At 62.7% G+C, this 113,517-nt stretch carries 103 protein-coding genes and 5 pseudogenes (2 of these 108 cut by a window edge); 68 read left to right on the forward strand and 40 right to left on the reverse strand.

The annotated features are described in order from the left end of the window. Positions 1–754 carry the 3' portion of a hypothetical protein gene (locus QX094_RS18445; RefSeq protein ID WP_315706512.1) on the forward strand. Its footprint begins 341 nt before the window's first position, so 754 of the gene's 1,095 nt are visible here — the last part of the coding sequence; the start codon falls outside the window, past its left edge; it ends in the stop codon at positions 752–754. A gap of 27 nt (positions 755–781) precedes the next feature. On the opposite strand, the gene QX094_RS18450 is transcribed toward QX094_RS18445, so the two are convergent. Genes QX094_RS18450 through QX094_RS18460 form a run of 3 tightly spaced genes read right to left on the reverse strand, consistent with a single transcriptional unit; the run spans position 782 to position 2,926 of the window. Beyond that, positions 782–1,723, reverse strand: a complete 942-nt coding sequence (locus tag QX094_RS18450) for an SMP-30/gluconolactonase/LRE family protein (RefSeq protein WP_315706511.1) — start codon at positions 1,721–1,723, stop codon at positions 782–784. Beyond that, the gene (locus tag QX094_RS18455; protein WP_315706510.1) at positions 1,698–2,270 is read right to left on the reverse strand and encodes a hypothetical protein; all 573 of its coding nucleotides are present in this window, start codon (positions 2,268–2,270) and stop codon (positions 1,698–1,700) included. Before QX094_RS18455 ends, QX094_RS18450 begins: the two co-directional genes overlap by 26 nt. After that, positions 2,267–2,926: a GntR family transcriptional regulator gene (locus QX094_RS18460; protein WP_315706509.1), complete on the reverse strand. Its 660-nt coding sequence runs from the start codon at positions 2,924–2,926 to the stop codon at positions 2,267–2,269. The genes QX094_RS18455 and QX094_RS18460 overlap by 4 nt, the downstream gene beginning before the upstream one ends. 217 nt (positions 2,927–3,143) lie before the next feature. Here QX094_RS18460 and QX094_RS18465 point away from each other — a divergent pair, with 217 nt between their 5' ends. From QX094_RS18465 to QX094_RS18495, 7 genes are all read left to right on the forward strand, one after another. After that, entirely contained in the window at positions 3,144–4,163 is a 1,020-nt protein-coding gene (locus QX094_RS18465; protein WP_315706508.1) for a TRAP transporter substrate-binding protein, read from the forward strand. A gap of 74 nt (positions 4,164–4,237) precedes the next feature. Continuing rightward, positions 4,238–4,747 carry a TRAP transporter small permease gene (locus QX094_RS18470; RefSeq protein ID WP_315706507.1) on the forward strand — a complete coding sequence of 170 codons (510 nt, stop codon included), beginning with the start codon at positions 4,238–4,240 and terminating at the stop codon, positions 4,745–4,747. Between the two features lie 55 nt (positions 4,748–4,802). Continuing rightward, complete coding sequence (locus QX094_RS18475; protein WP_315807394.1) at positions 4,803–6,083, forward strand: TRAP transporter large permease subunit; 1,281 nt, start codon at positions 4,803–4,805, stop codon at positions 6,081–6,083. Between the two features lie 28 nt (positions 6,084–6,111). Further along, entirely contained in the window at positions 6,112–6,606 is a 495-nt protein-coding gene (locus QX094_RS18480; protein WP_315706506.1) for a type II 3-dehydroquinate dehydratase, read from the forward strand. Between the two features lie 13 nt (positions 6,607–6,619). Continuing rightward, the gene (locus QX094_RS18485; protein WP_315706505.1) at positions 6,620–7,276 is read left to right on the forward strand and encodes a hypothetical protein; all 657 of its coding nucleotides are present in this window, start codon (positions 6,620–6,622) and stop codon (positions 7,274–7,276) included. Continuing rightward, the gene (locus QX094_RS18490; RefSeq protein ID WP_315706504.1) at positions 7,276–8,091 is read left to right on the forward strand and encodes a sugar phosphate isomerase/epimerase family protein; all 816 of its coding nucleotides are present in this window, start codon (positions 7,276–7,278) and stop codon (positions 8,089–8,091) included. Before QX094_RS18485 ends, QX094_RS18490 begins: the two co-directional genes overlap by 1 nt. 15 nt (positions 8,092–8,106) lie before the next feature. Then, positions 8,107–9,828, forward strand: coding sequence for an FAD-dependent oxidoreductase (locus QX094_RS18495; protein ID WP_315706503.1), 1,722 nt, complete (start codon positions 8,107–8,109; stop codon positions 9,826–9,828). Here QX094_RS18495 and QX094_RS34580 read toward each other — a convergent pair. Further along, a pseudogene (locus tag QX094_RS34580) lies at positions 9,829–9,957 on the reverse strand (hypothetical protein); the annotation flags it as partial. Positions 9,958–10,016: 59 nt separating this feature from the next. Between QX094_RS34580 and QX094_RS18500 the strand changes: the two are divergent. Continuing rightward, entirely contained in the window at positions 10,017–11,843 is a 1,827-nt protein-coding gene (locus QX094_RS18500; RefSeq protein ID WP_315706502.1) for a tannase/feruloyl esterase family alpha/beta hydrolase, read from the forward strand. Between the two features lie 279 nt (positions 11,844–12,122). Here QX094_RS18500 and QX094_RS18505 read toward each other — a convergent pair whose 3' ends face one another. After that, a complete protein-coding gene (locus tag QX094_RS18505; RefSeq protein ID WP_315714177.1) occupies positions 12,123–13,250 on the reverse strand; it encodes a LysR family transcriptional regulator in 1,128 nt (375 codons plus the stop codon). A gap of 75 nt (positions 13,251–13,325) precedes the next feature. Between QX094_RS18505 and QX094_RS18510 the strand changes: the two genes are divergently transcribed. From QX094_RS18510 to QX094_RS18535, 6 genes are all read left to right on the forward strand, one after another. Further along, positions 13,326–14,408 (forward strand): 2,3-butanediol dehydrogenase, encoded by a 1,083-nt coding sequence (locus tag QX094_RS18510; RefSeq protein ID WP_315706500.1) that lies wholly within the window; start codon positions 13,326–13,328, stop codon positions 14,406–14,408. An 84-nt stretch (positions 14,409–14,492) separates the two neighbouring features. Further along, positions 14,493–15,629, forward strand: coding sequence for an ABC transporter substrate-binding protein (locus QX094_RS18515; RefSeq protein WP_315706499.1), 1,137 nt, complete (start codon positions 14,493–14,495; stop codon positions 15,627–15,629). 57 nt (positions 15,630–15,686) lie between these two features. Further along, on the forward strand, positions 15,687–17,177 hold the full coding sequence (locus QX094_RS18520) for a sugar ABC transporter ATP-binding protein (protein ID WP_315706498.1): 1,491 nt from the start codon (positions 15,687–15,689) through the stop codon (positions 17,175–17,177). Then, the gene (locus tag QX094_RS18525) at positions 17,174–18,139 is read left to right on the forward strand and encodes an ABC transporter permease (RefSeq protein WP_315706497.1); all 966 of its coding nucleotides are present in this window, start codon (positions 17,174–17,176) and stop codon (positions 18,137–18,139) included. Before QX094_RS18520 ends, QX094_RS18525 begins: the two co-directional genes overlap by 4 nt. A gap of 5 nt (positions 18,140–18,144) precedes the next feature. Continuing rightward, complete coding sequence (locus QX094_RS18530; RefSeq protein ID WP_315706496.1) at positions 18,145–19,116, forward strand: ABC transporter permease; 972 nt, start codon at positions 18,145–18,147, stop codon at positions 19,114–19,116. A gap of 409 nt (positions 19,117–19,525) precedes the next feature. Next, positions 19,526–19,993: a transposase gene (locus QX094_RS18535; protein WP_315706495.1), complete on the forward strand. Its 468-nt coding sequence runs from the start codon at positions 19,526–19,528 to the stop codon at positions 19,991–19,993. On the opposite strand, the pseudogene QX094_RS18540 reads toward QX094_RS18535, so the two are convergent. The 3 genes and pseudogenes from QX094_RS18540 to QX094_RS18550 all read right to left on the reverse strand — a co-directional run. Then, positions 19,969–20,124, reverse strand: a pseudogene (locus QX094_RS18540) (IS256 family transposase); the annotation flags it as partial. The gene QX094_RS18535 and the pseudogene QX094_RS18540 sit on opposite strands and share 25 nt — an antisense overlap. 675 nt (positions 20,125–20,799) lie before the next feature. Next, the gene (locus QX094_RS18545; RefSeq protein WP_315750108.1) at positions 20,800–21,162 is read right to left on the reverse strand and encodes a hypothetical protein; all 363 of its coding nucleotides are present in this window, start codon (positions 21,160–21,162) and stop codon (positions 20,800–20,802) included. A 245-nt stretch (positions 21,163–21,407) separates the two neighbouring features. Then, complete coding sequence (locus tag QX094_RS18550) at positions 21,408–22,607, reverse strand: IS256 family transposase (protein WP_315714240.1); 1,200 nt, start codon at positions 22,605–22,607, stop codon at positions 21,408–21,410. Between the two features lie 201 nt (positions 22,608–22,808). Between QX094_RS18550 and QX094_RS18555 the strand changes: the two genes are divergently transcribed. After that, entirely contained in the window at positions 22,809–23,018 is a 210-nt protein-coding gene (locus QX094_RS18555) for a helix-turn-helix transcriptional regulator (protein ID WP_315750443.1), read from the forward strand. 611 nt (positions 23,019–23,629) lie between these two features. Here the strand turns inward: QX094_RS18555 and QX094_RS18560 are convergent. Together QX094_RS18560 and QX094_RS18565 are read right to left on the reverse strand one after the other, a co-directional pair. After that, positions 23,630–24,184, reverse strand: coding sequence for a hypothetical protein (locus QX094_RS18560; RefSeq protein ID WP_315827669.1), 555 nt, complete (start codon positions 24,182–24,184; stop codon positions 23,630–23,632). A 169-nt stretch (positions 24,185–24,353) separates the two neighbouring features. Continuing rightward, the gene (locus QX094_RS18565; protein WP_315827670.1) at positions 24,354–25,574 is read right to left on the reverse strand and encodes a glycosyltransferase; all 1,221 of its coding nucleotides are present in this window, start codon (positions 25,572–25,574) and stop codon (positions 24,354–24,356) included. 101 nt (positions 25,575–25,675) lie between these two features. Here QX094_RS18565 and QX094_RS18570 point away from each other — a divergent pair, with 101 nt between their 5' ends. The 3 genes from QX094_RS18570 (at position 25,676) to QX094_RS18580 (ending at position 28,623) form a co-directional block, all read left to right on the forward strand. Next, complete coding sequence (locus tag QX094_RS18570) at positions 25,676–26,551, forward strand: DUF6502 family protein (RefSeq protein WP_315714183.1); 876 nt, start codon at positions 25,676–25,678, stop codon at positions 26,549–26,551. Further along, positions 26,548–27,747 (forward strand): hypothetical protein, encoded by a 1,200-nt coding sequence (locus QX094_RS18575; RefSeq protein WP_315714184.1) that lies wholly within the window; start codon positions 26,548–26,550, stop codon positions 27,745–27,747. The genes QX094_RS18570 and QX094_RS18575 overlap by 4 nt, the downstream gene beginning before the upstream one ends. Positions 27,748–28,494: 747 nt before the next feature. Further along, positions 28,495–28,623 carry a hypothetical protein gene (locus QX094_RS18580; protein ID WP_316174920.1) on the forward strand — a complete coding sequence of 43 codons (129 nt, stop codon included), beginning with the start codon at positions 28,495–28,497 and terminating at the stop codon, positions 28,621–28,623. Positions 28,624–28,666: 43 nt separating this feature from the next. Here QX094_RS18580 and QX094_RS18585 read toward each other — a convergent pair whose 3' ends face one another. Genes QX094_RS18585 through QX094_RS18605 form a run of 5 tightly spaced genes read right to left on the reverse strand, consistent with a single transcriptional unit; the run spans position 28,667 to position 33,627 of the window. Then, positions 28,667–29,518: an ABC transporter permease gene (locus QX094_RS18585; RefSeq protein WP_316169295.1), complete on the reverse strand. Its 852-nt coding sequence runs from the start codon at positions 29,516–29,518 to the stop codon at positions 28,667–28,669. A gap of 15 nt (positions 29,519–29,533) precedes the next feature. Beyond that, entirely contained in the window at positions 29,534–30,382 is an 849-nt protein-coding gene (locus QX094_RS18590; protein WP_316174919.1) for an ABC transporter ATP-binding protein, read from the reverse strand. After that, a complete protein-coding gene (locus QX094_RS18595; protein WP_316174918.1) occupies positions 30,379–31,425 on the reverse strand; it encodes an ABC transporter substrate-binding protein in 1,047 nt (348 codons plus the stop codon). Before QX094_RS18595 ends, QX094_RS18590 begins: the two co-directional genes overlap by 4 nt. Before the next feature lie 49 nt (positions 31,426–31,474). Next, positions 31,475–32,692: a CaiB/BaiF CoA-transferase family protein gene (locus QX094_RS18600; protein ID WP_316174916.1), complete on the reverse strand. Its 1,218-nt coding sequence runs from the start codon at positions 32,690–32,692 to the stop codon at positions 31,475–31,477. Beyond that, positions 32,692–33,627 carry a hydroxymethylglutaryl-CoA lyase gene (locus QX094_RS18605; protein ID WP_316174915.1) on the reverse strand — a complete coding sequence of 312 codons (936 nt, stop codon included), beginning with the start codon at positions 33,625–33,627 and terminating at the stop codon, positions 32,692–32,694. The genes QX094_RS18600 and QX094_RS18605 overlap by 1 nt, the downstream gene beginning before the upstream one ends. Before the next feature lie 101 nt (positions 33,628–33,728). Here QX094_RS18605 and QX094_RS18610 point away from each other — a divergent pair, with 101 nt between their 5' ends. After that, complete coding sequence (locus tag QX094_RS18610) at positions 33,729–34,637, forward strand: GntR family transcriptional regulator (protein WP_315714191.1); 909 nt, start codon at positions 33,729–33,731, stop codon at positions 34,635–34,637. Between the two features lie 391 nt (positions 34,638–35,028). Here QX094_RS18610 and QX094_RS18615 read toward each other — a convergent pair. Further along, a pseudogene (locus QX094_RS18615) lies at positions 35,029–35,747 on the reverse strand (AAA family ATPase); the annotation flags it as partial. Between the two features lie 186 nt (positions 35,748–35,933). Here QX094_RS18615 and QX094_RS18620 point away from each other — a divergent pair. The 5 genes from QX094_RS18620 (at position 35,934) to QX094_RS18640 (ending at position 42,905) form a co-directional block, all read left to right on the forward strand. Continuing rightward, a complete protein-coding gene (locus QX094_RS18620) occupies positions 35,934–36,593 on the forward strand; it encodes a TetR/AcrR family transcriptional regulator (protein ID WP_316174913.1) in 660 nt (219 codons plus the stop codon). 175 nt (positions 36,594–36,768) lie between these two features. Then, positions 36,769–38,376, forward strand: coding sequence for a DUF2306 domain-containing protein (locus tag QX094_RS18625; protein ID WP_316174912.1), 1,608 nt, complete (start codon positions 36,769–36,771; stop codon positions 38,374–38,376). A gap of 151 nt (positions 38,377–38,527) precedes the next feature. After that, positions 38,528–38,986, forward strand: a complete 459-nt coding sequence (locus tag QX094_RS18630; protein WP_315714194.1) for a 4-oxalocrotonate tautomerase family protein — start codon at positions 38,528–38,530, stop codon at positions 38,984–38,986. A gap of 976 nt (positions 38,987–39,962) precedes the next feature. Then, positions 39,963–41,165 (forward strand): ABC transporter substrate-binding protein, encoded by a 1,203-nt coding sequence (locus QX094_RS18635; protein ID WP_316174910.1) that lies wholly within the window; start codon positions 39,963–39,965, stop codon positions 41,163–41,165. A 63-nt stretch (positions 41,166–41,228) separates the two neighbouring features. Beyond that, complete coding sequence (locus QX094_RS18640; protein WP_315714196.1) at positions 41,229–42,905, forward strand: long-chain-fatty-acid--CoA ligase; 1,677 nt, start codon at positions 41,229–41,231, stop codon at positions 42,903–42,905. A 53-nt stretch (positions 42,906–42,958) separates the two neighbouring features. On the opposite strand, the gene QX094_RS18645 is transcribed toward QX094_RS18640, so the two are convergent. Beyond that, positions 42,959–43,477, reverse strand: a complete 519-nt coding sequence (locus QX094_RS18645; RefSeq protein WP_315714197.1) for a helix-turn-helix domain-containing protein — start codon at positions 43,475–43,477, stop codon at positions 42,959–42,961. A gap of 245 nt (positions 43,478–43,722) precedes the next feature. Here QX094_RS18645 and QX094_RS18650 point away from each other — a divergent pair, with 245 nt between their 5' ends. Both QX094_RS18650 and QX094_RS18655 read left to right on the forward strand, forming a co-directional pair. Continuing rightward, positions 43,723–44,349: a 2-hydroxychromene-2-carboxylate isomerase gene (locus QX094_RS18650; protein WP_315714388.1), complete on the forward strand. Its 627-nt coding sequence runs from the start codon at positions 43,723–43,725 to the stop codon at positions 44,347–44,349. A gap of 84 nt (positions 44,350–44,433) precedes the next feature. After that, on the forward strand, positions 44,434–45,633 hold the full coding sequence (locus QX094_RS18655; protein WP_315714389.1) for a CoA transferase: 1,200 nt from the start codon (positions 44,434–44,436) through the stop codon (positions 45,631–45,633). Here QX094_RS18655 and QX094_RS18660 read toward each other — a convergent pair. Continuing rightward, a complete protein-coding gene (locus QX094_RS18660; protein ID WP_315714390.1) occupies positions 45,630–46,307 on the reverse strand; it encodes a glutathione S-transferase family protein in 678 nt (225 codons plus the stop codon). The genes QX094_RS18655 and QX094_RS18660 overlap by 4 nt on opposite strands. A 10-nt stretch (positions 46,308–46,317) precedes the next feature. Further along, positions 46,318–47,061, reverse strand: coding sequence for an SDR family NAD(P)-dependent oxidoreductase (locus QX094_RS18665; RefSeq protein WP_315714198.1), 744 nt, complete (start codon positions 47,059–47,061; stop codon positions 46,318–46,320). Positions 47,062–47,301: 240 nt separating this feature from the next. Between QX094_RS18665 and QX094_RS18670 the strand changes: the two genes are divergently transcribed. The 11 genes and pseudogenes from QX094_RS18670 to QX094_RS18720 all read left to right on the forward strand — a co-directional run bounded on the left by QX094_RS18670 (position 47,302) and on the right by QX094_RS18720 (position 57,658). Further along, positions 47,302–48,039, forward strand: coding sequence for an SDR family oxidoreductase (locus QX094_RS18670; RefSeq protein WP_315714199.1), 738 nt, complete (start codon positions 47,302–47,304; stop codon positions 48,037–48,039). 12 nt (positions 48,040–48,051) lie between these two features. Beyond that, entirely contained in the window at positions 48,052–49,233 is a 1,182-nt protein-coding gene (locus QX094_RS18675) for an acyl-CoA dehydrogenase family protein (protein ID WP_315714200.1), read from the forward strand. A gap of 24 nt (positions 49,234–49,257) precedes the next feature. Then, positions 49,258–50,397, forward strand: coding sequence for an acyl-CoA dehydrogenase family protein (locus QX094_RS18680; RefSeq protein WP_315714201.1), 1,140 nt, complete (start codon positions 49,258–49,260; stop codon positions 50,395–50,397). A gap of 14 nt (positions 50,398–50,411) precedes the next feature. After that, a complete protein-coding gene (locus tag QX094_RS18685) occupies positions 50,412–51,596 on the forward strand; it encodes an acetyl-CoA C-acyltransferase (protein WP_315714202.1) in 1,185 nt (394 codons plus the stop codon). Between the two features lie 19 nt (positions 51,597–51,615). Continuing rightward, the gene (locus QX094_RS18690) at positions 51,616–52,620 is read left to right on the forward strand and encodes a nitronate monooxygenase family protein (RefSeq protein ID WP_315714203.1); all 1,005 of its coding nucleotides are present in this window, start codon (positions 51,616–51,618) and stop codon (positions 52,618–52,620) included. A 65-nt stretch (positions 52,621–52,685) separates the two neighbouring features. Further along, a complete protein-coding gene (locus QX094_RS18695) occupies positions 52,686–53,516 on the forward strand; it encodes an enoyl-CoA hydratase-related protein (protein ID WP_315714204.1) in 831 nt (276 codons plus the stop codon). Further along, complete coding sequence (locus tag QX094_RS18700; RefSeq protein ID WP_315714205.1) at positions 53,513–54,223, forward strand: SDR family NAD(P)-dependent oxidoreductase; 711 nt, start codon at positions 53,513–53,515, stop codon at positions 54,221–54,223. The genes QX094_RS18695 and QX094_RS18700 overlap by 4 nt, the downstream gene beginning before the upstream one ends. 106 nt (positions 54,224–54,329) lie before the next feature. Continuing rightward, positions 54,330–54,836, forward strand: a pseudogene (locus QX094_RS34585) (fumarylacetoacetate hydrolase family protein); the annotation flags it as partial. Between the two features lie 99 nt (positions 54,837–54,935). After that, positions 54,936–55,733 (forward strand): enoyl-CoA hydratase/isomerase family protein, encoded by a 798-nt coding sequence (locus QX094_RS18710; protein WP_315714207.1) that lies wholly within the window; start codon positions 54,936–54,938, stop codon positions 55,731–55,733. A 1-nt stretch (position 55,734) separates the two neighbouring features. Then, positions 55,735–57,000, forward strand: coding sequence for a CoA transferase (locus tag QX094_RS18715; protein ID WP_315750119.1), 1,266 nt, complete (start codon positions 55,735–55,737; stop codon positions 56,998–57,000). A gap of 154 nt (positions 57,001–57,154) precedes the next feature. Continuing rightward, complete coding sequence (locus QX094_RS18720) at positions 57,155–57,658, forward strand: helix-turn-helix domain-containing protein (RefSeq protein ID WP_315714209.1); 504 nt, start codon at positions 57,155–57,157, stop codon at positions 57,656–57,658. A gap of 81 nt (positions 57,659–57,739) precedes the next feature. Here QX094_RS18720 and fabF read toward each other — a convergent pair whose 3' ends face one another. Genes fabF through QX094_RS18740 form a run of 4 tightly spaced genes read right to left on the reverse strand, consistent with a single transcriptional unit; the run spans position 57,740 to position 62,727 of the window. Continuing rightward, positions 57,740–59,002: a beta-ketoacyl-ACP synthase II gene (gene fabF / locus QX094_RS18725; protein WP_315750120.1), complete on the reverse strand. Its 1,263-nt coding sequence runs from the start codon at positions 59,000–59,002 to the stop codon at positions 57,740–57,742. A gap of 13 nt (positions 59,003–59,015) precedes the next feature. After that, positions 59,016–59,870: a xanthine dehydrogenase family protein subunit M gene (locus QX094_RS18730; protein ID WP_315750121.1), complete on the reverse strand. Its 855-nt coding sequence runs from the start codon at positions 59,868–59,870 to the stop codon at positions 59,016–59,018. Next, positions 59,867–62,239: a xanthine dehydrogenase family protein molybdopterin-binding subunit gene (locus QX094_RS18735; protein WP_315750122.1), complete on the reverse strand. Its 2,373-nt coding sequence runs from the start codon at positions 62,237–62,239 to the stop codon at positions 59,867–59,869. Before QX094_RS18735 ends, QX094_RS18730 begins: the two co-directional genes overlap by 4 nt. Continuing rightward, entirely contained in the window at positions 62,236–62,727 is a 492-nt protein-coding gene (locus QX094_RS18740) for a (2Fe-2S)-binding protein (RefSeq protein ID WP_315714213.1), read from the reverse strand. Before QX094_RS18740 ends, QX094_RS18735 begins: the two co-directional genes overlap by 4 nt. Before the next feature lie 158 nt (positions 62,728–62,885). Here QX094_RS18740 and QX094_RS18745 point away from each other — a divergent pair, with 158 nt between their 5' ends. Continuing rightward, on the forward strand, positions 62,886–63,383 hold the full coding sequence (locus QX094_RS18745) for a helix-turn-helix domain-containing protein (protein WP_316172576.1): 498 nt from the start codon (positions 62,886–62,888) through the stop codon (positions 63,381–63,383). Between the two features lie 103 nt (positions 63,384–63,486). On the opposite strand, the gene QX094_RS18750 is transcribed toward QX094_RS18745, so the two are convergent. Next, positions 63,487–64,683, reverse strand: coding sequence for an acetyl-CoA C-acyltransferase (locus QX094_RS18750; protein WP_315750124.1), 1,197 nt, complete (start codon positions 64,681–64,683; stop codon positions 63,487–63,489). Positions 64,684–64,902: 219 nt separating this feature from the next. On the opposite strand from QX094_RS18750, the gene QX094_RS18755 reads away from it, so the two are divergent. After that, positions 64,903–65,562, forward strand: coding sequence for a TetR/AcrR family transcriptional regulator (locus QX094_RS18755; RefSeq protein WP_315750125.1), 660 nt, complete (start codon positions 64,903–64,905; stop codon positions 65,560–65,562). A gap of 9 nt (positions 65,563–65,571) precedes the next feature. On the opposite strand, the gene QX094_RS18760 is transcribed toward QX094_RS18755, so the two are convergent. From QX094_RS18760 to QX094_RS18770, 3 genes and pseudogenes are all read right to left on the reverse strand, one after another. Next, positions 65,572–65,859, reverse strand: coding sequence for a hypothetical protein (locus tag QX094_RS18760; protein ID WP_315750126.1), 288 nt, complete (start codon positions 65,857–65,859; stop codon positions 65,572–65,574). Then, positions 65,810–66,661, reverse strand: a complete 852-nt coding sequence (locus tag QX094_RS18765) for an alkene reductase (RefSeq protein ID WP_315750127.1) — start codon at positions 66,659–66,661, stop codon at positions 65,810–65,812. The genes QX094_RS18760 and QX094_RS18765 overlap by 50 nt, the downstream gene beginning before the upstream one ends. A gap of 113 nt (positions 66,662–66,774) precedes the next feature. Then, a pseudogene (locus QX094_RS18770) lies at positions 66,775–67,600 on the reverse strand (oxidoreductase). A gap of 78 nt (positions 67,601–67,678) precedes the next feature. Between QX094_RS18770 and QX094_RS18775 the strand changes: the two are divergent. Next, entirely contained in the window at positions 67,679–68,269 is a 591-nt protein-coding gene (locus QX094_RS18775) for a TetR/AcrR family transcriptional regulator (protein WP_315714219.1), read from the forward strand. Between the two features lie 66 nt (positions 68,270–68,335). Beyond that, complete coding sequence (locus QX094_RS18780; protein WP_315750128.1) at positions 68,336–69,370, forward strand: NAD(P)H-binding protein; 1,035 nt, start codon at positions 68,336–68,338, stop codon at positions 69,368–69,370. A gap of 37 nt (positions 69,371–69,407) precedes the next feature. Here QX094_RS18780 and QX094_RS18785 read toward each other — a convergent pair whose 3' ends face one another. Together QX094_RS18785 and grxD are read right to left on the reverse strand one after the other, a co-directional pair. After that, entirely contained in the window at positions 69,408–70,733 is a 1,326-nt protein-coding gene (locus tag QX094_RS18785) for a 4Fe-4S binding protein (protein WP_315714221.1), read from the reverse strand. A gap of 230 nt (positions 70,734–70,963) precedes the next feature. Further along, positions 70,964–71,290: a Grx4 family monothiol glutaredoxin gene (grxD, locus tag QX094_RS18790; protein ID WP_315714222.1), complete on the reverse strand. Its 327-nt coding sequence runs from the start codon at positions 71,288–71,290 to the stop codon at positions 70,964–70,966. 498 nt (positions 71,291–71,788) lie between these two features. On the opposite strand from grxD, the gene QX094_RS18795 reads away from it, so the two are divergent. From QX094_RS18795 to QX094_RS18815, 5 genes are all read left to right on the forward strand, one after another. After that, positions 71,789–72,361 (forward strand): 2-hydroxychromene-2-carboxylate isomerase, encoded by a 573-nt coding sequence (locus QX094_RS18795; RefSeq protein ID WP_315714223.1) that lies wholly within the window; start codon positions 71,789–71,791, stop codon positions 72,359–72,361. Further along, a complete protein-coding gene (locus QX094_RS18800; RefSeq protein ID WP_315714224.1) occupies positions 72,358–73,071 on the forward strand; it encodes an SDR family NAD(P)-dependent oxidoreductase in 714 nt (237 codons plus the stop codon). Before QX094_RS18795 ends, QX094_RS18800 begins: the two co-directional genes overlap by 4 nt. 145 nt (positions 73,072–73,216) lie before the next feature. After that, on the forward strand, positions 73,217–74,386 hold the full coding sequence (locus QX094_RS18805; RefSeq protein WP_315714225.1) for an iron-containing alcohol dehydrogenase: 1,170 nt from the start codon (positions 73,217–73,219) through the stop codon (positions 74,384–74,386). Positions 74,387–74,532: 146 nt separating this feature from the next. Then, positions 74,533–76,353: an AMP-binding protein gene (locus QX094_RS18810; RefSeq protein ID WP_315714226.1), complete on the forward strand. Its 1,821-nt coding sequence runs from the start codon at positions 74,533–74,535 to the stop codon at positions 76,351–76,353. Positions 76,354–76,588: 235 nt separating this feature from the next. Beyond that, positions 76,589–77,077, forward strand: a complete 489-nt coding sequence (locus tag QX094_RS18815; RefSeq protein WP_315714227.1) for a MaoC family dehydratase — start codon at positions 76,589–76,591, stop codon at positions 77,075–77,077. A gap of 156 nt (positions 77,078–77,233) precedes the next feature. On the opposite strand, the gene QX094_RS18820 is transcribed toward QX094_RS18815, so the two are convergent. Together QX094_RS18820 and QX094_RS18825 are read right to left on the reverse strand one after the other, a co-directional pair. Further along, positions 77,234–78,169 carry an alpha/beta hydrolase gene (locus QX094_RS18820; protein WP_315827695.1) on the reverse strand — a complete coding sequence of 312 codons (936 nt, stop codon included), beginning with the start codon at positions 78,167–78,169 and terminating at the stop codon, positions 77,234–77,236. A gap of 123 nt (positions 78,170–78,292) precedes the next feature. Beyond that, a complete protein-coding gene (locus QX094_RS18825; RefSeq protein ID WP_315714229.1) occupies positions 78,293–79,075 on the reverse strand; it encodes an SDR family oxidoreductase in 783 nt (260 codons plus the stop codon). Between QX094_RS18825 and QX094_RS18830 the strand changes: the two genes are divergently transcribed. Both QX094_RS18830 and QX094_RS18835 read left to right on the forward strand, forming a co-directional pair. Next, a complete protein-coding gene (locus QX094_RS18830) occupies positions 79,059–79,250 on the forward strand; it encodes a hypothetical protein (RefSeq protein ID WP_315827696.1) in 192 nt (63 codons plus the stop codon). The genes QX094_RS18825 and QX094_RS18830 overlap by 17 nt on opposite strands. Then, positions 79,234–79,743 (forward strand): helix-turn-helix domain-containing protein, encoded by a 510-nt coding sequence (locus QX094_RS18835; protein WP_315714230.1) that lies wholly within the window; start codon positions 79,234–79,236, stop codon positions 79,741–79,743. The genes QX094_RS18830 and QX094_RS18835 overlap by 17 nt, the downstream gene beginning before the upstream one ends. Before the next feature lie 680 nt (positions 79,744–80,423). On the opposite strand, the gene QX094_RS18840 is transcribed toward QX094_RS18835, so the two are convergent. Next, positions 80,424–81,122, reverse strand: a complete 699-nt coding sequence (locus QX094_RS18840) for a helix-turn-helix domain-containing protein (RefSeq protein WP_315827697.1) — start codon at positions 81,120–81,122, stop codon at positions 80,424–80,426. Between the two features lie 197 nt (positions 81,123–81,319). Between QX094_RS18840 and QX094_RS18845 the strand changes: the two genes are divergently transcribed. The 11 genes from QX094_RS18845 (at position 81,320) to QX094_RS18895 (ending at position 95,075) form a co-directional block, all read left to right on the forward strand. Next, entirely contained in the window at positions 81,320–84,064 is a 2,745-nt protein-coding gene (locus QX094_RS18845; RefSeq protein ID WP_316174909.1) for an MFS transporter, read from the forward strand. An 11-nt stretch (positions 84,065–84,075) separates the two neighbouring features. Next, positions 84,076–87,828, forward strand: a complete 3,753-nt coding sequence (locus tag QX094_RS18850) for a nitrate reductase subunit alpha (protein ID WP_316174907.1) — start codon at positions 84,076–84,078, stop codon at positions 87,826–87,828. After that, entirely contained in the window at positions 87,825–89,345 is a 1,521-nt protein-coding gene (gene narH / locus QX094_RS18855; RefSeq protein WP_315750140.1) for a nitrate reductase subunit beta, read from the forward strand. Before QX094_RS18850 ends, narH begins: the two co-directional genes overlap by 4 nt. Continuing rightward, a complete protein-coding gene (narJ, locus tag QX094_RS18860; protein WP_315714235.1) occupies positions 89,345–90,055 on the forward strand; it encodes a nitrate reductase molybdenum cofactor assembly chaperone in 711 nt (236 codons plus the stop codon). Before narH ends, narJ begins: the two co-directional genes overlap by 1 nt. A gap of 10 nt (positions 90,056–90,065) precedes the next feature. Beyond that, positions 90,066–90,788 (forward strand): respiratory nitrate reductase subunit gamma, encoded by a 723-nt coding sequence (gene narI, locus QX094_RS18865; RefSeq protein ID WP_315750141.1) that lies wholly within the window; start codon positions 90,066–90,068, stop codon positions 90,786–90,788. 3 nt (positions 90,789–90,791) lie between these two features. Next, the gene (locus QX094_RS18870; RefSeq protein ID WP_315750142.1) at positions 90,792–91,616 is read left to right on the forward strand and encodes a peptidylprolyl isomerase; all 825 of its coding nucleotides are present in this window, start codon (positions 90,792–90,794) and stop codon (positions 91,614–91,616) included. A 10-nt stretch (positions 91,617–91,626) separates the two neighbouring features. Then, on the forward strand, positions 91,627–91,920 hold the full coding sequence (locus QX094_RS18875) for a hypothetical protein (RefSeq protein WP_315750143.1): 294 nt from the start codon (positions 91,627–91,629) through the stop codon (positions 91,918–91,920). Positions 91,921–91,965: 45 nt separating this feature from the next. Next, entirely contained in the window at positions 91,966–92,571 is a 606-nt protein-coding gene (locus QX094_RS18880; RefSeq protein WP_315750144.1) for a DUF2478 domain-containing protein, read from the forward strand. 335 nt (positions 92,572–92,906) lie between these two features. Beyond that, on the forward strand, positions 92,907–94,244 hold the full coding sequence (locus tag QX094_RS18885; RefSeq protein WP_316174905.1) for a hypothetical protein: 1,338 nt from the start codon (positions 92,907–92,909) through the stop codon (positions 94,242–94,244). 10 nt (positions 94,245–94,254) lie between these two features. Further along, the gene (locus QX094_RS18890; RefSeq protein WP_316172562.1) at positions 94,255–94,764 is read left to right on the forward strand and encodes a DUF2249 domain-containing protein; all 510 of its coding nucleotides are present in this window, start codon (positions 94,255–94,257) and stop codon (positions 94,762–94,764) included. After that, positions 94,761–95,075: a metal-sulfur cluster assembly factor gene (locus tag QX094_RS18895; protein ID WP_315750147.1), complete on the forward strand. Its 315-nt coding sequence runs from the start codon at positions 94,761–94,763 to the stop codon at positions 95,073–95,075. Before QX094_RS18890 ends, QX094_RS18895 begins: the two co-directional genes overlap by 4 nt. 138 nt (positions 95,076–95,213) lie before the next feature. Here the strand turns inward: QX094_RS18895 and QX094_RS18900 are convergent, their stop codons facing one another. Together QX094_RS18900 and QX094_RS18905 are read right to left on the reverse strand one after the other, a co-directional pair. Next, positions 95,214–95,846 carry a UbiX family flavin prenyltransferase gene (locus QX094_RS18900; protein WP_315750148.1) on the reverse strand — a complete coding sequence of 211 codons (633 nt, stop codon included), beginning with the start codon at positions 95,844–95,846 and terminating at the stop codon, positions 95,214–95,216. Beyond that, positions 95,843–97,369, reverse strand: coding sequence for a UbiD family decarboxylase (locus QX094_RS18905; RefSeq protein ID WP_316188083.1), 1,527 nt, complete (start codon positions 97,367–97,369; stop codon positions 95,843–95,845). The genes QX094_RS18900 and QX094_RS18905 overlap by 4 nt, the downstream gene beginning before the upstream one ends. A gap of 143 nt (positions 97,370–97,512) precedes the next feature. Between QX094_RS18905 and QX094_RS18910 the strand changes: the two genes are divergently transcribed. The 3 genes from QX094_RS18910 to QX094_RS18920 are packed head-to-tail and all read left to right on the forward strand — an operon-like array spanning position 97,513 to position 99,926. Continuing rightward, positions 97,513–98,031, forward strand: coding sequence for an SCP2 domain-containing protein (locus tag QX094_RS18910; protein WP_316159482.1), 519 nt, complete (start codon positions 97,513–97,515; stop codon positions 98,029–98,031). Beyond that, positions 98,022–98,999, forward strand: a complete 978-nt coding sequence (locus tag QX094_RS18915; RefSeq protein WP_315714249.1) for a peptidase U32 family protein — start codon at positions 98,022–98,024, stop codon at positions 98,997–98,999. Before QX094_RS18910 ends, QX094_RS18915 begins: the two co-directional genes overlap by 10 nt. A 36-nt stretch (positions 99,000–99,035) precedes the next feature. Continuing rightward, positions 99,036–99,926, forward strand: a complete 891-nt coding sequence (locus QX094_RS18920) for a U32 family peptidase (protein WP_316188084.1) — start codon at positions 99,036–99,038, stop codon at positions 99,924–99,926. 243 nt (positions 99,927–100,169) lie between these two features. Here the strand turns inward: QX094_RS18920 and QX094_RS18925 are convergent, their stop codons facing one another. Continuing rightward, positions 100,170–101,105, reverse strand: a complete 936-nt coding sequence (locus QX094_RS18925) for a LysR family transcriptional regulator (protein ID WP_316188085.1) — start codon at positions 101,103–101,105, stop codon at positions 100,170–100,172. Between the two features lie 108 nt (positions 101,106–101,213). Between QX094_RS18925 and QX094_RS18930 the strand changes: the two genes are divergently transcribed. Continuing rightward, entirely contained in the window at positions 101,214–101,627 is a 414-nt protein-coding gene (locus QX094_RS18930; protein WP_316166557.1) for a hypothetical protein, read from the forward strand. 176 nt (positions 101,628–101,803) lie between these two features. Here the strand turns inward: QX094_RS18930 and QX094_RS18935 are convergent, their stop codons facing one another. After that, positions 101,804–103,099 carry an MFS transporter gene (locus tag QX094_RS18935; protein ID WP_316188086.1) on the reverse strand — a complete coding sequence of 432 codons (1,296 nt, stop codon included), beginning with the start codon at positions 103,097–103,099 and terminating at the stop codon, positions 101,804–101,806. A 450-nt stretch (positions 103,100–103,549) separates the two neighbouring features. Here QX094_RS18935 and QX094_RS18940 point away from each other — a divergent pair, with 450 nt between their 5' ends. After that, positions 103,550–104,575, forward strand: a complete 1,026-nt coding sequence (locus QX094_RS18940) for a histone deacetylase family protein (protein ID WP_316188087.1) — start codon at positions 103,550–103,552, stop codon at positions 104,573–104,575. A 224-nt stretch (positions 104,576–104,799) separates the two neighbouring features. Beyond that, on the forward strand, positions 104,800–106,233 hold the full coding sequence (locus QX094_RS18945; protein ID WP_315714256.1) for a lysophospholipase: 1,434 nt from the start codon (positions 104,800–104,802) through the stop codon (positions 106,231–106,233). Positions 106,234–106,246: 13 nt separating this feature from the next. Here the strand turns inward: QX094_RS18945 and ppsA are convergent, their stop codons facing one another. Beyond that, positions 106,247–108,700 (reverse strand): phosphoenolpyruvate synthase, encoded by a 2,454-nt coding sequence (gene ppsA, locus QX094_RS18950; protein WP_315714257.1) that lies wholly within the window; start codon positions 108,698–108,700, stop codon positions 106,247–106,249. A 174-nt stretch (positions 108,701–108,874) separates the two neighbouring features. On the opposite strand from ppsA, the gene QX094_RS18955 reads away from it, so the two are divergent. Continuing rightward, a complete protein-coding gene (locus tag QX094_RS18955) occupies positions 108,875–110,002 on the forward strand; it encodes an SbmA/BacA-like family transporter (RefSeq protein WP_315714258.1) in 1,128 nt (375 codons plus the stop codon). On the opposite strand, the gene QX094_RS18960 is transcribed toward QX094_RS18955, so the two are convergent. Genes QX094_RS18960 through QX094_RS18970 form a run of 3 tightly spaced genes read right to left on the reverse strand, consistent with a single transcriptional unit; the run spans position 109,962 to position 113,242 of the window. Continuing rightward, on the reverse strand, positions 109,962–110,900 hold the full coding sequence (locus QX094_RS18960) for a 1-phosphofructokinase family hexose kinase (protein ID WP_315714259.1): 939 nt from the start codon (positions 110,898–110,900) through the stop codon (positions 109,962–109,964). The two genes, QX094_RS18955 and QX094_RS18960, sit on opposite strands and share 41 nt — an antisense overlap. 6 nt (positions 110,901–110,906) lie before the next feature. Continuing rightward, a complete protein-coding gene (gene glk / locus QX094_RS18965) occupies positions 110,907–111,887 on the reverse strand; it encodes a glucokinase (RefSeq protein ID WP_315714260.1) in 981 nt (326 codons plus the stop codon). A 2-nt stretch (positions 111,888–111,889) separates the two neighbouring features. After that, entirely contained in the window at positions 111,890–113,242 is a 1,353-nt protein-coding gene (locus QX094_RS18970; protein WP_315714391.1) for a GH1 family beta-glucosidase, read from the reverse strand. Between the two features lie 212 nt (positions 113,243–113,454). Here QX094_RS18970 and QX094_RS18975 point away from each other — a divergent pair, with 212 nt between their 5' ends. Further along, positions 113,455–113,517: the beginning of an ABC transporter permease gene (locus QX094_RS18975; protein WP_315714261.1), read on the forward strand. Its footprint extends 888 nt past the window's final position; only the first 63 of its 951 coding nucleotides appear in the window; it begins with the start codon at positions 113,455–113,457; its stop codon lies off the right edge, out of view.

A 113,517-nucleotide genomic window follows, 5' to 3' on the forward strand; every position in this document is an offset into this window, starting at 1 on the left:
TGCAACACCGGCCAATTGCGCGGGTGCAATCTTTTTCACCGGTCAGAGCCGTTCGACATTTGGCTGGAATGAAATCTTCGATACCAAGGCGTTCACGGTCGGCCCGCTCCGCAACATCTCCTTCGAGGTCGGTTTGGACCTGAGCACGTCGAACTACTATCGCGCCGCCGCTGCGCAGGCCGTATCGGCCGGCCTGCAGTTCCAGTTCGATCTTCCCTACAAGGGTTACGTCAACGTCGCGCCGCTCGCGACATGGATCTACATGGCACACATGGGATTCCTGCAGTGCGGTGGTGGCTTTGCCCCTCCGGGGCCCGGCGTGAGCTGTCTGCCCGACGGCAACCGGCGGTATCAGCCGACCTGGGCGATTGAAACGAACTACTACATGGACCTCGGCTTCTTACCCGAGAGCATGCGCTATTTATCCATCAGCGGCCGCGCCCAGTTGCTCGGCGCGCTCGGCCCCGAGAACAGCCCACTTCCCTATAATCCGCTGCCCGTCGCGGCGCCGGCCAACTCCATGACCAAAGTCTCACTCAACTCCGAGCCGATCCGCCTTACCTTCGATGCCTCCAAAGCGATGTGGGGCCCGAAATTCTCGCACTATCTCGATGTCTGGGTGGCCTATCGCTACTGGCAGAACAAATACGGTCTCGATCACAATGTCAGCAAGCTCTGCACGAGATCGCCAGGGGTGAGCAACAACACCTGCACCGAATCGAGTCTGTCCAGCGGCATCAGCGTGAAGTTCTAGTGCGTCGACAAAACGGGGGAGAGCGGTTTACCTGCCGCGCCTGATGCGACCGTCGTCAGCTTTTTGGCGTCGCACAGCACCGCCCGATGGGAAACGATGTTCGGAGAGGCCTTGTGCGAGGCCGCGGACAGCAAGCAGATGTCCCGCCATGGGTTCGGCACTCAACTGCTTCGGATCCAGGAATTTTCTGGCCGTCGTGATGAACAGCGTTTTGAGGTCGCTGCCTCCAAAGCACACGCAGGTCGGGTTCGTCACCGGCAATGGGACGATGGTGTCGATCTGCCCGTTCGGGCGGTAGCGTACGACGCGGCCGCCCGAGAAGAAGGCTGTCCATAACCCGCCTGCGGCATCGACGCAGGCGCCGTCCGGTCTTTCCTTCGACGTGCTATAATCTGCAAACAGGCGCCGGTTGCTGATGATACCGTCGTCGAGATCGAAGTCGAACGACCAGGTGCAGTATCGCCGCGTATCGGTGAAATAGAGCGTGCGGTTGTCCGGCGCGAACGCGATCCCATTGGTCACGATGACGTCGCCGAAGATGCGCGTCACCTGGCCGTCTCCGGTCACGCGATAGAGCGAGCCGTTCGGGCGATGCAGCTGGTTGTCCATGGTGCCGATCCACAAGCGGCCGCGCGCATCAACCCGGCCGTCGTTGAGGCGGTTGTCGAGGCCGTTTTCGACCTCGACAAACTGCTCCGGATGATCGGCCGCGCGACGGTACAGAGTCAGATCCCGTGCGAGCAGATGCGAGCCGTCCGCCGTCAGCGCCTGGCTGCCAAGGAATTGACACTCATGGGAAACAGCGTGGTGCGCGCCAGTTTCCGGATCGAACGACTGATGCAGCCTGCCGTCGATATCGATCCACCACAGCTTGCGGGTCCGGTCGCACCATAATGGCGTCTCGCCGAGGAGATCGGCGTTGGCCACCGCAATCTCGACCCGATCAGCGGAGATCGAATGAATGGTCATGTCGGAATCCCGTTCCAGCCGCGCGCGCTATCGATCTCAGCTTTTCCAGCGGGCGCATCGCCTGGACGAAGCGGCAGTTCCTTGCGCAGCAGGTCCGCGGCGTCGGCGGAAGGAACGACAACTCCACGCCGACAGCAAGCCCCGGCGTCGCGACGGATCGGACATGCCCGAGCGCGAGCGTCATGGCCTCGACCGAGGTTGACGATCCGAACACGGCCGGCGGCATCCAGTATCCGGCGTCCGTCCTATTGGGGATGCTGTCCCGCTCGTTCCGGTTGGCGGTGTAGACCGTCTTGTCCGGCTCGCCCTTCACATAGATGAGGATCGGCAGGTGCCGGCTGATGCCGATCGCGTCCATGAAGTCGAACTGGAAATGGTAGTAGCCGCCGAGAAGGTACTGATGTTGTGCTTCGACGTGCAGATCAGGACGTCGATGCCGGCCGCGTCGAGCAGGCCGTCGAGCCGGGCGGTCGAGAAGGGAATGTTGGCGCGCATGAATCGTTCTCTGCGTCGACCACCCGGGGGGCGGCAAGGTGAGGGCGATCAATTGCCGGTCCAGGAGGACAGGGCATGCGCGACACAGTTGTTGATGTGCTCGCTCAGGACGGTCCTTGCGCCCTCGATGTCGCGCCTCAGGGCGCATTCCAGCAGCGCCTTGTGCTGGTTGATCGTCTCGCTGCCGCGATAGCGCAGTGCGTAACGGAAATATTTGTCGAACACGATGGAATGCGTATGCATCAGCTCGCGCGACCCGCAACGCGAGATCAGCGCCTGGTGGAATTCGCCGTCGTAGCGCTTTCGCAACTCGGGATCGTCGCCCTCCTTCAGGATGGTGCGCTCGGTCGCGGCCAGCTTGTGATGCGCTGACACCACGCGTCCTTCCCACTCGACGTCTCCGGCGCGGAACGACTCGGCCATGGCGTGATGCTCCAGCAGGATGCGCAGCTCGGCGAGCTCGCGCAGGTTCTGGAGCGAGACCGGTGCCACCTCGAAGCCACGCTGCCCTTCGGCGACCACGAAGCCTTCGGACGCCAGGCGATTGAGGATCTCGCGCAGGGTCGAGATGCTGACGCCGTAATCCTCCTTCATCGCCTCGAGCCTGAGGCGTCCCGACGGCGTGAGCACGCCGAAAATGATGTCGGAGCGGATGCGCCGATAGCCGCTGTCGCCCGCCGACAGCGGCCGTTCCTCAAGATCCGTCATGCCTTCTGATCCCGCTCGCCCGGAGCGCCGCCCTGTGGGAGCGGGCCACTCGCCGGCATTATAGCAGAGTCGCGGCATCTGATGTCCATTGAAATCTCATATGAAATTATGATTGTCGTTTGACATCGATATTGATGTGTGTTTTCTCGATAAACAGAGGGTACGGAAAATAAGCGCTCAACCCGCCGCGTGCCCCGAAGAAACCAGGGAGGACACGATGAGCTTGTTCGCACGGGCGCTGTCTGCCGCCGCGATCTCGGTGGCGCTGACGGTCGGCGCATCTGCCGCCGATGACATTCAGGAGCGGACGATCCGGTGGGGGCACCTGAACAACACCGATCACCCCGTCAGCTTCGGCGTGCAGAAGTTCGGAGAGATCCTGCTGGCCAAGAGCGGGGGTAAGATGAGGGTCCGCGAGTTCGCGGCCTCGCAGCTCGGCAACGAATTGCAGCAGCAATCCGCGCTGCGCGGCGGCACTCAGGAGATGCTGTCGGCCTCGACCACGTCGCTTGCGACCGTCGTGCCCGAGTTCGGCCTGATCGATTTCCCGTTCCTGTTCAACACGACCGAGCAGGCCGATGCGCTCGCGACCGGCAAATTCGGCAAGGCCATGCTTGAGGGCCTGCCGTCGAAGAACCTGATCGGCCTCGGTTATTGGGGCCTTGGCTTCCGCAACGTCACCAACAGCACCCGGCCGATCACCAAGGTCGAGGACTTCGCCGGCCTGAAGCTGCGCGTCATTCCGAACCCGGTCTATCTGGAGAGTTTCAGCGCTTTCAAGGCCAATCCCGTCCCGATGGCGTTCGGCGAATTGTATTCGGCGCTGGAGACTCGCACCGTCGACGGGCAGGAGAATCCCTACACCGTCATCCTCTCCAACAAGTTCTACGAGGTGCAGAAGTACGTCTCGGCCACCAACCACACCTTCACCCTCAACATCATCCTGGTGAGCAAGACGTTCTGGGACAAGTTGTCGCCGACCGAGCAGCGCCTGATGCGCGAGGCCTATGAGGAAAGCCGCAACTATCAGAAGGAGCAGACGCGCCTCCAGACCGAAAAGGCGCTGGCGGAATTGCAGGCCAAGGGCATGCAGTACAATGCGATCGCTCCCGAGGAGACCGAGCGCATGCGCAAGGCGGTTCAACCGGTCGTGGACAAGGTCTCGGCCAATCTTCGGCCCGAGACGGTGAAGCTGTTCAACGAGGAAGTCGAGCGCATCCGCAAGGACGTAAAGTAATCGCCTCTCCATCACGATAGGCGGCGGAGCCGGCCCATGCCGGCTCACGTCCCACATCTGCTCGGACCTGACGCATGGCGCAGTTTCTCGACCTCTATTGCTCGTTTCTGAAAGCCGTCATTGCCGCGTGTCTCGCGGCCATGGTGGTGCTGGTCTTCGGCAACGTAGTGCTGCGCTATGGCTTCAACTCCGGCATCACGGTGTCCGAGGAGCTGTCGCGCTGGCTGCTGGTGTGGCTGACCTTCCTCGGAGCCATCGTCGCGCTGCGCGAGCACGCCCATCTCGGCGTCGACAGCCTGGTGCGGAAGCTGCCGGCCTCCGGCAAGCGCATCTGCTTCCTCATCAACTACGGCCTGATGCTGTTCGCCGATTGGCTGCTGCTCTCCGGCAGCTGGCGTCAGACCCTCATCAACATCGACGACCGCGCGCCGGCGACCGGTCTGTCGATGGCCATCTTCTACGCCGTCGGCGTGATCTTCGGTGTGTCGGCCGCAATTATCCTTCTCTACGACCTGTACCGGGTGATCAGCGGGCAGGCGAGCGAGGAGGACATGGTGGCGGTCAGGGAATCGGAGGAGCAGTGATGGCCTCGATCGTCTTCGCGCCCTCTCACTCTCTCCGCGTCACCCGGATCATGCCATGACGATCGTCGTCTTCACCGTCTCTCTGCTGGGCGCCATGGCGCTGGGCATGCCGATCGCCTTTGCGCTCCTCATCTGCGGCGTCGCCCTGATGAGCACCATTGACATGTTCGATCCCCAGATCGTCGCCCAGAACGTCATCAACGGCGCCGACAGTTTTCCGCTGATGGCCATCCCGTTCTTCATGCTCGCGGGCGAGATCATGAACAAGGGCGGACTGGCCAAGCGCATCGTCAATGTCGCACTCGTGGCGGTGGGGCATTTCCGGGGCGGCCTGGGCTACGTCACGATCCTGGCCGCCTGCATCCTGTCGTCATTGTCGGGGTCGGCGGCGGCCGACGCCGCCGCGCTGGCGGCGCTGCTGGTGCCGATGATGGTGGCGGCGGGACACAAGAAGACCTATGCGGCGGGTCTCGTGGCGGCCGGCGGCGTGATTGGCCCGGTGATTCCGCCCAGCATCGGATTCGTGATCTTCGGCGTGGCCGCCAACGTCTCGATCTCGAAGCTGTTCCTTGCCGGCATCGTGCCCGGCCTTTTCCTGGGATTGGGCCTTTGCGCCGCCTGGTACTGGGTGGTGCGCAAGGAAAACCTGTCGCCGCCGCCGCGCGCCTCGCTTCGCGAGGTGTGGCATGCGATCACCGACGGCTTCTGGGCACTCATGCTCCCCGCCATCATCATCGTCGGCCTGCGCTTCGGGATCTTCACGCCAACCGAGGCCGGCGTCGTCGTCGCCGTCTATTCGATGTTCGTCGCGACGTGCATCTATCGCGAGCTGAAATGGTCCGAGATCTACGCGGTCCTGGTCTCGTCGGCCGTGACCACGAGCGTCGTCATGTTCCTGGTCGCTGCGGCCTTGGTGTCGTCCTGGCTGATCACGGTGTCTGAGATCTCCAACCAGGTCGTCGATCTCCTGAAGCCGTTCATGAGCAACAACACCATCCTGATGCTCGCGATCATGGTGGTCGTCGTGATCGTGGGCACGGCGCTCGACATGACGCCCACCATCCTGATCCTGACGCCGATCCTGATGCCAATCATCAAGGCGGCAAATATCGACCCCGTCTATTTCGGCGTGCTGTTCATCATCAACAACTCCATCGGCCTGATCACGCCGCCGGTCGGCATCGTGCTTAACGTCGTCTGCGGCGTGTCCAAGATCAGCATGGAAGACATCATCAAGGGGGTCTGGCCCTTCATGATCGCGCAGCTGATCGTCCTGTTCGCGATGGTCCTGTTTCCCGGCCTGGTGACGGTGCCGGCGCGATGGTTCGGCGGCTGATCGGGCTGCGTTGGCAAAGGAGTCGAACATGGCCGCACGGATCGTGATCTTGAATGGACCCAATCTCAATTTTCTCGGCATTCGGGAGCCCGACATCTACGGCTCGACGACGCTGAAGCAGATCGAGGACAGCTGCCACGCGCTCGCGGACCAACTCGGCGTATCCGTCTCGTTCCACCAGTCGAACATGGAAGGCGAGCTCGTTGGTCTGATCCAATCCGCTCACGGCCAGGCGGATGCGATCATCATCAATCCGGCAGGCTATTCTTTCACATCGGTCGCGCTGATCGATGCGCTGAACATCTTCGATGGGGTGAAGATCGAGCTGCACATCTCCAACATCCATGCGCGGGACGAGCTGCACCGCCATTCGATCACCTCGCGGGCCTGCACAGCGGTGATTTGCGGACTTGGCGCTTACGGCTATCTCGCTGCGATCCTGGCGGTCGTCCAGCGGCTCGGGCAATTGCCTGAAACGATTCCGCCGGCCCTGCACGGGCTTGCGCTAACCGGCAAGATGTAATCAGGAGACAAGCATGCGCGGAACAGGGTTTCTCGCCATCTGGAGCGACGTCGAGGCGCATGATCTGACCGACTACCGGCATTGGCTGACGCGCGAGCACACCACCGAGCGCGTGACGACGCGGGGCTTCCTGGCGTCGCGTGTGTTTCGTGCCGTGCGCAGCGACGTCAACCGCTTCTTCATCCTGTACGAGCTCGAAACGCCCGAGGTCCTCGACGGCAAGGACTATCTGGCGCGGCTCAACGCGCCCACCCCGTGGTCGCAGCGCATCATGCCGAAGCTCGGCAATTTCATGCGTGGCGGCGGTGTGATCGTCGCGCGCGCCGGGCGGGGCGAGGGCGCCACGATCGTGGCGCTGCGGATCGACAAATTGCCCGCCGACCCGCAACGGCTGGCCACCGCGCTCGTTGGCTGCGACGGGATCGCTGCCGTGCAGATCGGGGCGACCGACGCGCCGCGGACATCCGTACCGACCGCTGAAAAGGGCATGCGGAAGCACGAGGGCTTCTTCTCGGGGCTTCTGTTGATCGAGGCGCTCGATGACGCTTCGTTGCAGAGGGCCTTGCGGCAGGCGCGGACACTTGCATCCGATGTCATGGAGGGAGCCAGCGAGCCTGACTTCTATCAGGGCATGTTTGCGCTCGACGCACGCATCGCGGATGCTTGCTGATGGCGACCTTTTCGCTCGCTGCGCTGACCGTGCTCGACTTGGCGCCGCCCGAGATGATCGATCTGGCGGCCCGCTGCGGCTACGACAAGGTCGGCCTCAGGCTGCTGCCGGCCGTGCCCGGTGGACTGGCTTATCGCCTGATGGATGACGCCGCGCTCCTGCGTACGACGCTCCAGCAGTTGCAGTCGACGGGTGTAACCGTTGCCGATCTCGAGGTCGTCGCCTTCAGACCTGAGACGAGCGTCGCGTCGTTCATGCCGTTCTTCGAGACAGGCGCACGCCTCGGCGCCAGGCACATCCTTGTCGCCGGCTATGACCCCGACCTGGCGCGGTTCTCCGATCGTTATCGGCAGTTTTGCGAGGCGGCTGCTGCGTTCGGTCTGACCGCCGATCTGGAATTCATGCCCTGGACCAGCGTTCCTGATCTGACAACCGCGATGCGGATCGTTGACGATGTCGACCATCCCGCGGCCGGCATTCTGGTGGATGCGCTGCATTTCGATCGATCGCGAAGCAAGCTCGCGGATCTCCGCTCCATCCCGGCCGATCGGCTGCACTATTGGCAGCTCTGCGACGGTCCGGCCGAGCGCCCCGCGACGACTGAGCAAATGATCCATGCCGCGCGCGAGGAGCGCATGTTCCCGGGCGAGGGCGGCATCGATCTCGTCGGTCTCACGCGGGCGATGCCGGACTGCCTGACCATCAGCATCGAGGTGCCGACCGTTGTGCTGGCGAAGACCGTCGATGCTGAAACGCGGGCGCGGCGCGCCCTTGCAGCGGGCAGGGCCGTGGTCGAAAAGGCGCAGGCGCTGTGACGGAAGAGGCTGGTGATGGCGCACAACGATCGCCCGTGGGACGTTGAGACCGATCTGCTGGTCGTCGGTACCGGCGCTGCCGGCATGACGGCCGCGCTGGTGGGCGCGCTCGAAGGGCTCGACGTCGTCCTGTGCGAGAAGTCGGACATGGTGGGCGGCACCACCGCAACCTCCGCCGGCACGGTGTGGATCCCGGGCAACCGGCAGGGCCGCCTTGCGGGGACGCCTGATACGGTCGAGGCCGCGCGCACCTATCTCGCTGCAATGCTCGGCGAGCACGCCGCCGACCGCCGCGTCGACATGTTCCTTCGGGCAGGGTGGGTCGTGCTTGATGATCTCGAGCAGAAGACGAGCGTTCGATTTGCGGCGCCTCCGATCCACCCCGACTACAAGCAGCTTCCGGGCGCTGCGATCGGCGGACGCGCGCTCACGGCCATGCCGTTCGAGGGCCGAAAGCTCGGACCGGATTTTGCCCGTGTCAGGCCGCCGCGTCGGGAGTTCATGGTGCTCGGCGGCATGATGGTGAGCAAGGCGGACATCCCGGCGCTGCTGGCGCCATTCCGCAGCTGGAGCAGTCTTAGGCATGTCCTGGGTCTGCTCGCCCGGCATGCGATGGACCGGATCAGCCACACGCGCGGAACGCGCCTGGTCATGGGAAACGCGCTCGTCGCGAGGCTCCTCGACAGCCTCCGCCGCGTCGCCGTCGACCTGCGCTTCGAGACCGAACTTCGCGATCTCGTTTGCGAGGGGGATCACATCATGGGTGCGGTTCTTTCGTCTCCTGGCGGAGAGCTCAGGATAAGGGCCCGCAAGGGCGTCGTGCTGGCGAGCGGAGGCATCGGCTGGAGCCGTGAGCTAAGAGAGCGTCTATTCCCCGAGCCGGCGCGTCGACTTTCGCTCGCGCCCACCTCGAACACCGGCGATGGCATCCTGGCGGCGGAGCGCGTCAGTGCAGCGATCGCCCGAGACCTCGACAGTCCGGCGTTGTGGATGCCGAGTTCGGTGATGACGCAGGCCGACGGTCATGTGTCGATCTTCCCGCACATCATGCTCGATCGCGCCAAGCCTGGATTGCTGGCCGTGAACAGGTCAGGCCGCCGTTTCGTGAACGAGGCCGATTCCTATCATGACTTCGTCGCCGCGATGCTGCGATCGAACGCGCCGTCTTCAAGTCCGGCCTTCCTGATCTGCGATGCGACGTTCATCAAGGATTTCGGCATTGGGCTCGTTCGTCCGGGGACGCGAAACCTGAAGGCGTTCGTGCAAGCCAGCTATCTGGTCGAGGCGGAGACGATCGAGCAGCTGGCGCGAAGGATCGGCGTCGACGCCGGGCAGCTTGCGGCAACGGTCGAGCAGTATAATCGCTACGCGGACAGCGGGATCGACGAAGACTTCGGCCGAGGGTCCAGCGCGTTGAACCGGTTCAATGGCGATCCGGAGACCAAGCCGAACCCATGTCTGCGGCGGATCGGTCAGGGGCGCTATTATGCCGTCGCCGTGTGGCCGTCGGATCTCGCCAGCAGTTGCGGTCTACTTACGGATGAGCGCGCCAGAGTGTTGTCACGCAACGGAACGGTCTTGCCCGGACTGTATGCCGTCGGGACCGATGCATCCTCCATTTTCCGCGGCATGTACCCCGGACCTGGAACGATGATCGGCCCCGCCATGGTCTTTGCATGGTGCGCCGCGCTCGATTGCGCAGGAACGCTCGCTGACCGAATGAGGCTGTCTGAGTGACCAACGGGAGGTTCGCAGGCGATTCTGATTCGCGACAATTTTGCCTTCGGGTTCAGGCGCCGGGTTGGCGCCCCCGGAGTCGCGGCTCGGCTGCGCCGCACAGACCCATGAGCCGCTGACGGTACCGATTGTAGACTAAGGCGGCCCCGGGCTGCCAACAGAGAACGATAAGCAAGAGGAGAGAACTGATGCCGATCGCGCGAGGAATTTTTTGGGCAATGCTGCTGGTGGCTGCGACTTGCCAGGTGACATCGGCGTTCGCCGAGCCGATGGCTTGTGACGACGGCATCAAAGCCGCCTTCCATCCCGACGAGATCACGACCGTGATCGCGGTCCGCCGGGTCAACAAGGGTGAGGAGCTTTTGGCGCCCGATGCGCCGAAGCCGATCACGGCGGCAGCCGATCTTTGCCTCGTGAAGCTGTTGGTCGGTCCCGGCGTCACAGCGGAGAAGGACAAAAACGCGCGCTCCTATTCAGAAGGTATCGGCATCGAGGTCTGGCTGCCGACGCAGGCCAACTGGAACGAGCGCATCCGTAACTATGGCGGTGGCGGCTGGGTCGGCGGCGGCCATCGCTTCGCCGACAAGATCGGGAGCAAGGTGCCGGCAATTGTCAACGCCAATATCGGCTATGCTTCGGGCACAACGGATGCCGGCCAGCCGTGGTATCAGGACGGTTCGTTCGCCTTCCTCTCTGACGGCAAGGTTAACGTCGAGGGCCTCCGCGACTTCTCGGTACGGGCGATGGTCGAGCAGGCGATCAAGACCAAAGCGCTGGTCAATCTCTACTATGGCAAGGCGCCGAAATTCGTCTACTACGATGGACACTCGCAGGGCGGCCGCCAGGGCCTGAAGATCCTGCAGGAATATCCAGAGCTCTATGACGGCTACATGATCGCGCAGCCTGCGCCGAACATCGCGCGGTTCGGCACCACCAGCCTCTATCCGCAGATCGTGATGAAGACCGAGCTCGGCTTCTCTGCCATCAACAAGCCGGAGGCTGCCGCGTTCGCCGCCAAGGTCGACGCTGCCAACAAGCGCGCCGTTGCAACCTGTGACAAGGCCGGGCTCGGCTTCCTGCTTGATCCCTTCGCCTGCGACTACAATCCCGCCCGCGACGCGGTGCTGCTCTGTACGGGCGAAACGAGCGACGGCGTCACCGGAAGCAACGCCGACAAGGCAGCTTGCATGAGCTCGAAGGAAGCGGGTGCGCTCAACAAAATCTGGTACGGCGCGACCCGCGATGGCAGCGTCGATCCGGCTCAGACGGCGGAAGCCCGCAGCGGCAAGGCGCTCGGCGTGAAGCAGATGTGGTGGACCTTTACCAAGGGCACGTCGATCTCAACGCAGATCACGAGCCCGTCGACTGACAATTTTGCGCTCGGCATGGAGGACGTCAGCTACGCCGCTGATGCCAGCGCGACCTCAGCCATTCCGATCACCAACACCTCGACCGCAAGGCGCAACCGCTGGCTCGAGCTCGATTATGCCGCCTTCGCTGCTGGCGTCGACAAGAATGTCGAACTGCAGCCCACGCTGTTCAGCAATCTGATCACCGACAAGGCCGATCTCTCGAAGCTGCGCGATCTCGGCCGCAAGGTGATCATATGGAGCGGCCTTGCGGATGATGCGATCCCGCCGGCCGGCAACGTCAATTATCACGAGCGCGTGCTTGCTGCGATGGGCGGCGACGCCGAGGTCTCAAAATTCATGCGGATGTATCTGGTCCCGGGGGCTGCGCATTCCTCGCAGGGCCGCTCGTACACCGTGACCGGCAAGAACGACGCCGTGCCGCTGCCGAAACTGCCGGGCAATGCCAACCAGACGCCGACCCGCGACAAGGACCAGTTCTTCTCCGCATTGACGGATTGGGTCGAGAAGGGAGTGCCGCCGGGCGAGATCACGTTGACCTCGCGCGATGGCAGCGTGAGCTATCCGGTCTGCGTCTATCCGCAGCGGACGACGTGGGATGGCCGCGGCCCTGCGACGCAGCCTTCGAGCTTCAGCTGCCGCTAGTCACTACAATCAAGAAATTCTCGACAGAGGGGAGACAGACGAGAGGCGATGGCGGTCTCAGTTGTCGTTGGAAGAGCCTGACTCTTTCACCGTTGCATGTCGCAGCTCCGTCGTCAAAATAGGAATGAAGAACCATTGGTTTGGGATTGGCAGCGGACTTCGCTACCAATCCTACTATCTCATGCGCCAAACTACGATTTTTCGTGATTCGTACTCCCGCTGCTGGCAGTCCTCGTCCGCGAACGGCACGCAATTTCCGCCGAAGGACGTTGAAACAGGTCAGTCGCTCTCAGTCGGACGTCCGCGCAGTGAAGTCTCTGCGCTGTCCCAGGGCGGTTCCGGCCGCCAAGCCTCTATCAACGCATCGATGAATGTACGCACCTTCGGCGACAAGTGCCTGCTCGAAGGATAGACGGCGCGAATGGGTGCACCATCGGCGTCGACCTCTTTGAGGATCGGCACCAGCCGACCTGCACGCAGATCGTCGCTGACCAGGAATGTGGCAAGCCGAGCGATGCCGAAACCCGCAATCGTCGCGTCGCGCAAGGCTTCAGCGTTGGTCGCGACGAAACGCCCATTGATGGCGATCACGCGAGCTTGTCCGTTCTCGTTGAATCGCCAGTCGACGGAGCGCCCGCCGTGCACGAAGGCGAGGCAGCTATGCTGCGCCAACGCGTCGATGTTTCTCGGCGTTCCTCGCTCGGCAAGATAGGCCGGCGACGCACAGGTCACCAGGCGATGGCGCGCCAGAAACCTATTCATCAGCCGAGAATCTTCGCTGCTGCCGATCCTGATCGCGAGATCCACGCCCTCGTCGATGAGATCGACATAGCGATCGCCGAAGGAGGCGCTGACGGATATCTCCGGCCATTTGCGAATGAACTCATTGAGGACCGGAAGCACGTGCAGCCGGCCGAAGGATACGGGCAGATCCAGCCGCAACCGCCCCCGCGGCGCCTGCGAGTGACTGAGCATCGCCATCTCCGCTTCGTCGAGATCGGCGAGCAGCCTCACGCACCGCTCGTGGAAGGCGGCTCCCTCTCCGGTCAGTGAGACGCTTCGCGTGGTGCGCTGGAGCAGCCTGACCCCGAGCCGGTCCTCGAGCCGAACGATGCTCTTGCCGACTGCCGATCGCGAAAGGCCGATGCGTTCGGCCGCTGCCGTGAAGCTCTTGGCTTCGGCGACATGGACGAACACGCTGATGTCCTTCATCCGGTCGATAGCCATTGCGCCTCCTGAAACAGCCCCGAGCTGCAGCCGCGGCCATTCAAATCCGCCACGAACGGTCCGATCATTGGGGCAATACGTTCCCCAGTGAAGGGAAATCACCGGATATTGTGGCTCCAAGGCGCCTATTCTAACCTTTTTGAAACTGGCTGCACCAGCATGGGAAGTAAAATTCCCCATTCAATCAGATCAATGCAAACCGGTAACATGGTAGTGCGAGGCCAATAACCTGCCGCGCAGAAGGGGAAGCGCACCGTGAAGGCTGTTCGCTATTACGGACGGAAGGACATCCGTGTCGAAACCGTCGATGAGCCCAAGGAGATGGGCGCCAGCCAGCTCCTGGTGAAGCCGCTGTGGACCGGCATCTGCGGCACGGACCTCCACGAATACATTGCAGGGCCGATCGTCACGCCCGCGTCGCCGCACGTGTTCACTGCAGCAACCTTGCCGCAGATCCTGGGACATGAGTTCTCGGCCGAGGTACTGGACGTCGGGCGCGACGTCACTCATGTGCGGCGCGGCGACCGTATTTCGGTGCAGCCGCTGATGATGCCGATGAACGACTATTACAGCCGGCGGGGTCTCAACCATCTCAGCGAAAAGATGGCTTGCATCGGCCTCAGCTGGGCCTGGGGCGGCATGTCCGATCTCGCCGTCATCAACGACTACAATGCGGCGAAAGTGCCCGACTCCATCACCGACGAGGAAGCCGCCATGATCGAGCCGGCGGCGGTCGCGCTCTATGCGGTCGACCGCGGCGGTGTCCAGGCTGGCAGCACCGTGCTGATCGCAGGTGCAGGCCCGATCGGCGCGCTGACCATTCTGTGCGCCCACGCAGCCGGCGCCGCCAGGATCTACGTGTCGGAGCCCAACGCATCGCGGCGTCGAACGATCGAGAGCTGGGGTATTTGCGCCGGCGTCTACGATCCCAAGACGACGGACGTGGTCGCGCGCGTCAAGGAGCAGACCGAAGAGAATGTCGGCGTCGACGTCGCCATCGAATGCGTCGGTAACGAAAGCGCATTGAACACCTGCGTCGAAGCCGTGCGGCGGCGCGGTGTCGTGGTGCAGGCCGGCCTGCACGTCGGCAAAGCCTCGACCGATCCGATGTTGTGGGCCCTGAAGGACATCACCATCGAGGCAACCTGGTGTTACCCGATCACGATGTGGCCGCGCATCATCGGACTGGTCGAGTCTGGCAAGCTGCCAATCTCGAAGATCATCGATGGCCGTATCCGCGCCGAGGACGTGGTCTCGAAAGGCTTCGACGTCCTCACTGCGCCAAGCAACGACAAGCTGAAGATACTCGTGTCGACGCAGCTGGCGGCACCGTCGTGAGGCGGCGTAGGCAAGACCAGGGTTGATTGTCCAGAGCGACGCTCAAGTCGCCACGATCAGTGAAACCAAAGGGGAGGAACACCAATGAGAGTGACTATCGCGAGCTGCCTGTCACTGGCCTGCCTGGCCATGGTGACACCAATTGCCGTCCAGGCGGAATATTCCGGCGCGCCGCGCACGTTCCTGTTCAATCCAGCGCTCGACGTCTGCATTCGCGACACCGCGAAGTTCAAGAAGGCGCCGCCCTACACCATCGGCTTCTCCAATGCCGGCCTCGGCGACAGCTGGCGCGTGGTTGGCCTGCACTCGCTTCAGAAAGCTGCGCACGACCATGCCGACGTCGTGAAGAAGCTGCTGATCACCGATGCGGGCCATGACGATGCCAAGCAGGTCGCCGACATCCAGGATCTGGTCTCCCGCGGCGTCGATCTCCTGATCGTCAGCGCCAACACGTCGCAGGCGCTCGATCCCGCCGTCACCCAGGCGACCGAACGCGGCATCCCCGTCGTGATGGTGGACCGCCGGGTGGATTCTGACAATTTCGTCACCTTCGTCACAGCGTCCGACGCGATGATGGGGCGCCTGTTCGCGCAATGGATCGTCGAGAAGCTGAACGGCAAGGGCAACGTGATCATCCTCGGAGGCCAGGCCGGCTCCAGCCCGAACGAGAACCGTGTCAAACCAGCGATGCAGGTGTTCTCGGCCTATCCCGGTATCAAGATCCTGGAGACCGTCTACTCCGACTGGAGCCCGGTGAAGGGCAAGCAGGTGATGCAGGCCATGATCGCCAAGTACGGCCATAGCATCAATGCCGTGTTCTCGCCGCACGGATTGCAGGTGCCCGGTGCGATCGAGGCCTTTCTCGATGCCGGCTGGAAGGGAAGCGAAATTCCGCCGATCACCTCGGCCGACATGAACGGACCGATGAAGATGGCTATCAAGAACAAGTTCCCGCTGCTCGACATCGACTATCCGCCCGCGATGATGGGCACGGCGCTCGACGTCGCGCTCAAGGTGCTGTCCGGCGCCGCGGTGCCCTGCGTCTATACCATCAACAGCAATATCGTTCTGACCCACGGTGACGAGACGCCTTCCATTCCGAAGCCTGACATGTATGCGGAGCAGCACATCGTGCCCGACGGTCCCGACGACATGCTCGTGTCCGGCGGCATGGGCCCGACCTACAATCCGAGCACGTTCAAGATCGACTATCCGCACTGAACCCGGAACAATGGCGTACCGGCGAGGCCGGCACGCCAAAGGGGCAAGACGGACCGAATGCTCACACTCAAGGCCATTTCCAAGAGTTTTCCCGGCGTGCGCGCCCTCCACGGCGTAAACTTAGACGTCAAACCTGGCGAAATCCACGGCTTGCTCGGCGAGAACGGCGCCGGCAAATCCACCCTGATCAAGATCATCGCCGGCGCGGTTGCGCCCGACGAAGGCGAGATCACCCTCGCCGGTCAACGCGTGAGATGGTCGTCACCGCGCGAGGCGAAGCTCGCCGGAGTCCACGTCGTCTATCAGGAGTTCGCGCTGTTTTCGCAGTTGTCCGTCGCCGAGAACATCTTCCTCGGCAACGAGCGGCGCAACGCGCTCGGCCTGGTCGATCACGGACGGACACGGAAAGAGGCCGCTGAGCTGATGCGCAAGCTTGGCATCACCCTTGACCCTCGCGAGACGGTGGCCTCTCTCTCGGTCGCCGACCAGCAGATGGTCGAGATCGCGCGCGCGATGACGCACAATGTCCGCCTGTTGATCCTCGACGAGCCCACCGCCGTCATTGCCGGGCGCGAGGTCGAACTGTTGTTCGAGCGCCTGCGCCGGCTGCGCGAGGCCGGTGTGTCCATTCTCTTCATTTCGCATCGGCTCGACGAAGTCTTCGCGCTGTGCGATCGTGCCACGATCCTGAAGGACGGCCGTCTGGTCGGCACGACGGATACCGTCGCCGTCACGCGCGAACGGCTGATCTCGATGATGGTGGGGCGCGATCTCGGCGAGCTGTTTCCCCCGCGCTCGACCGCGTCGCGACCGGATCAACCCGTGCTACGCACCGACGGCATCTGCGTCGGCGACCGGGTCCGTGACGTCTCGATAGAACTGCATGCAGGCGAGGTCGTCGCGCTGGCGGGCATGGTCGGCGCCGGACGCACCGATCTGGCGCTCGGTCTGTTCGGCGCAGCTCCTATCTCGAAGGGCACTCTCCACATCGCCGGCGAGCGCTTTACGGCAATGACGCCCGCCAAGGCGATCGGGCTCGGCATGGGCCTCGTCACCGAGGATCGCAAGTCGCAGGGGCTTGCGATGCTGCTCGACATTGCTGCGAACATCACTGGGCCAGCACTCGGCGAGGTCACCCGCTACGGAGTGATTGATCGCGAGGGCGAACTGGCGATCGCCGCCCACGAAATCGAACGATACCGCATCGCCTGCCGCGGACCGGCAACGCCGGTCGCAACCATGTCGGGCGGAAATCAGCAGAAGGTGATCATCGCGCGCTGGGCACGCCTGTGCAGGTCGATACTGATCCTCGATGAACCGACACGCGGCGTCGACGTCGGCGCCAAGGCCGATATTTACCGGATCATGCGCGAACTTGCCGATTCAGGCCTCGCAATCCTGATGATCAGCTCGGAAATGACCGAGGTCATCGGCATGGCCGATCGCGTGATTGTCATGCGCGAGGGACGGATCGCCGGCGAGCTGCCGGGATGCGACGCCACGGAGGAAAGCATCATGTACCTGGCCACGAGCGAGCGCGCCGCATGACCGCGATCGCCGCCCGTCTCGCGATGCCTTGGTGGCTGCGCAGCAATGCGGGGCTTGCCGGCGTGCTCGTCCTGATCTGCGCGGTATATCTTGTTGGCGCAACGGTCTCCGACCGATTCCTGACGCTGGGCAACCTGCTCAATGTCTATGAGCAGACCACCGACCTTGCGCTGGTCAGTATCGGGCAAACCCTGACCATTCTCAGCGGCGGCATCGACCTCTCGGTCGGCTCGCTGATCAGCCTCACCTCCTGCCTGACATCAGGCCTGATCAACGGCAATCCGGATCGGGTCGTTCCGGTCGTGCTCGGCGTGCTCGCGCTCGGGACATTCGTCGGCGTGCTCAACGCCGGCCTGGTCGTCACCTTGCGCGTTCATCCGCTGATCGTGACGCTCGGCATGGGCGCGGTCCTGCAAGGCGTGACCTTGCTCTACGCACTGGGACCGGTCGGTCGGGTGCCGCGCAGCTTCACCGTGCTCGCCTATGGACGCATCTCGGGCATCCCCATCGGAGCGACGCTTGCAGTCGTCCTTGGCATCCTGGTCGCGCTGCTGCTGCGATATTTGCCGCTCGGCCGCCAGATCTACGCCCTTGGCGATGATGCGAATTCCGCGCGTCTCGTGGGATTGCGGCGGACGCGCATCCTGATGCTGGTCTACGGCATCTCGGGCTTCTGCTGCGGGGCGACCGGGCTTTATCTCGCCGCGAGGTTCGGCGTTGGACAGCCCTACACCGGCGTCAACTACACCTTGGCTTCGATCACTCCGGTCGTGCTCGGCGGTACCTTGCTGAGCGGTGGCAAAGGCGGCGTGATCGGCACGCTGTTCGGCGCCTTTCTGATCACGCTCCTGAACAACCTGCTCAACTTCATGGACGTGTCGAAGCACTATCAATTGGTCGCGCAGGCGGTCATCATCATCCTTGCCGTCTCCATCTATGTCGAACGCCGCAGGATCGGGTGAGCAGGATGTCAGGCTCCGTAGAAATCGCCGGCTCCGTCACCCCGTCCTGGTCGGTCCGCAGCGTCATGGAAAGCTATGGCACAGCCCTCGCTCTGCCGCTGCTGCTCGCGCTTGGTGGCGTGATCTCACCGGCCTTCGTCAGTCCCGGTAATTTGTCCAACCTGCTGCTACAAGTCGCGCCGCTCGCGATCGCAGCCATGGGGCAAAGCCTGGTGATGATCGTTCGCGGCCTCGATCTCTCTGTCGCCTCGATGATGGCGACCGCCGCCGTGATCGCGACCGGTTTCTCGGGCCTCGACCAGAATGTCCCCGCCATCGTCGCGACGGCCTTGGTGGTCGCTGTCAGCGTTGGCCTGCTCAACGGCTTTCTCGTCACCAAGCGTCAGGTGTCCCCGTTCCTGGCAACGCTCGCCACGATGATCCTGCTCCAGGGATTCAGGTTCGCCTACACGCAGGGCGCGCCGTCCGGCAACGTGCCGCCGGTACTGCGGCTGCTCGGCTCCGGAAAATTTCACGGCGTGCCCTATAACGTACTCGTTCTGCTGTTCGTAGCGGTCTTGCTGGCTGGGGTCCTGCACCGTTCCGCTTTCGGAAGGAGGATTTTCATTGTCGGCGGCAATCCAGTGACGGGGCGCCTGTTTGGCATCCGCTCCGACGCGGTCATGATCGGCTGCTACCTGATCTCGAGCTGCCTTGCGGCGCTCGCCGGGCTGATCCTGAGCGGTTATGTCGGGCTCGTCGACAACTGGGTCGGGCAGGGGTACGAGCTCGACTCGATCGTAGCCTGTGTCGTCGGACGGGTGTCGCTGCGGGGCGGCCGCGGCTCGATCCTTGGCGCCCTCACGGGAGCCGCCATCATCGTCATCCTCGCCAACGAAGTGGTGCTGCTCGGCGTGCCGGTCCAGGTCCAATTGATCATCAAGGGCGTCGTCATTGTCCTCGCTGCTGCAATCTACACTCGTAGAGATGCACCATAGCGTTTTCTAAGGATGCGATGAGAGGAAACCCACCATGAGCGAGCATTGAGAGGAAACTGTTCCGGGTAGAAAACCGGGTACTCTCAAAAAAGTCCAATTGATTGTGCCGCTGCACCGAAGTTTGTTGCACGAGCGGACAGACCGGAGCGTTGCACGTGTTGTAGCCCCTGCGGAAGAGGTCTCCACAAGCGCATTGTTATTCGGCGATTGCTGAGGACATTCCGTGTTCATTACGATTGCCGTCAGCGACAATATTGGCTGGTTCATGGAGAACTTGCCGAGCGTTGGATGTCAGCCACCAGCGGCCATGACCCACCCCACCCGCACGTGCACATGATCGTACCGGGCGGCGGCATCTCGCCCGACGGCCAGCGCTGGGTGTCCTGGCGGCCAGGATTCTTCCCTGCCAGTGCGGGCGCTTTCACGCCTGTTCCGTCGGCTGTTCCTGGAGCGCCTGGCCACCCTCCACCAGGCCGGGCGCCTGATCTTCGGCAACGACGCCCACCTCGCCGGAGAACAATCATTAGCAACGTTGCTGGCAGCGTCGGGCAAGATGGAATGGGTCGTTTATGCCAAGCGTCCGTTCGGTGGCCCCGAGGCAGCGCTGGCCTATCTGTCGCGCTATTCCCACCGCGTCGCTATCGCCAACAGCCGCCTGCTCGCCTGCGGCCAGCAAGGCGTCACCTTCAGATGGAAGGATTACCGCGTCGAAGGGCCGCGACCGTCAAAAGCGGATGACGCTCGCGACGGACGAGTTCATTCGCCGCTTCCTCATCCACGTGCTCGCCTCCGCCGCATCCGCCACTACGGCCTGCTGGCGCGAGGCGCCTGCACCGACAACGTCGCACGCGCGCGCGAGCTGCTCTTCTCGCCATAGGCGGCTCCAGTCAGCCCGGCGACCTCCATCTCCATCAACCGCTGGGCGGCAAAGCCGATCATCTCGCGCAGAAGATCCGCGTCCGGGGCCTCCTCGACGAGCGCGCGAAGGTTCATCATCTCGTCGGTCATCGGTGGTTCCTCGAATCGAGTTGGTGTCAGCAACCCGACCCTACCGGGCAATCACCGGTGACCACCGCAAAGCCGTCCGCCCGCTACGGCGCTATGGGAGAGCGCGCGGGCGGACGGCTTTGCTCTACCAAGTTACACCACGCCCGGGAACACCGCCCTTAAAAGTATCGCAAAGCGGCAACCCGGACAAGCGCAACGACGGCTCTGGGTCGCGGGCGGAAGTCTCATGCAGAGTAAATCTCGTCTGCACAACCTCGGGCAACTGATACGCGTGGCCCTGACGGGCTTCACCTGAACCGCCTCCGTACCGCGATAGGAAATCTGTGCGTCTTCTCCGTCGTGACCGAAGCGCGACCCTTCTGGCGCCCTAGCGTCCACCCGAAGTCGCCTCCGGATCCTCACCAAGGGCCTACCTCGCCACCCTCGGTCTCGCCGCTTGGCGCGGCAAAGATCGATGTTTGATAATGCGATAGGCCCCGGACGGCTAAGGCCTTGAGCCGGTTCACGGCCTATCGGGTGCTGCGGCGCTTGGTCCTGCGGCCGAGGTCCATGCCGTCAATTGGCCAGGAGACTAAGGCCGCTATCCTACTCGACTTGCCGGCCGACCATTTGGCGGCCACTGATCGCTCACGAACGGCGGTTTTTGGGCGGGTCTTCGAGATCCGACCTTCCGAATTAGGCTGCTCTCCTGTAACAAAATAGGGCTTCTGCGATAGTGGGCTTCACGATGTAGCGGACCCCCGCTACCACCATTCCCCACACTCCCTTTACTCTGCTTGGGTATGCCTCCCCGCCAATCAGCGAGTTGAGACGGCCAGCAATTTCAACACAGACCCCGCCCGGGCGCGTGTCATCTCTCGACACCGTCACCGTCTCCACAAGATCTCGAATTGCTTCGGCAGCCTCCGTATCGCCTGCGCTCACACCTTTGCCGAGCGCATTTTCGAGCCGCGCCAATTGCTCTTCGTATCGCCTAAGAATGACGGGGTGGAGCGCAATCGGCTGCGAAGCGGAGGGCTGGCTTTGCAATTCAGCCATGATCCGCTTCCGATTGGCATCCAGAGCCGTGGACCGCGGGCCGAGAATCGAAGGATCGCCATGCCCCTTGGCGATGGCGTCAGCTGGATGCCGCAGCGAAGAAAAAGAAGCTCAATTATCCAGTATGATTGCGGGAACAGGTTTGCCGGCCGCTTCACAGACTGCCTCGATAAGCAGGCGAGATCGTGTCCCCAAGCGTGGTGTAGCTGGCGGCCCACCGCGTTCGCCGGCTGGAGCCGGGCCTGTCAGCTGGCGATAGCCGTGAGGCTGACGTTCGGATCATCGCTCAATGGCGCGATGGTTTCCAGCGTCATGTAGCGGGCGCGTTGGACCGCCCATTCATCGTTCTGTTCGAGCAGGACAGCTCCGATGAGGCGGACGATAGCGTCCTCATTGGGGAAGATGCCGACCACCTCGGTGCGCCGTTTGATCTCGCCGTTGAGGCGTTCGATCGGATTGGTGGAGTGCAACTTGGTCCGATGCTGCGGCGGGAACGTCATGTAGGCAAGCACGTCGGTCTCGGCCTCGTCGAGGAAGCCGGCAAGCTTGGGCAGCTTGGGACGGAGCTGATCGGCGACCTTGCGCCATTGGGTGCGAGCGGCCTCGGCATCGTCCTGGGCAAAGGCCGTGGCGATGAAGGCGGAGACCACGCGCCGTCCGCTCTTGCCGGCATGAGCCAGCACGTTCCGCATGAAGTGGACGCGGCAGCGTTGCCAGCTGGCGTTGAGCACCTTGGTCACGGTGGCCTTGATGCCCTCGTGGGCGTCGGACACCACCAGCTTGACGCCGCGCAAGCCGCGGCGGGCCAGCTTGCGCAGGAAGGCGGTCCAGAACGTCTCGGCCTCGGACGGCCCGATGTCCATGCCGAGAACCTCGCGCCGGCCGTCGCTGTTGACGCCGACTGCAACGATCACCGCGACGGAGACGATGCGCCCCTGCTGGCGCACCTTCACATAGGTGGCGTCGATCCAAAGATAGGGCCAGTCACCCTCGATTGGACGGCCGAGGAAGGCCTTCACTTTGTCGTCGATCTCGCCGCACAACCGACTGACCTGGCTCTTGGAGATGCCGGTCATGCCCATCGCCTGCACCAGATCGTCGACCGAACGGGTCGAGACGCCCTGAACGTAAGCCTCCTGAACCACGGCGGTGAGCGCCTTCTCGGCCATGCGCCGCGGCTCCAGGAAGCCGGGGAAATAGGAGCCCTTGCGCAGCTTTGGGATGCGCAGCTCCACCGCACCGGCGCGGGTCTCCCAGATCCGGTCGCGGTAGCCATTGCGCTGGGCCAGACGTTCGGGGCTCTTCTCGCCATAGGCAGCCCCGGTCTGGCTCTCGACCTCCAGCTCCATCAGGCGCTGGGCCGCAAAGCCGATCATCTCGCGCAGCAGATCGGCGTCTGGGGTCTTCTCTACCAGCGTGCGCAGGTTCATCATGTCTTCGGTCATCGGTGGTTCCTCGGTTGCGTTGGCGTGTCGCAACCCGATCCTACCGGAGAACTGCCGGTGACCACCGCAAAGCCGCCCGCCCGCTACGGCGCTATTTGGGAGCGCGCGTCCGGGCGGCTTTGCTCCACCGAGCTACACCACCTCCGGGGACACGACCAGCAGGCGAACCGCTTTGGCATGCCAATAGATTTTCGCTCACGAATGAACGATTTGCGGGATACTGTTGCTCGGAATTTGCGTCGCCTCCGAACGGGGAAGGGCTGGACGCAGGAGGAGCTTGCGTTCCGAGCAAAAGTCGATCGGAGCTATGTCAGTCAGCTGGAGACAGGCGTATACAGCGCATCTGTGACGATGCTCGGTAAGCTGTCCAAGGCGCTCGGCGTAGAGCCCAGCGAATTTCTAAAACCTTGACCAGAGCCTCTGGTGCTCGTTTCGCTGGGGTGCTCTGGCAGAATTGGCGACAATCGCTCGGGCTGTCCCCTATAGTGAAGACCAGCCACGTCGGCCGATCGGCCAGCGCCAGTAGCCCTCTATACTTGGGAGTCGCGCGACCGGGCCCAGCTTGGTGCGGTATTGGTGCGTGAGGATTTGAAGTAAGTACTGATCCCGCTAACGCGTTGATCGTCCGTGAGACCTTATCACCCTAGGGCTGCGACCGGGCCGTTATGGGCGGCAAGCTATCGATCGGCTTCGTTGATTTTGCTGCGTTCTCGTTCGATTTCGATTGAGTTCGTTGCGGCTTGTTCGGATCGTTCTGGTGCGAGACTGGTGCGGCCCGTTGGGGGCAACATCCTCTCTAGGCTGAAACAGAGGGCGATTCTAGGAAACCTTAAGATCACTTGGCAATCAGGGGGCCACCTCGTGTTGTCCGGAAGCCATCATTGGTACACAATGCATTTTCCGAGAGCTGGGAAGCGGGTATCGACAAATTCACGATACACGACTTGAGGCGCAGCTTACGCACCGTCATGCCGCGCGCGTCTACGTCCCATCAATAAGAAGCCCGCCGGCAATCTGGGCCGTCAGCGCGAGAGCAGGGGGGGTCCGGCAGAGGGCAGCGGACGAGGCACTGACGACTGCACAGTCGATGACTGCGCCCGGGGTTGCGAGAGTCTATGCTGCGGGATCGGGGCCGCCTGCTGCTGGGACAGCGACGAAGGCGGGGTTGTTGACATTCTCTGTCTGATGTCGTCTGCGACAGCTTGCAGCGTCGCAATGTTCTGGGCCATCAGCTCTTGCTTGGCGGTGAGTTGCTCTACGCTGCGCCGCACGACATCGAGATTGAACGCCAGGGGCTCAAGCTGCTGCATCGGGTCCGGGGCAGTTGAAGCAATGGCTGGCGACTTCGTCGTCGAGACGGATAACAACCAGCCCAGCGATGGAACCCGGGCCACTACCTTGTCCCTTGCTGCGTCACCGTAGGACTGCCAGGCAAGGGTGGCGCCGATACCGATGAGAACTGCAATAACAAACCGGGCAAGGGTATGGAGTGTTCGCCTGCCAGTCGACGGCCGGTCGCTCGCGATATTGTCGTCGTTGAGGCCGGAGGGGCGAGGAGAACGGCCAGGCGGTTTCATGGGCCGTCCAATCCGCGGATCGAATCGGGCGTTTGGATCGCGCGCAGGCCCGTCCCACGCATTCTCTACGAGAGGTATGCTTTGCGAGTACATAAGTAGCTCCTTCCTGACTATTCACGGATCGTGATCGCGAGCTGAGCCGGCGCGACGAGTTTCAGCACAATCAGTCTCAGCAATGTCGATTTTCCGGACCCGTTCCGATTGTTCCGGGACGTGAAGCCAGGGTCGACCGGCTTGATGCCTTAGTCGTCACGGCATGGCGATAGACAGTTTCGATTCCTTTCCCGAAGGCGTCGACGGAATATTGCGTCGTTGCGCGAAGCCGGGCGGCATGGCCCATGCGCCAGCGCCGCTCCGGATCGCGGAGCAATGTTTCGATCGCTTCCGCCAACCGAACATGATTGCCGGGTGGAACGGTAATGGCCTCGATGCCGTGGCGCGCCACGCGTGGAACGGCCGTGTCAAGCCATGTATTGATGATCGGCCGTCCCGCCGCCATCGCTTCCAGTTGAGCGATGCCAAATGTTTCCGCATTGGTCAGGGACGGCAGGACAAAGACGTCCGCTGTACACATGAGACTGGCGAGTTTGGCCTTCGGAGCGGAGCCGAGCAGGCGGACGCGATCCGCGACGCCGAGGCTATGAATCATTCGTTCAAGCCGTGCCCGTTCTGGACCCTCGCCGATGATCCAGACCTCAAAGCGGTGGCCGACCGCCGCTCGCACCAGCACATCGAAGCCCTTGTAGGGGACGAGTTGCCCGCAAGCCAGCACGAGCCGTCCACGATCGCGTTCGGCAGCGTCATTGTCGCGCGGCTCTGGCCAATCGTACTTCGAGGCATCGACGCCGAACGGAACGACGTGACATTTCTCAGCGAATTCCTGCAGCAGCGGGCTGCTGTACAGCAGAATGGCATTGGACACGATGATTGCGTCCGCCTGCCGCAGCGTCCGGCGCAACAGCGGTTTCATAAACCACCTCAGTCCGGCATGCGAAGCGATGTCCGCATGGTAGTGCACGACCAAAGGTCGATCGCGGCCCAACCCCAGGGCGAGCATGAGATCGGCGAGCGAAAACGGTGCATGAAGCGCGAGCAGATCGTGATCGGCGACCTGGCGCCACAACCGCAGCGGATAAGTCGGCGCGGCCGGAAGCGAACCTACATCGCCGAACGAGCGCACGCGCTCGATCGTAACGCCGTTCACGACGATGCGCCGTTGCCCGTTCGACTTGGAGCAGACCAGCACGCAGGCGGTGAACGCGTTTTTCAGTCCTGCGCATATGTCGCGGATCACCGACGGGGCTCCGCCGAACAGGTCGGGATAGCAGTCATTGAAGATGTGAAGCACCGAGAGGCGCCGAGAGGGAGCGAGCATAGCCGAACTCTCCATGACTGAGCGCCTCCTGTATATGTGGGAAAATTTCACACGTCAATTGATCTCGACGGAAAAGTGGGATTGTATCCCACGGGACTCGCCGCTACAATTTCGCCATGAACGCCAAATCCCGGAGATCGAAGTCGGCTTCACATCAGCCGATTGCGGCGGCGAGCCTGCGCGCGCCCTTGGCGCGCCTGCTGCGCCCGCTGGTGCGGCTATGCATCCGCGGTGGAATGACATTTCCTGAGCTGGCTCAGCTGTTGCGAGAACTCTTCGTCAATGTTGCCGAGCACGACTTTGCCCTGGAGGGAAAGGAGCAGACCGACAGCCGCGTGAGTCTGCTCACCGGAATTCACCGCAAGGAGGTTGCGCGGCTGCGCGGCGCCGGTGCGCCGGTCAATGAAACGCCTGCCACTCTGTCGCTGACCAGCGCGATCATGGCACGCTGGCTCGCCGCTCCGGAGTTCACGGACGCGAACGGCGATCCGCTGCCCTTGCCGCGCATGGCCAGTGGCGATGCGCCCTCGTTCGAGCAGCTCGTCAGTTCGATCACGAAGGATGTCCGCCCGCGCGCAGTGCTGGATGAATGGCTGGACCGCGAGCTCGTGACCATCAACGGCGATGAAGAGATCGTGTTGGTGGATACCGGCTTCGTTCCGCGCGGCGACGACGAGCGCAAATGGCACTATCTCGGCCGTAACCTGCATGATCATATCGCGGCAGCCGCCGAAAACGTATCCGGGCCAGCACCCCGTTTCCTCGAACGCGCGGTGCACTATGACGGCCTTTCAGCCAAGCTCGCAAAACGTCTCGAAGGGCGTTCGCGCGAACTGGCCATGGACGCCCTGAAGATCGCCAACCGGGAAGCAAACCGCGCGCTCGCCAGGGACAAGGGCGGCGACCACCGCTGGAATTTCGGCATCTACATTTACAGCGAAGGTCCGGACGACGCGGCGAATGGTGATGCTGACGAAGGCGGCTCGTCATGACCAGGCAGCCCGTCATCTCGCGCCGCTCGTTGCTTATGGGACTCTGGCTTGCCGGATCGTCCTCCGCCTGGGCGCAGGTGCGCCGCGGCAGCGATCAGGGTATCGGCGGCACCGGTATCACACGTGGCCACGATCAGGGCATCGGCGGCACCGGCATTGTTGGCGTCATTCAGCGTTTCGGCAGCATTTTCGTCAACGGCCAACGCATCAGCTATGCGCCGAACGTCCCGGTGCGGATCGATGGCGAACCGGTATCGGCGAAGGCGCTCAAGATCGGACATCTGGCTCGTGTGCTGGCGCTGCCGCAGGCGAACGGTTCGCTGATCACCCGCGGCGTCAACGTGGTCAGCGAGGTGATGGGGCCGATCGAAAGCGTCAGGGACGGCGAGATGACCGTGCTGGGCCAGCGGATCATAGCGGCCGGCCACGAAAGCTGGCGCCATCCGGGCGTCAATGTCGCGGTCTTCGGGGTGCGCCGCATCGACGGCGTGATCGTCTCAAGCCTGGTCGAGCAACGCCTTAACGCGACAACGCGGGTTTCCGGACCACTCGAACGCGATCGCGGCGGCCTGCGAATAGGCGGGTTGCGACTCAACGGCGCCGATGCCGCACTCGTCGGACAACGTGTTCAGGCTGAGGGCCGCGTTACGCAAGGCGTGATGCAGATCTCGCGCATAAGGGCTGACGACCTCTCTGATTTCTTCGGCGCGAACCGTCTGTCGATCGAAGGCTATGTCCGCCGCGTCGGCAGCTATCTGCAATTCGGCTCGGGCTATGTCGCGCATGACAATAGTCGCTTCGCATCCTCAGGCAATGCCCGCGTGGTCGTGAACGCCACCTTTGACAGTTCCCGTGGCTTGCGGGTTGAATCCATCCAGTCCGTCAACAAATTTCCGGGTGACTCGATCCAAGGTACGAGATCCGAGCAAACTCCGGGCGCGACGCCCGGCGGCTCGGACGTCCCGGGCGGCGCTACTGTGCCAGGCGGCGGTCCTCCCGGGCTGGGCGGTGGCGGTCCTCCAGGCCTTGGCGGCGGCGGTCCTCCCGGCCTTGGCGGCGGCGGTCCTCCCGGCCTTGGCGGCGGCGGTCCTCCCGGCCTTGGCGGTGGCGGTCCTCCAGGCCTTGGCGGCGGCGGTCCTCCCGGCCTGGGCGGCGGCAGTCCTCCCGGCCTGGGCGGCGGCCGCGGCCGGCGATGAGCAACGAAGATATGGCAGAGCGGGCGAGAGGCGCGCGCTCGCAGCGTCGTCCAGCTTCGCTATGCGATTCATCGCGAGCAACTTGCGCTGCGAACAGCTAGCCCGAGTTCGCGGATTCGCGCTCGAAAATCGGGATTTTGCGATTTTTTTGGCGAGCTAAGTAATTGATCTGCAAAGGGTGGGGTGTTCGATTTCGGGCGAGAATGGTTGTAGTGAAGACCTCCCCGATTCCCAAGGGCGTGGCGATGCGGGTGGATCCGCCGCGCGATGTTTCTGCGACGCACGGAGCGACGAGCCCGCGGCTGAGCAGAATATGAACAACCCGACGGCGCTCGCCGCTCTGGCGAGCGCCGTCTCGCAGACGGTGCGACGACAGAAGATTGGCTGAGTTTCCGCTGATCGGCGGAGAGACGTTTGGTGGATCGAAGCGGATGCGGAGAGCACGCTATCTTGCCGGCGATGACAACTCGATTGAGACGTCGAGCGCGCTATTGTGTCTGTGTTGCCCCGCGATCCTGACGAGGACATGTGCGCCCGCTTGGCAGGCGGGGCTGAGCACGGACTCTCGGATGGACCACCAGATGTCATCACCGCGAGATCACGACGGAAGCCGGACCAATGCTATGTTGTCGACCGCTCGTGTGCAGCCGTGTAGTATCGAACAGAGGAGACGATCACGTCGAAGATGAAGGCGGAGAGACGCCCGATGTAAGCGTCCGGCCGCTGCACATGGCCTCAGATCTTGACATGATCGGCCGGCTCGATCGCCGCCGGGTGCACGGTGACGATGTCGGAAGCGGCCGCGATCTGTGCAAGCTCGGCCTCTACGCGCTTACGTTCTGCCGCGAGCTCATTGACCTTCGGGTTGTGCGCTGAGCGGGATCAGCAGTCCGAGACGAGCTATGGACAGTCGTCTTGGTCAGGCCGCGCGCTCGAACTGCGGCTGCCAGCGGAGCAAGTAGGATTGCAGCGACTGGACGGCGAGCGCCAGCAGGATGCCGACGAACATCATGATGAAGATCGCCACCATCATCTCGCTCGCATTGGCGCGGGCCTCGGCCTCGATGATCAGCTTGCCGAGCCCGCGCTCGGCGCCGATGAACTCGCCGACGATGACGCCGACGAGCGCGAAGGAGACCGCCGGGAGAAGCGAGGCGAACACCCAGGCCAGCGCGGACGGGACGACGACGGTGCGCAGCACGGTCAGCTCGCTCGCGCCCATCAGCCGGGCCGCGGCGATCTGGTCGCGGTCGACCGCGCGGGTGCCCTCGAAGGTGTTGAAGAAGACGACGAAGAACACGACGAGCCATGCGGTCGCGATCTTGGAGAGATCGCCGAGACCGAAGATCAGGATGACGAGCGGCACCAGCGCGATGCGCGGGATCGAGTTGAGCGCGATGATGTAGGGGCCGAACACGCGGGCGAGAAAGTCCGACCGCCCGAGCACCACGCCGGCGGCGATGCCGGTCAGCGCGCCGAACAGAAAACCCCACCAGGTGTTCTTGAGCGTGACGAGGGTCGCGGTCCACAGATTGTTGTCGGTAGCTCCGATGCAGGCGACGACTCCGGCGGGATCGCTGAAGCAGCCGAGGCGCAGAAAACTCTGCCAGATCAGCGAGGGCTTTGCGACGAAGTAGGGATCGAGGATCTTCGGCACATAGGCTTTGGGCAGCAGCGCTTTGCTCCACTCGAAGCCCCATTGCCAGACCACGAGCACAATGACCAGGATGGCGATCTGCCAGAACAGGATGGCGGCGCGACGGGTCGACATGATCGGTCAGCCTTCTCAGTCAGCCTTGGTGCGGCGGAATTCCTCGCCGAGGGAATGCCAGATATGGGAATAGAGCCGGCCGAACTCGGCGGTCTCACGCAGGCTCACGGGATCGCGCGGCCTGGGGAATGACACTTCGAAATCGTCCTTCAGGCGCCCGGGCCGGGCCGACAGCAGGATGATGCGGCTGGCGAGCGTCAGCGCCTCGCCGAGATCGTGGGTCACGAACAGCACGGTCTGCCGCTCGCGCTCCCAGATCTCGAGCAGGGTCTTGTGCATCTCCAGCTTGGTGTGGGTATCGAGCGCGCCGAACGGCTCGTCCATCAGCAGGATCTCCGGCGCGAGGATCAGCGTGCGCATCAGCGCCACGCGCTGCCGCATGCCGCCGGACAGCATGCGCGGAAAGCTGCGGCCGAAGCCGGTCAGCCCGGCCTTGCCGATGGCCTCGGTGACGCGCTGCGCGCGCTCCGGCTTCGGCACGCCGGCGATCTCCAGGCCGTAGCCGATGTTCTGCTCGACCGTCCGCCACGGAAACAGCGTGTCGCGCTGGAACACGTAGCCGACCCTGGGATTCACCTTGCCGGTCTCGACCGTGTCGCCGTCGATCAGGATGCGCCCGCCCGAGCGCGGCAGCAGCCCGGCGACCATGTTGAGGATCGTGCTCTTGCCGCAACCGGACGGACCCAGGAGGGCAACGAATTCGCCCTCCCGCACATCGAAGGTAACGTTGTCGACGGCGACAAATTCGCGGCCGCCGGTGCTGTAGGTCTTCATCAAAGCCTGCACCGCGATCCGGGTGCGTCCCGCGGCAGGGCTCTCCGCGCCGCGCACCGAGGCGAGGCCTGCGCCAGAGGGCGGCATCATTTGGTCTTCGCCTTCGCCGCCGCGAGGAAGCTGGGATCGACGATGTCCTCGTACTTGATCTCGGGAATGTCCGTCCCCTTGCGGTACCAGGGCTTGGCGCCGCGCGCATAGGACGCGGGGTCGATGCTGCCGTCATAGGCCCAGGTGGCGGTGTCGAAGCCGAGCTCGGCGCTGACCGCTTCGGGATCGATGCCGGAGAAGTACTTCGGCGTCACCAGCGCCTGGACCTCGGTGAGCGGCGTGGCCTTGACCCAGGCCATGGCGCGGGTGATCGCATTGACGAAGGCCTGCACCAGCGCCTTGTCCTGCTCGATCGTGTCCTTCAAGGCGTAGATGACGAGCACCGGGACCGTGCCGCCGAAATCCTTCTCGAACAGTCCGGGCTTGGAGGTGTCGTAGATCACCTTGCCGAAGCCCTTCTTCTCGACCTCGATGATCCAGCTCGGCGGCGCCATGATGGCGTCGAACTGCTTGGTCTGCAGCGATGGGAACATCGTGTTCGGTCCGCCGCCTGCGACCCAGTTCACCCTATCGCCCAGGCCGCGCGACTCGAACACATAGGTGCCGTAGACCCAGGTGCCCGATCCGATCGCCGTGGCGGCGACGATCGGCTTCGCACCGTCGGCGCGCCTGGAGGCGGCGAGCGCCTCGACCGAGGTGATGCCGCTGTCGTAGAGATCCCGGCGCACCACGATGTTGGCGTAGGAGCACACCATCTCGGTCGCCAGCAGGATCTTGCACGGCTTGCCGCGTGCCGTGAGCTGCAGTGGGTGGCTGGCGTCGCCATGCGCGAACAGCACCTGGTCGGCGGCGAGCGTCTGGCGGCCGAAGGTGCCGGAATTGCCGGTGAGGAGCTTGGGATCGAGGCCCTCGTCCTTGAAGTAGCCCTTCAGCTCCGCGATCATTGAGATGGCGTAGACCGGCGACACCGGTCCGAACGCGATCGACGCAGGCCGCGTCTCGGCCAGCAGCCGTCCTGGCAGCAGCGAAGCGCCCGCGAAGGCCGCGCCGGACGCAAGCGCGCGGCGCCGTGTGATCGTCATGGAATCCTCCCGCAGTTCTTATGTTCTCGACGATGTGCGACGTGACCGCTCACCCCGGCGGCTTCACAGGCGAAATCGTTCTGTCCGCTTCCAGCACGGCAATCTCGTCGGACGACAGCCCGATCTCGGCCAGGACATCGCGCGTGTGCTCGCCGACATCAGGCGGATCGTAGCGGTTCGGCAGCCGCTGGCCGTCGAGCGACACCGGCAGCACCGGCGTCTTGGCACGACGACCGTCCGGCATGCGGATCTCGGTGAGGCCGCCGGATGCGTTGAGATGCGGATCGTCGAACAGGTCGCCGGGCTTGTTCACCGGCGCGTAGGGCAGCTCGAGCCGCTCCAGCACCGCGGCGAGATCGTCCTTGTTCCATGTCCTGAAGATCGCGGCAATCTCCGGGATCAGCCAGCCGCGATGATCGACCCGGCCCTGTGCGGTGGCGAAGCGCGGATCGTCCAGCCATTCCGTGCGCTCGAAGGCGCGACAGAACGCCACCCATTGCTCCTCGCCGACGATGGTCACGAACAGCTTCGAGCCGTCCTTTGTGTCGAACAGGTCGTAGACCGGCCACGGGCTGTCCTTGATCGAATAGGGGATCGAGGGCTGGCCGGTGACGACCTCGTACATCATGGCCTGCGCCATCAGGAACACGTTGTTCTCATACAGCGCGCTCTGCACGTAGCGGCCACGCCCGGTGCGCTGACGCTCGGCCAGCGCGGCCTGGATCGCGATCACCCCGAACATGCCGCCCATGATGTCGTTGACCGATGCACCGGCGCGCATCGGACGATCCGGCAGGCCGGTCATGTAGGCAAGGCCCCCCATCATCTGCACGACCTCGTCGAGCGCGAGGCGGTTCTCGTAAGGCCCGGGCAGATAGCCTTTCAGCGAGCAGTAGATCAGCTGCGGGGCAAACGCCGCCACGGACTCGTAGTCGAGTCCGATTCGCTTCATCAGCCCGGGGCGGAAATTCTCGATCAGCACGTCGCTGCGCGCGATCAGCCTGCGCGCAACATTCTGGCCCTGCGCCGTCGACGTATCGAGCGCGATGCTGCGCTTGTTGCGGCAGTAGGTGGCGAAGAAGCCGGCCGCCGGTCCCTTGAAGGAGCGGGTGCGATCGCCCTTGATCGGCTCGACCTTGATCACGTCGGCGCCGAGATCGGCGAGGATGAGTCCGCAGCTCGGACCCATCACCATCTGGCTGAACTCGACGACGCGCACGCCCTCGAGCGGCCGAAGCGGAGCGTCGTGCTCTCGGGCCGCGCCCATCACGCTGCCCTCCGCAGCACCTTGGGGATGCCGGCCTCGTGCAGATGGCCGGTGAGGTGCTTCGGCGCGATGTGACGGGCCAGGATCTCGCGCGTGAGCATCAGCCGGTCCAGATCGATCCCGGTCGATAGACCCATGCGTTCGAGCATGAACACGAGATCCTCGGTGACGATGTTGCCGCGGGCGCCCGGCGCGAACGGACATCCGCCGAGCCCGGAGACCGCGGCATCGAAGCGGCGGATGCCGGCCTCGAGGCCGGCGACCGCGTTCGCGAGGCCGGCGCCGAGCGTGTCGTGCAGGTGCAGGCGCAGCGTGACGTCCGGCCCGATCTCGCGCCGGACGGCCGCAACGACCTGCTTGACGAGCATGGGCGTCGCGTAGCCGACGGTATCGGCGAGCCCGATCTCGTCGGCCCCCGCCTCGGCGAAACGGCGCGCCAGATCGCAGACCGCCGCCTCGCTTACATCGCCTTCGAGCGAGCAGCCGAACGAGGTGGAGATCGCGCCCATCAATTGCGGCCGCTCGGCGGCCGGCCGGGCATCGATCGCGGCGCGCACGGCATGGAAGGCTTCGACCTGCTCGGCCACGGTGCGGCGGACATTGGCGCGGTTATGGGTCTCGCTGGCCGAGATCACGAAATAGATGGTGTCCACGCCTGCGGCGATGGCGCGCTCCGCGCCCTTGAAATTGGGGACCAACGCGCCGATCCTCGTCGCCTGATGAGACAGCGCATGGGCCATCACCGCATCGACATCAGCGAATTGGGGCACGACCTTCGGCGGCACGAAGGAGCCGGCATCGATCTCGCGCACCCCTGCGGCCGCGATGGCGTCGATCAGCGCGCACTTCGCTTCGGTCGGCACGAACATGTCGAGGTTCTGCAGACCGTCGCGCGGCGCGACCTCGCAGATATGGACGTCCGGCTCACGGATCATTGGCGTTGCTTCCCCGTCGCTCGCTTCTCGATTGTACATTTTTCATATAAAGAACAATCCGGCAGACGATCTGTCAAGCTGAAAGAGGTTTCCTCGGCATCATGACCGATTGGGACACATCGCCCTCCGCTGCACGGACGGGCACGACCGACCGCGCCGAGCAGCTCGCCGGCCTGATCCTGGCGTTCGCACGCCGCGAAGGCATGAAGGCCGGGGACCGCCTGATCGAGCAAAGGCTGGCCGATGCGCTCGACGTGTCGCGTGCGCCGATTCGGCTCGGGCTGAAGGCCCTGGAGGCGGCGGGGCTGGCGCGGGGCGAGCCCCATCGCGGCTTCGTGCTGACCCAAAACCCGACGAGCGGTGCGGCACGCCCGACGCTCGCCGCGGTGAGCCGCGCCGAGCAGGCCTATGCGGACATCGCGGCCGACGTTCTCGACCGGCGCATCGAGGCCGACGTCACCGAGGCCGAGCTGATGCGCCGCTACGAGCTGAGCCGCACCGAGCTGCAGCGCCTGCTCGATCGCATCGCGGCCGAGGGCTGGATCGCCCGCCTGCCCGGCTACGGCTGGCGCTTCGCCGAGACGCTGTCGAGCCCAGAAGCCCAGGACCAGGCTGCGGCCTTCCGGGCCGTGATCGAGCCGGCAGCGATTCTGCAGCCCGGCTTCGGGCTTCAGCAGGACGTCATCGCGAAGCTTCGCCAGCATCAGCAGCGCGTACTCGGTGGCGAGCTCGACAAGATGACGATCGGCGAGGTCTATCAGTCGGGCTGCGAGTTTCACGAGGAGATCGCGCGCGGCGCCCGCAATCCGTTCTTCGTCGAGTCGCTGCGACGCGTGAACTCGATCCGCCGCCTGTTCGCCTATCGCAGCTTCGCCGATCGAGATGGCATGCGCCGGCACGTCGAGGAGCATTTGCGCCTGCTTAATCTGCTCGAAGCAGGACGTAATCAAGATGCCGCCGAGCTGATGCGCAGTCACCTTCAGCGTCCGCTATCATCGCGCTTGCCTTGAGCTTTTTGGTTCCGCGGCATGTAGTCGGAGCGGAACAGCAAGTAGCAACTTCTGAGCCGTGCGATTGCGATCCCTGGAATGAGTAACAGCCGGCCCGAGCCGGCGCGTGCGCTTGTATCCGTTATACGGGCGACGTCGACTGAATCGGACTCGTGCGTTCAGCTTGCCTACAAAGACGTGCCGTCTCTTCCAAAGGCATTTCAACTGAGGCACCTGCCTTGGGTGGGAGCGGGTACCAAGCTTCCAAGCGCAGGTCGAGTATTCGTCTCAACCAGACCCGAAGCAAGCTGCCAGGATCGGATCGCGTCTGCTCCGAAGCAGTCACAAGCAAATCGTATTTTGCTCGAAAGTCGCTGGTGGGGCCATCTGCCGTGAGAACATCCGCGAACGGTCGTATACGCACAGCGAGTTTCGTCGCACGAGCGCCAATGGCGTTCAAACGGCGGTAAATCGGACGGGTGTCCTTGGCCCGATCCCGCGAGAGGTACGGACAAGCCGATCCTCATTGGCAAAGTCGTCGCGGCCATAATGCAGGTCCATGCTATGGCGGTGCCGCGACAGGGCTGCATGGCTGCTGTGGGCATCCATCCCCGGCGTCGCCAAAAGTTTCCCGCGCCGCGCTCGACCGTCATGGACACCTCGTCGCCCAGATCGCCGGCGGCCCGCAGCCGCCCGCGCGCAGTATCGTTGAGTGCGCGGACCTCGTCGTGATCAGATCGCCGCGCGCCTGCTCGCGGGTTTGGGCTTCATGCACAAAGCCGTTGGAGCGATAGGCCTCAAGCGCAACAGCGGTTTTGCCATTGGCGAGATGGCGTGTGGCGTTGCGCTGCCAATCTTCTCGCTGGCGGCGTACCTCGCCGATTTCCGCGCCGCCGTGTCGTTCGTAAATCGAGCGGAACGCCGCGGCCGCCTCAATGGATTGCAGCTGCTGGGGATCGCCAACCAGCACGACTTTCGCGCCAGTCTCTGCCGCATGGATAGGACGCGCTCCAACTGGCGCGTGCCGACCATACCAGCCTCATCGATCACCAGCGCATCGCGGGTCGTGAGCAGGTCGCGGCCCTGTTGCCAGCCATGCGGTGCGCTGCTTTGGATGGCCGACAAGCGCCCAAGCGGTCAGGGCGAGCGAGCTATGGGCCGCAAAGGGGAAGCAAGCGTTCGAGGCGGACCCGACGACATACGAGGGGACAGATTGAAGTGTGCCAGAAGTTCGTTGTGATGCACGCCGAATAACACTTTTGAGGTTTTTCTTTTGAGCTTCTGTAGCGCGCAACGATAGTGGTAATACTATCAATTATGGCTACCGGCACGGCGTTTCCTGATCTCCGCACCAAGTTGATTCATACCACGATCAAGCTGCTGGCCGAGCAAGGTCCGGCGGCCGTTCAAGCTCGGTCCGTGGCCAACGAGGCTGGCGTCTCTACGATGGCTGTTTACAGCCATTTCGGAGGCATGCCGGAGCTATTGCGCGCAGTTGCCGATCAAGGGTTCCGATATCTGGCCTCTGCCTTTGAGGGGACGCCGAAGACCGATGATCCCGTTACCGACGTCTTCCGTTTGGCGTTGTGTTACCGCGACGTGGCCCGGCAGAACCCGCACCTCTACGATCTCATGTTCGGGCTATCAACTCGAGGAGCCTATCGGGCGATCGAGTATGATCCTACTCCGCCGTCTCGCTCGGAATCCCCTGCATTTCAAGAAGCCTTTGGCCATGTGGTTCGAGCCGCAACTCGTCTTATCAAGGCTGGCCGGATCCGCGACGATGATCCGAATGTCATCGCGGTACAGCTGTGGGGCTTCGTGCACGGGTTCATTACCCTCGAATTGGCTGGCCTCTTGGCTCGCTTTGATGACAGCGTCGAACAGATCCTTTTCCCGATGGCAATAAATATGTTGGTTGGCCTCGGCGACACGCCGGAACGCGCCGTCACCTCCATGATGCCATGCCTCAGGTGAGGGCATCCGCTCTCTGTTGATCCTTACGCCCGTTCCCTGAAACGAATAGGGACATTCAGCACTCCTTGCGTCGGCACTATAACGATGTTATTATCGGTTAATAACATCGTTATGACTGCTCAAGCAGTGAGACGCCAGCATCTGAACTGGCGCTCGTAACAGAGGGAGGATTTGTATGGCTGTATCAGTTCTGCCTGATTCGCCTCAGGGCCGGTCGACGCCGCTTGTTCGGCTACCAGCAATTCCGTTGCGCGTCTGGCTGCTCCGCGCCATCGCGCTGGCGCTCCTCCTGGCTGCGTCCCTTGATGGGTTCGCGGCGATTATGGCGGGGATCGCGTATTACAAGGGAGCCGGGAATCCTGAGATTGCTGCAAAGCGCATCGCGCTGCTGAACGCCGCCGAAGCCGGACAAGCCGTGGATACTCCCTCAAAAGTCGAGGAGTACGCTGGCAGCACGGTCGCGCTGGTGGGATCGGTCAGTTCGTCCACTTATGCTTATGGCAAGGAGAGCATCGCCGAGCATCTCCTTGTCTACAATGTCATGAGCAAGGAAAAGGCCGCAATGCTCATGGTCCATTCCTTGCTGGGCGGCGTGTGCATGCTTTTCGGCGGCCTGCAATTCTGGCCCGCTTTTCGCCGCCGCTTTCCCAAGTGGCACCGCATATCCGGTGGCATCTATATCGTCGTACTGCAGGGCACGATGATCACCGCCATGATCCATCTTGTGCGCACGTCGGTTGCCGACACGCTGGATCATCTGTTTTTCCACGTGGGACTGTGGGGCCTGGCCCTGGGCATATCGTTCAGCCTCTGGATGGCCGTACATGCGTTGTGGCGCAAGCAGATTGCCAACCACCAAGCCTGGATGTGCATAAGCTACGGGCTCTTGCTGAGCACACCCATCCAGCGTTACGGCTGGCTGCTTTTTGGAGCGCTGGATCCGGACATCCGCTTTACCGAAGCAAATTATGCCGTCACAGGGGTGCTGATCCCCCTTTCTTTGACGGTCGGCTACCTTCTGTTTACGATCAACCGCTGGGTGCAGCCGGTTCGCCGGGCCGAGTCCGCAAGCATGACTGCGGCTTCCGAAAAGCGCGCGCGTCTTGCACGCAACCTCGCGCTCGTGAGTTTCCCCGCCCTCGTCGCCGCCGCCGCCATTGTTGTTCAATACTACATGGTGACCCCCGCGCTGGAGCAGGCTTTCAGCGCCCGAGAATTGGTCCCGGCGGGTGTCATCCACCTTCATGACACCGTGATTGCAAGCGATGTCGTAAGCCGCGCCACGTTTGCTCTGGCGACGTTAGTTGGTTTGTTGAGCGGAGCGCATCTGCTGTGGATCGCCTTCGTCCGACGGCAACCGAAAGGTGTTCTGGTTGCGTCGTCCTGGGCGTTGGCGTTCTCCGGCGCCGTCGCGGGAATTGTGTTGATGTACTGGGGCCTGCGGATGGGTATGCCGAGCTTCGCTACCCTTGCAGGCGGTTCGATGCACATGATTGGAGGAGCCGCCACTCTGTTGTTCGCGGTTCTGCTTGCCTTCGCCTTGCGCCGCGGAGAGGTGGCCTGGGTCAAGGAATGGGGCGTATTCGTCCTCGCCTGCATCGCGGCTACGCCCACCTTCTACTTTCTAATGCCCGTTATGGGCGCGTCCGGATTTGACGCACAGTGGGTGAGGGAGGGCCACATCTTCCGCCTGGCCCTCGCTGGCCAATGGTTGGTGGCGATAATGGGCGCCTTCATCTACGCGGCCTATGGACAAGCAACCCAAAGCAGACTGGCTCGCTGAAACCGGAGCCGCGGTGGCCATCAAGGGCGGGGACGAGTCCTCCTCGCCCACGCGCCGCGACGTGCAGAGCCCGACCCCACCAGTCCAACTGGTGCGATAACCAGAGGTTTCTCCTGATGGGAGAGGCCACCTACAAAAAGGAGTGATGTCAATGCCAACCTATTATTGCTCCAGCATCGAGGGACGCCTTTCGGGCAGGCAGAAGAGTGCGATTGCGGCTGAGATCACGCGGATCCATGCGGAGGTGACGGGAGCGCCGACCTACTTCGCGCAAGTCATTTTCGACGACGTGAAAGCTGAGAACTACTTCATGGGCGGCGCGCCACTGACGCATGACCAGGTGTTTGTCTACGGTCACATCCGAGGCGGGCGCGCCGCGATCGACAAGACACGAATGATCAAATTGATGGCAGAGGCCGTCGCGGTTGCCGCCTCTGCCGCGGATCACCGCAGCGTATGGGTATATGTCGGCGAGCTTCCAGCGCGGCAGATGATCGAATTTGGTCACGTACTGCCAGAGGCCGGCGATGAACCGGCGTGGACGGCCAATCTGCCGGCAGCGGATCGCGATTTCATGCAATCCGTGGGACCGCAGACAAAGGGCAAATGACAGAAGGGCGGCAACGCCCGCGCCGCGGTTAGCTCGTCGGCAAATAGCGCTCGGACTGCCTGCAAGAGGCTGGCGATTCGATACGCGAAAATGTCAATCAGGGAAGGTCTTCAATGCGTGGCTATACCCGATTCGACATCGACGGCGCTGGGTGGAACCGCTTGGTGGCAACGCGATCCAGGTGATCAATCCCGCCGGCGAGCAGCCGGCAGGACTAATCACTCTAGGAGCGGCTGCGGACGTAGATCGCGCTGTGAAGGCCGCGCGAACGCATTTGCCAGCGTCTCCCGCGGCAGCCGCCAGGAACGGATCGATATCCTTTCCAGAATTTTGAACGTGTACGCGAGGTGTCATGCTGATCTCGGCGCCGCTCGGCAGCAGGTCCCAGCAACAGACCCGGCGGTCGTTGCGCGCACGGTCGGAGATGAACGCGCGGCGCCGGCTCGTCCAGTCCGTAGTAGTTGAGCCGAGCCCTCGCATGGTCGTTGAGGGGAACTCATATCGTGGGCGAGCCTTTCGGCGGCGACTTTGGTCGTCCGAAGGAGCCAACCGAAGTCGGTATGGACGATCAAAATCGAGAGATGTGGCTTGGCTGCGGCGCGTAAGAGCGTGAACGTCTGCTCGCCACCGGTCGGACCCGAAGTAGTTCTATAAAAGAATTGAAATCAGCTTTCGAAGGCGAGCCTCCAGGAGGTACGGTGGGTCAGGGGGCAGCGCACGCATAATCGCGGGCTGCAACAAGTAAATAGTTCAAAGATGACTTCATTTTTCGCTTTTTCGGCCGAAGCGAGCGTGCGCCTAGGTGGTCGTGAGCTTGAGCGGATGGGTCCCGCTCTGGCGATCGAGGGGAAGACTCGAGCGGCTTGACTAGTTCCAAAAAAGAACGTTAGATCGGCGAGGAACGACGGTCGATCAAGGCCGCGCTTTGTTGGATCGTGCCACTCGGGCATGCAATCCTCATTTTTGGGAGGAAGTGATGCTGGGGCTCTTCAGGTCTGCTTTCGCGGTGCTGCTTCTGGCGTTCGGGTCATCGGCTTCTGCTGCCGATATGCCGGGGATCACGCCAACGGAGATCAGGATCGGGGGCATCTTTCCCTTTAGCGGTCCTGCTTCGTCGATCGGTCTCGTTGGTCGAGGGCTTCTCGCGTATGTCCAGTCGATTAACGACCGCGGCGGAGTAAACGGCCGAAAGGTCAACTACATTGCGTATGACGATGCCTATAGCCCACCAAAGGCGGTTGAGCATGCGCGAAGGCTCGTCGAAAGCGATGAAGTGGCCTTCATGTTCAGCCAGCTCGGCACGCCCGGCAACTCGGCCACTGCAAAGTATCTGAGGTCGAGGGGCGTGCCGGCGATCGGCATCGTCTCGGGATCGAACAAGTTCACGAATGTGGCGGAGTTTCCGCTGACGACGACCAGTCTGGTCAGCTTCGACACCGAAGGGAAAATCTACGCCAGGTTCCTGACCAAGACGCTGCCGAACGCGAAGTACGCGATCCTGTATCAGAACGATGATCTCGGAAAAGACTACCTCAACGCTTTCAAGGGGGTCCTTAAAGACGAGTTCGACAAGAAGGTCGTCGCAATTGCCTACGAGGTCAGCGAGCCGACGGTGGATTCGCAGGTGGTGAGTCTCAAGAGTTCGGGCGCCGAGGCATTGTTGGTGGCTGGTACCCCGAAGTTCGCGGCGCAGGCAATCCGCAAAGCTGCCGAAATCGGCTGGAAACCGATGATCGTACTGAACTACCCATCAAGCTCGGTTGGCGCCACGCTGAAGCCCGCAGGTCTCGATAATTCAATAGGCGTCATCGTTGGAACGGTGGCGATGGACCCGACCGACTCGCAGTGGGATAACAACGACGGAATGAAGAACTTTCGAGCATTTGTCGCACGGTACTTGCCCGGAATCGATATCGCCGACACGAACTATCTGTTCGGGTATACGCAAGGCATGCTGCTCGAACGCCTGCTCAAGCAGTGTGGGAACGATCTGTCGCGCGAAAATATCATCGGGCAGGCCAAGAACCTCAAGAACGTCGCGCTTCCCACGCTGCTGCCCGGGATCACGGTCAATACAAGCGACAAGATCAACATGAATTTCACGCAAATGAGGCTACAGCGCTGGACCGGGACGCGGTGGGATCAATTCAGCGAGGTTCTCGATGCCAGCTCGGAGTGATGAGGTTGGTGGTGTCTCGCTAACGCCGGTGGCGTCAATCGCTGCAGCTGAAATGAGGTTATCGTGAAAGGATTGATGCAGAACCAGCCTTTGCTACTGTCCTCGCTCTTGAAGCATGCGGAGCGCGTCCATTCGCGGACGGAGATCGTTTCGCGCACCGTGGAGGGCTCGATTCATCGCTATACGTATGGGGATGCGGCGCGTCGCACCAGAAAGCTTGCCGATGCTTTGACCCGCCATGGGATCTTGCAGGGCGATCGTGTCGCAACTCTTGCCTGGAACACGTTCAGGCATTTCGAGATCGAGCATGGCGTCACGGGAATCGGTGCAGTATGGCATGCGATCAACCCGAGGCTTATCCCGGATCAGATCAGCTACATTGCTAATCACGCCGAAGACAAAATCCTGTTCTTCGACAGCTCGTTTCTTCCCCTCGTGGAGAAGCTGGCGGCCGGGCTTTCCTGCGTGAAGATGTTTGTCCTGATGGCGGATCGAGCCGGCATGCCAAGGACGACGCTGCCGAATTTGCTGTGCTACGAGGAATTCGTGGACTTGGGAAAGGAGGAGTTTGAATGGCCGGTATTCGACGAACTTTCGGCCTCCTCCCTGTTCTACACGTCGGGGACCACAGGCAATCCCAAGGGCGTTCTCTACTCGCATCGATCGGATATCCTGCATTGCCTCTGCATCTGCGGTGCGTACGCAATGGGCATTGCGCCGCGCGACACGCTTCTGCCGATGACCCCGATGTTTCACGCGAACGGGGCCTGGGGCCTGACCCATGCAGCTCCCATGGTCGGTGCCAAGCTGGTCCTGCCAGGACCCAAAATGGACGGCGCCGCCATTGCGGAGTTGATCGACAGGGAAGGCGTGACCATGACCGCCGGGGTCCCGACACTCTATTCAAACCTACTCCAGTACTTAGAGTCCAGGGGTACCGGTGCTGGGACGCTCGAGCGCATCATAGTTGCCGGTTCGGCGCCCGCGCCCAGCCTGATCGAGGGTCTTGAGCGCCTGGGCGTCTCGGTCAACCATCTGTGGGGCATGACTGAGACGAGTCCTTGCGGTACGTCTTCGCAGCCGTCGCGACGCACGGCGAGCCTTTCCCCGCAGGATCGGCTTCGACGCAAGACCAGCCAGGGGCAGCCGATCTACGGCGTCGACATCAAGATCGCTGACGAGCGGGGCAGTGAGATGCCACGCGACGGAAAATCCAGCGGCCGATTGATGGTGCGTGGACCGTGGATCATCAGCGGTTACTACGGGGAGGACAAGCCGCTGCTGGAGGACGGCTGGTTCAATACCGGGGATCTCGCTGTGATGGATGATGATAATTACATCCAGCTGACCGATCGCGCCAAAGACGTTGTGAAGTCAGGCGGTGAATGGATTTCGTCCATCGACCTGGAAAACCTGGCGAAGGGATGCCCGGGAGTCACGGAGGCGGCCGTGATCGGCGTTCCTCATCCGAAATGGGAGGAGCGACCGCTGCTTATCGTCGTGCCGACATCCGGAGCGACCGTAACGGCGCAATCGATCAGGGCCTATCTGGACAACAAAATCGCCAAATGGTGGATGCCTGACGATATCGTCTTCGTTGACGCGCTCAGCTATGGCGCGACGGGCAAGATCCAGAAGATGGAGCTGCGCCAACGCTTCTCAGGGCATTATTCCGCGCCAGCGCGAGGGGACAGTGCAAGAGTGCCACAGGGCACTTCAGCGCAGAGCAACGCATCGTGATGCGAACCTCATCGAGCCGTCGCCAGTCCCCGCCGAAAGGCAAACGCCCGGGATCACGCTGCTTGTCTGCGGGTCCTTGCCTTGCTCGGCTTCTGTTCGGGAGAGGCCTTCTCGAGCTTCCCGCGCGCGCCGGGGCCCGGATGGGTATGAACTTCCTTCGCCGACAGCGGTTCGCCGCATTCCGAGCACACCATTACGGGATCGAAGACCTTGCCGCATTTCTTATGCTCATGCAGCAGAGGTCGCCCGCGTTCGTCGACCATGTGCGTGTCGCCCCAATGGACGAGCGCCATCATGATCGGATAGAGATCGAGGCCCTTTTGCGTCAGGATGTACTCATGGCGCTTGGGTGAATCCTGATAAGGAATTCGCCGCAACACGCCGTTCCGCACCAGCTTCTTCAGCCGCTCGGCAAGCAGATGGCGCGTGATCCCGAGCGCAGACTGGAAGCCTTCAAATCGTCGGGTGCGCAGAAAGCATTCGCGTAAAATCAGAAGGGTCCAACGGTCGCCAATTACACCTATGGTTCGCGCCAGTGAACATGGCTCTTCCTCGAGGGCATCCCACTTCATTCGTACTTCTCCACTCTTCCAGCGACGGGTCGCTCGAATCGCCAACGCAACCGTCTTTTCAAGAACCATTCTAGATAGGGACTACGTTCCAAACAACCTCTAACCGATCTGGGCCAAAATAGCAGAAGCTGCCAGTTTATTGACAGTTCGTTTTTAGAACTGTATGAGAGTTGGCGATACGGTTCGTGCGGACCAAACATGACCACTTCAACAATGCCTATGCGGGAGAGGCCGGCGTGACAGCTCTGAAGGTTGAATTCCAGTTCGATTTCGGCAGTCCCAACGCCTATCTGGCGGAACGCGCAATACCTGGCGTCGAGCGACGGACAGGCGTGAAGTTTGATTATGTGCCGATACTTCTCGGCGGCATCTACAAGGCGACCGGCAACATGTCCCCGGCGGAGTCGCTGCACGGCATCAAGAACAAGCCCGAATACATGGCGCTCGAGACGCAGCGCTTCATCCGTCGCCACAACATCACGACATTTCGGCAAAACCCGTTTTTCCCGGTGAATACGCTGATGCTGATGCGCGGTGCGGTCGCCGCTCAGTTCGAGGGTATGTTCGAGCCGTATTTCCGGGCCGCTTACCATCACATGTGGGAGGATCCGAAGAAGATGGACGACGTCGAGGTGTTCCGCGCGGCTTTCAAATCCTCAGGGCTCGACATCGACAGGCTGATGGCACGAGCTCAGCAGGACGACGTCAAGAAGAGGCTCATCGACCTGACCACGGATGCGGTCAACCGCGGAGCATTCGGTTCGCCGACGTTCTTCGTCGGCAAGGAGATGTTCTTCGGCAAGGACCAGCTCCGGGACGTCGAGGAATCGATCGTCGAGCAGATGCGACAGCCTGCCGCCAGCATTGCGTGACTCGAAACGCAGCACGAGATAATGCGCCTGGCCGAAGGAGTTGGCGTAATGGCCGGAAGAACCAGCCAGGAGAGGGGAAACGTCATGCCAGGGCCGCTTAGCGGAGTTCGTGTGCTCGATCTGACCGGTGTGGTATCAGGTCCGTTCGCGACGATGTTTTTGGCCGACCAGGGCGCCGACGTGATCAAGATCGAGCCCATTGGTGGCGACATCACCCGCCGCAGCCGCGCCACCATCGACAAGCGCGGTGAGTTCTCGGCGTTGTTCATCTCATCAAACCGTGGCAAGCGTTCGCTTGCGCTCGACGTCAAGAGCGAAGCCGGTCGCGAGGTGCTTGCCAAACTTGTCGCGCAATCCGACGTGCTGGTGCAGAATTTTCGGCCCGGCACGATGGAACGCCTCGGGCTCGGGGCCGCCGAGTTGCGCGGCCGCTATCCGCGGCTGATTTACGTTTCCATCAGCGGCGTCGGCGAAACCGGCCCTTATGTCAAGAAGCGCGTCTACGATCCGATCATTCAGGGTCTCTCGGGGTTCGCCGACATCCAGTCGCAGCCCGTGACCAACCGGCCACAGATGATCAGAACCATCGTTTGCGACAAGACCACGGCCGTCATGACGGCACAAGCGGTTGCAGCAGCGCTCTATGCGCGAGAGAAGACCGGACGAGGGGATCACATCCAGGTCGCGATGCTGGATGCAATGATCTCCTACCTCTGGCCAGAAGGTATGATGCAATACACTGTGGTGGGCGCCGAGGCTGCTGCGGCCGATCCCAATGATCGCCCCGACCTCGTGTTCAAGACCAGCGACGGCTACATCACTTGCGGTACTATCTCGGATTCGGAATGGCAGGGGTTTTGTCGGGCGACAGGTGATCCGGAGCTTGGCACCGACCCACGTTTTGCGACGCCGGCGGCGCGTTCCGTCAATGCGACTGCTCGCATCAACAAGATGGCTGAATACATCGCGCAGCACAACACCGCCGAATGGCTGGAACGGCTCGATGCAGCGGACGTCCCCTGCGCGCCGATCCTGCGCCGTGGGGAGATCATTCACAACGAGCAGGTGATTGCGCGCGATCTCATTGCCGAGTTGGACCAGCCCAGTGTTGGTCGCATTCGACAGCCCAAGCCGGCCGCTCGCTTCGAAGTCAATCCGGCTGCGATCGGTGGCCCTGCCCCCCGAATCGGCGAGCATTCGCGCGAGATCCTGGGTGCGCTCGGCTATGACAATGCCGCAATCGAGAAGATGGCGACCGAAAAATCGGTCCGGATCTCGGGTTAAGCCGGCGGAGCTTTTGGCAGCACCGGCGTAATTGGAACGAGCGGAATGTTAGCTTCCTGGCCGAGCCGATAGGCAGGCCGGGCGTGGATGCGCTCCAGATAGGGCAGGGCGTTATCGCAGACGCCCACCTCATAGGTGATCGCCCATTCGAGACACGTGGTCAGCAGGATATCGGCGCTGGTGAACTGATCGCCCATCAGGTATCGGCGTCCATCGGCAAGCGCGACCTCCACATGGCGCAATTGCTCGCGGAAATACTCGCCTGCCCTGGCGACGACTTCGGGAGCAATGCCGTAGATGGTGCCAAGCCCATCTGCCCGATGGCGCCGCATTACATAGAGGCTAGTGGAATCAAGCTCTGCAACGATGAAGAAGCACCATTCCAGCCAGGCAGCATAGTCGCGCTGCTTTTCTGGGATCAGCGCCCGGTCCCGCGTGGAGTAAGTGCGTGACAGGTACGCGACGATAGCGGCACTCTCGCCGATGCAGAAATCGCCGTCCTGTAGCAGCGGGACCTTCTGCCGCGGATTGAGCGCGGTATATTCCGCCGTCTTGGTTTCCCCAGTACGCGGCCCGATCGGCTTGCTCGTGTAGGCGAGATCGAGCTCGTACATCGCCCAGTGCGCCCGTACGGTCCGGCTGGTGCCTGCTCCCCACAGCGTCAGATTCGGCATGGTGTCCATCTCACCATTTCTCCGCGGAAGGACGGAGGTCGAGTTCATGTGTCCAGCCATCTCTCGTCTGCCCGTGCGCGAACCAATAGGCTTCCGCGATCGATGATGTTTTCGTCAGGCTATCCGGTGGAATCTCGCTCGCCTCCATGCCTTTAGCCGCCTTCATGCGGGCATGGATCGCCGGGCTGTCGACGCCGGCATCGATAATGAGGTGCACCACGTGGATATTTTTTGGGCCCAATTCCCGGGCCATTGACTGCGCGACAGCGCGTAGACCGAATTTCGCGCTGGCGAAGGCCGCATAGCCCGTTCCGCCGCGGAGGCTGGCGGTCGCGCCGGTGAACAGGATGCTGCCCCGACCGCGCGATACCATGTAGCGTGCGGCCTCGCGGCCGACCAGAAATCCGGCGTAACAGGCGAGTTCCCACGCTTTAGAGAACAGCTTCTCGGTTGTCTCCAGTAAAGGCTTGTTGACGTTCGATCCGGCGTTGAAAAGGCAGACCTCGATTGGCCCGATCTCCTTCTCGATGCGCGCGAATATTTCCTGAACCCCGGATTCCTGGCGAGCATCGACACTAAAGGCGTGAATCCTGTGACCCGCCGCTCTCAGCTCCGCCACAAGCGCCTGCGATTTTGCTGCCTCCCGCCTGCAGATACAAACGGTATATCCGCCCTTCGCAAAGCGGCGGGCGACGGCCGCCCCGATCGCGTCGCCAGCGCCGACAAGTATCGCCACTCCGCGGGCTCTCGCCATCTCGATTCCTCCCGATCAGTTCTTATTTGAAACGGTTTAAATAGACTGTGTCGACGATGCTGTAAACGACGTATGCGAGTGATAGAACCAGTTTCGATGCACAGGCCAGATAAATCAATCTGAAAATGTCGATTGACGAGTTCTAAAAAAGAACGTTCAATCGTCGTTAGATGCGGTGAGTGAGCGGGCTGCCGGCGCTAAGCCAAAGACGCCAGATCTAGCCTGATCGGAGGAAAAGCCATGCAAAAGCGGAGCGCGACCGTCGCTGTGATCGGCGCCGGTGACTATATCGGTGCCGAGATCGCGAAGAAATTTGCTTCGGAAGGCTTCACGGTCTTCGCCGGTCGCCGCAACGGCGACAAGCTGGAGCCCTTGGTCAAGGAAATCGAGAAGGCAGGGGGCGAGATTCATGCGCGTTCGCTCGACGCGCGCAAGGAAGATGAGATCGTTTCATTCCTCGGCGATGCCGACAAGCACGCTCCGCTCGAGGTCTGCATCTTCAACATCGGCGCCAATGTCAATTTTCCCATTCTCGACACCACTGAACGGGTGTTCCGCAAAGTTTGGGAAATGGCGTGCTATTCCGGTTTTCTCGCGGGGCGCGAAGCCGCGCGGCTGATGCTGCCCCGCGGCAAGGGCAACATCTTCTTCACAGGCGCGACCGCCAGTCTCCGCGGCGGAACGGGCTATGCGGCGTTCGCCAGCGCAAAGTTTGGCCTTCGCGCGGTTGCGCAGGCGATCGCGCGCGAATTGGGCCCCAAGAACATCCACGTCGCGCACCTCGTCATCGATTCCGGCGTCGATACCGAATGGGTTCGCCAGAGACGGATCGAGGCGCTTGGGCCGAATGCACTGGACAATCCCGACCTGCTGATGCCCCCAGCCTCCGTCGCAGAATCGTATTGGCAGCTCTATCAACAGCCCCGCAGCGCGTGGACGTTCGAGATGGAAATTCGACCGTTCGGCGAAAAGTGGTAACGAGGCCTTTCGATGGAGCTTAAGCTTTCGAAAGAGGATGCTGCTTTCCGCGATGAAGTGCGTGCATTCATCGTGGAGCACTATCCGCAGGAAATGCGGGTGCCGAACCCGGAGACTGACCTGACCAAGGAGCAGACGCTCCTTTGGCATCGCATCCTCTACAAGAAGGGCTGGATCGCGCCGCTGTGGCCGAAGGAATATGGTGGGCCCGGCTGGTCGATCACGCAGCGCTTCATCTTCGAGCAGGAAACCAGCCGAGCCGGGACGCTGCCGCCTTTGGCATTCAGCGTCACCATGGTCGGGCCCGTCATCTACACTTTCGGTAGCAAGGCGCAGAAGGAGAAATTCCTGCCGCGCATTCTCTCCGGCGAGGACTGGTGGTGTCAGGGCTATTCGGAGCCCGGCTCAGGATCGGACCTTGCGTCGGTCAGAACCAAGGCCGTACGTGATGGCGACCATTACGTCGTCAACGGCCACAAGACCTGGACGACGCTGGCGCAGCACGCCGACTGGATCTTTTGCCTGGTGCGGACCGACCCGGCGGCTAAACCGCAGGCCGGCATATCCTTTCTCCTGATCGATATGAAATCGCCCGGCGTGACCGTGCGCCCGATCATCACCATCGACGGCAGCCACGAGGTCAATGACGTCTTCCTGGAAAATGTCCGCGTTCCGATCGAAAACCTGATCGGTGAGGAGAATAAGGGCTGGACCTACGCAAAATTCCTGCTCGGAAACGAGCGCACCAGTATGGCCGGCATCGGCCGTTCGACGCGCTACCTGGATCGGCTGAAGCAAATCGTGAAGGCCGAGATTCCCGAAGAAGATCCGACGTATCTCGAATTCGTACGGGATATCGCACGGATCGAGCTGGACGTGTTGGCCTTGGAAGCAACCGAGCTTCGCGTGGTGGCACAAATGGCCCGCGGGATCGATCCAGGCGCCGCCGCGTCGTTGTTCAAGATTCGGGGTACGGAGATCTTCCAGAACATCACCGAGCTGACGCACCGGGCAATCGGTAATTACGGTCTGGCGATCCGGGAGCATCCCGTCAGTGCCAACCGCTTCATGCCGGGCCCGGCCTACGGTCATACTGCGTCCGAGAAGTACCTGAATTCACGCAAGCTCTCAATCTACGGCGGATCGAACGAGATCCAGCGCAACATCATCGCCAAGGCCGTGCTCGGACTTTAGGCCGAGCGGAGTACGGGGGATCGGATGGATATTCAGTTCACAGAAGAGCAGGCACTATTGCGGTCCAGCGTGCAGCGGCTTCTGCGGGATCGATACGACTTCGAAGCGCGTCGCAAGATCGTAGCCAGCGAAGAAGGCTTCAGTCGCAAGCACTGGGCCTCGTTCGCCGAACTCGGCCTGCTTGCCGCACCTTTTTCGGAGGATGCGGGCGGCCTCGGCGGTGGCCCCCTGGCGACCATGATCGTGATGCAGGAATTCGGCCGTCACCTCGTGGTCGAGCCATTTTTGGAGACGGTCGTTCTGGCCGGCGGCCTGATCGAGAGTGAAGCCTCGCCTGCACAGAGGGATCAGTTCATTCCCAACATCATCTCCGGGAAATCAATCTGGGCGCTGGCCTGGGCCGAAAAGGGCTCGCGCTACGATTTCGCTGACGTCACCACAACGGCGCGCCGCGAAGGTAGTGACTATGTCCTGAACGGCGAAAAGGCGGTCGCGATCGCGGCCCCCTGGGCGGATTACCTGATCGTCTCAGCACGCACCTCGGGCCACCGTCTCGATTCGGAAGGCGTCAGTCTGTTCATCGTTGATCGTCGCGCCGCCAATCTTCACCTGCAAGGCTTCAAGACGATCGACGGCCGCCGAGCGGCCGAGGTCAGCCTCAAGGACGTGCGCGTCGGCAACGATAGCTTGCTAGGCGAAGAAGGAGGGGGCGCTGGCGCGCTAGAGGCGATTTCCGAACGCGTCATTGGCGCGCTGTGTGCCGAGGCCGTCGGCGCGATGGCCGAATTGAACTCGGCGACGCTGGAATACACCAAGACGCGAAAGCAGTTCGGCGTGGCGCTCGGCACCTTCCAGGTTTTGCAGCATCGGATGGTAGACATGTTCATCGCGCATCAGGAAGCGGTGTCCCTGATGCAGCATCTCAACTTAGGTCTGGCGGCAAACGAATCGGGCCTATCGAGACTGGCGTCGGGAGCCAAGGCAAAGGTCGGCTACGCCGCTAGATTCGTGGCCGATCAGGCCGTGCAACTGCATGGCGGCATGGGCATGAGCGACGAGCTCAATGTCGGCCACTACTTCAAGCGGATTTCTTCCATCAACATCCAGTACGGCGATCCCGCATTCCATGTTCTGCGCTATGCGCAGACCGATGCGGCCGCTTAAATCAGAGGCAAAATATGACAGAAGCAGTCATCGTATCGACCGCGCGCACCGGGGTCGGGAAGGCCTACCGCGGGGCGTTGAACAACACCGACGGACCGACCATGGCGGGCCATGTGATCGCGGAAGCCGTCAGGCGCGCCAAGATCGAGCCCGGCGAAGTCGAGGACATCGTGATGGGTTGCGCGATGCAGCAGGGCACCATGGTTATGAACGTCGCTCGCAAAGGCGCGATCCGTGCCGGATTGCCGGTGACGGTTGCCGGCACGACCATTGATCGGCAATGCGCATCCGGCTTGCAGGCCATCGCGGTCGCCGCGCGCTCGATCATGCTTGACGGCGTCGATGTCGCCATCGGAGGCGGCATCGAATCCATCAGCCTCGTCCAGAACGAGTATATGAACAAGTTTCACGCTGTCGACGCCGATTTGATGGCGATGAAGCCGGAAATGTACATGTCGATGCTGGAGACCGCCGAAGTGGTCGCCGAGCGCTACAAGATCGGGCGCGACCGCCAGGATGAATATTCGCTCGACTGCCAGCGTCGCGTCGGAGCCGCGCTGCAGGGTGGGCGCTTCAGTGACGAGATCGTTCCGATCACGACGAAAATGGCTGTCGTCGACAAGGACACCAAGGAGATCTCCTACCAGGAGGTTACCCTGGCACAAGACGAAGGTCCGCGCCCGGAGACCACGGCCGAGGGCTTGGCCAAAATCAAGCCGGTGTTCGAAGGCAAGACCATCAGCGCCGGCAATGCCAGCCAGCTCTCCGATGGCGCGTCGGCTTGCGTAATCATGAGCGACAAGATTGCTGCAAAGAAGGGAATCCGGCCGCTTGGCATTTTCCGCGGCTTCGTCGCCGCGGGTGTCGAGCCCGACGAGATGGGTGTCGGGCCGGTGGCCGCGATCCCTCGCTTGCTGAAACGGCACGGCTTGCGAATCGACGATATCGATCTGTGGGAGCTGAACGAGGCCTATGCGGTTCAGGTGATCTACTGCCGCGACAAGCTGGGCATTGATCCGGACAAATTGAACGTCAACGGTGGGGCGATCGCCATCGGCCACCCCTATGGCATGACGGGCTCGCGACTGGCCGGCCATATCCTGATCGAGGGCCGGCGCCGCAAAGCGAAATTCGGCGTGGTGACGATGTGCATCGGCGGCGGTATGGGCGCGGCCGGACTTTTCGAGATCGTGCACTGATCGGAAACTGGAGGCTTACGTGAAGACAGCTATCACTGAACTATTTGGCATCCAGCATCCGATTATTCAGGGCGGCATGCATTATGTCGGCTTTGCCGAACTGGCTGCAGCGGTGTCCAACGCCGGCGGCCTTGGCATCATCACCGGCTTGACGCAGAAGACGCCGGAGCTGTTGGCCAAGGAGATCGCGCGCTGCCGCGATATGACGGACAAGCCGTTCGGCGTAAACCTCACCTTCCTGCCGACCTTTTCGGCGCCACCCTATCCCGAATACATTCAAGCCATCGCCGAAGGCGGCGTCAGGGCCGTCGAGACCGCGGGCCGCAGTCCCGAGCAATACATGCCAGCGCTCAAGGCGGCTGGCATCAAGGTGATCCACAAGTGCACGTCCGTCCGGCATTCGCTCAAAGCCCAGGAAATCGGGTGCGACGCCGTCAGCGTCGACGGTTTCGAATGCGGCGGTCATCCCGGCGAAGACGACATGCCCAACATGATCCTGTTGCCGCGCGCCGCCGATGAGTTGTCGATCCCATTCGTGGCCTCGGGCGGCATGGCGGATGCCCGCAGCCTGGTCGCGGCGCTGGCGATGGGCGCGGCAGGCATCAATATGGGCACGCGTTTCATCGCTACCAAGGAAGCGCCGGTGCACGACAACGTCAAGAACGCGCTGTTGGAAGCTACCGAACTCGACACCCGCCTTGTAATGCGCAACTTGCGCAACACCGAGCGTGTGTTGAAGAACAAGGGCGTCGATCGCCTGCTGGAGATCGAGCGTGAAAAGGGCAAGAGCCTGAAGATCGAGGACATCCTCGACCAGGTCGCGGGCGTCTACCCCAGGGTCATGATCGATGGCGACATGGATGCCGGGGCCTGGAGCTGCGGCATGGTCGTCGGCCTCATCCATGACATTCCAACGGTGAAGGAACTGATCGATCGCATCATGACCGATGCGGATGCGATCATCCGTCAGCGACTAACCGGCTTCCTCGACGCCGACGAAAATTCCGCCCGAAAGAGGGCTTGAGGCGACAGACGTCCGCTAACGAGGTGGCGGATTGCTGATGGTCCTGGGCCGGGAGGCTGCGTATCATGACCGATGGATCAATTTCGATTGACACCGGAACGGACGAACTACTCTGCTCGGTCCGAGATCGCGTTGCCATTATCACGCTGAACCGGCCCGAAGCGCGGAATTCACTATCGGACCATTTGACGCCGGCGCTGCGCCGGATGATCAGGCAGACTGGCAGCGATCCTGATGTCGGCGCTCTGCTGATCACCGGCGCCGGCACCGCGTTTTGCTCCGGCGGTGATGTCAAGGGTATGGGCACAAAGTCGTCCACGAGGCCCATGGCCTATGGAGACAAGGTCGTACGCCTGATGGAAGGGCAGCGGACGCTGACCGGGGCGCTTGTTTCTCTCCGCAAGCCAACGATCGCGGCGCTTCCGGGGCCGGCCGCCGGCGCCGGCCTTGCCATCGCGCTTGCTTGCGATATCCGGATTGCCTCCGAATCTGCCTTAATGACTACTGGTTATGCCAAGATTGCATTGACCGGAGACTACGGAATTTCCTGGCTGCTGACCCGGTTGGCCGGAACGGCGCGCGCGCGAGAGCTGATGTATTTGTCAGAACGGATCGATGCCCGCCGCTGCGAGGCGTTGGGCCTTGTCAACCGTGTAGTACCCGATGCAGATCTGCTAAGCGAAGCGTTTGTCATCGCAAGAACACTCGCGAATGGTCCGGCCCATGCGTATGCAGCGATCAAAGACAATCTCGATCTGGCGCTGTCGACAGATTTTGTGACATCGCTGGACCATGAAGCCAAAAACATGGTCATGGCGGCGGAGACTGCACAGCATGCTGAAGCCGTAAAGGCGTTCATCGAGAAGCGCGCGCCTGATTTTCGAGGCATTCCATGAAGACAGCAATTGTCATCGGAGTGGGCCCAGAGCGGGGACTGGGGGCCCAGTTGTGCAAGAGATTCGCCGCTGAAGGTTTGAGGGTGATAGTCGCCGGCCGTACGAAACTCGCGCTCGAGACGATCGCAAATGACATTACCTCATCGGGCGGACAGGCTCTCCCGATAGTGGCGGATGCGACGAACGAAGCCGATGTAGTCGCAATGTTCGACAGAGCCGGCGATGAACTCGATCTGGCGATCTATAATGCGGGCAACAACACACCCGGGCGTATTCTGGAGATGGAAGCGGGGTACTTCGAGCAAAGCTGGCGTGTCGTCTGCTTCGGTGGGTTCCTGTTTGGCCGCGAGGCCGTTCGCCGCATGCTGCCGAACAAGGCCGGCACGCTTTTGTTTACCGGCGCCAGTGCTTCGCTGCGCGGAAAAGCGGGGTATGGCGCGTTCAATTCGGCGAAAGCTGGCTTGCGGATTCTCGCGCAGGCCATGGCAAAGGAATATGCCAGCGAAGGGATCCATGTAGGGCACGTCGTTGTCGACGGAGCCATCGCCGGTGACAAGATCTTCAAGCGCATACCCGACGCAGCCCAGCGGGAGAACAGCCTGGTCAGTATCGAGGGCATAGTCGACGCATTTGCGTTCCTCTACCGGCAATCACTGCGAGCATGGTCGTTTGAAGTTGATGTCCGTACCTCCCAGGAAAGGTGGTGATCGCCGTCAAGCCGGTGCCTCATTCATGGGAGGCGGGCCCGTGGCCACCTGAAATTTCTCAGCGTCATGACGTGCAATTGCAAGCCGTGGCCTATGCTCCGCTTCACGGTGCAGGAAGGTGATGGACTACGAACTGGCGTTCGGATTCGTCACTAAGCGTAAAGGCGCGAACATGGCTGCGAAGGCGCGCGATCACATATTTGGCTACACGATTTTCAATGGTTTTTCCGCGCGAGATGCCCAGCTCATAGAGATGGCAGGCCGGCTCGGGCCGGCCAAGGGTAAAAGCTTTGATGGGGGCAATGTGTTGGGGACCCTGGATCGTCACGCATGACGAAATTGACGACTCCTACAAACTCAGGATGGAAGCTCGCGTGAACTGAGAACTTCGTTCTCAAGGTACCAGCGAAGGCGTGCTTTTCTCATTCGAGGAAATCATTGCACACGTCACCCTGGATGAGACGTTGATGCCCGGCGAGTTCATCGAGTCTGACACGGTTGGCAATGGCTGCGGCCTCGAACTCGGTGGTACCTCGAGCATGGAGAGGGCATTGAGCTCGAAGTCGAGAAGATCGGCATCCTGAAGAACCGCGTGGAACGCCGGACTGGTTGATATCGATGACGACTTGCAAAACGCAAGTCATCATGTATTGTGCCTGCAAGAGCCGGAGTGTGCATCTGCAGGTGAGGGGCCGGAAAACAGGAGGCAACTTTGTCCGAGGAAGCGATGGTTGCGCGCGAGGAGCGTGGCAATATCTCCGTTTTGACGATGGTTTACCGGCCGTACAATCTGCTCGGCCCGAAGCTCATCAACGCTATCGTGGAGCAGGTGGAAGCATCGCGAAAGGCGGGTAGCCGTGCCATCGTGATCCGGAGCGGATTGCGCCACTTTTCTGCCGGCGCCGACCTGGACATCTTTGACAAGCGCGTAGCGGAGGGCACATCTGATCAGAGCGGTGAAAATCGGCTGCTGAGCGGGGTCGAGTTCCTCCGCTTCATGGAATTATTGCCGATTCCGTTGATCGCCAGCGTTCATGGCGTTTGCCTCGGCGGCGGGCTCGAGCTCGCGCTGTCATGCGACTATGTCATCGCAGCTTCGTCAGCAAAGATCGGCTCGGTCGAGGCGACGCTTGGGTTGCATCCGCTACTTGGCGGAATCCAGCGGCAAGTTCAGCGGATCGGGGCACAGCGAGCCAAAGAGATGTCGATGTTGGCACGGCGCTACGATGCGCCGACATTGGAGAAGTGGGGCCTGATTAATCTTACCGTGCCCGAGGAATCCTTGGAAAAGGCGACGATGTCTATCGCGGAGGAGTTCGCGCAGGGGCCGACGGTAGCGCACGCGGCGACCAAGGAGCTAGTGCATATTGCGGTCAACGACGGTGTGGTGGCGGCAGACGAGGCGATGGCAAGAGTGCAGGCGCCGATCTGGGCATCGGAAGATCTGAAAACCGGTCTTGCGTCATTCCGCAAGAACGGCCCGGGTCTCGCCAAGTTCGCGGGGCGCTGACATGGGCGGTCCTCTCAACGGAATCCGTGTCGTCGACTTCTCCCGTGTGTTGGCAGGCCCCTTATGCGCGCGAACCTTGCAGGATCTCGGTGCCGAGGTCATCAAGGTGGAGCCGCCAAGCCCGGACGTCTCACGCTTCGCCTTTCCCTCAACCGACGGGATGTCGGGCTATTACGCGCAGCAGAACGCCGGTAAACGCAACGTCAGCATCAATCTCAATGTTCCCGGTGCTTATGAACTCGCACTGAAGCTCTGCGATACCGCCGATGTCGTCGTGGAAAACTTCCGCGCGGGCACGCTTGGTTTCTTCGGCCTTGATTATGAAACCCTGTCCAAGCGCAATCCGCGATTGGTATATGCCTCGATCACTGGCTATGGCCAGGGCGGACCCTGGCGCAGCCGGATGGCCTATGCGCCGACCGTGCAGGCCGAGGCCGGCTTCACCGAAAACAGCATTCGTCACTATGGAGAGGCGTTGACTGAACCGCGCACGGACAGCCTCTCGCACGCGGACGTCTACGCCGGCCTGCAGGCCACCATCGCGATTCTTGGCGCGCTGAATAGCCGCCAAAGGACAGGTCAGGGCCAATATATCGATGTCGCGATGGCTGCGACACTGCTCGCGGTCAACGAACGTGCACATGTCGATCTTTCCGACGATGATATTGGAGCCGAGCCCGCCGTGCTCGGCGCGACGGACTGCTCATTCTTTACCGGACCTAATGGAGAGCATTTCACGGTTGCGACGAGCATTATCGGCAGCCGGACCTTCCCATCCTGGCTGCGCGCGATGCGTCGCGTGGATTTGATGGACGACCCGCGCTTTGCGAGCGCGGCCGCGCGTCGCTTGAATTTCGGTGTGCTGCACCAGATCATCCAGTCGTGGATCTTGACCTTCCCCGACATGGCGACGCTCGATGCCCAATTCGACGAAGCCAAGATCGCGATGGGCGAGATCCGCTCGATCAAGGAACTAAGCGCGTCGGAATGGAGCGATTATTGGGGCGCAGTGCAGCACGTGCCGGACCGCAGCGGCGGCGAATATCGACTGCCGGGTCGGCCGTGGCGGTTCTCGGCGGAGGAGTTGAAGCCGATCGGAGCACCTGCGTTCCAGGGAGAGCACAATTTCGAGGTGTTCAGCGAACTGGGCGTGAGCCAGGAGGAACTGAGACGCTTGAGCGAAGCGGGTGTGCTGGTCACGCATCCCCGCGCTCTGGAGCCCGAGATTGGCGTCAAGCCGCCGGCCGAGTCGGGCCGTGCGGCCTGAGATACGAGAGAACCATTCGGCTGCGAAGGTTTGCAACCCCCTAGCTGGCACTGGACATACTGGGATTCCGCTCAATATGGTATGAGCTGAATTCGAAGCTAGGAAAACTATGTCCGGTGCGAAGCAGAGCCGTCTTGCCAATAAGGAATGCTCCATGGCTCGTGCCATGGAGGTGGTCGGCGACCGCTGGTCCATCCTGATTCTCCGTGAAGCCTATTATGGCGTGAAGCGGTTCGATGAGTTCGAACACTACATTGGCATTGCTCCCAATATCTTGAGCAATCGCTTGAAGAAGTTCGTCGATGCTGGTGTGATGACGCGCGTGCCGCTGCCCGAACATTCCGGACGATACGAGTACGTGCTGACCGAGAAGGGGCGCGCTTTCTTTCCGGCCTACCTGGCTCTCAAGAAGTGGGGCGATGATTGGCTCGCAGAGCCTGAGGGACCGCAGGTCGTCTTCCGCGATCGTGTCGCTGGGCGCCCGATTGAATTTCCCGTACTGCGGACGTCCAGCGGCAAGCCTCTGCGGCTCGAGGACGTCGAAGTGGTGCCGGGCTCGGGCGCCGTTCCCTTCAATCGCAAGCGATTTGGTGGCACGGCTTCTGCGGAAGCCTCGGCTGGTGTGAGGGCAAGCGCCCAAAGACGAAAGCGGAAGTAGCGGCTTGCCAAGATGTGGCTAAGGCGGCCGGGAGAACGCAGCAGCCGTGGCCCGCTCCGCTTTTACCGGAGCTGAACCCCGCTACTGCCAGCGCCGAAAGATGATGCTCGCGTTGACGCCTCCAAAGCCGAAACCGTTGGAGATCGCATGCTCCATCGTCATGGGCCGGGCCTGACCGGCGACAAGGTCGACACCTGCCGCGGCGGCATCGCAAGTTTCGAGATTGAGAGTAGGTGGCGCGACCTGATCGCGCAGTGCCAGAATCGTGAAGATTGCTTCCGCTCCGCCGGCCGCTCCGAGCAGATGGCCAGTTGCGGATTTGGTGGCACTCACGGCAATCTGCCCCTCGCGGCCGAAGACCGCCTTGATCGCCTCCAGTTCGGAAACATCGCCGACTGGCGTTGACGTGGAATGCGCGTTGAGGTGCTGGACGTCACCGGGTTTGAGGCCGGCCTGCCGCAATGCGCCTTCCATGGCGCGGCGCGCACCGTCGCCGTCCTCGGGCCCTGACGTGATGTGGTACGCATCTGCCGTCGTTCCGTAGCCGACGATTTCCGCAATCGGCTTTGCGCCGCGGCGGATCGCATGCTCCAGATCTTCTATGACCAGGACGCCCGCGCCTTCGCCCATGACAAAGCCGTCGCGATCACGGTCGAAGGGACGGGAAGCGCGGGCGGGCGTTTCATTGAAGCCGGTCGAAAGCGCACGCGCAGCGGCGAACCCGCCCAGGCTCACGAGATCGATGCAGGCTTCCGAACCGCCGCAAACCGCGGCGTCGGCTTCTCCAGATCGGATCAGGCGTGCGGCATCGCCGATTGCCTGCACGCTCGCGGCGCAGGCGGTGACCGGCGCGCCGATGGGACCCTTGAAGCCGTAGCGGATCGAGATGTGGCCAGCCGCGAGATTTGCGAGAAAGGACGGCACGGTGAAAGGCGAGAGACGCCGAACCCCGCGCTGGTCTGTGGCGCGGACCGCTTCCACGATCGCCGGAAAGCCTCCGATGCCGGAAGCGATCACTGTTGCCGTGCGCTCGAGCGAATGCGCATCGGACGGAGTCCATTCCGCCTGGGCAATGGCCTCGGCCGCGGCGGCAAGCGCGAACAGGATGAAGCGATCCATCCTTCGCTGATCCTTAGGCGCGACGGTCAGATCCGGATCGAATCCGCCCTCTTGATCTTTGGCCCTTGTCGGCACCATTCCTGCGACCCGCGCCGGCAGGGCCGCCGCCCACTCGGGAAGGGCGGCAAGCCCCGAACGGGCCGCGAGCAGCCGTGACCACGCCAGCTCGCTGCCGCAACCCACCGGCGATACCAATCCCAATCCCGTAACGACGACTCGGCGCATCACGGATTCCGTCTCACAAGGAAAGCGCAAGTAGCGCGCGTCTGGTCTCGGTCCGGATCAGATTCGCCCGATACTCCGCTGAAGCGTAGCGATCCGAGAGGCATTCGGTGGTCTCGCTCAGCAATGTGGCCGCCTGGTCGATATTCTCCCGCGACAATGTCTTTCCGGTCAGGAAATCGGCAGCGGCCTGGCCGGCGAAAGCGTGGTTCGCCGCGCCTGTCACGCCGAGGGAGACCTCGGCCACCACGCCGTCTCGCATGCGCACGCCGACCGCAATGCCCACGACAGCAAAGCCGCTCGCGGGATGCCGGATCTTTCGGTACATGAAGCGCATGCCGGCTGTCGGCCGCGGGATATGAATGCTGGTGAGAACCTCGTCCGGTTCCAGCACGGTAGAAAAGATATCGACAAAGAAATCCTGCGCCGCGACCCGTCTGTGGCCGTTCGCGCCGGCGATCTCGATCTCTGCCTTCAGCGCGACGACGACCGCCGGCCAGTCAGCCGCCGGATCGGCATTCGCAAGCGAGCCGCCGATCGTGCCACGGTTGCGCACCTGGGGATCGGCTATCAGACTCGCCGCCTGGCGAAAGATGGGCAATTCCTCGAACAGCGTCTCTGATGCAAGCAGGTCGGCATGCCGCGTCAGCGCGCCGATCCTGACTCCGGCTTTGCCGATCTCGATGCCCTTGAGCTCGGTGATGCCTCCGATATCGATCAGAAGTTCGGGCGACGCCAGCCGCAGCTTCAGGGCCGGAAGCAAGGTATGGCCACCGGCCAGGAGCTTCGTTCCGTCGGGATCTTCCCGCAGCAGATCGATGGCCTGGGCGAGCGAAGCCGCGCGGACATAGTTGAAGGCTGCCGGGATCATTGGAGTTCTCCCGAGCGCGCCTCTTGTACCGCCTTCCAGATTCGCGGCGGCGTCAGCGGCATATCGAGATGTTTGATACCGAACGGTGACAACGCATCGAGTACGGCGTGGACCATGCAGGGGGGCGCCGCGATCGAGCCACTCTCGCCGATGCCCTTGACGCCAATCGGATTGGTCGGCGAGGGCGTCTCCTGGAACTGCGAGCGGATGTTCGGCACGTGCTCGGCGCGCGGAACGGCATAGTCGAGCAGTGAGCCGGTCAGGAGTTGTCCATTGTCTGGATCGTAGCTGACCTCTTCATAGAGCGCCTGCGCGATGCCCTGCACGACGCCACCATGAATCTGGCCCGCCGCGAGACGTGGATTGATCAGGGTGCCGACGTCGTCAACCGCGACATAGTCGAGAATGTCGACGATGCCAGTCTCAGGATCGACCTCGACGTAGGTGAGGTGGACGCCTGACGGCGAGCCCATACCGGTTGGGTCGTAAAACTCCGTTTCGTCCAGGCCCGGTGTAACGCCATCCGGCAGCTTGTGGCCGACATAAGCCATGCGGGCCACCTTCGAGAACGTTAACGGCGCGATATCCGTGCCAGGCACGCTGAACGCACCGGCGGAATAGGAAACGTCCTTCTCATCCACTTCCAGCATGCTCGCCGCGATCTTCTTTGCTTTGGCCACGACGCGCTGCGAGCACACATGCACACTGGATCCGCCGACCGCCATCGAGCGGGAATTGAACGTGCCGTGGCCGGCCTGCACTTGCCGCGTGTCCCCCTGCACGATGTCGATGTCCTCAACGGGAATCTGCAGCACGTCCGCGGCAATCTGCGACAGCGACGTGATATGGCCCTGACCCTGGCTCATCGAGCCTGAATAGATCGTAGCCCGGCCGCTGGAATCGATGCTGACCCGCGCACTTTCCCAGCCGCCGCGATCAAATCCGCTGAGCGCCAGCCGCCGCGACGGCGCCATGCCACACATATGCGTATAGGCGGCGATGCCGACGCCGCGATAGACACCGCTGGCACGCAAGGCATCACATTCCTTTCGGCGCCCTTCGTAGTCGAAGGCGGCAAGCGCCTTGTCGAGCAGTCCCTGATAATTTCCGCTGTCGTACATCACGCCCGTGCTGCCATACGGTCGATACGGAAATTCCGCTGCTTGAACGAAATTCTTCCGCCGCACCTCGACCTGGTCGAGATGAAGGTGGCGCGCGACCGCATCGATCGCCCGCTCGGCGATATAGGCGCCCTCTGGTCGTCCATAGCCGCGATAGGCATCCACCGGCACCGTATTGGTGACAACGACTCGGGATATCGCCTCGTAGTTATCGATCTTATAGGTTCCGGTACCGAAGTTGACGGTGTTCACGGTGGGACCGCCGCTCGCCATGTTCGACAGATAGGCGCCGACATTACCAAGGGTTTCGACTTTCAGGCCCAGGATATTGCCGTCGTTTTTGAACGCGATCTCGATATTCTCCGTGTGCGCGCGACCGTGGCTGGTCGATTGATGGCTTTCGGAGCGGCTTTCCCACCATTTGACTGGCACGCCGAGCTCGCGTGCGAGATAGGGGCAGAGCAAGTCTTCGGGGTAGAGGTGCATTTTGGCGCCAAACCCACCTCCGATATCAGGCGCGATCACCCGCAACTGATGCTCGGGAATACGAACCGTCTCGGCGATCCAGCGCCGGTGCATGTGCGGAACTTGGCTGCCAATATAGACCGTCAGCGTCCCGTCTGGCTCCGGCGTGGCAACGATCGCGCGCGTTTCCATGCAGGTCGGGATCAGGCGGTTGTTGACGACGCGCAGTCCGATGACCTGATCGGCCTCGTTGGCGGCCTTCTGGTAGTCGCCGCCACGCACCTTGTAGATCGTAGTGATGTTGCCGGGAACGTTGTCATGAAGTTGCGGCACGTCCTGCCGGATTGCGGTCTCTTCGTCGATCACGGCAGGCAGCACTTCGTAACCGACGTCGATCAGCCCGACGGCGTCGTAGGCTTCGGCCAACGTTTCCGCCACTACCAGCGCGACGCATTCGCCGACAAAGCGGACGCGGTCGGTCGCGACTACAGGGCGGAACGGCACCTTGCTGCCCGGAAGAACCCAGTTCGGAACAATCGGGCCAATCTTGCCGGCGAGCGCCATCCCGGAAAGGACCAAGCGAACCCCTGGTGCGGCTTTTGCTGCAGAGAGATCGACGCTTCTAATCTCGGCGTGGGCGTGCGGCGATCGCAGTACCGCCATGTGCAGCATGCCCGGCAGCCTGACGTCATCGACGTAGCGGCCCTTGCCAGCGAGCAGCTTGAAATCTTCGCGCCGCTTTAAGGGCCGACCGATATGGCGGATCGCAGGCGTGTCGTTCAAGGCTGCTGCTCCTTCGCTGCGAGGCTTTCAACGGCGCGGACAATGTTGTGATAGCCGGTGCAGCGGCAGATATTGCCGGCAAGTCCATGGCGGATGTCGTGCTCGCCGGGATTGGGATGATCCCTCAGGAGCTGCCGTACGCTCATCACCATGCCCGGCGTACAGAAGCCGCATTGCAGCGCGTGATGTTCGTGAAAGGCGGCCTGAACAGCGCTGAGTTCGCCACCGGGATCGGTCAATCCCTCGACCGTGGTGATCGACGCGCCGTCCGCCGTCACGGCCAGTACCGTGCAGGATTTGACCGCCAGTCCATCGATTTCGACGGTGCAGGCACCGCATTGGGAGGTGTCGCAGCCGACATGGGTGCCGGTGAGGCCAAGATCCTCCCGGATCAGATGGACCAGCAACTTTCGCGCTTCAACGAAAACCGTCTTGCGCGATCCGTTTATCTCGAATGTCACCAAGTGCCGGCTGTGAGGGTCGGGCATTTATCCTCCTGGGATCGGCGCGCGGTTTTTGTTATCCAATAGCCACTCTAATAATAAGAGTGACAAAAATGCAAGACATTTCTTGTCGATGTTCGCGGCTTGGCGCTTGGATGGCGTCCCGAGCATGATTATTCTGCTGAGAAGTGTTGTTAGGAGGGATGATGCGCTCGAAGGGCTTTGAAGGAATGGCGTGCTCGATCGCCGGCGTATTGAACGCTGTCGGTGACCGCTGGGCCATGCTCATCCTGCGCGATCTGTCACTGGGATTGAGCAGATATGAGGAGTTGAGGAAGTCGACCGGCGTCACACATGCCACCCTGTCCGATCGGCTCAAGCATCTCGAAGAAAATGAACTGCTCGAGCGGCGTCGGTATCAGACCGGCCCTGAACGCTACGAATACCTTCTGACCCGAAAGGGCAGGGACATTATCCTGGTGATCCAGGCGCTTGCCCAGGTCGGGGACAAGTGGGCGATTACGGGGGATGCGGGTCCGCCGCTCAAATTCATCAACAAGAACAGCGGACGTCCGGTTAAGCTCGCTCTTGTCGATGACAAGTCGGGCGAATTGGTACGCATGAGGGATGTCCGGCCGCTGGCCGGACCAGGGGCTGACGACCTTGTTCGGTGGCGGCTCGCCAAGTTCGACCAGCGATGATTCGGATTGCAGAAGGTGGACCGGGGCTGAGCTTCCCGATAGAAAATCGGCAAGCGACACCATTTGGGCCGCTTGCCAAGTGCTTTTTGCGAGCTGGCCTCGACTAGCGAACGATACGCTGGACGGCGATTGCAGTGGCTTCACCGCCGCCGATGCAGAGTGCGGCGACGCCGCGTTTGAGGTTCTGCGCTTCCAGCGCATGCAGCAGCGTCACGATCAATCGCGCGCCGGTGGCGCCGATCGGGTGGCCGAGCGCGCAGGCGCCACCATGGACGTTGAGCTTTTCGCGGGGAATGCCGAGGTCCTTCTGCGCGGCCATCGCCACCACCGCAAAGGCTTCGTTGATTTCAAACAGGTCGACGTCGCCGACGCTCCAGCCGACCTTGTCCAGGAGCTTGCGGATCGCCGGGATCGGCGCGGTGGTGAACCATTGCGGTTCTTGGCTATGGGTGGCATGGCCCCTGATTTCCGCCAGTGCCGGCAGTCCCTCGCGATCGACGAGCGAGCGCTTCGCCAGGATCAGGGCGGCGGCTCCGTCCGCGTTCGCCGAGGAGGCGGCAGGCGTGATGGTGCCGTTGGCGCGGAACGCCGCCTTCAAGCCTGGGATCTTGGCAGGGTCGACCTTCAGCGGATGTTCGTCATTGGCGATGACGCGCGGCCCTGCTTTTTCGGTCAGCGTGATCGGTGCGATCTCGGCCTTGAACGCGCCGCTTTCCACGGCCTTGAGTGCTCGGATCAGCGTCTCCATCGCATAGGCGTCTTGGTCCTTGCGGGTGAACTGATAGGCTTCGGCCGTGGCCTCGCCGAAGTCCCCCATCGAACGGCCGGTCTCATAGGCATCTTCCAGGCCGTCCATCAACATGTGGTCGATGATCCGGTCGTGGCCGGCCCGATAGCCGGCGCGCGCCTTTGCCAGCAGATATGGCGCGTTGCTCATGCTCTCCATGCCACCGGACAGCACGATGGCGGCAGAGCCCGCATTGATGATGTCGTGACCGAGCATGGTCGCCTTCATGCCGGAGCCGCAAACCTTGTTGATCGTGGTGGCCCCGGTCGCATCAGGCAGCCGGGCGCCGCGCGCAGCCTGGCGGGCCGGCGCCTGACCCTGGCCGGCCGGCAGCACGTTACCCATAAAGACCTCGTCGATCCGCTCCGGCGCGAGCTTGGCACGCTCCAGCGCTGCCGCGATCGCGTGAGAGCCGAGCTCATGTGCCGAGAGCGGCGACAACTCACCCATGAAACGTCCCAAAGGCGTGCGTACGGCCGAAAGAATGACAACGGGATCGGTGACTGCGGACATGATGAAATCTCCCCGACAAGCGGTGTTGTTTGTATGACGATAATCATATAACTTGGCTCATCTTGCAATGAAATGTTGCGGGGAGGCATGGCGCAAAATCCAGGACTGAAACGCCGTCGCCGATGCTTAGATGTCGGCTGGAATCGGAGCGGCCGGCCATGGGGCGTTTGGCGTCTGATGAGCCGCCCAACAGATCTTCTGCAAATCGGATGAAGCACGATGCGTTACGTGAGAGATCATAAGCGTCAGACCCGCAACCGGATCGTCGAGAATGCCTCCTACGGTCTGCGCAAGAAAGGTGCCGAAGCGCTCAGCGTTGTCGATTTTATGCAGCTCGTTGGTCTGACACATGGCGGCTTCTATAACTATTTCGCGTCCCGTGCGGCTCTCGTTGCTGAAGCAACCGGCTTTGCAATGGATCAGACTATCGAGCGCTGGAAACGGCTGACGAATGGGAGCGCTGTCCCGACGTGCGTTGATGCGATCGTTGCCGATTACCTCAGTCCTCGCCACCGTGACGATCCCACGCACGGTTGCGCGCTTCCGGCGCTCGCCGCCGACATCGGGCGATCAGAAGCGCGGGCACGCCGGAGCTTTGAGCGTAAGCTGGATCAAATGGTCGACGTCCTAGCTGAGCTAAATTCCGGCGCTTCTTCTCAAGAGGCACGCCAGATCGCCACAGGCATCATCTCGACCATGGTAGGTTCAATTCTGCTCGCCCGTGCTGTCAACAGCAAAGCAGCTTCTGACCATATTCTTGGGGCCGGTCGAGAGATCGTTGGTGAACTTGGTGCTCGACGGTCCGACCGCGCGGCCAGCAGCTTAGTTCGAAAAAATGATCGTGATGGCGCTTCTGTTCCACACCGAGGTGTTCGGTGAGGCCCGCTCCTATGTTTTCGCCGGATCTTCGCGCCCCACGTTCTCCGGAGATTTCGGCAGTGTAGGATAGTCGGTATAACCGTGGGCATCCGGACCGTAGAAAGTTTCGGGGCGGGGCTGATTGAGCGGCGCGCCGAGCGCCAAGCGCTTAGGCAGATCCGGATTGGCAATGAATGCCTTTCCGAAGGCAACCGCATCGGCCCAACCCGCATCGAGGACCGCCTGGGCGGTTTCCGCAGTGAAACCTTCATTTGCAATATACTTTCCGCCGAAGGCGGCCTTGAGAGACGGTCCCAAGCTGTCGGGTCCCAAGCGCTCGCGAGATGAAGGCGATGCCGCGCCGTCCGAGTTCAGCTGCCACGTATCCGAACGTCGAGGCACGGTCGGAGTCGCCCATGGAATGCACGTCAGCCCGAGGCGCAAGATGCATTCCCACCCGGTCGGGTCCCCATACCGACGCTGCAGCATCTGTGGCCTCGAGCAAGAGCCTGGCGCGGCTTTCGATTGAGCCTCCGTACCGATCCGTCCTTTGGTTGGAGCTATCTTGGAGGAATTGGTCCAGCAAATACCCATTCGCGCCGTGGAGTTCCACGCCATCGAAGCCAGCTATCTGGGCAAACTTGGCAGCATTGCGAAATGCTTCGACAACCTCCAAGACTTCTTCTGTCGTAAGCGGGCGCGGCACGCTGAAAGCCCGTTCCGGACGGACAAGGCTGACGTTGCCTTTCGCGGCGATGGGGCTGGGGCCGACCGGCGCCTGACCATCCAGGAATATTGGATCGGAGATCCGGCCGACGTGCCAGATCTGCATGAAAATCCGCCCCCCACGTGCCTTCACCGCGCGTGTAACGGCTTTCCAGCCCTCGACGTGGTCTGCCGACCAAATGCCGGGAACGCCGGCATAGCCCACTGCCTGAGGCGAAACAGGAACACCTTCTGTGATGATCAGACCCGCCGAAGCCCTTTGCGCGTAATACTCCGCCATGATCGCATTGGGGATCCGGCTCTGGCCTGCGCGTAGCCTGGTCAGCGGGGCCATGATGACCCGGTTCGGCAGATGCAGATCGCCAATAGTTACGGGGTCAAACAGCGACGGCATTTAGCCTCCGGAATACGGTTGCAAGGCGTTCGCGCGAAGTTGTTGATCGGGAGGTTCAAACATCCTGTCGCGGCGATCGTGGAAATCGCTCGCGATCGACTGTTTCGACGGGATCACCCCGGCAGCCCCATCTGCTTGCGAAGGCTTTTGTCGAACATTCCTTCAGGCACAAAACGACGAAGGATGCTCACCTGGCGCGCAACCTTTCCGCAGGTGTATCGCCGACGAGGTGACGGCGTTGTCGCGGCCAAAATCACCTTCTCGGCAACAACCTGGGGGACTCTCGGCTGTATTCATCACATCGCGTAGCAGCGCGCTGGCTCGGGTTCGCGCCGACACATATTCCTTCAGGTCTCGGTCGGGAAGCACCATGTTCTGCTCAAACGAGGTGCGCGTATAGGCCGGCTCAAGCAGGCAAACGCGAACGCCAAAGGTCCGCACTTCGTGGTCGAGAGATTCGGAGTAACCCTCGATGGCATGCTTCGTAGAAGAATAGAGGGCGGAAAACGGCGCAGGTATCAATCCCAAGACCGAACTAATGTTGATGATCCGTCCGGCTTTTCGATCTCGCATGGTCGGGAGGACCGCATTTGTCATGCGCATCACTCCGAAGACGTTCACGTCGAACAAGGCCTTGGCCTGATCGGCCGAGGATTCTTCGGCCCCGCCCAGCAAGCCGAAGCCTGCATTGTTCACCAGAACATCGATCCTGCCGGTCGCAGCCAGTACCTTGTCGACGGCCGCTTTCACCGAGGCGTCGTCCGTCACATCGCAGCTTAGCATCTCAGGATCGCTCGCGGCAGCTCGTCGGCTGGTCCCGAACACCCGGAATCCCGCCTCGCGCAATGCTCTTGCGGAGGACAGCCCGATTCCCGTCGAAGCCCCGGTCACGATCGCCACTTTTCCGTCCTGTCGCACAGAAGCTCTCCGTTGACGCAGTTGAACCCTAGATTAGATTAAGATATACATATCACATGATTTACATCATACAATAGGCTGTTCGTTCGGAGGGCCTGCATGCGGTATGCCAAGGGGCACAAGGATAGTTCGCACGAACGGATACTGAAGGTCGCCGCAAGGAAATTCCGGCGCCAAGGCATTGCGGCGACTGGAATGACGGGAATTATGTCCGAGGCGGGCCTTACGAATGGCGGCTTCTATTCTCACTTCGGCTCGAAAAGCGATCTCGTTCGGGAAGGGCTTGAGCGGGCGCTGGACGAGCAGTTGCGGCGACTGAGTGAAGCCGACGTTGTCCCCGGGGAACTGAGCACGCTGATCCGGTCTTACCTGTCTGCGGAGCATCGCGATCGGCCGGACGTTGGATGCGCCTCGGCTGCACTGCTTCCAGAGATCGGTCGCCAACCTCGATCCGTCCGAAAGGCCTACACAGCTAGATTGCGCGAAATATTCGAGCAGCTAAAGAGGCGATTGCCGCGGAAAACGTCCAGCCGCGCCGCGCAAGAGGCCGCAATCGGAATTTTCGCTGTACTCGTCGGCTCTCTCCAGCTTGCTCGTGCCGCCGAAGACTCGTCGATGTCGGATGCGATACTTGCGGCTGGCATTCATGCAGCAAATGCGCTCGCGCTCGTACCTCAACAAGAGCGCTGAGCTTGTCTCGTCCGGCTTTCAGATAATCAGACCAAGTAAACGATCGAGATCAGGGAGGACACGAGTATGAAGAGCAAGGCGCCAATTCTGGTGACGAGCGCCGGTGGACAAACCGGCTCGGTTGGCCGAACCGTTGTTCGCGGCCTGCTGCAGCGCGGCCTTCCCGTCCGTGCGTTCGTGCGGAAAAATGACGAGCGGGCGCAGAGTTTGCGCGACATGGGAGCCGAGGTGTTCGTGGGCGATCTCCTAAATCCGCGTGACGTCACGCAGGCCGTCAAGGGTGTGCGGCGCATCTATTTCAGCATGAGCTTGAACCCGTCCTACGCCGATGCCACCATCTTAATGGCCGCGGCGGCCAAGAAGGAAGGAGACACCGAGATATTCGTCAACATGTCGGACTATGAGCAATGTTACATGACGCTCGAGACCATGTCCGCGCCGGACGCGGAGCGCATCGCCGTGCTGGGCGTGGACGTCCAGTGGTCGCCCCAGCAAAGGGCGCATTGGGCGGGCGAGCGAGCCCTCGATTGGTCAGGCCTGCCGATCGTCCATATCCAGGCGGCGATGTTCGTCGAGAACCCAATCACACTGTGGGTGCCGGCTATGACCATTAAGGAGGACGGCACGATCCGTCTGCCATTCGGCCTGGGAAAGACCGCGCCGGTGGCGACGGCCGACGTCGCTGATGTCTGTATTGAGGTGTTAGCTGACCCAACCGGTCACGCTGGGAAGTCCTACGAGTTGACGGGGCCGGAACGAAAGGACATGTACGGGTTTGCCGAGGATTACTCGGCGGCGCTCGGTCGAAAGATCGAATACCTGCCGACGACGATGGAAGAGTTTCGGCAACGTATGCGTAAGCTCATGCCTCATATCGCTGAGCATCCTGCGTTGCATCTGGAAAACCTGTGCATGCAAAATGGCGGTGATCGGTATATTGCCGAGGTAACGCAGGACGTCGAGAAGCTGCTCGGCCGGCCGGCCACCACATTCAGGAAGGTCATTGAAAAGGAGGCGTGGCGCTTCGAGAGGGGGACGCCAAACCATCTGCAGCACCGCGAAGTGAAGGATCTGAACCCGACCCGTGTCTTGCAGGCATAGCGGCTTTGCCTCGCTCAAAACTCCGGACCTGAAAGCCCTAGAATGGAAAGCAGCGCATATAGGCGGCGAACAGATCTGCATCGCTTGGAACGATGAGCCGCGACTCGATCGCCTCCGCAAGCTCGAGATCGCGGCTAAGCACTCGGAGCCATGCCTCGCTATCGGCCGTGATCGAAAGCCGGGCGTCGCCGGCATGGGTTCCGGGCGTTACATCCAGAATCTTGTCGTTGATGCGCACTGTCCCTTGGAACGGAGTTTTTCCCGTAAAGGTCCAATGAGTGACCAGATCGAGCTTCTTTGCCTTTCCACGCTGGAAGCCGAGCCTCAGTGTAAAGAGGTACGCCTGAACGCTTCCGATCGGACGTCCTGCGCGCACATGCCGGATCGTCTTATTCGGGAACCGTCGTGGCGCACTCTCCTCGGCGTCCGATCCAGGAATCACGAACAGCGTCTCTTCTTTCTCGAGCAGAGGTTTGACCACATCATTCACATAGGACACCCGGTCATCAAGATATGGTCCGATTACATCCTCGCCAGCCGGGCAGACCGATACGCAATATGCAGCCTTGTACCCGGGCTTGAATGAGAGAGATTGCCAAATGCTCTGAGTCTCGGAAGGGCTCACGCGGGACCTGTAGTCCTTCGCATCACGCGAGTCCGCAACCTCTTCGACCCATTTGGTAAAGTTTCCGAGAAAATCGTGGTAGTTGTGCGTGAAGCAGGTCTGAAAATCGAAGTACCCATCGTGCTTTATCGCGCCGACGGGGCAAGCTCCGACACATAGTCGGCATTCCAAGCAAGGATTATAGTCGATCGGCTGGTCATAGGCATCGATCTCGTCCGCCAGCAAGATCGTTCCAAGCAGGATGAAGCTGCCAAATTTCGGGTGGATGATGTTGCGATGAATCCCCATGCGACCCAGCCCGGCCTCGACGGCGACCGGCTTGTGCTGCACCATCATGATGCGTGCCTGGTCCATCTCCATGGGAAATGCGGCAACCGAATTGCAGGCCGCGATGCCGTGCTCCGCCAGGGCGCGGACAATTGCGCGCGAAGTCTCGTTCACATGGTCATAGGTTCCATGAAATTCCTCATTAGCCACCGAGCGAGTGGGAGAGCGTACCGGCTCGCGATTCATATGACATGCGATCGCCATCAAGGACTTCGTGCGGCCATAGACCTTTCGGATGTAGTCGACTTGGGGACTGATTGCCGGACGGCCAATCTCGACCAGCCCGACATCGTCCGCTCCACAGCTCATCGCGATCCTCTTGACGAGCTCCGCCGACAGCGGCGCCGCGTCGGTCCGGGCCAGGCTGCGCGACCGAAAGGCCTTTACCGTCGGATGATCCTCAATGGTCAATTTTCGTCTCCTCAGATGCGTCGAGTGTCATTCCGACTGGGAAGCGACCTGCGATTGATGCAACGAAAGAATGCTGAGACTGCCACCAGGCGCTGCTCCATCCTCGATAGCGCTTGGCCCTGCACATCACACGGCAAATGACCAAACATTGCGCGGACGCTCATGTGTTTTCGCGACATCGGCGCCCTCTGATGACGGGGTAGGCCATCGACAGAGAGCCCAGCCGTGGTTCATGATCGCGCCGCTTCCTGCGGCTCCGAGAGAATGGCCTGCAGCTCTCCAGACCGGAACATCTCCGTCACGATATCGCAGCCACCTACGAATTCGCCCCGTACATACAGCTGTGGAATGGTCGGCCAGTCCGAGTAGTCCTTGATACCCTGCCGCAACTCCTCCGACTCGTAGATGTTGTGCGATTTGAACGAAACTCCCAGATGATCGAGGATGCGAACTACCTGCGCCGAGAACCCGCAGGCCGGCGACGAGGGCGTACCTTTCATGAACAGGACGATCTCGTTGGACTCCACCTCACTGCGAATGAACTGCGCAACGCTCATGTTGGTCTCTCCATCTGTCCGTCGCATCAGTTCGAATTTAGCACTTAATGGTCGGGCCAGAAAAGAGCGAAATTGCCTTGAAGCCTGCTTGGCCGGCCTCGCGCTAAGGCGCGGTAGCTATTATTTTCCGCAGAGTCCACGAAGGATGCCGGTCGATCGGACAGTCGACCATCGCTTGGAGGGATTAGAACGACCGGGCGCTCGATTGGATCGAATATCAATTCTAAAAAGGAATTGACGAGCGTTCTGTGGCAGCTAAAGTCGGGTCAATCACAAGAAGAGACTGATGGCTGTCGTCTGCGCCGAAGCCACTGTTTCAGGAGGGAAAATGGGCGCTCGACCCCAATTTTTGGAATTTGGAGGTTGTCCGCGCATCAGGGGGCGGCAAGCTCAAGGCGACCGGGGCGGTCGAATTCGTCTGGCCCAGACTCAAGGCGTCTTAACATTCCGTCTTGGCAGGCTCCGCTGCTTCTGCCGGGGAGTTGGATGACGAGCGCAATGACCAGCATCGACTTCTATTTCGACTTTCGCAGTCCTTATTCCTATCTCGCCCACTCTCAGCTCGGCACGCTGGATGCTGAGCTGAGCTACCATCCTGTAGATATCGTCGCAGCCATGAAGCAGGGCGGTAACACGCCGACGACCTTGACCTGTCCGGCCAAAGGCAAATACGCCGGCGCAGATCTACAGCGCTGGGCGAAGAGATACGGCGTACCGCTGAGCCGGCATAAGGACATAAAATCGATCGACGGCCGCAGGCCGCTGCGCGCGGCGGAAGATTGCGGTCTCGCCAAGGAGGTCGTTGCGGCGATCTTTCCGGCGTTCTGGCGACATGGCTTGCCGCTGAGCACAGCCGGGGATCTGGTGCGGATCCTTGAAGCTTCCGGAATACGTGACCCCCAAGTTGCTTCCAGTGTCGATAGCAGCGAATTGGATGATCGGTTGACGCAGAGAAATGAAGCAGCGGGAGCGCGTGGCATCTTCGGCGCGCCGACTTTCATCGTGAACGACGAAATGTTTTTCGACAATGACCGCCTTGAATTCATTCGCGAAGAACTGAGGGCAGCATGAGCAAGATTGATGCGCAGCCGCTGGCAATTGTCACCGGAGTCGGACCTGGTACCGGCTCTGCTATCGTCAGGCGGTTCGCGGCCGGAGGGTATCGCGTCGCGATGCTCGCGCGCGACAAGGCGCGCCTGGACGCGCTATCGGCGGAGATTCCGTCGAGTATTCCGATGGCGTGTGACGTCTCGGACTCGGCAGCGCTCGCGCGGGTGCTCGACGAGATCGACCGGCGGTCCGGCCCGCCGAAGGTCGTTGTCCATAACGCGGTTGGCGGGGCGTTCGGAAAGTTTCAGGAGGTAGGTCCCGAGGTTCTCCGAGCCAATTTCGAGACGAACGTGATGGCACTGCTCCATCTCGCGCGGCACGTCGCGCCCCCAATGATAGCGGCTGGCGGCGGAGCGCTCCTCGTAACGGGCAACACGTCGGCTCTGCGAGGAAAGGCGAACTTCGCGGGTTTTGCGCCGACGAAGGCAGCCCAGCGTATCCTCGCCGAGTCGATCGCGCGCGACCTCGGCCCGCAAGGGATTCACGTGGCTTATCTGGTCATCGATGCGGTCATTGACGTGCCATGGCAGCGGGAGCGAATGAAGGACGCGCCCGACGAGTTCTTCATCAAACCCGCGGCGATCGCCGAGGAAATCTACCACATCGCGCATCAGGACCGCTCGGCGTGGTCTTTCCTCTCGGAAGTGCGACCGTACCGCGAACCCTGGTAGATCCAGGGCGAGCGGTCCGTCGTCGTTCGCGGTGTTGGCGCCGCGCTCCACATCTGAACGTCATCGGGCAGCCCGCCTGACTGATCGGGAGGAAACAGCCAACTCCCGGTTGGTGCGACGACAACCTCTTTTTAGGAGAGAGCCCATGATCAAGGTTGGACTTCATCAATATCCCCCGATGGATCAGGTGATCTTCGGAAAGCCTGCCGGGCAAGCGCTGGCCGAGGAGGCGGAGCGGCTCAACGCGCACAGGGTGTTTCTGATTGCCAGCCATACGTTGAATACGAAAACCGACGAGATCGAAAAGATCCGCAAAGCATTAGGTTCTAGGTATGCGGGGACGTTTGATGGGGTCCCGCAGCACACCACCCGTACGTCTGCCGTAGCTGCAGCCGCAAGGGCGGTCGGGGCGGGCGCCGACCTGATCGTGGCCGTCGGCGGTGGTTCTGTCGTCGACGCGGCAAAAATCGTTCTGATGTGCATTGAGCACAAGATCACCGATGAGGGCGGCCTCGACGGGTTTGAAGTAGTCTCGACCCCGGAGGGCCCGCGCCCTGGTCCGTTTCGAGCCCCGCGCGTCAGGATGATCGCCATCCCGAGTACATTGTCCGGCGGCGAATACAACGCCGGTAGCCTCGTTACCGATACACGGCGGAAACTGAAGCAGATCTTTCACCATCCCTTGATGATGCCTCGTTCGATCATCCTCGATCCCGCGATTACGGTTCACACGCCCCAAAACTTGTGGCTCGGCTCCGGAACGCGCGCGATGGACCACGGGATCGAAGCCGTCTGCTCGCCGAGAGGCGATCCCCTCGTCGAAAGCGTTTGCCTGCGAGGACTGCGCTATCTCTATGACGGGCTGCTCGCGACAAAAATGAATCCGGACGATCTTGAGGCCCGGCAATCCTGCCAACTCGGGTCGTGGCTGTCCGCCTTCGGGCTGCAGTGTCGGGTTCCGATGGGGGCGAGCCATGCTATCGGACACGTGCTTGGCGGTACATGCGATGTGCCGCATTACTTTTGCACCGCGGTTATGATGCCCAGCGTGCTGGAGTTCAATCGCCCGGATACGGCTGGAGCACAAGACAAGCTCGCCGAAGCTTGGGGAGTGCCGGGGGCGAAAGCAAGCGAGACCTTCGCCGAATTTATACGACAGTTGGAGCTCCCGCGTCGATTGTCTGAAGTTGGCGTGACCGAGGACAAATTCGATCTGATCGGACGGAACGCGATGCTTTCGGTTTTCACGCGCGCAAACCCGCGTCCGATCAAAGGCCCCGAAGACATCGTTAAGATTCTCCGGATGGCCGCTTAGCGCGTGTCAGCCCGGCGGCCAGGGGATGCGGTGGGCCGTACGGTCGGTACAAAGCTCGTCTATTTCAATCGGATAGACCGGCCGAACGGAAGGCGAGCAAATTGCAGAGTGTTCAAGTCGCTCGTGAATGGGAGCGGAGGAAATCCATGACGACGAATGTTGCCGCGCGCGCCACGTCTGACGTCAACTTCGCTCCACGCGAGGTCAGTATCGAAGCGCATCCCGATGGAAGCCTCATCCTGAGGTCGCCGATCAACTTCGTCGAGCCGAGCTGGTCGGTCACCGACTTTCTACCCGTATGGGCGATGCAGGAGCCCGATCGCGTCTTTCTGGCGCAACGCGAAGCTGCCGGGTGGCAAAAGATATCGTATCGGCAGATGTGGCTACGGACTCAGTCCGTAGGTCAGGGGTTGATCGATCGCGGAGCTCAGCCGGGCGACAGGATTGCAATTCTCTCCGGGAATTCGATCGAGCATGCAATCGTCATGTTCGCGGCCATGTCGATCGGGATGGCCGTCGCTCCCATTTCGCCCAACTATACATTGATGCCGGGCGGGCTGTCCCGCTTGACGGACATCGCTCGGCTGCTCAAGCCATCATTTGTATTCGTCCAGGACGGCAGCGCCTTTGCGGCAGCCCGATCAGTTAGTGGGCTGGAGGAGGCGACTTGGATCGCATGCGGTGGATCCGACGGGCTTCTGCCGCTTGAGGCCCTGTACGAGGGACGACCAACCTCGGAGTTTCAGCGGCGGTTCGGAAACCTCGATCGTGACGCCATCGCAAAAATTCTGTTCACGTCGGGCTCGACCGGCCTGCCGAAGGGCGTCATCAACACGCATCGCATGATGGCATGCGCCCTCGAAATGGGCAGTCTGCTGGCGCCGGCAAACCAAGCTCCGGTTCAGGTCGAGTGGTTGCCCTGGCATCACACGATGGGGGGCAATGTCATTCTGCAGGGCACCCTGAAGAATGGGGGGACGCTCTACATCGACGACGGACGCCCCGTCCCGCAACTCTTCCATAAGACCGTCGCCAACCTGAGGGAAATTTTCCCCACAGCGATGTTCAACGTGCCCGGCGGCTACACGCTCCTGTGTGATGTTCTCGAAGCGGACGAGCATTTCAGAAATACATTCTTCAACCGCATGGAGCGAATGACCTACGCCGGAGCGGCAATTCCGCAGTCCACACTGGACAAGCTCTATGACCTGTCATTGCGTGCGACCGGCCGCCGCATTCCCGTCATGTCTGGGTACGGCACGACCGAAACGGCGCCAACGATCAGCACGACGCACTGGGCCACCGAGGAACCGGGAGAGGTCGGCCTTCCTGGACCTGGTCTCAGGCTCAAGTTGCTGCCTGCGGGAGACAGTTACGAGGTTCGCGTAAAGGGGCCGAACGTCACGCCGGGATACTTCGGCAGATCCGATCTCACGGAAAGTGCATTCGACGAGGAGGGCTACTACCGGGTCGGAGACACCGTGGCTTTCCTCGATCCGAAGCAGCCGCATCTCGGATTGAGATTCACGGGACGTCTTTCCGAAAACTTCAAGCTCACGAACGGGACCTGGGTGGTTGTCGGGAACCTCAGGGCGACCATCCTGGGCGCAACGCGTGGCGTTCTTCAGGACGTCGTCATTGCGGGCGAAAACCGGGACCAATGCGCGGTTCTCGCCTGGCTAAATCCCAGCCAAGCCAAACAACACGCCTCCGCGCCCGTTGGCGATCTCGAGCGAGATCCAGGCGTGCTGGCATTCCTGAGAGAGTGCTTTCGGGCACACAACGAAACAGTCGGAAGCAGCGAACGAATCCGCTCATTCAAGTTGCTGAAGGAGCTTCCGTCGCTTGCCGCTGGTGAAATCACCGACAAGGCCTATGTAAATCAGCGGGCTGTACTCGGCCACCGAGCGCATAGCGTTGAGGAATTGTATGCCGGGTCACCTGCTGAAGATGTGACCTTCATCTGAGTGCCCCAACTTCGCAAGGAGTGCTCCTGGAAGTGAAGGTCCGAGGTGGCGCTGAACCGGCTCTGAGCAAGGTCCGTCCATCTCAGACGTTGTCGTCGCGGCGAAGCCATCGGCTGAAGTTGAGACGCTCGTCGGCGCCGGACAGTCGACCTCATCAGAGGAGAGCCGATGGTCGGTGCGGCGCAGACTCGGCTCACGCGGAATAAATCATCGGTCTCTAACGAGGAAGAGGGCAATGAAAGGATCGAGCCTGCCTGACATTTCGCCGAAGGAATATGCGGCAATGGTGGGCAAGGAGGTCGGCGTGTCACGCTGGTTCGAGATTGACCAATCTCGCATCGACCAATTCGCCGACATTACGGAGGATTGGCAATTCATCCACATAGATCCGGTGAAGGCCGCCGAGACGCCGTTTGCCGGAACCGTCGCTCACGGCTTCCTGACGCTTTCTTTGCTTGCGCCGATGGCGTTTGACGCGCTTCCGAAGCTTTCGGGGAGAGTCATGGCGGTCAACTATGGTTTCGACAGGATACGATTTGTGTCCGCCGTACGATCCGGAGGTCGGGTGCGGGCCAGATTCAAACTTCTGGATATGACGGCTCGCAATCCGAAGGAGGTGGCCACCAAGTTGGAGGTCTCTGTTGAGATCGAGGGGGCGCAAAAACCCGCGTTGATCGCCGAATGGCTCGGAGTGGCCTATTTCGCCGAAGCAGTCGTCGTCTAATTTGCCGCGGATACTTTCCACCTGCGTCCGGTCGACATAGCAAAGAAGAGCCGCGAACATTATGCTCTGCTCGCAAGGTCTGCCGCGGAAGAGAGGGAGCAGTTAGCGGTTATCTCTTTTGTCCAACTGCCCCTCGCTCCGCGCCCTCGAAGATGTTCAGCCCTTGCTGGTGGCCTTGATGAAAGCGCCGATTTGGGCGGAAGCCTCGTCCGGATATTGATGATGCGGCCCGTGCCCGGCTCGCGCATAGGTGATCAGATGAAGGGTCGGCAGCTGTCGATTCAACGCATACCAGTTCTCGATCGGGAACACGATGTCGTGGTCGGCTCCCAGGTGCAGGATCGGAACCGACGTCGTCTTCAAGAGCTGCAAAATCTGGTCTGATGGAAACACCGGGTTACGCGGCGTGTTGCCGATCTGCGCCATGGCCCAGTCGGCCGGAACGTCGGGGCTGCGGTCTTTCTTTCGCGCCATGATGCGATCGAACGAGCGCTTTGAAGCCGCCCGGCTGCCTGCGTCCGCAGGTTCGAAGAACACAGTCGTGAACTGCTCCAATGCGATGCCGGGGATTGCCGCGGTATCATAGAAGAGTTGTTCGCCCGTCTTGACCAGCGGGCCCGGAGGTGTCGTAGCCAACAGAACCACATGAGTTGCCATCGGCCCGGTCATTGCCAGCAAGATCTGCGCGGCGATCCCACCGATCGACCATCCACCGATCGCGACCTCCTTGAGGCCGAGTGCCTCGATGAGATCCTTGCCATCCTTCGCGAGCGACATCGGATTGTAGGATTTTTCGCCAGTCGACTGGCCAAGACCTGAATAGTCGAAGGTTACGACCTGAAAGCCCTGTGCGGCCAATCCGTCGATGAAGGCGGGATCCCAAAGATCGAGGACGCCTCGAAAACGGTTGCACAGGACCAGCGGCTTGCCCGTGCCGACGGATCGATAGGCGAGGCGGCGTCCGCCAACGTCGACGAACTGGGTGGAGGCGGTCGCCGAACTGGCGGCGGCCTGCGCCTTCAGCGGTAGCGCAAGTGCCGCAGCGCCCAGCGCTCCGGCGGTGATCATCGTGCGACGGGATTGAGAGTTCATGTCCGCAATTCCTGATGAGGCAGCATTGAGGCTGCACGCTGGATCGAAGGGATGGCTACGCGTTTCGAGATGAGGAGCGGGAGTACCGATCGGCCGGTATCGCCGGCGATCGGAGCGTTGGGACTAGGCGCTGGCGCGCGCGCGGTAGCGCTCGGCGGGCTGCGCACCCAAACCTGAGGGCAGAACCGCTCGTGCGCCCTCGAACGCCTCCCAGAGGCCCAGGTCCGAAAGGGGCGGTATCGTCACGGCTTCGCGGCGATCGAAGCCGACCAGCGCCGCGTCGACCAGGTCCTCGACGCCCATGAGATTAGGAATTTTCGAGAGATCGGCACCCGCCCGTTCCCAGATTTCGGTCCTGGTTGCCGCCGGTACCACGGCCTGGACGTAGACGCCCTTGGGCCCGACCTCGGCCGCCAGCCCCTGCGAGAACGTGAGCACGTAAGACTTGGTCGCCGAATAAATCCCCGGAAAAAACGCGGGCATGAACGACACCACCGAACCGAGATTGATGATGGCGCCGCTTCCGCGTTTCACCATGCCCCCGATCGCCGCCGAAGCCAGCAGCGTCGGCGCAGTCACATTGAGCTTGAGCAGTTGCTCCATGGCGGCGGGATCCGCCGCCTCGAACGGGCCGAGCAGCGCCGCGCCAGCGTTGTTGACCAGAATCTCGACTGGGCTGCCCGAATGGAGCCGGTTCGCCACCATTTGCAGCTGCGCGGCATCCGTCAAATCCGCTGTCAGGACTTCGACGGCAATCCCGTGCGCCTTGCGCAGTTCCGCGGCCAGGGCCGCCATTCGCTCCGTCGCGCGAGCGACGAGGACGAGGTCATGGCCGCGCGCGGCGAGGCGCCGCGCATAGACGGCGCCGATGCCGCTGGAGGCGCCGGTGATGAGTGCAGTGGACATGTCTTCTTCTCCGTGGGAGGGGCCAATCTGTCCCCAAAATGTAGATGACAATCATCATCTACTTGCAAAGATGATGTTTGTCATCTACATTTTTGAACTGAGGGAGATTTATTTTGGCAAGAAGCCGGGAGCAGAAGGCGGAGAGCAGGCGGGCGATCGTGAACTCGGCCGCTAAGTTGTTCCGGGAAAAGGGAATTGACGGTGTTACCGTCGCCGAGATCATGGACGCAGCGGGGCTGACGCACGGCGGCTTTCCAAGGCACTTTGCGAGCAAACAGGAGCTCGTGACCGAGGCCCTGGCGGACGTTTTCGAGGCCAGCAGGCGTCAACCCCTGCTGCCGACGGATGTCCGTGGCTTCGCCCGCGCGTATCTGCGGCCAGAACATCGGGATGCGGCGGGGGCGGGATGCGTCTTCGCGGCGCTCGGGCCCGAGATGTCGCGGGCGCCGGCGCCCACACGCCGCGTCCTGACCGAGGAGATGCGACGGCAGATCGAACAATTCATGGCCTCGGCGCCAGGTGACGATCCGCACCAGAAGCGTGTCGCGGCGATCGGCAGTTGGGCAGCGATGATTGGGGCGATGTTGCTCGCGCGCATCTCCGATTCAGAAGAACTGTCGGACGAAATCCTACAGGCGACCCGCGCGTTCCTCGGCGCGGAGCCCTGAGAGCTGGAATTCCCAAAGCGCGGTCATAATCGCCTGTCCAAAGCCGTCGCGCAGATCCTCGCTGGCGAAGCGGGCGGTCAATTCGATACGTGCTCGAAGAGGGCGCAACGCCGAAGATCGCCAAAAGGCGGTCCTGAAGGTGCTCCGGTCTAGTAGGCGCCAAACCTTTCTGTGCGCATCGCAATCACCTCTGCCGATGTCGGAACGCTTCATGGACCCCTTAGCGCAGAAATCCAACGGCGGCCCGAGCCTCGCCTGGAACGCGGGTCCGAGGCCGGAAGCGATGGTCCAGCATGAGGTGCTGACCGAGCCAGCACCAAGGAGCCTCGGTATGCGTAGGATTGCAGGAAGTATCGTAGGTCCGCCGGCTGTGGGGAAAGGCGGTAGCGCTCCCCCGCGACCACCTTTCCCTGCACTCGCTTCATTCGGCTCGGATACGCCTCTCCGCCAAGCGGTGAGGCTGTGACCGTTTCCACCGGGTCCGGTTTGCTTTCCTCAGCATCGCCCGCGATCACGGCTTTGCCGGCCGCACGTTCCAGGGCCGATCGGTTTCGGGGCGTCCCAGCGACTGCCACACGGGGTGGGTGTGCGGCGGAGAAGAACTATATCGACGGCACCGTTTCCGTACTCTGCTGATTTGCCGTTCCCAACAGAGGGGCAGGACCGATCGCAAAAGAAGCCTACGAGCCGGGATCGTCGATCAGGGGCTTTGGCCGGGCAAACAGCTCCAACCGCTCCTTGTGGTCGATGACGATCTCTCGTCCGCGGACGCGAACCCCATGGCTCGTAAGTTGGGCAAGACTGCGTGACAGGTTTTCGCGCGTCGTGCCGATGTGGGAGGCCAGCGTGCCGCGGTCGAATGGGATGACGATATTCGCATGCCCCGGTTCGCGCTGGGCTTCGGCGAGGATCCAGTTGGCGAGGCGCTCGATGCTCGACCGGGCCAGGGTGCCCTTCAGTTTCTTGACAGAAGCGCGATAGGCATACGCCAGCTCCTGAGCAACAATCCGTGCGAATGCGATGTCTTCGTCGAAGAGTGCCCTTACATCGCGGGCGGGGATCAGCAGCACCCGCGACTCCGTCAGCGTGCGGGCTGAATTGAGATACGCCTGATCGACCACGACTGCAGCAAGTATGAAGGTCGACACGGGACGCAGCAGTGAGATGCCCCACTCGGCCTCGTCGAGCTCGGTGTAGATTTCCACCAACCCGCCAATCAGCACATGCAGGAAGTCGGCCTGATCTCCCTCGCGAGCCAACCGCACCCCGGGCGGAAATTGCTGCAGCAGAGCCGCGCCGAGCAGCCGCTTCAGGTTCTCCTCGCTGAGGTCCGCAAACAGCGGCAGCGTCTTCAACTGGGCGAGTTCGTCGGGGCGCAAGCGAAGCTCCAAGAGTCACTCATCCGCTATCGCGCCGAACTGTGACAAAAGTCAATTGCATACGTGCAGTCTGACAATTCGATCTGGGACATTTGGCAGATTGTGGCCGACCGGACCGTCCGGTTGATGCATCGCAAAACCTTTTCCCGGTGCCCCGAATAACTGCTGTGGCGTCGAAGCCATACGTCGAGGCCACCATGGACGCCGTAGATTTCAGCCCTGAGCACCGAACGCGAGCACTCTGGCTCTCAACAATCTCGTTCACGATCTGCTTTGCGGTGTGGACGATCTTCTCGATCATCGGCATCCGGATCAAGCAAGAGCTGGATCTGAACGAAACCGAGTTCGGTCTCCTGATCGGCACCCCGATCCTGAGCGGCTCGCTGATCCGGCTGGTGCTCGGCATCTGGACCGATCAGTATGGCGGGCGCCGCGTCTACACCGTCGTGATGCTCGCCGCGGCGGTCGCGACCTATCTCCTGACCTGGGCGCATACCTATCCGCAATTTCTCGTCGCCGCGCTCTTCGTAGGAATCGCCGGTGGCTCGTTCGCGGTCGGCGTCGCCTATGTGTCGCGGTTCTATCCGACGGCCAAGCAGGGCACTGCGCTGGGAATCTTCGGCGCCGGCAATGTGGGCGCCGCCGTTACCAAGTTCGTCGCGCCGTTCGTGCTGGTCGCCTATGGCTGGCAGACCGTGGCCCAGATATGGGCGCTCGCGATCGGCGTCATGGCGATCGTCTTCTGGCTGTTCTCCGAGGAGGACCCGGTGGTCCGCTCGCGAAGGCAGCGCAAGCAGAAGGCCGGCAGCGCCTGGCTCGAGCTCGCGCCGCTCAAGAACATCCAGGTCTGGCGCTTCGCGCTGTACTACTTCTTCGTTTTCGGCGCCTTCGTCGCGCTGTCGCTGTGGCTGCCGCAATACCTGATCAAGGTCTACGGCGTCGGAATCCAGTCGGCCGGCATGATGGCCGCCATGTTCTCGTTTCCGGCCAGCGTGTTTCGCGCCTATGGCGGACACTTGTCCGATCGCTTCGGTGCCCGCCGCGTGATGTACTGGACATTTCTGGTCGGTGTCGCGGCGACCTTCCTGTTGTCCTACCCGCCGACGGACTACGTCGTGACGACCGTCAACGGAAAGGTCGGCTTTCATCTGGAGATGGGGCTCGTCCCGTTCGTCGTCATCGTCTTCGTGCTCGGCTTCTTCATGGCGCTCGGCAAGGCCGCCGTCTACAAGCACATCCCCGTCTACTATCCGAACAATGTCGGAGCCGTCGGCGGCCTGGTCGGCATGATCGGCGGGCTCGGCGGATTCGTGCTCCCGATCGCGTTCGGCGCGCTGGTCGATCTCACCGGTCTGCGAACCAGCTGCTTCATGCTGCTCTTCCTGCTCGTCGGGGTCGCGCTGGTCTGGATGCATCTCTCGATCCGGCAGATGGAGCGCGGCGTTGCCGGCGAGGCGCTGAAGCGGCTGCCGGAGCTGCCCGAAATGGAGGAGATCCACCGGCCCGAGCACATCGGAGCCCTGTCCGGCGCGGTTCTCACCGACTGGCGGCCTGAGGACGACACGTTCTGGAGGGAGCAGGGCCGAGCCATCGCGCGACGCAATCTCTGGATCTCCATTCCGGCGCTGCTGTTGTCCTTCGCGGTCTGGCAGGTCTGGTCTGTCGTGGTTGCGAAGCTGCCTTCGGTCGGCTTCAAGTTCACGACCGATGAGCTGTTCTGGCTGGCGTCGCTGCCTGGGATCTCCGGTGCAGTTCTGCGCATCTTCTACTCCTTCATGGTGCCGATCTTCGGCGGCCGGCTGTGGACCACGCTGGCCACGTGGTCGCTGCTGATACCCGCGATCGGAATCGGCTATGCGGTGCAGAATCCCGCAACGCCCTATCCGGTGTTCCTGATACTGGCGCTGTTGTGCGGCTTTGGCGGCGGCAATTTCGCCTCGTCGATGGCCAACATCTCCTTCTTCTTTCCCCGCGCCGAGAAGGGCAACGCGCTCGCGCTCAATGCCGGCCTCGGCAATCTCGGCGTCAGCGTGGTCCAGTTCGTAGTGCCAATCGTCATCACGGTCGGCGTGTTCGGCTGGTTCGGCGGAGATCCGGCAATGGCAACGAGCGGGTCGCAGCCGATGCCGATCTGGCTTCAGAACGCCGGCTTCGTCTGGGTGCCGTTCATCGTCGCCAGTGCTTTCGCCGCCTGGTTCGGGATGAACGACATCGCCTCCGCGAAAGCGTCCTTCGCTGATCAGGCCGTCATCTTCCAGCGGCGGCACAACTGGATCATGTGCTGGCTCTACACCGGCACGTTCGGCTCGTTCATCGGCTATTCTGCGGGCTTCCCGCTGCTGGCGAAGACCCAGTTCCCGGCCGTCGACGCGTTGCAGTTCGCATTCCTCGGGCCGCTGGTGGGTGCCTTGTCGCGGTCCGCGACGGGCTGGATGGCCGACAAATGGGGCGGCGGGCGCGTGACCGTCGGAGTGTTCCTGCTGATGATGGCCGGCGTGCTCGGGGTGCTCTACTTCCTCGGCATCAAGGATCAGCCCGGTGCATTCTGGGGCTTCTTCGCGATGTTCCTGCTGCTGTTCTTCGCGACCGGCGTCGGCAATGCATCGACCTTCCAGATGATCCCCAACATCATGCGCCAGGAAATGACCCGGCTCATGCCGACCGCGGACGCGGAGACGCGGCTGCGCCAGGCCGAAAAGGAATCCGCCGCCATCACCGGCTTCACCTCCGCGATTGCCGCCTTTGGCGCATTCTTCATTCCCAAATCCTACGGCACCTCGATCGACCTCACCGGCGGCGTGCAGGCCGCCCTATGGGGCTTCTTCGGCTTCTACGTCACCTGCGTGCTGATCACCTGGGCCGTCTACACCCGCAAGGGCGGCGTCCTGCACGATGTCGAACGGCGCCGGGCGATCGCGGCCGCTGCCCAACCCGCTGAATGAGGACGTAAAAGATGAGCCATTTTCTCGATAGGCTGACCTTCTTCACCCGGGCCAAGGAGGAGTTCGCAGGCGGACACGGCGTGACGACGACCGAGGACCGTTCCTGGGAGGAGGGCTATCGCAAGCGCTGGCAGCACGACAAGATCGTGCGCTCGACGCATGGCGTGAACTGCACCGGCTCCTGCTCGTGGAAGGTCTACGTCAAGGGCGGCATCGTCACCTGGGAGACCCAGCAGACCGACTACCCCCGGACGCGCCCTGATCTTCCCAATCATGAGCCGCGCGGCTGCGCCCGCGGCGCGAGCTACAGCTGGTACCTCTATTCCGGAAACCGGGTGAAATACCCGCTGGTGCGCTCGCGGCTGCTCAGGCTGTGGCGCGAGGCGCGAGCGCGGATGACGCCGGTCGCAGCCTGGAAGTCGATCGTCGAGAATCCGGGCAAGCGCTCGGACTATGTGCAGAAGCGCGGACTGGGCGGCTTCGTGCGGGCGAGTTGGGCCGAGGTCAATGAGCTGATCGCGGCAGCCAATGCCTATACGGTCAGAACCCATGGTCCGGACCGCGTGTTCGGATTTTCGCCGATCCCGGCGATGTCCATGGTGAGCTACGCGGCCGGCGCGCGCTATCTGTCGCTGCTCGGCGGCGTCTGTATGTCGTTCTACGATTGGTATTGCGACCTGCCGCCGGCCTCGCCACAGACCTGGGGCGAGCAGACCGACGTACCTGAAAGCGCGGACTGGTACAATTCAGGCTTCCTGATGCTGTGGGGCTCCAACGTGCCACAGACGCGTACGCCGGATGCGCACTTCTACACGGAGGTACGCTACAAGGGGGCCAAGAGCGTCGTTGTCTGCCCGGATTATTCCGAGGCTGCGAAATTCGCCGATCTCTGGCTTTCGCCGAAGCAGGGCACCGACGCGGCGCTCGCGATGGCGATGGGTCACGTGATCCTCAAGGAGTTTCACATCGACCGGCAGACGCCATACTTCAACGACTATGTGCGCCAGTATACGGATATGCCATTTCTGGTGCGGCTGGTGAAATCCGAGGGACGGCTCGTTCCTGAGCGGTTCGTGCGCGCCTCGGATTTCGCCACATCTCTCGACGAGGCCAACAATCCCGAATGGAAGACCGTCGCCTATGATGAGATCAGCGGGGCCATTGTCGTGCCCAAGGGATCGGTCGGCTTCCGCTGGGGCGAAAAAGGCAAGTGGAGCCTGGAAGAGAAGAGCTCGGCGAACAACGACACCCGGCTGCGGCTGTCTCTGGCCGGCATCGAGGACGACATCGCACCGGTGGGATTCCCCTATTTCGGCAACCGTCAGCACGATCACTTCAGCGGCACCAATCATCCGGATGTGCTGACCCGCAACGTGCCGGTGAAGCGACTTCGTCTTGCCGATGGCGAGGCGGTCGTGGCCACTGTGTTCGATCTGTTCGCCGCCAATTATGGCGTCGATCGCGGCTTCGGCGGCGACCACCTCGGCAGGAGCTACGACGATCTGGAACCGTACACTCCGGCATGGGCCGAGGCGATCTGCGGCGTGCCGCGCGGCCAGATCATCGCGGTTGCCCGCGAGTTTGCCTCGAACGCGTCCAAGACCCGGGGGCGCTCGATGGTCATCGTCGGGGCCGGTCTGAACCACTGGTACCACATGGACATGAACTATCGCGGCATCATCAACATGCTGGTGATGTGCGGCTGTGTCGGCCAGTCCGGCGGTGGCTGGTCGCATTATGTGGGGCAGGAAAAGCTGCGGCCGCAGTCGGGCTGGACGCCGCTCGCCTTTGCGCTCGATTGGGGGCGCCCGCCGAGGCAGATGAATTCGACTTCGGCGTTCTACGCTCACACCGACCAATGGCGCTACGAGACGGTCAATGTCAGCGAGATTCTCTCACCGACCGCACCGGCCGGTTCTTGGGAGGGAGCGCTGATCGACTACAATGTCCGCGCGGAGCGCATGGGATGGCTGCCGTCCGCGCCGCAACTGCAGGCCAATCCGATCGAGGTATCGAAGCGCTCCGCCGCCGCGGGCCTGGAGCCGAAGGACTACGTCGCGAAGGCCTTGAAGTCGGGCGAGCTGAAGCTCGCCTGCGAGGATCCCGACCATCCGAAGAACTGGCCCCGCAACCTGTTCGTCTGGCGCTCCAATCTTCTCGGCGCCTCAGGCAAGGGCCACGAATACTTCCTCAAGCATCTGCTCGGCACCAAGCATGGCGTGATCGGCAAGGATCTCGGCGACCAGGGCCACAATAGACCGGTCGAGGTCGCTTGGCACGAAGAGGCCCCGGAAGGAAAGCTCGATCTGCTGGTCACGCTCGACTTCCGGATGTCGACCACGTGCATGTATTCGGACGTCGTGCTGCCGACGGCCACTTGGTACGAGAAGAACGACCTCAATACGTCCGACATGCATCCATTCATCCATCCGCTCTCGGCGGCGATCGATCCGGTGTGGGAATCGCGCAGCGATTGGGACATCTACAAGGGGATCGCCGAGGCCTTCTCCAGGGTCGCGCCCGAAGTGCTCGGGGTCGAGAAGGACGTCGTGCTGACGCCGATCATGCATGACAGTCCGGGCGAAATCGCGCAGGCGTTCGACGTCAAGGACTGGAAGCAGGGCGAGATCGATCCGATCCCCGGCAAGACCATGCCAGCGATCACGGTGGTCGAACGTGACTATCCGAATCTCTACAAGCGCTTCACCTCGCTTGGACCGTTGATGAACAAGCTCGGCAATGGCGGCAAGGGGATGACCTGGAATACCGACCATGAGGTCGAGCTCCTGAAGCGCCTCAACGGCGTCGTCGCCGACGACGGGCCGACCCGGGGGCTGGCTCGCATCGACAGTGCGGTCGACGCTTGCGAGGTGATCCTCAGCCTGGCGCCGGAAACCAATGGCGAGGTCGCGGTCAAGGCGTGGTCGTCCCTGGAGCAATTCACCGGCCGCGACCATGCTCATCTCGCCATTCCGAAGGAGGACGAGAAGATCCGATTCCGCGACGTCGTCGCGCAGCCGCGCAAGATCATCTCGTCGCCGATTTGGTCGGGGCTCGAGTCGGAGAAGGTCTGCTACAACGCCGGCTACACCAATGTCCACGAGCTGATCCCCTGGCGGACGCTGACCGGCAGGCAGCAGCTCTATCAGGATCACCTATGGATGAGGGCCTTCGGCGAGGGCTTTTGCGTCTATCGGCCGCCGATCGATACCAAGACCGTCAAGCCGGTGATCGATCGCAAGCCGAATGGCAATGCGTCCGTCATCCTGAACTTCATTACGCCCCACCAGAAGTGGGGCATCCACTCCACCTATACCGACAATCTCCTGATGCTGACCCTGTCGCGCGGCGGTCCCATCGTGTGGATCAGCGAGATCGACGCAAAGGCTGCCGGTATTGCCGACAATGACTGGATCGAGGCCTACAACACCAATGGCGCGCTGGTTGCGCGCGCTGTGGTCTCGCAGCGGGTCAAGCAGGGCATGTGCATGATGTATCATGCTCAGGAAAAGATCGTGAACGTGCCGGGCTCCGAGCAGACGGGGCTGCGCGGCGGCATCCACAATTCGGTCACGCGTGTCGTTCCGAAGCCGACGCACATGATCGGGGGCTACGCTCAGCAGGCCTATGGCTTCAACTACTACGGCACGGTCGGCGCCAACCGCGACGAGTTCGTCATCGTCCGGAAGATGTCGAAGATTGATTGGCTGGACCAGCCGACTGCTGACCGGTCGGCCACGACCCCCTCGGAGGCTGCAGAATGAAGATCCGTGCTCAGATCGCAATGGTGCTCAATCTCGACAAGTGCATCGGCTGCCACACCTGCAGCGTGACCTGCAAGAACGTCTGGACCAGCCGCGAGGGGATGGAATACGCGTGGTTCAACAACGTCGAGACCAAACCAGGCGTTGGCTATCCCAAGGATTGGGAGAACCAGTCCCGCTGGAAGGGAGGCTGGTCGCGCAATCGCGACGGGTCGATCCAGCCGCGGATCGGCGGCAAGTGGCGGGTTCTGGCGAATATCTTCGCCAATCCCGACCTCCCCGAGATCGATGACTACTACGAGCCGTTCACCTTCGACTATCAGCACCTGCAAAGTGCGCCCGAGGTATCTGCGATGCCCACGGCACGGCCGCGCTCGCTGGTGTCTGGAGAGCGGATGGAAAAGATCGAGTGGGGACCGAACTGGGAAGAGATCCTGGGCGGCGAATTCGCCAAGCGCTCTCAGGACATCAATTTCGACGGCGTGCAGAAGGAGATCTACGGCCAGTTCGAGAACACCTTCATGATGTATCTGCCGCGGCTGTGCGAGCATTGCCTCAATCCGGCATGCGTCGCATCCTGCCCGTCCGGCGCGATCTACAAGCGCGAGGAGGACGGCATCGTCCTCATCGATCAGGACAAGTGCCGCGGCTGGAGAATGTGCGTCTCCGGCTGTCCATACAAGAAGATCTATTATAACTGGTCCTCGGGAAAATCGGAGAAGTGCATCTTCTGCTATCCTCGGATCGAGGCGGGGCAGCCGACCGTGTGCTCCGAGACCTGTGTCGGGCGCATTCGCTATCTCGGTGTCGTGCTGTATGACGCGGACCGCATCGCAGAGGCCGCGGCCAAGCCCGACGAGGGCGATCTCTACCAGGCCCAGCTCGACATCTTTCTCGATCCGAACGATCCGAACGTGCTTGCGGAAGCCGAGCGCCAGGGCATCCCTCATGCATGGCTGGAGGCGGCGATACGGTCGCCGATCTGGAAGATGGCGATGGAATGGAAGGTCGCCTTCCCCTTGCACCCGGAATATCGGACCCTGCCGATGGTCTGGTATGTGCCGCCGCTGTCGCCGATCACGTCGGCGGCCTCGTCCGGCAAGATCGGGCACGATGGCGAGATGCCCGACGTCAAATCCTTGCGCATTCCGATGCGGTACCTCGCCAATCTGCTGACTGCGGGCGACGAGAAGCCGGTGACGCTGGCGCTCGAGCGAATGCTGGCCATGCGTGCCTATATGCGGGCCAAGACCATCGACGGCGTGGTCGACGAGGCGATCGCGAGGCGCGTCGGCCTGAGCGGCCCGCAGATCGACGACATGTACCACATCATGGCGATCGCCAACTACGAGGACCGCTTCGTGATCCCGACCGCGCACCGCGAGCTCGGTGCCGACGCGTTTGATATCCGCGGCTCCTGCGGCTTCTCGTTCGGCAACGGCTGCTCCGGGGGCGAAAGCGAAGTCAACCTGTTCGGATCGCCGCGTAAGGCCAAGAACCCGATGGAGGTCGCCTGATGAAGACGTTCAAGGTGCTGTCGGCATTGCTGAACTATCCGAGCGGGGAATTGATCACGGCCATCCCGGAGCTCGCGCGGGTGCTCGACCAGGAAGGCCTCGTCCAGCCTGGCATTCGCCGGGAGCTCGATGTGCTGCTGCAGGAGATCGCCACGGGCGACGTCTACGACCTGCAGGAGCGCTACGGCCTGCTGTTCGACCGCAGCAAGACCCTGGCGCTGCATCTGTTCGAGCACGTTCATGGCGAAGGCCGCGACCGCGGCCAGGCCATGGTCGACCTGCGGGCCATGTATGACCGAGCGAACCTCGTCATCGCCGGCAACGAGCTGCCGGATTATCTGCCGCTGTTCCTCGAATTTCTCGCCACCCGGGAGATTTCGGACGCGCGCGAGTTGCTTGGCCAGACCAGCCACATCATCGCCGCGCTCGCGGAACGACTGGGGCGTCGGCAGTCGAGCTATAGGGCGGTGTTCGATGCGCTGCTCCAGATCGCCGCGGAGCAGCCCCGCGCGGAGATCGTCGATGAGCTGCTGAAGGCGGCGGACGTGGATCCGATGGACCTGCACGCGCTCGACGCGGCCTGGGAGGATGAAGAGGTCAGGTTCGGCCCGGGAGGGGGCGACCAGGCAGCCTGTGGGCACGACAATCTGATCGCAAAACTGCGCCACGCCAAACGTGCGGTCAACGCGCCGCCGTCACAGTTGCAATGAGGGATTGGCCATGCAAACACTCAATGCCATCGTCTTCGGCTGGTATCCCTATCTCTGCCTGACAGTCTTTCTGGTCGGCAGTCTGATTCGATTCGACCGCGAGCAATACACGTGGCGCTCAGGCTCGAGTCAGCTGCTTCGGCGGCGCCAATTGATCTGGGGCTCGAACCTTTTCCATGTTGGGATCCTCTTCATTTTTGCGGGTCATTTCGTCGGGCTGCTGACGCCGATCTGGGTGTTTGACATGCTCGGCGTGTCCCACGGCTTCAAGCAGATGCTCGCGATCGTCGCCGGTGGCGGCGCCGGACTGATGTGTCTGGTCGGCATTTCACTCCTCGCGCATCGCAGGCTTTTCGATCCCAGGATTCGCGCGACGTCGTCTTTTGCTGACACGGGTATCCTTCTGGTGCTGTTCGTCCAGCTGCTGCTTGGCTTGGCAACCATCCCCGTGTCGCTCGGTCATCTCGATGGTCATGAAATGGTCAAGTTCATGGCCTGGGCGCAGGACATTCTCACGTTGCAGCCCGGAATCGCCGCCAACATTGTCGACGTCCATCCGATCTTCAAGGCGCATCTGGTCCTGGGAATGACTATCTTCCTGCTCTTCCCCTTCACCCGCCTTGTCCACATCTGGAGTGCGCCGGTGTGGTATCTCGGCCGCCGCGGCTATCAGGTGGTGCGCAGCCGCGACGGGCGCCGTCATCTTGTGCAACCAATTCAGCCCGCGGAGTAGCCGATGGACTGTTCATTGGGCGCGGCGCTTCCAAAGCCGAAGCTGGTCAGTGTGAACGGGGTCGTGATCGAACGCGACGTCATTGCCCGGGAAGTTCAGAACCATCCGTCGGACAAGCCGATCCTCGCCTGGCAAGCGGCGGCGCGCGCGCTTGCGGTGCGCGAATTGCTGAGACAGGAGGTCATGCGGCTCGGCATAACGGCCGCTCCCCTGCGCGATGCCGAAGGTCGCAGCGAAACCGAGGAAGAGGCGGCGATGCGGGCGCTGATCGCGCGTGAGGTTCTGATACACGAGCCGGACGAATCGACGTGCCGTCGCTTCTACGATCAGAACAGGCAGCGGTTCCTGGCCGGAGAACTCTACGAAGCGTCTCACATCCTGCTGATCGCGCCGAGCAGCGATTCGCTGGCTCGGTCGGCTGCGCGAGACGAGGGGCGGACGATCGTGGAGGCCGTGCAGAGAAGCCCGGAACTGTTCGAGACCATCGCGCGCGATCGCTCCGATTGCAGGGTCTCGGCGGAGAATGGTGGCAGGCTCGGGCAGCTGTCGCGTGGGCAGACGACCGCAGAGTTCGACGCCGCGCTGGCCCGGATGTCGGTTGGAGAGGTCGGTCTGATTGAGACACGCTTTGGTATCCATGTCGTGCGCCTCGACCGACGGGCCCTCGGACAAGTCCTGCCGTTCGACATGGCAAGGGCGCGCATTTCGCAATATCTCACCGAGCGTGTGCGGCATCAGGCGCTCGCGCAATATGTAGCCAATCTGGCAGACCGCGCGGAGATCGTTGGCGTGACGTTGCCGGCGCCGCAATCGGTACTGCCGCAGTAGGGGGGCGATCATGCTGCTCGGGGATCTCATTCACGATCTCAGTGACGACGCGAAGTCGAGTGCGGTGTTGCAGGGGTGCGGCGACCTCACGCTCCTGGTGCGCATCAGCTCTGTCGCGGATCGCCTCGGCGAGGATGTCGGTGAGTATGCGTCGGCTGCTGTCCGGCGCTTTGCAAATCTCGCAGAGAATGAGGATTGGCTCGGGTTGATGAGCGCTATCGACCGCGCCGCCGACCCCGCGATCGTCTGTCTGACGTCCATGATCAAGTGGTCGCTGCAGAGGGATGAAATCGAGCTCTCCTAGAACGGATCCACCGCAGGCTATCCGTGCTGGAGGGGCGGGTCAAAAATGTCGAAGCGTCAAATTGATGTTGGGATTCGCATGCACGATGTGATGGTAGAGAAAGTCGGCGTTGCGGCCGCGCCGCTCGTGGCGCTCGTATACGACGACGGGAAATATCCCTACGAGACGTTCGATCACCTCGTGGATCACTCGCGTCGAGCGCGATTGAAGGTCGCCGGCGCACTGCAGCGAAGGCTGTTCCTCGACGAAAATCGCAGGTGCGACGTCCTGCTCGAGGAGATCGACACGGCAAATCAAACCCCGATCTTCGAGGATCGTGGATCGGGAGCGAGAGGTTGCCGGCTGGATGAATCGGCGCTTGCAGAGGTGACAGTTCGGGTCCTCGCCAGCTTGGATGCGCGTCCAAACATCCTGGTGTTGAACAAATTTGGTAAGGCAGAGTGCGGGGGAGGCGGAACGCTTGATCTGATCGCCCGCGCGTTGGACCTTGCGATACCGACGATTGTCGGCGTGCCGCGCAGCAATATCGATGCCTGGAGAGGTTTCGCCGGAGATATGGGGGTTGAGCTCGAAGCCCGCGGAGACGTGGAGCGGTGGCTGGAAAGTGTTCGGCAGGATCGAACCATAGACTCAGCCAGCCAGCTGCGCTGATTGCGATTGCGAGCAATCGAGGGGTCGGGGACACAGAACTGCCAAGCCAGACCGTCGAAGATGTCTGCCGGCTGACATGGATGTTCCTCGACGAGACAGGAAACCCGCCGGTCGATCTGGAGTGGTCATCACGACGCTGATGACACGGAATGTTGCGCTCCGACAAAGAATGGCCGGTCGCGCCGGTTTAGCATCTTTCCGATCGCCGGGGATTGTATGGCGCAAGCTCATTGTTCGCGCCCCCTTGGCTGCGTTCCTCCGGGCGCCACGGCAACTGCCGAATGGCGCATCGTCGTGGCGAGTGCTGCGTCCGCGATCAACAACTGGAGCCGCTCATGATTGGGGCGAAGATCTCGCGCTGGACGATGAGCTATTTCGCGGCAGCGCTGGGGTGGCTGCTCGTTGCCTTGGCAATGCTGGTCGGCGGACTCGGTTACCCCGCCGCAGAGCTCGGCGCTCCCGATACGCTTGTCGTTGTGCATGCGGTCTGTATCGGTTGGCTCAGTCTCTCGGTATGCGGCGCCTTGTTCCAGTTCGTTCCCGTTCTCGTCGCAAGGCCGCTCCCCTTCGACAAATGGGCCTTGCCGGCCTTGTTCCTCATCAACGTCGGTCTGGTCTGCTTGATATTGGGCTTCCTCTCACTGGCCGGACGAATTGCTCCAGCCGTTTGGCTTCTGCCGGCCGGCAGCGTGGTGCTCGGCGCGGGTCTGGCGATGGTCGCGCTCGATCTGGGCCTGACTCTCGTCAGCCAGCCGAAGGGATCTGCTCTCTTTGTCATCGCCGGACTTGGCGCGTTATGCGCAACTGTCGCGCTCGGCGTCGCGTTCGCGTTTGCTCTCGCCGGATCGGCGGGCGCCTACGGCGACGCGCTCCTGGCCGCGGCGATTCCGATCCATGCGATTGCCGGGCTGGGAGGCTGGCTGACCCTGACCGCCATGGGGGTGAGCTATCGCCTGCTGGCCATGTTCATGCTCTCGGCGGACCTCGGCGAGCGACAGAGCACATCCGCGCTGAAATTTGGTGCGCTCGCGCTATCGGTCGCTGTCGTGGGCGGATTGTTCGCGATCGGCCTCGAGGCCGGGCTCGGAGCCGTGCTCATCGTCGCCGCCGTTCTTGGGGTGATCTCGCTTGCGCTCTATGGACGGGACATCGCGACGATCTATCGCTCGCGCAAACGGCGCCAGCTCGAGTTGAACATGCGGATGGCAACCGTGTCTTTCGCCAACCTGGCGGCGACGGTGACGCTCGGCACCGTCATCATCGTCAGCGGAAAGGTCGGCGTTCATGTCGGCGCGTTCGCGTTCTTGGCCGTGTTCGGCTGGCTGTCTGGTCTCATATTCGCGAAGCTCTACAAGATTGTCGCCTTTCTGACCTGGCTCGAAACCTACGGTCCCGTGATGGGGCGCGCCCCGACGCCACGGGTTCAGGACCTGGCGGTGGAACGTCGGTCCGAGAAGTGGTTCATCATCTATTTTCTAGGCGTCTGGGCGGCGACCATCATGTTGATGATGGGCGAGGGCCAGGCGTTTCGCGGCGCCGCGGCGGTCATGGCCGTGGGCAGTATTGGAATCATACACGAGCTTGTGCGAGTCCGACGTCTTTCCGACGTTGCGGGCTCCCGTAGGCTTCCGGCCGGAGCCATCGCGCCAAGCCTGTTGTTCGCCAGAAACTAGGAGGAGAGCCATGACCGCGTACATTGACGTCGACGTCCGACCGATTCTCAGGGCCGGAGGCGAACCGTTCTCCATCATCATGGACGCGGTCGACCGGCTGGCGCCAGGCCAGGGTGTGCGGCTGATCGCGAGCTTCAGGCCGGTTCCGCTGCTCTCCGTCATGGCAAGAAAGGGCTTCGCCCACACCGATCGACCGCTCGACGATGGCGATTGGGAAGTGCTGTTTTCGCCGCTGGCTGCCGAGGACGCCGGTCAGGAAGACGCTGGTGCCGGCCTCGCCTTCGAGCAATGGCCAGATCCCGTAGTCACGCTCGACAACCGAGAGCTCGACCCACCCGAGCCGATGGTGCGCATCCTCGCGGCTGCGGAGGAGCTGGGCCCTGGAGAGACCTTGTCGGCACTTCTGGGCCGCGAGCCGGTCTTCCTGTTCCCTGAACTTGAGAAGCGCGGCTTTCGCTGGCTCGGCGGGTTTACGCCGGATGGATCGACCTACGAACTGTCGGTGAGGGCTCCGCTATGAGCCGCGATGTCATCGACCGCATCCGCGACGCAATGCGCGTGGTCATCGATCCGGAACTGGGGGAAAACGTGGTCGATCTCGGCTTCATCTATGAGATCACGGCGACGGATGGCGTCGTGCATGTCACGATGACGGCCACAACGCCCGGGTGCCCCGCAACAGGTTTTCTCAAGGAAGGGGTCGCAAGCAGCATTGCGGAGATTGCGGGCGTCGAAGCCGTGGACGTGACGATGACATTCGATCCGCCGTGGACCCCATCCAGAATTGATCCGGCCGTTCGTGCTGCGCTGGGTTTCGACAACGTCAATTGACCGAACGAAAGCGAAAAGCTGGCAGCGCTCGGCCGGAGAGGCGGCGTCGTTACGCCCGCTCGTCGAAGAACACGTCAACCGTCGTGGACGCCTTCGGCCCATCGCCCGAGTGGATCTGTCGTGTTCTGTCTTCAAATCCTATTGCCTGTCTTGCTTCCCTATCTCAACAAGGTTGCCTGCTTCGGTCGTCCGGTCCGGAAGCCACTCCCGCGCGTTGGCGTGGAGCCCGGGGACGCCGAGCAGGTTGATCGCGCGACAGGCGATCTGCTCGATGACGTCATCGAGCGACTGGGGCTTCAGGTAGAACGCCGGCATTGGCGGCGCGATGATCGCGCCGATCTCGGTGGCCTGCGTCATCGCTCGGAGATGACCGAGATGCAGCGGGCTCTCCCGCACCAACAATATCAGCCGGCGGCGCTCCTTGAGTTGAACGTCGGCGGCGCGGACCAGCAGGTTGTCGAGTTGGCCCCAGGCGATCGCCGAGAGGGTGCGGATCGAGCAGGGCGCCACGATCATGCCGGCTGCAGAAAACGAGCCGCTGGCGATGCTCGCACCGATGTCGGCGACATCATGAGCATGCGCCGCCAGTTCGCGCAGCCGCGCGAGGCCGCCCTGGCCGACCTCCTCGTGCAAGGTGCGCACGGCAGCGTCGGACACCACGAGATGGACCGCGCATTGCGGCTGCTCCGCGAGCCGTTCGACGATGCGCGCACCGATCGCGGCGCCCGAGGCGCCGCTGATGCCGACGATGACGTGATGCCGCCCGTTCATGTCGAGGCCGTTCGGTCGGCTATGGCGTCGCCGAGGCCGAGGCTCGGCCACATCGCGTCGATGCGCGCGGCTACAGCAGGGTCCATCGCCAGCACCTCGCCCCAGGCGCGTTCGGTCTCGACACCGAGCTTGGTCGTGGCGTCGATGCCGAGCTTCCCGCCGAGGCCGGATTTTGGCGAGGCGAAGTCGAGATAGTCGATCGGCGTGTTGGCAAGCGGCACGAGATCGCGCGAGGAGTCGCTGCGCGTCGCGACGGCCCACATCACCGCGCGCCAGTCGCGGACGTCGATGTCTTGGTCGACCACGATGAGGAGCTTGGTGTAGCTGAACTGCGGCAGCATCGACCACAGGCCGAGCATGATGCGCCTTGCCTGGCCCGGATAGCGCTTTTTGATCGCCACCACGGCGATCCTGTAGGAACAGGCCTCCGGCGGCAGATAGCAGTCGACGACCTCCGGGAATTGTCGTCGGATCAAGGGGACGAACAGCGTGTTCAGCGCCTCGCCAATTCGAGACGGCTCGTCCGGCGCGCGTCCCGTGAACGTCGACAGATAGAGCGGACTTCGACGCGTGGCGATCGCGGTGACCTGAAGCACCGGAAAGCTCTCGACGGCGTTGTAGTAGCCGGTGTGATCGCCGTAGGGCCCCTCCGGCGCGGTCTCCGTGGCCGACACGATGCCCTCGATCACGATCTCGGCGGCCGCCGGCACCGTCAGGGGCACGGTCAGGCATTCGACCAGCTCGGGACGGTCGCCGCGCAGGACGCCGGCGAAGCGCAGCTCGGAGATGGTTTCGGGCAATGGCAACACGGCGCTGAGGATGGTGGCGGGATCGGCCCCGATCACGATCGCAATCGGCATGTCGCGCCCCTGCGCCTGCCACTGCTGGTGGTGGCGGGCGCCGCCGCGATGGGCGAGCCAGCGCATGATGGCGCGATCGCGGCCGAGCACCTGCATGCGGTAGACGCCGACATTTTCCTGCTCGCCGGCGGACGCGTCCGGCGGCACGGTGATGACGAGCGGCCACGTCAACAGCGGCGCCGGCTCGCCCGGCCAGCAGATCTGGGCCGGCAAGGTGGTCAGGTCGATGTCATCGCCCATCGTGACACGTTCATGCACCGTCGCGGCTGATCGCAGCCTCGGCCGGGTCGACAGTGCTGCGCGTGCCAGCGGCAGCTTCTGCAGCGCTTCCCTGATGTCGCGCGGCGGCTGCGGGGCGCGCAACTCCGCCATCATCTCGCCGAGCTCCGCCAATCGTTCCGGCTGCACGCCCATGCCCCAGGCCACCCGCTCCACGGTGCCGAACAGATTGGTGACGAGCGGCATTGCCGAGAGCGAGCCGCATGCCTTGATCGGCCGTTCGAACAGCAGCACGGGCCCTTCGGCGGAGATGACGCGGCGATGGATCTCGGTGATCTCGTGGACGACCGAGACGCTGTCGCGAATGCGTCGCAGCTGTCCCCGCTCGTCGAGGAAGCGCAGGAAATCCGACAGCTCGCGGAAGCGAGGGACATCACGTCGCAACGACAGGCTCCGTTCAAAAAACGCCTCGTAGCTGGAACAATCAGTGTGATCTTTGTTCCGGGTCAAATACTTCTCCAGCCGATCCGGCCAGAGCTTGGGCCATGAGCTCTCTTCAGGACGCGTCTTCGACCTCACTGCCCCTGTTGCCGCCACTGCTCAGGCAGGTGCTGCGTCCGTTGCCGTTGCTGCCCCTGCAGATCGCGCTCGGCACTTTCCTGCGTGGGCTCTTGCGTCGGCATCCGCATCTGCTCGACCGGCTCGGGTCGCATCGCGGAAAGCGCTTTGGCATCAAGCCGACCGATCTGCCGTTCGCATTCGTGATTCAGGCGGGCCCACAGCAGCCGCAACTCGCGGCGGTGCGCGAGCTGCCCACCGGCCTCGATGCCTCCATCTCCGCGTCGATCGTGAGCCTGTTGGCGCTGGTCGAGGGCCGGCTCGACGGCGATGCGCTGATGTTTTCGCGTCAGCTCGTCATCGAAGGCGATATCGAGGCGGTGCTGGCGCTCCGCAATGCGATCGACGATGCCGGTCTGGATCTGGTCGGCGAGATCGCAGCGCTTTCGGGGCCGTTCGGCGTGCCCGCGCAACGCCTGCTGGCGGCCGCGCGTGCCTCGCTGCTGAGATCAACGACGAACGAAAGCGGGATGCGACGATGGAGCTGATCTGTCCGGCAGGGACGCCGGCGGCGCTGAAGAGCGCGGTCGAAGCCGGTGCCGATGCCGTCTATTGCGGCTTCGCCGATGAGACCAATGCCCGCAACTTTCCCGGGCTGAATTTCAGCCGCGAGCAGATGCGCGAAGGAGTAACGTTCGCGCATCGGCGCGGCGCCAAGGTGCTGGTTGCGATCAACACCTTCCCGCGCGCCGGCGCCGTCGAGCTGTGGCGTCGGGCGGTCGACGATGCCGTCGAGGCCGGGGCCGACGCGCTGATCCTTGCCGATGTCGGGCTGATGCACTATGCCGCGCGGCGCCATCCCGAACAGCGACTGCATGTCTCGGTGCAGGCGGCGGCGGCGAATGTCGACGCGATTGCGTTCTATGTCGAGAATTTCGGCGCCCGCCGCGTGGTGCTGCCGCGCGTGCTGAGCGTGCCCGAGATCGCCGAGATCACCCGTGAGACGGCATGCGAGACCGAAGTGTTCGTGTTTGGCGGACTATGCGTTATGGCCGAGGGGCGTTGCTCGCTGTCCTCCTACGCCACCGGCAAGTCGCCGAACATGCAGGGGGTGTGCTCGCCGGCCAGTCATGTCGTCTATCAGGAGACGATACTGGGCACGACCTCGCGGCTTGGCGCTTTCACAATCAATCGATTCGGACGCAACGAACCTGCCGGCTATCCAACGCTATGCAAGGGGCGTTTCTCGACCGCACAGGGCTCTGGCTACATCTTTGAGGATCCGGTCAGCCTCGATGCCACGACCCTGCTCGCAGGCTTGCGCGAAGCCGGCGTCACCGCGCTCAAGATCGAGGGCCGCCAGCGCGGCCGCGCCTATGTCGACGGGGTCGTGCGGCATTTCCGCAGCGTGCTGGCAGCGCTCGATGCCGGGCGGCCCGCCGACGCGTCCGACCTCACGGCGTTCACCGAAGGGCAGGCCACCACGCAGGGCGCCTACCGCAAGACCTGGCGCTAGGACGACATGACAATGGCGGAACAAGGCGCAGGCCGAATGCAGCTCACTCTGGGGCCCGTGCTCTACAATTGGCAGCCCGAGCGCTGGCGTGATTTTTACTTTCGGATGGCCGACGAGGCCCCGCTCGACCGCGTTGTGGTCGGCGAGGTCGTCTGCTCGAAGCGCGCGCCGTTCTTCGAACCCTATTTGCCTGAAGTCATCGAGCGGCTTATGGCTGCCGGCAAGCAGGTGCTGCTGGGTTCGCTGGTCCTGGTGTCGTTGCGACGCGAGCGCCGGCAGATGGCAAGCCTCGCCGAGTTTGGCCACGGTCTGGTGGAGGTCAACGACCTCACCTGCCTCAAATCGATCGCCGGTCGGCCGCATGCCATCGGGCCATTCGTCAACATCTACAACGAGGCCAGCGCCGCGTTTCATGCCGCCCAGGGCGCTACCCGGATCTGCCTCCCGCCGGAGCTGCCGCTGTCCTCGGTTGCCGCGATCGCCGGCGCCGTGCCGCAGGTGGCGATCGAAGTGTTCGCCTTCGGCCGTGTGCCGCTCGCGATCTCCGCGCGCTGCTATCACGCCCGCCTGCACAAGCTAGCCAAGGACAATTGCCGCTTCGTGTGCGAGCAGGATCCGGACGGCCTCGTCGTCACGACGCTGGACGATGAAGCGTTCCTCACCATGAATGGCGTGCAGACGTTGTCGCATGGTTGCTGCAACCTGCTCGGCGATCTCGATCGTCTGACGCAGAGCGGTGTGAGATCGCTGCGGCTGTCACCTCAGGCCTGCGACATGGTCGCGGTGTCCGAGCAATTCCAGGCGGTCCTGGCGGGCCGCGCGGAAGCTGAGGCCGCCAGGGACCGCTTGCGCGAGATCTATCCGGACGTTCCATTCGCCAACGGCTTCTTGCACGGCGCCCCCGGTGCCTCCTACGTCTCGGGGTAGGTACTGCCGTGTCCTTCTGTCGAGGTGAACTCGGATGTGCCCAGTCTGCATGTTGACTGACCACGGATGGACGACGTTGCGAGACGACGCGCAGCCCGTTCTTGCCGGCATGTTGCAGATTGCTGACCGCGTCCAGGCGGAAGCCCAGGAAGCCGGGGAAATCGTGGTCTGTCCCCGATTTCCCCTCCCAAGCCGGCTGGCGTCCTACGCGCCGACCGCAGAGCCCAGCTGACGGCCGACGCCTCATCCCGATTTGTCGCTGAACGCGGCGGGAAGCGTAGCGAGGAACGCCATGACGCGCTGCGTGCGCAGCGGCGGCCGGCGGTCCGAGGTGCGCAGCACCCATAGGGGCTCCGCCAGCGCGCGCCACGGCTCAAGCACTTCGACGAGCCGACCTGTGCGCAAGTCGTCGTGGACGAGCCATGCCGGGCCCCAGCCAATGCCGAACCCATTCGCGATCAAAGCGACCGAAGCGTGCGCGTCGTCGCAAATGTGCTTGGGCTTGGGCGCGACGCGAACGAGTTTTTTGCCGCGCGGGTCGGTGAAGCGCCAGGTCAGGATCTGCCCGCTCGCGGGATTGCGGAAGCCGACGTGGTCATGTTCGGAAAGCTCGTATGGAGTCGCCGGCGCACCGCGCGCGTTCAGATAGGCGGGCGAGGCGCAAGCGATCCAGGAGAACGTGCAAAGCCGCCGCGCCAGATGACCGGGCGCGCGAGCGAGGGGTCCTGTGCGGATGGCGACGTCGACACCTTCCGCCGCGAGATCAAGAATCTCGTTGCGGAATTTGATCTCGATCTCGATTTCGGGCCGCTCCCGCAGGAACGCAGGCAGTCGCGGCAGGATGCAGGCACGCGCGAACGAGGCGGGGGCGGTCACTCGCACCCGTCCGCCATCGTTACGCGCGGCTTCGCTGAGCGCGGATTGGACGCGATCGAGACTTTCGGCCAGCGCGCGTCCCGCCGCCATCAGCCGCTCGCCCTCTTCGGTCAGCGCCAGCGAATGGGTCGTGCGATGCAAAAGCCGTATCCCGCGAGCCTGTTCGAGGCGGGCGACCGCCTTGGACATCGCCGAGGTGGTCGTCCCCGCCCGCCGCGCGGCTTCGGCGAAGGAGCCCGCCTCGACGACGCGGACGAAGGCGAGGAGGCGCGAGAGGTCGGGAGGCAAGGCCGTTGTGGACATCCAGTCCACATAGTCATGGCGACGGGGTCGCTACAAGAGGCCGTTCCGATGGACCAAATGGGGAGCGTCAGCGCGCATGCTGCGCCGCTAGAAACCGCGAGAAGTCCCATGAACCCCATCGAAATCACGCTGCAAGCCCTCGACGTCGCCGAGCGCGCGCTTCCCCCCGGCCAGCCGGTCTACATGCTCAATCTGTTGCGCTACCGCGCTTATGCGCGTTATGAGGACGGCTTCGACGCCGCGCCCTGTTCGGGCCGCGAAGCCTTTAACGAACGCTATAGACCGGCCTTCCGGCGTCTCGCAGCCGGTAAGCCGCTGGTGCGGATGTTTTCCGGGCCGGTCCTGGCGAGCCTGGCCGGCCCGCAAGGCGAACGCTGGGACGAAGCGGCGATCAATGAATACGGTGATTTCGCCGCCTTCCGCTCGATCGTCGACACCGAGACCTACCAGCGCGACGTCGCTCCGCATCGGCACGCGGCGCTCGAGGATTTCCGGTTGTTCGCGCTCGCCAAGGCGATGTGAACGCATTGAGGCGGCGGCCTCATGCATTCGCCTTAACCAAGCGTGACGCTCCGACGAGCCCGGGAATCCGTTCCACCGATCGCAAGAATTGGTGTCGCGGGCCCTGGGGATTTGGACTTGTCCATCGGCATTTGGGCTACCCGCCGATAGAAAACAGGGATTCCGAAATAGTGGGTCTAGCGATGTAGCGGACCCCTGCTACCAATGTTCCCCGCGTTCCCTTTTTGCTGGGCTCGACATGTCTGTCCGCTGATCGGCGGGTTGAGATAATGAGACCCGGTCGTGATGCTGGAGAGGTTGCCGAAGGTGTTGAACAGGCCGCCGGAGACGCCGCCGGCTTCCTTCGGCGAGGTGTCGGAGACGACCGCCCAGCCGAGCGCGCCGATGCCCTTGCCGAAGAACGCCAGCGCCATCAGGCCGACCACCAGCGCCTGGCCGTCGACATAGTTGCAGCCGATGATCGCCATCGACAGCAGCATGCCGCCGACAATCGGGATCTTGCGGGCGAGTGTCAGCGATCCCGTCTTGCGCAGGATGGCGTCGGAGATGAAACCGCCGAGCACGCCGCCGATGAAGCCGCACAGCGCCGGCAGGGTGGCGACGAAGCCGGCCTGCAGGATCGAGAGGCCGCGCTCCTTGACGAGATAGACCGGGAACCAGGTCAGGAAGAAATAGGTCAGCGTGTTGATGCAGTACTGGCCGATATAGACGCCGAGCATCATGCGGTTCGACAGCAACTGCCCGATATGCGACCAGGTCGGACCACCGGAGCTGGCCTTGGCGTCTTTCGCGCCTTCCATGTCGACCAGCGCGCCGCCGTCCTTGATGTAGTCGAGCTCGGCCTGGTTGACGCTCGCGTGCTCCTTCGGTCCGTACATGGTCCTGATCCACATTAGGCCCATGAGAATGCCGAGCGCGCCCATCACGGTGAAGACGTGGCGCCAGCCGAATTCATGCGCGATCCAGCCCATCAGCGGTGCGAAGATCACTGTCGCGAAATACTGGCCCGAGTTGAAGAACGCCGACGCCGTGCCGCGCTCGTTGCTCGGAAACCAGGCGGCGACGATGCGGGCATTGGCCGGGAAGCTCGGCGCTTCGGCGAGACCGACCAGGAAGCGCAGCGCGAACAGCGCGGTGACCGCGGCGGCGCCGGAGAAGAAGCCGATCCAGCCCTGCATCATGGTGAAGATCGACCAGATCACGATGCTGCAGGCATAGACCCAGCGCGAACCGAAGCGGTCGAGCAGCCAGCCGCCCGGCACCTGCGCGAGCACATAGGACCAGCCGAAGGCGGAGAACACATAGCCCATCGCGACGGGATCGAGATGCAGCTCCTTGGACAGCGAAGGTCCTGCGATCGACAAGGTCGCCCGGTCGGCGTAGTTCACGGTCGTGACCAGGAACAGCATGGTCACGATGAATAGCCGCACGCGCGATCGGCGCAATTCGGCCGTGGTTACGATTGCGCTCATGCGCTCCACCTCTCTTGTCACGTTCCTCGATGACTGTCCTAGAGGAGAGGGAGGGCCGGGGTCCAAACCGAAGCCTGTATCGATCGATCCAAATTTTGGATCAATCCCGGGGTCTCCATGCCGGACAAAGGCGCTCTTTCGTGAGCAGCCGCGGCGTGCGACGCATGAGCCGATCAGGCTTGCACGTCGAGGTTTTGCAGATTTCGTCGCGCATTCCGACGGCCGTCGCGGCAATCGCCAGCATGCGGATCTCTCCTCACGTCCACCGCGCTTCGCGCCAGATCGCCCGGATCCCGGCGAACCCGCTGCCGGCAAGATGCGAGGCGCAGCGTTCCGTTCCGCCGGTTGGAAGCTGCGGGCACGGACCAACGGACGTGCGAACCATCTGTGCTTGTATCGGCTGCGACTGCGTGCACAATCGTCGGTGCAAGCGAACAGGAGCCACTGCGCGTGAAGGCCGTCTACACCGAGCTGCATCGCAGCCATGATCCGCAATTCTATCTGGTGCGCGGCGTCGTCAAGCGCACCACCGAGCAGCCCGAGCGGGCGGATCGTCTGCTTGCGGGATTGAAGGCCGGCCATCACGAGGTGGTCGCGCCGCTTCATTTCGGCCAGGAAGCTCGCGCGCGCGTGCACAGTCCGGAATACCTCAGTTTCCTGGAAGAGGCTTGGGACGCTTGGGCCGCGCTCGGCGATGCCGGTGCGGAGATGATCCCGAACATCCATCCCGTTCGCAATGCCGCCACCTATCCGACGCACATCGTCGGGCGGCTGGGCTGGCACACGACCGATACCTCGGCGCCGATCGGGCCGGGGACGTGGGAAGGCGCCTGCGCCGCGACCGACGTGGCTGCGACCGCGGCGCAACTGCTGCTCGATGGCGAGGATGCGGTGTACGCGCTGTGCCGGCCGCCGGGCCACCATGCCTATCGAGACATGGCCTCGGGCTTCTGCTTCTTGAACAACTCCGCCATCGCGGCCGCGCATCTGCGTCAGCGCTACGAGCGCGTCGCCATCCTCGACGTCGACGTCCATCACGGCAACGGCACGCAGGGCATCTTCTACGAGCGGCCCGACGTGCTCACCGTCTCGATCCACGCCGACCCCACGCATTACTACCCGTTCGTCTGGGGCTATGCGCATGAGCGCGGCGCAGGCGCGGGGCTTGGCGCCAACCTCAACATTCCGCTGCCGCTGAAGAGCGGCGACGACACCTATCTCAAGGCGTTCGAGACCGCGGCCAAGACGATTCATGCGTTCGCGCCCGGCGCGCTCGTGGTGGCGCTCGGTCTCGATGCCTCCGAGCACGATCCGCTCAAGGGGCTCTCCGTGACGACGCCGGGTTTCCGTCGCATCGGCGGCGCGATCGCGCGGCTCGGCCTTCCCACGGTGTTCGTGCAGGAGGGCGGCTATCTCTCGGACATTCTTGGGCAGAACCTGACCGCAGTGCTCGGAGGTTTCGAGGCCGCGCGGTAGGCCATCATCTCTTCCTCGCGATCTCTTCTTGGTGTGTACCCCAGAACGCCATCGCAAATCATTCGCATGGCGGCATCTGACGTGTGGAGGCGAGCCGCGACGCGACCACTCGAGGCTCGACGGTGCAGGCGACCGTCGAAACATCCGGCTCCAATTGCTGCACCATTTAGCAAGTGCTAGGCTTTGTGAACTACCCTCGGCTGTAGGCGGCTCGGAGGGACGTGATGAAGCGGCGAATGATCGGCCTGGAGACCCTGGTCACGGGATCCGAAGAGGCGTTGGCTCCGCCGAAGTCCAAGCCGACCGGGCCGGAGCTCAGCTCTGCAGCCTCGGCCGGCCGGCCATCCCGCCGAAGGCTGCTGGCCTCAGCCGGCCTTGGCTTCGGCGCTGCGGCATTGTCGTTCTCCGCCGGCCCGGCTGTCGCGCAGCCAGGTGACGGCGCAAGCCTCGGCCAGCCGGTGCGCGTCAGCAAGGATCGGCTCGATGCGCTCGCAGCGAAGCTCCACGCCGTCTTCAATGAGCACAATATCTTGCCGCCATTCTCGGCCGACAAGCACGGGGCGCGGGTCGACGTCGAACTGCGTCGGCTGACGACCTACACGCGCATTCCCGGCACCGGTGAGCGCGTCAAGGTCAGCGGCCTGCTCGCGCTGCCCGCCGATCACAAGGGCGCACTGCCGGTCGTGTCGTGGCAGCACGGCACCATCCTGTCGTTCGACCAGGTCCCGTCCAATCTCGTCAAGCTGGCCGATCCGAACTACGAGCCGCGCGACAATGTCGATTCGATCGAGACGCTGTTCAACGTCCAGCGCCTTGTCGGCAACGGCTTTGCGTTGATCGCGGCCGACTATCTCGGCAAGGGACCGTATCGCCAGGGGCGAGGCGAGGCCTATGCGGTGAAGGACGCGACCGTGCAGTGCTGCCTGGACGTGCTGAGCGCGGGTCTGCTCGCGCTCGATCATCTCCGCCTGCGAAAGTCCGGGCTGTTCCTGAACGGCTGGTCGCAGGGTGCCTTGAACACGCAATGGCTGCGCCAGGAATTGCAGCGGCGGCGCGTCGCGGTGGCGGCGAGCGCCACGCAGAGTCCGTTCAACAATCTTGCGGATTCGATGCGCTATTGGGTGTCGGCCCAATCGGGCAGCGCGTCGACCGACAGCACCTATCCGAAGCAGCCGATCTGGATAACGCCCTGCGTCATCGTCCTCCTGGGCAGCTATCGCCAGTATTACCGGCTCGGCGACCTGTTCAAGACTGCGATCAAGCCGCAGCACCTCGCGCTGGCCGAGAAATACTGGGCCGACTACAGCATGGACGAGGCGTTCAGCAAGTCGGTGCCGCAGCCCTCGGACCTGCTGGTCGACGGCTTCTTCGAGCGCTTCACCCACGAGACCAACAGCCGCTTCCTCCGTCGTCTGGCCGGCAATAGCTCGACCTATTGGGACTATGACGCCCCGATGCGGTTCTATTACGGTCTTCTCGACGAGGCGCTACCGCCGAGCCTCGTCAAGATGCCGCTGGCGGCCGACGGCCGCTTTGCGCAAGGCATCGCGGTCACCGGCGCCAGCCATCGCGGCACGTTCCTGGCAAGCCTGTATGGCGGCGGCGACGTCGTCGGCGGCGCTTCGACCGTGCTGGACTTCTTCAAGAGCAGCTCCTGAATTTCGGCCATGATCAGCTTGCCAGCGCTTGCGGCGTGTGGGTCGCGAGCTCCCGCTCAGCGGTACGGACGATCTCCATGGTGCGCACGATGCTCGCCGGATTGACGCTGATCGAATCGATGCCGAGTTCGGCCAGATAGCGCGCGACTTCCGGATAGTTTGCCGGCGCCTCGCCGCAGATGCCGACATGGCGATGGTTGCGGTGCGCGCCCTCCACCGCCATCCGCAGCATCGCCAGCAGGCCGGGATCGCGCTCGTCGAAATCGAACGCGACGATGTCGGAGTCGCGGTCGACGCCGAGCGTGAGCTGGGTGAGATCGTTGGAGCCGATCGAGAAGCCGTCGAAATGTTTGGCGAACTCATCGATCAGGATCACGTTGTTCGGGATCTCGCACATCATGTAGATTTCGAGCCCGTTTTCGCCTCTGACGAGGCCATGCCCGGCCATCGCCGCGATCACCTTGCGTGCCTCCTCGACCCGGCGGCAGAACGGGATCATGATCTTCAGATTGGAGAGCCCCATCGTGTCGCGCACGCGCTTCATCGCCGCGCATTCCAGCGCGAAACCGGCGGCGTAGGCGGGATGCGCATAGCGCGAGGCGCCGCGGAAGCCGAGCATGGGGTTCTCTTCCTTCGGCTCGAAATCGGAGCCGCCGATCAGGCTGGCATATTCGTTGGTCTTGAAGTCCGAGAGGCGCACGATCACCGGCCGCGGGTGGAATGCCGCGGCGATGGTGCCGACGCCTTCCGACAGCCGCTCGACGAAGAAGTCGGCGGGCTTCTTGTAGCGCGCGGTCAGGCGCTTGATCGTCGCGCGGTCCTTTGCCGCGGTCACCTTTGCGGGCGTCGCCAGCGCCATCGGGTGGATGCCGATCGCCTGGTTGATGATGAACTCCATGCGGGCGAGGCCGACGCCATCGTTCGGCAGCAGCGCGGTCTTGAAGGCCAGTTCGGGATTGCCGAGATTGACCATGATCTCGGTGCGCGGCTTCTCCAATCTGTCGATCGCCAGGCGCTCGACATCGAACGGCAGTGCGCCGTCGTAGACATGGCCGGCGTCGCCCTCCGCGCAGCAGACAGTGACCGTCGTTCCGGTCTTCGCGCGCTTGCTGAAATCCTCCGTGCCGACCACGGCCGGCACGCCGAGCTCGCGAGCGACGATCGCGGCATGGCAGGTGCGGCCGCCATGATCGGTGACGATCGCCGCCGCGGTCTTCATCACCGGCTCCCAGTCCGGACTGGTCGACGCGGCGACCAGCACCTCGCCGGGGCGGAACGCGTTCAGATCCTTGGGAGTGCGGATCAAGCGGATCTTGCCGGTGGCGATCTTTTCGCCCACGGCGCGGCCGGTTGCCAGCGTTCTGCCGGTCTTCTTCAGAACGTAGGTCTCGATCGCCTCGGGCCGCCGCTGCGAGGCCACCGTCTCCGGCCGCGCCTGGATGATGTAGAGCGCACCGTCGCGACCGTCCTTGGCCCATTCGATGTCCATCGGCGTCGGCCTGCCGGCCTTCTGCGAGTAGTGCTCCTCGACTACGATGGTGGCCTGCGCGAGCTCCAGCACGTCGGCATCGCTGATGCAGAATTTCGCCCTGTCAGCCGGCGGCGTCGCCTCGGTGCGCGTCGTCGGGCCACGGCTGCGCGCGCCGGCCTTTGCGCTGGCTTTGGCATAGACCATCCGCTTGTCCTTGGCGCCGAGCCGGCGCGACAGCACGCTGCGGAAGCCGGCCGCGAAGGTCGGCTTGTGGACGTAGAACTCGTCCGGATCGACCGTGCCCTGCACGATGGTCTCGCCGAGGCCGTAGACCCCGGTGATGAAGGCGACGTCGCGAAAGCCGCTCTCGGTGTCCAACGAGAACATCACGCCGCTCGCGGCGCGGTCCGAGCGTACCATCTTCATCACGGCCACCGACAGCGCGACCTTGTCGTGGTCGAAGCCGTTGTCGATGCGGTAGGAGATCGCGCGGTCCGTATAGAGCGAGGCGAAGCAGCGGCGGCACGCCTCGAACAGGTCCTTGGCGCCGCGAATGTTGAGAAAGCTCTCGTGCTGGCCTGCGAAGCTCGCATTCGGCAGGTCCTCGGCGGTGGCCGAGCTGCGCACGGCAACCGCGACGCCGCGGCCATACTCCTGCTCCAGCTGCTTGTAAGCCTCTGCGACCTCGTGGCGTAGATCGTCACGGTCGGTCGCCGCGAACACGATCGCGCGCGCCTTCGCCGCGCGTTTGGCGAGATCGGCGATGCGGCGCTTGTCGAGGCCGGCGAGCAGCTTGCGCAGCGCGTCGTCGGCGCCGGTCGCGCGCAAGGCGTCGCGATAGGCGGCGGCCGTCAGTGCGAAGCCGTTGGGTACGCGCACGCCTTGCGACGCCAGCGCCGAATACAGCTCTCCGAGCGAGGCCGTCTTGCCGCCGACGCCGGGCACGTCCTCGATACGAAGGTCCTTGAACCAGCGGATGTAGCCGGGTGCCGTCATCGGTGATCTCCCGCATCGCAGCGCGAACTTCAGTTTGTCGCGGCGGGCGGCGACTGCCTTGCGCAAGATCAAGCAAGGCGCTCCGCGAGCCCCTTAAATCGCGGGATGACAACGGTTCCACCATAGGCGAGGATGTTTGTTAAGACCCATCAATCGTACCCATCCGGATCACCAATGATCTCCGACGACGAGAACGAGGACGGCAATCGCGAATGGTCGCGGTTCTGGCTCACGGCGCGGCAATTCTGGCTCGGATCGACGGCATGGCGGGTCTGGCTGCTCTGCGTCGCCCTGATCGTCCTCGTGGTGCTTCAGCTCTACGTGCAATTTCGGTTCAATTACTGGAACAGGGATTTCTTCGACGCATTGGAGGGCCGCGATCCGACGCGGCTGCGGCAGCAGGCCGTTCTGCTCATTCCGCTTTGTCTGGCGAGCGTCGTGCTGGCGATCGTCTCGGTGTGGGGCCGCATGGTGATGCAACGCAACTGGCGGCAATGGTTGAGCGCCAAGGTGATCAACTACTGGGTCGAGAACGATCGCTATGCGCGGCTCGCGACGGTGCAGGGCGATCTGAAGATTCCGGAGTATCGTATTGCCGAGGATGTCCGCATCGCCACCGATGCACCGATCGACTTCGTGGTCAGTGTGATCTCCTCGCTGCTGACGGCGGTCGTGTTCGTCCAGGTGCTGTGGCAGGTCGGCGGATCCATCGGCTTTGCCGTGGCCGGGCACCAATTGTGGATTCCAGGCTACCTGGTGGTCAGCGTCGTCATCTATTCCGGGCTGGTGACCGGGGCCATGCTGTGGGTCGGTTCGCCACTCACGCGCGTCATCCAGACCAAGAACCAGGCCGAGTCGGAGCTGATCACCGCAGCCCATCACTTGCGCGACATCGGCGAAGGCATCGCGCCCAAGCAGGAAGAACGCAGCGTCGTTGCCGGGCTGTGGATGGCGCTCGACCGCACGATCCAGCAATGGAAGCGGCTGTGCTGGCAGCTGATGCGCAACACCCTGGTGTCTCATCTGAATACGCTGCTCGCGCCGATCATCGGCCTCGTGCTGTGCGCGCCGAAGTTCCTCGGCGATCAGATGACCCTGGGCGAACTCACCCAGGCAGCCGCTGCGTTCACGCTGGTGCAGGGGTCGTTCAATTGGATGGTGGACAATTTCAACCGCCTCGCCGAGTGGATGTCGTCGCTGGAGCGCGTCGGCGGGTTGCTGCTCTCGCTCGATCGGCTCAACGGTGATGCGGCGAGCGATGTCACGCCGTCTCAAGCCGCACGTCAGCCTGCAGACGGCTGACGTCGGCGGGATCGGACAGCGCGGTGCCGGTGCGCAGCAGCGCCGCGGCACCTGCGGCGACCGCAAAGCGAAACGCGTCGTCCAGCAACTCGCCCGCGGCGAGCTTCGCGACCAATGCGCCGAGAAAACTGTCACCGGCGCCGACTGCGTTGACCGGCACCATCGTCAGCGGCTGAGCGCGCAGCACGCGGTCGCGGGTGACCAGCAGGGCGCCGAGATGACCCATGGTCAGCGCGACGGTGCCGGCCTTGCCGCTCGCGACCAGCGCGTGGGCGGCTTTCTCCCACGCCGTGGCATCGGGCAGCGCGCCGCCGACCAGCTCTTGCATCTCGTGCAGCGACGGCTTCATCAGGTCGATGCCGCCGGCTACCGCCGCGGCCAAAGCTGGCCCCGAGGTGTCGAGCACGAATTGCGCGCCGCGTGACCGTGCAAGCGTCGCAACGCGCGCATAGAAGTCGGTCGGCACGCCGCGCGGCAGGCTGCCGCTGCCGACGACGAAGCGGGGAAACGGATCCTGGGCTGCGAGCAAGGCAAGGCCGGCCTGCCATTCGGCCTCGGTCAGCGTCGGACCCGGCAGGATGAAGCGATAGGGCTGGCCGCTGACGCGCTCCTGGACGAAGAAGTCCTCGCGCGTGTCCTCGGCCGTTGCCCAGGTGCGGCTGGCGACGCCTTCCTTCTCGACGAGCTGCTTCAGCAGCAGGCCGGTCGGACCGCCGACCGGATAGAGCGCGGTGACGTCGCCGCCGAGGCGGGCGATGACGCGGGCGACGTTGATGCCGCCGCCGCCGGGATCTCGCTGTTGCGTCGTGCCGCGCAGCTTGGCCACCGGCACGATTTTCTCGACGGTCGTCGAGACGTCGACGGCCGGGTTCGGCGTGATCGTGACGATGTCGCTCATTCGATCTCAGTGCGTCGGGGAGCCGCCGCTCGCGGTGATGCCGGCCTCGAAGAACGATTTGAGACCGAGAAAGCTGATGTCGGGCTTGATAACGAGATGAACCGGGATCGGACGCAGATAGCTGTCATAGCGCCCCTTGCCCTCGAACTGCCGGCGGAAATCGGATCTGGCAAAGTAGTCCGGAAACCGCGGCGGGATGCCGCCGGCGATGTAGACGCCGCCGCGGGCGCAGAAGGTGAGCGCGAGGTTGCCGGCGACGGCGCCGAGCCAGGCGCAGAACATGTCGAGAGTCGCGCGGCTGGTGGCGCAACTGCGGTCCAGCGCGGCGTGAGTGATCGCTGCGGCATCGCGCGGCGGCACCGTGACCCCGTCGACCGCGGCAATGGCCTGATAGACGTTCGCAAGGCCCATGCCCGACAGCGCACGCTCGATCGAGACATGGCCGAAGCGCTCGCGCATCTTGGCGAGCACGGCGGCCTCGCGCGCCGTCGTCGCCGGCAGCGTGGCATGGCCGGCCTCGGTCACGGCAACCGTGGGACGGCCTTCTGCCGGGAGATAGCACGCGGCGCCGAAGCCGGTGCCGGGGCCGATCACCAGCATCGGCGCGCCGTCGACCGCGGCGCTTCCGCCAAGCGGAAACAGGTCGTCGGGATGCAGCACCGGCAGCGACCAGCCGACCGCCTCGAAATCGTTCAGGAGCTTGGCCGAGCGCAGCTTGAACCGCTCCGCCAGCTCGGCGCCGTCGATCACCCAGGTCGAGTTGGTGAGCATGCCGCGATTGCGCTCGATCGGGCCGGCGATGTCGAGCACGGCCGCGGTGGGCGGGCCGCCGGCGGCGTGTCGCAACAGGAAGTCGGTGATCGCGTCCGTGATGGTCGGGAAGTCGGCGACCTTGAGATGCGCGACCTCGCCGATGACGTGGCCGTCAAGCAGCGCGAACCGCGCATTGGTGCCGCCGATGTCGCCCAGAAGAACGCGTTCGCTCATCCTCACTCTTCCGCCCGGTTGTGCCGCCCGGCGGGATCGTCGGATACCCGGTGAGCGGCAATCATGTTCGAATACCACCGCGCCGACGCCTTGGGAATGCGGCGCTGGGTGGCGCGATCGACATAGACAATGCCGAAGCGCTGCGAATAGCCCGCTCCCCATTCAAAATTATCCAGGAGCGACCAGACGAAATAGCCGCGCACGTCGGCGCCCGCCGCGATCGCCTGTTCCATCGCGGTCGTATAGGCCTTGAGATAGCCGATCCTGCCGTCGTCCTGGATGCAGCCGGATGCATCGACGGTGTCATTGGCCGCCGTTCCGTTCTCCAGCACGTAGATCGGAAGCCGGAACCGGCTGTGGATGTCCAGGAGCGTATCGCGGAACGCCTCGGGCACGACGGGCCAGCCGATTGCGCTGCGCGGCACTGCCGCGGGAGGCGCTCCGAAGCTGGCGCCCATCAGGTTGCTGCCCGCCTTGATGTAATGCGGCGAATAGTGATTGAGCCCGAACCAGTCGACGGGGCGGGCGATCTGCGCCATGTCGCCGGGTGCGATATAGGGCGCGACGGCGTCCTGGAGCTCCGGCGGGTAGCAGGCAAAGGCCTGCGGAAACGGGAAGGCATCGTTCCAATAGGCGGCGAGCCGCAAGGCGGCCGCGGCGTCCTCCGCACTGTCGCTCGCAGGGTAGCAGGGCTGCCGATTGTGGATGGCGCCGATCGAGGCGCCGGCCACGTCCCTGCGCAGCACGTCGACGGCGCGGCCGTGGCTGAGATTGACGTGATGAATGGCCTTGTGCAGGGCCGCTCCGTCGGCGATCCCCGGCGCGTGCCAGCCGAGGCCGTAGCCGAACAGCGTGAACACGCAGGGCTCGTTGAAGGTGGCGAAGCGCTTGACCCGGTCGCCATAGCGCCGCGCGACCAGCGCGGCATAGTCGGCGAACCAGCCGACGATGTCGCGGTTCTGCCAGCCGCCGAGCGCCTCCAGCGCCTGCGGCAGGTCCCAGTGGTAGAGACAGAGCCACGGCTCTATCTCAGCGGCAAGCAGGGCGTCGATGAGGCGGTCGTAGAAGGCGAGGCCGGCTTCGTTGGCCGCGCCGCGGCCTTGCGGTAGCAGCCGCGGCCAGGCGATCGAGAACCGATAGGCATTGAGGCCGAGATCGCGCATCAGCGCCACGTCCTCCGCGTAGCGATGATAGTGATCGCAGGCGGTCTCGGCGGTGTCGTTGTGGCTCACCCGGCCGGGGGCGCGCAGATAGACATCCCAGATGCTGTCGGCGCGGCCGTCGAGGTGCGCCGCGCCCTCGATCTGGAAGGCCGAGGTCGAGGCGCCCCAGAGAAAGCTCGGACGGATGGTCATGATCGAGATGGGCCCTTGCGTTGTTGCGATCAGCCGCATGATGGCGGTCGCCGGCGCTCCGCCGTTGACCGGGATCAAGCCGGCGATACCCCGGCGGATGCGGTGTGTGAAGGTGCCTCCGCCCGGCAATGGCAATCATGCAGGCAACGGGCTTGCATCGGAGCCGAAAGCTGTGGAACGTGCGGCCGCCGAAAACTGGAGTCCCGGCGCGAATGAGCGTTTTTCTGCTGCGGCGCTTCCTGACCTTGCTGGCGACCCTCGTCGGCGCGTCACTG

Source organism: Bradyrhizobium sp. SZCCHNS1050, assembly GCF_032484785.1.
Taxonomy (GTDB): Bacteria; Pseudomonadota; Alphaproteobacteria; order Rhizobiales; family Xanthobacteraceae; genus Bradyrhizobium.

What these genes read in the sequence shown, in the direction of transcription:
- QX094_RS18935 (WP_316188086.1), bottom strand. Translation starts at nt 103,099, where the DNA reads ATGAGCGCAATCGTAACCACGGCCGAATTGCGCCGATCGCGCGTGCGG.
- QX094_RS18740 (WP_315714213.1), bottom strand. Translation starts at nt 62,727, where the DNA reads ATGCCCGACCCTCACAGCCGGCACTTGGTGACATTCGAGATAAACGGA.
- QX094_RS18700 (WP_315714205.1), top strand. Translation starts at nt 53,513, where the DNA reads ATGAAGACAGCAATTGTCATCGGAGTGGGCCCAGAGCGGGGACTGGGG.
- QX094_RS18845 (WP_316174909.1), top strand. Translation starts at nt 81,320, where the DNA reads ATGGACGCCGTAGATTTCAGCCCTGAGCACCGAACGCGAGCACTCTGG.
- QX094_RS18745 (WP_316172576.1), top strand. Translation starts at nt 62,886, where the DNA reads ATGATGCGCTCGAAGGGCTTTGAAGGAATGGCGTGCTCGATCGCCGGC.
- QX094_RS18490 (WP_315706504.1), top strand. Translation starts at nt 7,276, where the DNA reads ATGGCGACCTTTTCGCTCGCTGCGCTGACCGTGCTCGACTTGGCGCCG.
- QX094_RS18880 (WP_315750144.1), top strand. Translation starts at nt 91,966, where the DNA reads ATGTCGAAGCGTCAAATTGATGTTGGGATTCGCATGCACGATGTGATG.
- QX094_RS18800 (WP_315714224.1), top strand. Translation starts at nt 72,358, where the DNA reads ATGAGCAAGATTGATGCGCAGCCGCTGGCAATTGTCACCGGAGTCGGA.
- QX094_RS18655 (WP_315714389.1), top strand. Translation starts at nt 44,434, where the DNA reads ATGCCAGGGCCGCTTAGCGGAGTTCGTGTGCTCGATCTGACCGGTGTG.
- QX094_RS18625 (WP_316174912.1), top strand. Translation starts at nt 36,769, where the DNA reads ATGGCTGTATCAGTTCTGCCTGATTCGCCTCAGGGCCGGTCGACGCCG.
- QX094_RS18960 (WP_315714259.1), bottom strand. Translation starts at nt 110,900, where the DNA reads ATGAGCGACATCGTCACGATCACGCCGAACCCGGCCGTCGACGTCTCG.
- QX094_RS18480 (WP_315706506.1), top strand. Translation starts at nt 6,112, where the DNA reads ATGGCCGCACGGATCGTGATCTTGAATGGACCCAATCTCAATTTTCTC.
- QX094_RS18530 (WP_315706496.1), top strand. Translation starts at nt 18,145, where the DNA reads ATGTCAGGCTCCGTAGAAATCGCCGGCTCCGTCACCCCGTCCTGGTCG.
- QX094_RS18635 (WP_316174910.1), top strand. Translation starts at nt 39,963, where the DNA reads ATGCTGGGGCTCTTCAGGTCTGCTTTCGCGGTGCTGCTTCTGGCGTTC.
- QX094_RS18755 (WP_315750125.1), top strand. Translation starts at nt 64,903, where the DNA reads ATGCGTTACGTGAGAGATCATAAGCGTCAGACCCGCAACCGGATCGTC.
- QX094_RS18730 (WP_315750121.1), bottom strand. Translation starts at nt 59,870, where the DNA reads ATGATCCCGGCAGCCTTCAACTATGTCCGCGCGGCTTCGCTCGCCCAG.
- QX094_RS18575 (WP_315714184.1), top strand. Translation starts at nt 26,548, where the DNA reads ATGACCAGGCAGCCCGTCATCTCGCGCCGCTCGTTGCTTATGGGACTC.
- QX094_RS18850 (WP_316174907.1), top strand. Translation starts at nt 84,076, where the DNA reads ATGAGCCATTTTCTCGATAGGCTGACCTTCTTCACCCGGGCCAAGGAG.
- QX094_RS18890 (WP_316172562.1), top strand. Translation starts at nt 94,255, where the DNA reads ATGACCGCGTACATTGACGTCGACGTCCGACCGATTCTCAGGGCCGGA.
- QX094_RS18485 (WP_315706505.1), top strand. Translation starts at nt 6,620, where the DNA reads ATGCGCGGAACAGGGTTTCTCGCCATCTGGAGCGACGTCGAGGCGCAT.
- QX094_RS18460 (WP_315706509.1), bottom strand. Translation starts at nt 2,926, where the DNA reads ATGACGGATCTTGAGGAACGGCCGCTGTCGGCGGGCGACAGCGGCTAT.
- QX094_RS18695 (WP_315714204.1), top strand. Translation starts at nt 52,686, where the DNA reads ATGACCGATGGATCAATTTCGATTGACACCGGAACGGACGAACTACTC.
- QX094_RS18795 (WP_315714223.1), top strand. Translation starts at nt 71,789, where the DNA reads ATGACCAGCATCGACTTCTATTTCGACTTTCGCAGTCCTTATTCCTAT.
- QX094_RS18570 (WP_315714183.1), top strand. Translation starts at nt 25,676, where the DNA reads ATGAACGCCAAATCCCGGAGATCGAAGTCGGCTTCACATCAGCCGATT.
- QX094_RS18675 (WP_315714200.1), top strand. Translation starts at nt 48,052, where the DNA reads ATGGAGCTTAAGCTTTCGAAAGAGGATGCTGCTTTCCGCGATGAAGTG.
- QX094_RS18875 (WP_315750143.1), top strand. Translation starts at nt 91,627, where the DNA reads ATGCTGCTCGGGGATCTCATTCACGATCTCAGTGACGACGCGAAGTCG.
- QX094_RS18820 (WP_315827695.1), bottom strand. Translation starts at nt 78,169, where the DNA reads ATGAACTCTCAATCCCGTCGCACGATGATCACCGCCGGAGCGCTGGGC.
- QX094_RS18775 (WP_315714219.1), top strand. Translation starts at nt 67,679, where the DNA reads ATGCGGTATGCCAAGGGGCACAAGGATAGTTCGCACGAACGGATACTG.
- QX094_RS18830 (WP_315827696.1), top strand. Translation starts at nt 79,059, where the DNA reads ATGAGTGCAGTGGACATGTCTTCTTCTCCGTGGGAGGGGCCAATCTGT.
- QX094_RS18515 (WP_315706499.1), top strand. Translation starts at nt 14,493, where the DNA reads ATGAGAGTGACTATCGCGAGCTGCCTGTCACTGGCCTGCCTGGCCATG.
- ppsA (WP_315714257.1), bottom strand. Translation starts at nt 108,700, where the DNA reads ATGACGGCACCCGGCTACATCCGCTGGTTCAAGGACCTTCGTATCGAG.
- QX094_RS18895 (WP_315750147.1), top strand. Translation starts at nt 94,761, where the DNA reads ATGAGCCGCGATGTCATCGACCGCATCCGCGACGCAATGCGCGTGGTC.
- QX094_RS18810 (WP_315714226.1), top strand. Translation starts at nt 74,533, where the DNA reads ATGACGACGAATGTTGCCGCGCGCGCCACGTCTGACGTCAACTTCGCT.
- QX094_RS18805 (WP_315714225.1), top strand. Translation starts at nt 73,217, where the DNA reads ATGATCAAGGTTGGACTTCATCAATATCCCCCGATGGATCAGGTGATC.
- QX094_RS18955 (WP_315714258.1), top strand. Translation starts at nt 108,875, where the DNA reads ATGATCTCCGACGACGAGAACGAGGACGGCAATCGCGAATGGTCGCGG.
- QX094_RS18920 (WP_316188084.1), top strand. Translation starts at nt 99,036, where the DNA reads ATGCAGCTCACTCTGGGGCCCGTGCTCTACAATTGGCAGCCCGAGCGC.
- QX094_RS18750 (WP_315750124.1), bottom strand. Translation starts at nt 64,683, where the DNA reads ATGTCCGCAGTCACCGATCCCGTTGTCATTCTTTCGGCCGTACGCACG.
- QX094_RS18450 (WP_315706511.1), bottom strand. Translation starts at nt 1,723, where the DNA reads ATGACCATTCATTCGATCTCCGCTGATCGGGTCGAGATTGCGGTGGCC.
- QX094_RS18930 (WP_316166557.1), top strand. Translation starts at nt 101,214, where the DNA reads ATGAACCCCATCGAAATCACGCTGCAAGCCCTCGACGTCGCCGAGCGC.
- QX094_RS18595 (WP_316174918.1), bottom strand. Translation starts at nt 31,425, where the DNA reads ATGACGATCACACGGCGCCGCGCGCTTGCGTCCGGCGCGGCCTTCGCG.
- QX094_RS18555 (WP_315750443.1), top strand. Translation starts at nt 22,809, where the DNA reads ATGAACGATTTGCGGGATACTGTTGCTCGGAATTTGCGTCGCCTCCGA.
- QX094_RS18660 (WP_315714390.1), bottom strand. Translation starts at nt 46,307, where the DNA reads ATGCCGAATCTGACGCTGTGGGGAGCAGGCACCAGCCGGACCGTACGG.
- QX094_RS18520 (WP_315706498.1), top strand. Translation starts at nt 15,687, where the DNA reads ATGCTCACACTCAAGGCCATTTCCAAGAGTTTTCCCGGCGTGCGCGCC.
- QX094_RS18670 (WP_315714199.1), top strand. Translation starts at nt 47,302, where the DNA reads ATGCAAAAGCGGAGCGCGACCGTCGCTGTGATCGGCGCCGGTGACTAT.
- narJ (WP_315714235.1), top strand. Translation starts at nt 89,345, where the DNA reads ATGAAGACGTTCAAGGTGCTGTCGGCATTGCTGAACTATCCGAGCGGG.
- QX094_RS18545 (WP_315750108.1), bottom strand. Translation starts at nt 21,162, where the DNA reads ATGGCTGAATTGCAAAGCCAGCCCTCCGCTTCGCAGCCGATTGCGCTC.
- QX094_RS18945 (WP_315714256.1), top strand. Translation starts at nt 104,800, where the DNA reads ATGAAGCGGCGAATGATCGGCCTGGAGACCCTGGTCACGGGATCCGAA.
- QX094_RS18780 (WP_315750128.1), top strand. Translation starts at nt 68,336, where the DNA reads ATGAAGAGCAAGGCGCCAATTCTGGTGACGAGCGCCGGTGGACAAACC.
- QX094_RS18685 (WP_315714202.1), top strand. Translation starts at nt 50,412, where the DNA reads ATGACAGAAGCAGTCATCGTATCGACCGCGCGCACCGGGGTCGGGAAG.
- QX094_RS18470 (WP_315706507.1), top strand. Translation starts at nt 4,238, where the DNA reads ATGGCGCAGTTTCTCGACCTCTATTGCTCGTTTCTGAAAGCCGTCATT.
- QX094_RS18885 (WP_316174905.1), top strand. Translation starts at nt 92,907, where the DNA reads ATGATTGGGGCGAAGATCTCGCGCTGGACGATGAGCTATTTCGCGGCA.
- QX094_RS18715 (WP_315750119.1), top strand. Translation starts at nt 55,735, where the DNA reads ATGGGCGGTCCTCTCAACGGAATCCGTGTCGTCGACTTCTCCCGTGTG.
- glk (WP_315714260.1), bottom strand. Translation starts at nt 111,887, where the DNA reads ATGAGCGAACGCGTTCTTCTGGGCGACATCGGCGGCACCAATGCGCGG.
- QX094_RS18495 (WP_315706503.1), top strand. Translation starts at nt 8,107, where the DNA reads ATGGCGCACAACGATCGCCCGTGGGACGTTGAGACCGATCTGCTGGTC.
- QX094_RS18900 (WP_315750148.1), bottom strand. Translation starts at nt 95,846, where the DNA reads ATGAACGGGCGGCATCACGTCATCGTCGGCATCAGCGGCGCCTCGGGC.
- QX094_RS18550 (WP_315714240.1), bottom strand. Translation starts at nt 22,607, where the DNA reads ATGACCGAAGACATGATGAACCTGCGCACGCTGGTAGAGAAGACCCCA.
- QX094_RS18500 (WP_315706502.1), top strand. Translation starts at nt 10,017, where the DNA reads ATGCCGATCGCGCGAGGAATTTTTTGGGCAATGCTGCTGGTGGCTGCG.
- QX094_RS18465 (WP_315706508.1), top strand. Translation starts at nt 3,144, where the DNA reads ATGAGCTTGTTCGCACGGGCGCTGTCTGCCGCCGCGATCTCGGTGGCG.
- QX094_RS18620 (WP_316174913.1), top strand. Translation starts at nt 35,934, where the DNA reads ATGGCTACCGGCACGGCGTTTCCTGATCTCCGCACCAAGTTGATTCAT.
- QX094_RS18590 (WP_316174919.1), bottom strand. Translation starts at nt 30,382, where the DNA reads ATGATGCCGCCCTCTGGCGCAGGCCTCGCCTCGGTGCGCGGCGCGGAG.
- QX094_RS18915 (WP_315714249.1), top strand. Translation starts at nt 98,022, where the DNA reads ATGGAGCTGATCTGTCCGGCAGGGACGCCGGCGGCGCTGAAGAGCGCG.
- QX094_RS18970 (WP_315714391.1), bottom strand. Translation starts at nt 113,242, where the DNA reads ATGACCATCCGTCCGAGCTTTCTCTGGGGCGCCTCGACCTCGGCCTTC.
- grxD (WP_315714222.1), bottom strand. Translation starts at nt 71,290, where the DNA reads ATGAGCGTTGCGCAGTTCATTCGCAGTGAGGTGGAGTCCAACGAGATC.
- QX094_RS18630 (WP_315714194.1), top strand. Translation starts at nt 38,528, where the DNA reads ATGCCAACCTATTATTGCTCCAGCATCGAGGGACGCCTTTCGGGCAGG.
- QX094_RS18610 (WP_315714191.1), top strand. Translation starts at nt 33,729, where the DNA reads ATGACCGATTGGGACACATCGCCCTCCGCTGCACGGACGGGCACGACC.
- QX094_RS18825 (WP_315714229.1), bottom strand. Translation starts at nt 79,075, where the DNA reads ATGTCCACTGCACTCATCACCGGCGCCTCCAGCGGCATCGGCGCCGTC.
- QX094_RS18645 (WP_315714197.1), bottom strand. Translation starts at nt 43,477, where the DNA reads ATGAAGTGGGATGCCCTCGAGGAAGAGCCATGTTCACTGGCGCGAACC.
- QX094_RS18605 (WP_316174915.1), bottom strand. Translation starts at nt 33,627, where the DNA reads ATGATCCGTGAGCCGGACGTCCATATCTGCGAGGTCGCGCCGCGCGAC.
- QX094_RS18475 (WP_315807394.1), top strand. Translation starts at nt 4,803, where the DNA reads ATGACGATCGTCGTCTTCACCGTCTCTCTGCTGGGCGCCATGGCGCTG.
- fabF (WP_315750120.1), bottom strand. Translation starts at nt 59,002, where the DNA reads ATGCGCCGAGTCGTCGTTACGGGATTGGGATTGGTATCGCCGGTGGGT.
- QX094_RS18525 (WP_315706497.1), top strand. Translation starts at nt 17,174, where the DNA reads ATGACCGCGATCGCCGCCCGTCTCGCGATGCCTTGGTGGCTGCGCAGC.
- QX094_RS18665 (WP_315714198.1), bottom strand. Translation starts at nt 47,061, where the DNA reads ATGGCGAGAGCCCGCGGAGTGGCGATACTTGTCGGCGCTGGCGACGCG.
- narH (WP_315750140.1), top strand. Translation starts at nt 87,825, where the DNA reads ATGAAGATCCGTGCTCAGATCGCAATGGTGCTCAATCTCGACAAGTGC.
- QX094_RS18505 (WP_315714177.1), bottom strand. Translation starts at nt 13,250, where the DNA reads ATGGGGAATTTTACTTCCCATGCTGGTGCAGCCAGTTTCAAAAAGGTT.
- narI (WP_315750141.1), top strand. Translation starts at nt 90,066, where the DNA reads ATGCAAACACTCAATGCCATCGTCTTCGGCTGGTATCCCTATCTCTGC.
- QX094_RS18870 (WP_315750142.1), top strand. Translation starts at nt 90,792, where the DNA reads ATGGACTGTTCATTGGGCGCGGCGCTTCCAAAGCCGAAGCTGGTCAGT.
- QX094_RS18600 (WP_316174916.1), bottom strand. Translation starts at nt 32,692, where the DNA reads ATGGGCGCGGCCCGAGAGCACGACGCTCCGCTTCGGCCGCTCGAGGGC.
- QX094_RS18580 (WP_316174920.1), top strand. Translation starts at nt 28,495, where the DNA reads ATGATCGGCCGGCTCGATCGCCGCCGGGTGCACGGTGACGATGTCGGA.
- QX094_RS18585 (WP_316169295.1), bottom strand. Translation starts at nt 29,518, where the DNA reads ATGTCGACCCGTCGCGCCGCCATCCTGTTCTGGCAGATCGCCATCCTG.
- QX094_RS18815 (WP_315714227.1), top strand. Translation starts at nt 76,589, where the DNA reads ATGAAAGGATCGAGCCTGCCTGACATTTCGCCGAAGGAATATGCGGCA.
- QX094_RS18565 (WP_315827670.1), bottom strand. Translation starts at nt 25,574, where the DNA reads ATGGAGAGTTCGGCTATGCTCGCTCCCTCTCGGCGCCTCTCGGTGCTT.
- QX094_RS18925 (WP_316188085.1), bottom strand. Translation starts at nt 101,105, where the DNA reads ATGTCCACAACGGCCTTGCCTCCCGACCTCTCGCGCCTCCTCGCCTTC.
- QX094_RS18765 (WP_315750127.1), bottom strand. Translation starts at nt 66,661, where the DNA reads ATGCCGTCGCTGTTTGACCCCGTAACTATTGGCGATCTGCATCTGCCG.
- QX094_RS18560 (WP_315827669.1), bottom strand. Translation starts at nt 24,184, where the DNA reads ATGAAACCGCCTGGCCGTTCTCCTCGCCCCTCCGGCCTCAACGACGAC.
- QX094_RS18720 (WP_315714209.1), top strand. Translation starts at nt 57,155, where the DNA reads ATGGCTCGTGCCATGGAGGTGGTCGGCGACCGCTGGTCCATCCTGATT.
- QX094_RS18680 (WP_315714201.1), top strand. Translation starts at nt 49,258, where the DNA reads ATGGATATTCAGTTCACAGAAGAGCAGGCACTATTGCGGTCCAGCGTG.